The organism is Nocardia sp. NBC_01503 (assembly GCF_036327755.1).
Classification (GTDB): Bacteria; Actinomycetota; Actinomycetes; order Mycobacteriales; family Mycobacteriaceae; genus Nocardia.
The window spans coordinates 5,149,574-5,264,916 of sequence record NZ_CP109596.1 but is presented as its reverse complement, the minus strand read 5'-3'; the positions used below and the strand labels follow the sequence as shown (position 1 = coordinate 5,264,916).

104 protein-coding genes and 3 pseudogenes (1 of these 107 cut by a window edge) are annotated in these 115,343 nt (G+C 66.8%); 33 read left to right on the top strand and 74 right to left on the bottom strand.

From position 1 onward, the window contains the following. Positions 1 to 595: the 3' end of a hypothetical protein gene (locus OHB26_RS23760; RefSeq protein WP_330179474.1), read on the top strand. The gene continues 1,505 nt to the left of window position 1, outside the view; the window shows 595 of its 2,100 coding nt (coding positions 1,506-2,100); its start codon lies beyond the left edge, outside the window; it ends in the stop codon at positions 593 to 595. 11 nt (positions 596 to 606) lie between these two features. Here the strand turns inward: OHB26_RS23760 and OHB26_RS23755 are convergent, their stop codons facing one another. The 4 genes from OHB26_RS23755 to OHB26_RS23740 form a co-directional block, all read right to left on the bottom strand. Beyond that, the gene (locus tag OHB26_RS23755) at positions 607 to 1,302 is read right to left on the bottom strand and encodes an LmeA family phospholipid-binding protein (protein ID WP_330179473.1); all 696 of its coding nucleotides are present in this window, start codon (positions 1,300 to 1,302) and stop codon (positions 607 to 609) included. Between the two features lie 150 nt (positions 1,303 to 1,452). After that, positions 1,453 to 1,806: a hypothetical protein gene (locus OHB26_RS23750; protein ID WP_330179472.1), complete on the bottom strand. Its 354-nt coding sequence runs from the start codon at positions 1,804 to 1,806 to the stop codon at positions 1,453 to 1,455. 142 nt (positions 1,807 to 1,948) lie between these two features. Continuing rightward, positions 1,949 to 2,596, bottom strand: coding sequence for an NUDIX hydrolase (locus tag OHB26_RS23745; RefSeq protein WP_330179471.1), 648 nt, complete (start codon positions 2,594 to 2,596; stop codon positions 1,949 to 1,951). 58 nt (positions 2,597 to 2,654) lie between these two features. Next, the gene (locus OHB26_RS23740) at positions 2,655 to 2,879 is read right to left on the bottom strand and encodes a hypothetical protein (RefSeq protein ID WP_330179470.1); all 225 of its coding nucleotides are present in this window, start codon (positions 2,877 to 2,879) and stop codon (positions 2,655 to 2,657) included. Positions 2,880 to 3,139: 260 nt separating this feature from the next. On the opposite strand from OHB26_RS23740, the gene fabG1 reads away from it, so the two are divergent. Then, positions 3,140 to 3,865: a 3-oxoacyl-ACP reductase FabG1 gene (fabG1, locus tag OHB26_RS23735; RefSeq protein ID WP_330179469.1), complete on the top strand. Its 726-nt coding sequence runs from the start codon at positions 3,140 to 3,142 to the stop codon at positions 3,863 to 3,865. A 101-nt stretch (positions 3,866 to 3,966) separates the two neighbouring features. Here fabG1 and OHB26_RS23730 read toward each other — a convergent pair whose 3' ends face one another. Continuing rightward, positions 3,967 to 4,230 carry a hypothetical protein gene (locus tag OHB26_RS23730; RefSeq protein WP_330179468.1) on the bottom strand — a complete coding sequence of 88 codons (264 nt, stop codon included), beginning with the start codon at positions 4,228 to 4,230 and terminating at the stop codon, positions 3,967 to 3,969. A gap of 172 nt (positions 4,231 to 4,402) precedes the next feature. Beyond that, complete coding sequence (locus tag OHB26_RS23725; protein WP_330179467.1) at positions 4,403 to 4,720, bottom strand: DUF222 domain-containing protein; 318 nt, start codon at positions 4,718 to 4,720, stop codon at positions 4,403 to 4,405. Positions 4,721 to 5,027: 307 nt separating this feature from the next. Between OHB26_RS23725 and OHB26_RS23720 the strand changes: the two genes are divergently transcribed. After that, the gene (locus OHB26_RS23720) at positions 5,028 to 6,581 is read left to right on the top strand and encodes an acyl-CoA carboxylase subunit beta (RefSeq protein ID WP_330179466.1); all 1,554 of its coding nucleotides are present in this window, start codon (positions 5,028 to 5,030) and stop codon (positions 6,579 to 6,581) included. Between the two features lie 116 nt (positions 6,582 to 6,697). Here the strand turns inward: OHB26_RS23720 and OHB26_RS23715 are convergent, their stop codons facing one another. After that, entirely contained in the window at positions 6,698 to 7,426 is a 729-nt protein-coding gene (locus OHB26_RS23715; RefSeq protein ID WP_330179465.1) for a hypothetical protein, read from the bottom strand. Between the two features lie 78 nt (positions 7,427 to 7,504). Here OHB26_RS23715 and OHB26_RS23710 point away from each other — a divergent pair, with 78 nt between their 5' ends. Further along, on the top strand, positions 7,505 to 7,948 hold the full coding sequence (locus tag OHB26_RS23710) for an RpiB/LacA/LacB family sugar-phosphate isomerase (RefSeq protein ID WP_330179464.1): 444 nt from the start codon (positions 7,505 to 7,507) through the stop codon (positions 7,946 to 7,948). Between the two features lie 142 nt (positions 7,949 to 8,090). Here OHB26_RS23710 and OHB26_RS23705 read toward each other — a convergent pair. The 6 genes and pseudogenes from OHB26_RS23705 to OHB26_RS23680 form a co-directional block, all read right to left on the bottom strand. Beyond that, positions 8,091 to 8,307, bottom strand: a pseudogene (locus OHB26_RS23705) (AMP-binding protein); the annotation flags it as partial. 27 nt (positions 8,308 to 8,334) lie between these two features. Further along, entirely contained in the window at positions 8,335 to 8,757 is a 423-nt protein-coding gene (locus tag OHB26_RS23700; RefSeq protein WP_330179463.1) for a type II toxin-antitoxin system VapC family toxin, read from the bottom strand. Further along, on the bottom strand, positions 8,754 to 9,089 hold the full coding sequence (locus tag OHB26_RS23695) for a FitA-like ribbon-helix-helix domain-containing protein (protein ID WP_330179462.1): 336 nt from the start codon (positions 9,087 to 9,089) through the stop codon (positions 8,754 to 8,756). The genes OHB26_RS23700 and OHB26_RS23695 overlap by 4 nt, the downstream gene beginning before the upstream one ends. Positions 9,090 to 9,107: 18 nt before the next feature. Continuing rightward, positions 9,108 to 9,572, bottom strand: coding sequence for a gamma-glutamylcyclotransferase family protein (locus OHB26_RS23690; RefSeq protein ID WP_330179461.1), 465 nt, complete (start codon positions 9,570 to 9,572; stop codon positions 9,108 to 9,110). Continuing rightward, positions 9,569 to 10,345 carry an MBL fold metallo-hydrolase gene (locus tag OHB26_RS23685; protein WP_330179460.1) on the bottom strand — a complete coding sequence of 259 codons (777 nt, stop codon included), beginning with the start codon at positions 10,343 to 10,345 and terminating at the stop codon, positions 9,569 to 9,571. Before OHB26_RS23685 ends, OHB26_RS23690 begins: the two co-directional genes overlap by 4 nt. Positions 10,346 to 10,401: 56 nt before the next feature. After that, positions 10,402 to 11,310 (bottom strand): hydrogen peroxide-inducible genes activator, encoded by a 909-nt coding sequence (locus tag OHB26_RS23680; protein ID WP_330179459.1) that lies wholly within the window; start codon positions 11,308 to 11,310, stop codon positions 10,402 to 10,404. 106 nt (positions 11,311 to 11,416) lie between these two features. On the opposite strand from OHB26_RS23680, the gene OHB26_RS23675 reads away from it, so the two are divergent. The 4 genes from OHB26_RS23675 to OHB26_RS23660 all read left to right on the top strand — a co-directional run bounded on the left by OHB26_RS23675 (position 11,417) and on the right by OHB26_RS23660 (position 14,274). Next, positions 11,417 to 12,004: a peroxiredoxin gene (locus tag OHB26_RS23675; RefSeq protein ID WP_153806595.1), complete on the top strand. Its 588-nt coding sequence runs from the start codon at positions 11,417 to 11,419 to the stop codon at positions 12,002 to 12,004. 67 nt (positions 12,005 to 12,071) lie between these two features. Then, positions 12,072 to 12,611: a carboxymuconolactone decarboxylase family protein gene (locus OHB26_RS23670; RefSeq protein ID WP_330179458.1), complete on the top strand. Its 540-nt coding sequence runs from the start codon at positions 12,072 to 12,074 to the stop codon at positions 12,609 to 12,611. Between the two features lie 202 nt (positions 12,612 to 12,813). Further along, positions 12,814 to 13,560 (top strand): HNH endonuclease family protein, encoded by a 747-nt coding sequence (locus tag OHB26_RS23665; protein ID WP_330179457.1) that lies wholly within the window; start codon positions 12,814 to 12,816, stop codon positions 13,558 to 13,560. Between the two features lie 21 nt (positions 13,561 to 13,581). Beyond that, positions 13,582 to 14,274 carry a PhzF family phenazine biosynthesis protein gene (locus OHB26_RS23660; RefSeq protein ID WP_330179456.1) on the top strand — a complete coding sequence of 231 codons (693 nt, stop codon included), beginning with the start codon at positions 13,582 to 13,584 and terminating at the stop codon, positions 14,272 to 14,274. Here the strand turns inward: OHB26_RS23660 and OHB26_RS23655 are convergent, their stop codons facing one another. Continuing rightward, entirely contained in the window at positions 14,275 to 15,498 is a 1,224-nt protein-coding gene (locus OHB26_RS23655; RefSeq protein ID WP_330179455.1) for an aminotransferase family protein, read from the bottom strand. A gap of 141 nt (positions 15,499 to 15,639) precedes the next feature. Continuing rightward, complete coding sequence (locus OHB26_RS23650) at positions 15,640 to 16,353, bottom strand: DUF5134 domain-containing protein (RefSeq protein WP_330179454.1); 714 nt, start codon at positions 16,351 to 16,353, stop codon at positions 15,640 to 15,642. A gap of 171 nt (positions 16,354 to 16,524) precedes the next feature. On the opposite strand from OHB26_RS23650, the gene OHB26_RS23645 reads away from it, so the two are divergent. After that, entirely contained in the window at positions 16,525 to 17,379 is an 855-nt protein-coding gene (locus OHB26_RS23645; protein ID WP_330179453.1) for a VanZ family protein, read from the top strand. Positions 17,380 to 17,466: 87 nt separating this feature from the next. Here the strand turns inward: OHB26_RS23645 and OHB26_RS23640 are convergent, their stop codons facing one another. Further along, positions 17,467 to 18,948, bottom strand: coding sequence for an MFS transporter (locus OHB26_RS23640; RefSeq protein ID WP_330179452.1), 1,482 nt, complete (start codon positions 18,946 to 18,948; stop codon positions 17,467 to 17,469). 37 nt (positions 18,949 to 18,985) lie between these two features. Beyond that, positions 18,986 to 19,102: a hypothetical protein gene (locus tag OHB26_RS23635; protein ID WP_330185757.1), complete on the bottom strand. Its 117-nt coding sequence runs from the start codon at positions 19,100 to 19,102 to the stop codon at positions 18,986 to 18,988. Between the two features lie 562 nt (positions 19,103 to 19,664). On the opposite strand from OHB26_RS23635, the gene OHB26_RS23630 reads away from it, so the two are divergent. Next, the gene (locus tag OHB26_RS23630) at positions 19,665 to 20,510 is read left to right on the top strand and encodes a hypothetical protein (protein WP_330179451.1); all 846 of its coding nucleotides are present in this window, start codon (positions 19,665 to 19,667) and stop codon (positions 20,508 to 20,510) included. A 57-nt stretch (positions 20,511 to 20,567) separates the two neighbouring features. On the opposite strand, the gene OHB26_RS23625 is transcribed toward OHB26_RS23630, so the two are convergent. The 6 genes and pseudogenes from OHB26_RS23625 to OHB26_RS23605 form a co-directional block, all read right to left on the bottom strand. Next, entirely contained in the window at positions 20,568 to 20,831 is a 264-nt protein-coding gene (locus OHB26_RS23625; protein ID WP_330179450.1) for a hypothetical protein, read from the bottom strand. A gap of 12 nt (positions 20,832 to 20,843) precedes the next feature. Beyond that, positions 20,844 to 20,987: pseudogene (locus tag OHB26_RS39750) on the bottom strand (hypothetical protein); the annotation flags it as partial. Between the two features lie 2 nt (positions 20,988 to 20,989). Next, a complete protein-coding gene (locus tag OHB26_RS23620) occupies positions 20,990 to 21,538 on the bottom strand; it encodes a hypothetical protein (protein WP_330179449.1) in 549 nt (182 codons plus the stop codon). Positions 21,539 to 21,664: 126 nt separating this feature from the next. Then, the gene (locus OHB26_RS23615) at positions 21,665 to 22,804 is read right to left on the bottom strand and encodes an aKG-HExxH-type peptide beta-hydroxylase (RefSeq protein ID WP_330179448.1); all 1,140 of its coding nucleotides are present in this window, start codon (positions 22,802 to 22,804) and stop codon (positions 21,665 to 21,667) included. After that, positions 22,788 to 25,184, bottom strand: coding sequence for an FxsB family cyclophane-forming radical SAM/SPASM peptide maturase (locus OHB26_RS23610; RefSeq protein ID WP_330179447.1), 2,397 nt, complete (start codon positions 25,182 to 25,184; stop codon positions 22,788 to 22,790). Before OHB26_RS23610 ends, OHB26_RS23615 begins: the two co-directional genes overlap by 17 nt. 58 nt (positions 25,185 to 25,242) lie before the next feature. Continuing rightward, positions 25,243 to 25,395, bottom strand: a complete 153-nt coding sequence (locus tag OHB26_RS23605) for a hypothetical protein (RefSeq protein ID WP_330179446.1) — start codon at positions 25,393 to 25,395, stop codon at positions 25,243 to 25,245. 192 nt (positions 25,396 to 25,587) lie between these two features. Between OHB26_RS23605 and OHB26_RS23600 the strand changes: the two genes are divergently transcribed. Next, positions 25,588 to 26,004: a hypothetical protein gene (locus tag OHB26_RS23600; protein ID WP_330179445.1), complete on the top strand. Its 417-nt coding sequence runs from the start codon at positions 25,588 to 25,590 to the stop codon at positions 26,002 to 26,004. 16 nt (positions 26,005 to 26,020) lie between these two features. Beyond that, positions 26,021 to 27,379, top strand: a complete 1,359-nt coding sequence (locus OHB26_RS23595) for a hypothetical protein (protein ID WP_330179444.1) — start codon at positions 26,021 to 26,023, stop codon at positions 27,377 to 27,379. A gap of 10 nt (positions 27,380 to 27,389) precedes the next feature. On the opposite strand, the gene OHB26_RS23590 is transcribed toward OHB26_RS23595, so the two are convergent. Together OHB26_RS23590 and OHB26_RS23585 are read right to left on the bottom strand one after the other, a co-directional pair. Further along, positions 27,390 to 27,659: a hypothetical protein gene (locus tag OHB26_RS23590; RefSeq protein ID WP_330179443.1), complete on the bottom strand. Its 270-nt coding sequence runs from the start codon at positions 27,657 to 27,659 to the stop codon at positions 27,390 to 27,392. Positions 27,660 to 27,668: 9 nt separating this feature from the next. Further along, positions 27,669 to 28,772: a hypothetical protein gene (locus OHB26_RS23585; RefSeq protein ID WP_330179442.1), complete on the bottom strand. Its 1,104-nt coding sequence runs from the start codon at positions 28,770 to 28,772 to the stop codon at positions 27,669 to 27,671. Between the two features lie 249 nt (positions 28,773 to 29,021). On the opposite strand from OHB26_RS23585, the gene OHB26_RS23580 reads away from it, so the two are divergent. Together OHB26_RS23580 and OHB26_RS23575 are read left to right on the top strand one after the other, a co-directional pair. Further along, positions 29,022 to 29,315: a hypothetical protein gene (locus OHB26_RS23580; RefSeq protein ID WP_330179441.1), complete on the top strand. Its 294-nt coding sequence runs from the start codon at positions 29,022 to 29,024 to the stop codon at positions 29,313 to 29,315. Next, entirely contained in the window at positions 29,312 to 30,307 is a 996-nt protein-coding gene (locus OHB26_RS23575) for a hypothetical protein (protein ID WP_330179440.1), read from the top strand. Before OHB26_RS23580 ends, OHB26_RS23575 begins: the two co-directional genes overlap by 4 nt. A 33-nt stretch (positions 30,308 to 30,340) precedes the next feature. Here OHB26_RS23575 and OHB26_RS23570 read toward each other — a convergent pair whose 3' ends face one another. From OHB26_RS23570 to OHB26_RS23560, 3 genes are read right to left on the bottom strand one after another with little or no spacing between them, the layout of a single operon-like run. After that, the gene (locus OHB26_RS23570) at positions 30,341 to 30,478 is read right to left on the bottom strand and encodes a hypothetical protein (RefSeq protein WP_330179439.1); all 138 of its coding nucleotides are present in this window, start codon (positions 30,476 to 30,478) and stop codon (positions 30,341 to 30,343) included. Next, positions 30,439 to 31,140 carry a hypothetical protein gene (locus OHB26_RS23565; RefSeq protein ID WP_330179438.1) on the bottom strand — a complete coding sequence of 234 codons (702 nt, stop codon included), beginning with the start codon at positions 31,138 to 31,140 and terminating at the stop codon, positions 30,439 to 30,441. The genes OHB26_RS23570 and OHB26_RS23565 overlap by 40 nt, the downstream gene beginning before the upstream one ends. Positions 31,141 to 31,148: 8 nt before the next feature. Further along, entirely contained in the window at positions 31,149 to 32,273 is a 1,125-nt protein-coding gene (locus OHB26_RS23560; protein ID WP_330179437.1) for a phage tail tip lysozyme, read from the bottom strand. Between the two features lie 409 nt (positions 32,274 to 32,682). Between OHB26_RS23560 and OHB26_RS23555 the strand changes: the two genes are divergently transcribed. From OHB26_RS23555 to OHB26_RS23540, 4 genes are all read left to right on the top strand, one after another. Next, the gene (locus OHB26_RS23555) at positions 32,683 to 33,705 is read left to right on the top strand and encodes a helix-turn-helix transcriptional regulator (protein WP_330179436.1); all 1,023 of its coding nucleotides are present in this window, start codon (positions 32,683 to 32,685) and stop codon (positions 33,703 to 33,705) included. Positions 33,706 to 33,920: 215 nt separating this feature from the next. Further along, positions 33,921 to 35,909 (top strand): gamma-glutamyltransferase family protein, encoded by a 1,989-nt coding sequence (locus OHB26_RS23550; protein ID WP_330179435.1) that lies wholly within the window; start codon positions 33,921 to 33,923, stop codon positions 35,907 to 35,909. A gap of 27 nt (positions 35,910 to 35,936) precedes the next feature. Then, positions 35,937 to 36,275: a hypothetical protein gene (locus tag OHB26_RS23545; protein ID WP_330179434.1), complete on the top strand. Its 339-nt coding sequence runs from the start codon at positions 35,937 to 35,939 to the stop codon at positions 36,273 to 36,275. A gap of 293 nt (positions 36,276 to 36,568) precedes the next feature. Then, positions 36,569 to 36,985, top strand: coding sequence for a hypothetical protein (locus OHB26_RS23540; protein ID WP_330179433.1), 417 nt, complete (start codon positions 36,569 to 36,571; stop codon positions 36,983 to 36,985). A gap of 64 nt (positions 36,986 to 37,049) precedes the next feature. Here the strand turns inward: OHB26_RS23540 and OHB26_RS23535 are convergent, their stop codons facing one another. After that, on the bottom strand, positions 37,050 to 37,595 hold the full coding sequence (locus OHB26_RS23535; RefSeq protein WP_330179432.1) for a hypothetical protein: 546 nt from the start codon (positions 37,593 to 37,595) through the stop codon (positions 37,050 to 37,052). A 183-nt stretch (positions 37,596 to 37,778) separates the two neighbouring features. Next, the gene (locus tag OHB26_RS23530; RefSeq protein ID WP_330179431.1) at positions 37,779 to 38,516 is read right to left on the bottom strand and encodes a MerR family transcriptional regulator; all 738 of its coding nucleotides are present in this window, start codon (positions 38,514 to 38,516) and stop codon (positions 37,779 to 37,781) included. A gap of 202 nt (positions 38,517 to 38,718) precedes the next feature. On the opposite strand from OHB26_RS23530, the gene OHB26_RS23525 reads away from it, so the two are divergent. Next, positions 38,719 to 39,072, top strand: coding sequence for a DUF1707 SHOCT-like domain-containing protein (locus OHB26_RS23525; protein WP_330179430.1), 354 nt, complete (start codon positions 38,719 to 38,721; stop codon positions 39,070 to 39,072). Between the two features lie 5 nt (positions 39,073 to 39,077). Here OHB26_RS23525 and OHB26_RS23520 read toward each other — a convergent pair whose 3' ends face one another. Beyond that, entirely contained in the window at positions 39,078 to 41,378 is a 2,301-nt protein-coding gene (locus OHB26_RS23520; protein ID WP_330179429.1) for a serine/threonine-protein kinase, read from the bottom strand. Positions 41,379 to 41,588: 210 nt separating this feature from the next. Continuing rightward, positions 41,589 to 43,121, bottom strand: coding sequence for an amino acid permease (locus tag OHB26_RS23515; RefSeq protein WP_330179428.1), 1,533 nt, complete (start codon positions 43,119 to 43,121; stop codon positions 41,589 to 41,591). A 204-nt stretch (positions 43,122 to 43,325) separates the two neighbouring features. On the opposite strand from OHB26_RS23515, the gene OHB26_RS23510 reads away from it, so the two are divergent. Both OHB26_RS23510 and OHB26_RS23505 read left to right on the top strand, forming a co-directional pair. Continuing rightward, positions 43,326 to 44,345 (top strand): SPFH domain-containing protein, encoded by a 1,020-nt coding sequence (locus OHB26_RS23510; protein ID WP_330179427.1) that lies wholly within the window; start codon positions 43,326 to 43,328, stop codon positions 44,343 to 44,345. A 28-nt stretch (positions 44,346 to 44,373) separates the two neighbouring features. Further along, positions 44,374 to 45,132: a trypsin-like serine peptidase gene (locus OHB26_RS23505; protein ID WP_330179426.1), complete on the top strand. Its 759-nt coding sequence runs from the start codon at positions 44,374 to 44,376 to the stop codon at positions 45,130 to 45,132. Positions 45,133 to 45,276: 144 nt separating this feature from the next. Here the strand turns inward: OHB26_RS23505 and OHB26_RS23500 are convergent, their stop codons facing one another. The 17 genes from OHB26_RS23500 to OHB26_RS23420 form a co-directional block, all read right to left on the bottom strand. Then, positions 45,277 to 50,133 carry an NAD-glutamate dehydrogenase gene (locus OHB26_RS23500; protein ID WP_330179425.1) on the bottom strand — a complete coding sequence of 1,619 codons (4,857 nt, stop codon included), beginning with the start codon at positions 50,131 to 50,133 and terminating at the stop codon, positions 45,277 to 45,279. Positions 50,134 to 50,254: 121 nt separating this feature from the next. Beyond that, complete coding sequence (locus OHB26_RS23495) at positions 50,255 to 50,935, bottom strand: hypothetical protein (protein ID WP_330179424.1); 681 nt, start codon at positions 50,933 to 50,935, stop codon at positions 50,255 to 50,257. Then, positions 50,932 to 51,945, bottom strand: a complete 1,014-nt coding sequence (locus OHB26_RS23490; RefSeq protein ID WP_330179423.1) for a discoidin domain-containing protein — start codon at positions 51,943 to 51,945, stop codon at positions 50,932 to 50,934. The genes OHB26_RS23495 and OHB26_RS23490 overlap by 4 nt, the downstream gene beginning before the upstream one ends. 74 nt (positions 51,946 to 52,019) lie before the next feature. Next, entirely contained in the window at positions 52,020 to 52,361 is a 342-nt protein-coding gene (locus OHB26_RS23485) for a helix-turn-helix domain-containing protein (RefSeq protein ID WP_330179422.1), read from the bottom strand. Between the two features lie 48 nt (positions 52,362 to 52,409). Next, entirely contained in the window at positions 52,410 to 54,122 is a 1,713-nt protein-coding gene (gene eccE / locus OHB26_RS23480) for a type VII secretion protein EccE (RefSeq protein ID WP_330179421.1), read from the bottom strand. After that, positions 54,119 to 55,474 (bottom strand): type VII secretion-associated serine protease mycosin, encoded by a 1,356-nt coding sequence (mycP, locus tag OHB26_RS23475; protein ID WP_330179420.1) that lies wholly within the window; start codon positions 55,472 to 55,474, stop codon positions 54,119 to 54,121. The genes eccE and mycP overlap by 4 nt, the downstream gene beginning before the upstream one ends. After that, positions 55,474 to 56,997 carry a type VII secretion integral membrane protein EccD gene (eccD, locus tag OHB26_RS23470; RefSeq protein ID WP_330179419.1) on the bottom strand — a complete coding sequence of 508 codons (1,524 nt, stop codon included), beginning with the start codon at positions 56,995 to 56,997 and terminating at the stop codon, positions 55,474 to 55,476. The genes mycP and eccD overlap by 1 nt, the downstream gene beginning before the upstream one ends. Beyond that, on the bottom strand, positions 56,994 to 58,721 hold the full coding sequence (locus OHB26_RS23465; protein WP_330179418.1) for an AAA family ATPase: 1,728 nt from the start codon (positions 58,719 to 58,721) through the stop codon (positions 56,994 to 56,996). The genes eccD and OHB26_RS23465 overlap by 4 nt, the downstream gene beginning before the upstream one ends. Before the next feature lie 35 nt (positions 58,722 to 58,756). Further along, a complete protein-coding gene (locus tag OHB26_RS23460; protein ID WP_330179417.1) occupies positions 58,757 to 59,584 on the bottom strand; it encodes an ESX secretion-associated protein EspG in 828 nt (275 codons plus the stop codon). A 25-nt stretch (positions 59,585 to 59,609) separates the two neighbouring features. Then, positions 59,610 to 59,900, bottom strand: coding sequence for a WXG100 family type VII secretion target (locus OHB26_RS23455; protein ID WP_330179416.1), 291 nt, complete (start codon positions 59,898 to 59,900; stop codon positions 59,610 to 59,612). A gap of 45 nt (positions 59,901 to 59,945) precedes the next feature. Continuing rightward, entirely contained in the window at positions 59,946 to 60,272 is a 327-nt protein-coding gene (locus OHB26_RS23450) for a hypothetical protein (RefSeq protein WP_330179415.1), read from the bottom strand. A 44-nt stretch (positions 60,273 to 60,316) separates the two neighbouring features. Next, entirely contained in the window at positions 60,317 to 61,708 is a 1,392-nt protein-coding gene (locus OHB26_RS23445; RefSeq protein ID WP_330179414.1) for a PPE domain-containing protein, read from the bottom strand. Between the two features lie 25 nt (positions 61,709 to 61,733). Then, on the bottom strand, positions 61,734 to 62,051 hold the full coding sequence (locus tag OHB26_RS23440; protein ID WP_330179413.1) for a hypothetical protein: 318 nt from the start codon (positions 62,049 to 62,051) through the stop codon (positions 61,734 to 61,736). Between the two features lie 125 nt (positions 62,052 to 62,176). Continuing rightward, positions 62,177 to 66,181: a type VII secretion protein EccCa gene (gene eccCa / locus OHB26_RS23435; protein ID WP_330179412.1), complete on the bottom strand. Its 4,005-nt coding sequence runs from the start codon at positions 66,179 to 66,181 to the stop codon at positions 62,177 to 62,179. Then, a complete protein-coding gene (gene eccB, locus OHB26_RS23430) occupies positions 66,178 to 67,734 on the bottom strand; it encodes a type VII secretion protein EccB (protein ID WP_330179411.1) in 1,557 nt (518 codons plus the stop codon). Before eccB ends, eccCa begins: the two co-directional genes overlap by 4 nt. Positions 67,735 to 67,762: 28 nt before the next feature. Then, positions 67,763 to 69,472, bottom strand: coding sequence for a type VII secretion AAA-ATPase EccA (gene eccA, locus OHB26_RS23425; RefSeq protein WP_330179410.1), 1,710 nt, complete (start codon positions 69,470 to 69,472; stop codon positions 67,763 to 67,765). A gap of 411 nt (positions 69,473 to 69,883) precedes the next feature. After that, positions 69,884 to 70,432 carry a hypothetical protein gene (locus OHB26_RS23420; RefSeq protein WP_330179409.1) on the bottom strand — a complete coding sequence of 183 codons (549 nt, stop codon included), beginning with the start codon at positions 70,430 to 70,432 and terminating at the stop codon, positions 69,884 to 69,886. Positions 70,433 to 70,814: 382 nt separating this feature from the next. On the opposite strand from OHB26_RS23420, the gene OHB26_RS23415 reads away from it, so the two are divergent. Genes OHB26_RS23415 through OHB26_RS23405 form a run of 3 tightly spaced genes read left to right on the top strand, consistent with a single transcriptional unit; the run spans position 70,815 to position 73,223 of the window. Further along, a complete protein-coding gene (locus tag OHB26_RS23415) occupies positions 70,815 to 71,171 on the top strand; it encodes a hypothetical protein (protein WP_330179408.1) in 357 nt (118 codons plus the stop codon). Positions 71,172 to 71,180: 9 nt separating this feature from the next. Beyond that, complete coding sequence (locus OHB26_RS23410) at positions 71,181 to 71,861, top strand: hypothetical protein (protein ID WP_330179407.1); 681 nt, start codon at positions 71,181 to 71,183, stop codon at positions 71,859 to 71,861. Positions 71,862 to 71,894: 33 nt separating this feature from the next. Further along, on the top strand, positions 71,895 to 73,223 hold the full coding sequence (locus OHB26_RS23405; RefSeq protein ID WP_330179406.1) for an MFS transporter: 1,329 nt from the start codon (positions 71,895 to 71,897) through the stop codon (positions 73,221 to 73,223). Positions 73,224 to 73,233: 10 nt separating this feature from the next. Here the strand turns inward: OHB26_RS23405 and OHB26_RS23400 are convergent, their stop codons facing one another. After that, a complete protein-coding gene (locus tag OHB26_RS23400) occupies positions 73,234 to 74,994 on the bottom strand; it encodes a WXG100-like domain-containing protein (protein ID WP_330179405.1) in 1,761 nt (586 codons plus the stop codon). A gap of 18 nt (positions 74,995 to 75,012) precedes the next feature. Further along, positions 75,013 to 75,936, bottom strand: a complete 924-nt coding sequence (locus OHB26_RS23395; RefSeq protein ID WP_330179404.1) for a C40 family peptidase — start codon at positions 75,934 to 75,936, stop codon at positions 75,013 to 75,015. A 221-nt stretch (positions 75,937 to 76,157) separates the two neighbouring features. Here OHB26_RS23395 and OHB26_RS23390 point away from each other — a divergent pair, with 221 nt between their 5' ends. The 6 genes and pseudogenes from OHB26_RS23390 (at position 76,158) to OHB26_RS23370 (ending at position 82,823) form a co-directional block, all read left to right on the top strand. Continuing rightward, a complete protein-coding gene (locus tag OHB26_RS23390; protein ID WP_330179403.1) occupies positions 76,158 to 77,360 on the top strand; it encodes a hypothetical protein in 1,203 nt (400 codons plus the stop codon). A gap of 136 nt (positions 77,361 to 77,496) precedes the next feature. After that, entirely contained in the window at positions 77,497 to 77,886 is a 390-nt protein-coding gene (locus OHB26_RS23385; RefSeq protein WP_330179402.1) for a hypothetical protein, read from the top strand. Then, positions 77,780 to 78,202 (top strand): annotated as a pseudogene (locus tag OHB26_RS39745) (type VII secretion target); the annotation flags it as partial. The gene OHB26_RS23385 and the pseudogene OHB26_RS39745, both read left to right, overlap by 107 nt. 717 nt (positions 78,203 to 78,919) lie before the next feature. After that, positions 78,920 to 79,615, top strand: coding sequence for a hypothetical protein (locus OHB26_RS23380; protein ID WP_330179401.1), 696 nt, complete (start codon positions 78,920 to 78,922; stop codon positions 79,613 to 79,615). Beyond that, positions 79,615 to 81,798: a hypothetical protein gene (locus tag OHB26_RS23375; RefSeq protein ID WP_330179400.1), complete on the top strand. Its 2,184-nt coding sequence runs from the start codon at positions 79,615 to 79,617 to the stop codon at positions 81,796 to 81,798. The genes OHB26_RS23380 and OHB26_RS23375 overlap by 1 nt, the downstream gene beginning before the upstream one ends. A gap of 2 nt (positions 81,799 to 81,800) precedes the next feature. Then, positions 81,801 to 82,823, top strand: a complete 1,023-nt coding sequence (locus OHB26_RS23370) for a hypothetical protein (RefSeq protein ID WP_330179399.1) — start codon at positions 81,801 to 81,803, stop codon at positions 82,821 to 82,823. Positions 82,824 to 82,919: 96 nt separating this feature from the next. Here the strand turns inward: OHB26_RS23370 and OHB26_RS23365 are convergent, their stop codons facing one another. From OHB26_RS23365 to OHB26_RS23270, 20 genes are all read right to left on the bottom strand, one after another. Then, positions 82,920 to 84,821 (bottom strand): type VII secretion target, encoded by a 1,902-nt coding sequence (locus OHB26_RS23365; RefSeq protein WP_330179398.1) that lies wholly within the window; start codon positions 84,819 to 84,821, stop codon positions 82,920 to 82,922. 194 nt (positions 84,822 to 85,015) lie between these two features. Continuing rightward, entirely contained in the window at positions 85,016 to 87,595 is a 2,580-nt protein-coding gene (locus tag OHB26_RS23360) for a hypothetical protein (protein WP_330179397.1), read from the bottom strand. 10 nt (positions 87,596 to 87,605) lie between these two features. Then, positions 87,606 to 87,926 carry a hypothetical protein gene (locus OHB26_RS23355; protein ID WP_330179396.1) on the bottom strand — a complete coding sequence of 107 codons (321 nt, stop codon included), beginning with the start codon at positions 87,924 to 87,926 and terminating at the stop codon, positions 87,606 to 87,608. A gap of 20 nt (positions 87,927 to 87,946) precedes the next feature. Continuing rightward, complete coding sequence (locus tag OHB26_RS23350; RefSeq protein ID WP_330179395.1) at positions 87,947 to 88,297, bottom strand: hypothetical protein; 351 nt, start codon at positions 88,295 to 88,297, stop codon at positions 87,947 to 87,949. A 41-nt stretch (positions 88,298 to 88,338) separates the two neighbouring features. Then, complete coding sequence (locus OHB26_RS23345) at positions 88,339 to 89,025, bottom strand: hypothetical protein (protein ID WP_330179394.1); 687 nt, start codon at positions 89,023 to 89,025, stop codon at positions 88,339 to 88,341. Beyond that, complete coding sequence (locus OHB26_RS23340) at positions 89,022 to 89,363, bottom strand: hypothetical protein (protein WP_330179393.1); 342 nt, start codon at positions 89,361 to 89,363, stop codon at positions 89,022 to 89,024. The genes OHB26_RS23345 and OHB26_RS23340 overlap by 4 nt, the downstream gene beginning before the upstream one ends. Next, positions 89,360 to 90,865, bottom strand: a complete 1,506-nt coding sequence (locus tag OHB26_RS23335) for a hypothetical protein (protein ID WP_330179392.1) — start codon at positions 90,863 to 90,865, stop codon at positions 89,360 to 89,362. The genes OHB26_RS23340 and OHB26_RS23335 overlap by 4 nt, the downstream gene beginning before the upstream one ends. A gap of 28 nt (positions 90,866 to 90,893) precedes the next feature. Then, entirely contained in the window at positions 90,894 to 92,540 is a 1,647-nt protein-coding gene (locus OHB26_RS23330) for a hypothetical protein (RefSeq protein ID WP_330179391.1), read from the bottom strand. Between the two features lie 60 nt (positions 92,541 to 92,600). Continuing rightward, positions 92,601 to 93,110, bottom strand: coding sequence for a hypothetical protein (locus OHB26_RS23325; protein ID WP_330179390.1), 510 nt, complete (start codon positions 93,108 to 93,110; stop codon positions 92,601 to 92,603). 96 nt (positions 93,111 to 93,206) lie between these two features. Further along, on the bottom strand, positions 93,207 to 94,487 hold the full coding sequence (locus OHB26_RS23320) for an FxsB family cyclophane-forming radical SAM/SPASM peptide maturase (RefSeq protein WP_330179389.1): 1,281 nt from the start codon (positions 94,485 to 94,487) through the stop codon (positions 93,207 to 93,209). A gap of 190 nt (positions 94,488 to 94,677) precedes the next feature. Beyond that, positions 94,678 to 96,213: a C40 family peptidase gene (locus OHB26_RS23315; RefSeq protein ID WP_330179388.1), complete on the bottom strand. Its 1,536-nt coding sequence runs from the start codon at positions 96,211 to 96,213 to the stop codon at positions 94,678 to 94,680. Further along, positions 96,210 to 97,055 carry a hypothetical protein gene (locus OHB26_RS23310; RefSeq protein ID WP_330179387.1) on the bottom strand — a complete coding sequence of 282 codons (846 nt, stop codon included), beginning with the start codon at positions 97,053 to 97,055 and terminating at the stop codon, positions 96,210 to 96,212. The genes OHB26_RS23315 and OHB26_RS23310 overlap by 4 nt, the downstream gene beginning before the upstream one ends. 1 nt (position 97,056) lies before the next feature. Beyond that, positions 97,057 to 99,597 carry a hypothetical protein gene (locus tag OHB26_RS23305; RefSeq protein WP_330179386.1) on the bottom strand — a complete coding sequence of 847 codons (2,541 nt, stop codon included), beginning with the start codon at positions 99,595 to 99,597 and terminating at the stop codon, positions 97,057 to 97,059. 7 nt (positions 99,598 to 99,604) lie between these two features. Further along, complete coding sequence (locus OHB26_RS23300; protein WP_330179385.1) at positions 99,605 to 102,109, bottom strand: ATP-binding protein; 2,505 nt, start codon at positions 102,107 to 102,109, stop codon at positions 99,605 to 99,607. Continuing rightward, a complete protein-coding gene (locus OHB26_RS23295; protein WP_330179384.1) occupies positions 102,109 to 102,621 on the bottom strand; it encodes a hypothetical protein in 513 nt (170 codons plus the stop codon). The genes OHB26_RS23300 and OHB26_RS23295 overlap by 1 nt, the downstream gene beginning before the upstream one ends. Next, positions 102,618 to 102,884, bottom strand: a complete 267-nt coding sequence (locus OHB26_RS23290) for a hypothetical protein (protein ID WP_330179383.1) — start codon at positions 102,882 to 102,884, stop codon at positions 102,618 to 102,620. Before OHB26_RS23290 ends, OHB26_RS23295 begins: the two co-directional genes overlap by 4 nt. A gap of 19 nt (positions 102,885 to 102,903) precedes the next feature. Further along, complete coding sequence (locus OHB26_RS23285; protein ID WP_330179382.1) at positions 102,904 to 103,923, bottom strand: conjugal transfer protein; 1,020 nt, start codon at positions 103,921 to 103,923, stop codon at positions 102,904 to 102,906. 63 nt (positions 103,924 to 103,986) lie between these two features. Beyond that, positions 103,987 to 105,138 carry a GAF domain-containing protein gene (locus tag OHB26_RS23280; protein ID WP_330179381.1) on the bottom strand — a complete coding sequence of 384 codons (1,152 nt, stop codon included), beginning with the start codon at positions 105,136 to 105,138 and terminating at the stop codon, positions 103,987 to 103,989. Between the two features lie 179 nt (positions 105,139 to 105,317). Beyond that, the gene (locus tag OHB26_RS23275) at positions 105,318 to 106,214 is read right to left on the bottom strand and encodes an ROK family protein (protein WP_330179380.1); all 897 of its coding nucleotides are present in this window, start codon (positions 106,212 to 106,214) and stop codon (positions 105,318 to 105,320) included. 47 nt (positions 106,215 to 106,261) lie between these two features. Then, positions 106,262 to 106,705 (bottom strand): hypothetical protein, encoded by a 444-nt coding sequence (locus tag OHB26_RS23270; protein WP_330179379.1) that lies wholly within the window; start codon positions 106,703 to 106,705, stop codon positions 106,262 to 106,264. Positions 106,706 to 106,961: 256 nt separating this feature from the next. On the opposite strand from OHB26_RS23270, the gene OHB26_RS23265 reads away from it, so the two are divergent. Together OHB26_RS23265 and OHB26_RS23260 are read left to right on the top strand one after the other, a co-directional pair. After that, a complete protein-coding gene (locus OHB26_RS23265) occupies positions 106,962 to 107,654 on the top strand; it encodes a MerR family transcriptional regulator (protein ID WP_330179378.1) in 693 nt (230 codons plus the stop codon). Positions 107,655 to 107,773: 119 nt separating this feature from the next. After that, entirely contained in the window at positions 107,774 to 108,238 is a 465-nt protein-coding gene (locus OHB26_RS23260) for a GNAT family N-acetyltransferase (RefSeq protein ID WP_330179377.1), read from the top strand. Here OHB26_RS23260 and OHB26_RS23255 read toward each other — a convergent pair. Beyond that, positions 108,231 to 108,872, bottom strand: coding sequence for a Pr6Pr family membrane protein (locus OHB26_RS23255; RefSeq protein ID WP_330179376.1), 642 nt, complete (start codon positions 108,870 to 108,872; stop codon positions 108,231 to 108,233). The two genes, OHB26_RS23260 and OHB26_RS23255, sit on opposite strands and share 8 nt — an antisense overlap. Before the next feature lie 137 nt (positions 108,873 to 109,009). Between OHB26_RS23255 and hrpA the strand changes: the two genes are divergently transcribed. After that, complete coding sequence (gene hrpA, locus OHB26_RS23250) at positions 109,010 to 113,389, top strand: ATP-dependent RNA helicase HrpA (RefSeq protein ID WP_330179375.1); 4,380 nt, start codon at positions 109,010 to 109,012, stop codon at positions 113,387 to 113,389. Positions 113,390 to 113,417: 28 nt separating this feature from the next. Here the strand turns inward: hrpA and nrdR are convergent, their stop codons facing one another. After that, positions 113,418 to 113,897: a transcriptional regulator NrdR gene (gene nrdR, locus OHB26_RS23245; protein WP_067573120.1), complete on the bottom strand. Its 480-nt coding sequence runs from the start codon at positions 113,895 to 113,897 to the stop codon at positions 113,418 to 113,420. Positions 113,898 to 113,992: 95 nt separating this feature from the next. Further along, on the bottom strand, positions 113,993 to 115,207 hold the full coding sequence (locus OHB26_RS23240; protein WP_330179374.1) for a hypothetical protein: 1,215 nt from the start codon (positions 115,205 to 115,207) through the stop codon (positions 113,993 to 113,995). Positions 115,208 to 115,343 lie beyond the last annotated feature (136 nt).

Below are 115,343 nucleotides of genomic sequence, written 5' to 3'. Positions count from 1 at the left end.
GCGCGGTGAATCGCTCCGCGCGGTGGTGGTCGATCACGTCGACGAAATCCGTTATCTCCCGGGCGAACAACGTCTGGAGGCCACCCTGCACGCTCCGACCGGCACGGCAACCATCAGCCAAGCCCACACAGGCGCCGCTCCCGGGGCTCTGGACGCCTTGGCGCACACGCTCTCCGGCGAAGCCGGGTCCCTGCGCTACATCGCCGGTTCGCTCACTCGTCAGCACGGTCGCCTACTCCTACACCCGACCGCGGTCGTGGCGGGCCAAACGGTCCACGTACCGTGCTACGCCAGCGCCACCCACACCGTTCCCTCGACAACAGCTCTCAATCCGAAAGACCCGCTGACCGAGGCCATTACCGCCGCACTTTCCCTGACCGCCGAGGTGCCGCACCGCGGTATCCGCCACCTACCCCCGACCTGGTACACCCGAGCCGCCGAATCCGCCCGTGCTCTCCGTCGCGTGGGCCTACATACGGCGGCAACCACCCTCGAAGCCCTCGGTCATTCCCTGCCCACCGCCTCCCCGGTCCAGGCTCTCCACCTCTGGGCCACCACGCACCTACGCCTGCAACTGACCGCCGATCACCTCTGATGCCCTGTCGTTCAGGGCAGGTCGGAGAAGCGCACGTTAGCGGCCACAGCGGACACGTGCAGGCCATCGGCGCCCGGTTGGATGGCCGTCAACTGCGCACCGAGCGGTAGTCGCTCCAGCGGCACGGTGAAGGCGAGGGTCGAGCTGAGCAGGGCCAGCGGGATCGTGGGCCCGCCCGAGGCGGGCTGGACCGAGACCGGGGTGACCTCGATGCCGTCGGCGGTCGGCGCGACGGTCACGGTAACCGTCGCGGGCACCGAAATGCCCTGCACCGAGAAGGTTCCGGTGACCCGCAAACCCTCCGGGCTGTAGGAGATCGATTCGACTCCCTCGGGCGCGAAAGGCCGCACCGCGTCATACGGCACCACGGCTGTCGCTTTCGCCGTCGCGGCAACCAGATTCGAGGTGCGGTTGTTGAGGATGTCACCCAGAGGTGCGGAGACATCGGTCAGTTTGACGTCGAGGTCATGGACGGAGAGGTTCTTCTCCGTCCACTCGCCGACCCGGACCTCGATATCGCGATAGGTGCCGTCGACGGCCTGGGTAAGAAAGGGAACACCGCCGATCGTGACGCTCGGCTGGTTCGGCAAACCGTAGTCGGCGGCGATCTTGCGCCCGATCTCATGCTGCGCCATCACCACCGCAACCCGGTCGCCGACAACCAGCGCGATCAACAGCACGATGACCAATATCAACAATGCGCGCATGCGCTCACCCGCTCCAACATCCCTCCATCATGCTGTGGATCGCGGCCGCGGGTGGTCAGCGACGGTCACGGAGTTGTCGACAGGCGCGCTCTCGGCGGTGAGCCGCATAAGTCTCCCACCGACCGAGACGGCGTCGACAATGGTGGCGACCTACGCCTGGATAACTTCGATCCCAACCATCGCATTCAAGGAATCACAGCTGGCCCAGGATTGGTTCTGCCCGTACTGCACGGGGCCGTATTTCCAGTAGGTGAATGGAACGGGCCACGCAATGCAGGTGAGCTTCACCTGATGCCAGGTGGGCAACTCACAATTGGACATGCCGCCGGTGTTGAAGATGTTGTAAACGTGACAGTTGGCTTCCCACACCGGCACATCGGCCTGGGCAACGCCCCCACCAGCGAGAATAGTGCCCGCCGCAGCGGTGGCAACGGCTGCACTTACAGCAAGTCGCTTCACGGATAGCATTCCGACCTCCTGAATTGATGTTGTCTTGAAAAACATCGCACATGAATCGGACTCGTTACTTTCAGGGTAGAACCCGACGAGAAAAGTCTCCACACAGCGAAGACCGATAAATAGGATCAAATCACTTTATTTCTCCCCTTATCGGCGAATCCCGGCCGGTGAGAACGCTTTCTACAGCTCATTCCCAAGCGAAGCGGGGCTGGTCCATGTGGCCCACGCGGGTGGGGCGGTGGTGGAGGGCGACCTCGCGGAATTGGTAGAGGATCGCTGCGGTCGGGGCGTGCAGGTGGCCACCTAGCAGGGGGAGTTGGATGGCGGGGCGGTCCGAACCGGGTACCGGGACGAAGCGCGGGTCTACGTCGAGGTCCGGCAGCGGAATCCAGTGCACCGCAGCCACTTCGGCAGGATTGGGGGCGAGGGTCGGCTCATGGCCGATCCATGCCACCACCGGGGTCATCACGTAGCCGGAGCGGGTCGGGTAGTCATCGAGCAGGCCGAGCACCGCTGCGCGGGGCACGGCGATTCCCAACTCCTCGTGCAGCTCTCGCAATGCCGCCGCCTCCGCATCCTCCCCCGGATCGAGCTTGCCGCCCGGCAGGGCCAGCTGTCCGGCATGGGCGCGCAGTCCCGACGACCGCTCGGTCAACCAAATACCCTGTTCCCCATCACGATCGGCAATCGCGATCAGCACCGCGGCAGCCTTGCGACCATCCGGATCGACGGCGCGCCGCGAGAAACCGCCCAATGCCTCGGCCACCTCACCCCGCAGTCGCCCAGCGGGCACATCACTCCAGCGGTATCCGCTGCTGTCCTCGTCGACCGGCATCAGCCGAACCTAATTCGCCCCACCATCCACCGTCAACGCACGCTCGGACAGGTTCCGGTCAGAACAGCCGATCGCTCGCAGGTGGCAGTGTGGTCGCGGTCCGGGTGGGTGCGATCTCCTCATCGCTGATGGCGTACTGGATCGTGTCGATCCGGTCTTGAATCACCTCGGCGCGGGCCACCAGTTCGAGGCAGTCGGGCTCGGTGAGGCTCTCCGCGCCGAGCTTCTCGTAGACGCACGAGAGCGCGGACCGCAAGTCCTCGAGCTTGATAGCTGATTCCACAAGAGCTCACCCTACGGAAAGGCTGCGTTGCCGTTTCGAACCGCGCGGGTCGCGGCATCGAAAGGCGTTCCGCGCTTCGGCTTCCCGGGGAGTGCGACTCACCGCGTTGGGTGGGCTGGGAGTGCCCGCGGTGGTGTGAGGAGCTCTCATATTTCGCTGCGGAGATTGGGCGAATCCGCTGATGCCGATTGTCCCATGAGCCGTAATGCTCAGTGGGGCTGCACCTTTCGGTTCAGCGAACTGATTCATACGAAGTAGGGATGTGCATGTCGAAACCGACCACCCCACGATCGGTCCTGGTCACCGGCGGTAACCGCGGCATAGGTCTGGCCGTCGCGCGACGGCTGGCCGAGGACGGGCACCGGGTCGCGGTCACCCACCGCGGAACCGATGCCCCCGAGGGACTGCTCGGCGTGCGATGCGATGTCACCGACTACGCATCGATCGACGCGGCCTTCGCCGAAGTCGCCGAGCATCACGGTGAGGTCGAGGTGGTGGTGGCCAATGCCGGTATCACCGACGACATGCTGTTCACCCTGATGAGCGAGGAACAGTTCGAACGCACCCTGGATACCAACCTCACCGGTGCGTTCCGTGTCGCCAAACGCGCGAGCCGACCGATGATCCGCGCCCGCTGGGGACGGCTGATCTTCCTCGGCTCCGTGGTGGGCATGGCGGGCACCCCCGGCCAGGCGAACTACGCCTCCTCCAAAGCGGGACTGATCGGACTGGCCCGATCGATCACCCGCGAACTCAGTTCTCGCTCCATCACCGCCAATGTCGTCGCGCCCGGCTTCATCGACACCGATATGACCCAGGCGCTCGACGACAAATACCAGCGGCTCGCCGAGCAGGCCATCCCCATGCAACGCATCGGCGACCCCGAAGAAGTCGCCGCCGTGATCAGTTTCCTGGCCTCCGACGAATCGAGCTACGTCTCGGGCGCCATCATCCCCGTCGACGGCGGCCTCGGCATGGGGCACTGAGGCGACGGTACGGATGAGCGTGCGCCCGCCGAAGGCGTCGGGCGCACGCTTGGAATGCGCTGTCGCGGAAGCACATTGCGTTCTTCGTCGGACGTGGTAGGTCAGCGGGGCAACGGCGGGATGGCGCTGGGTGACGGTGAAACCGGCTGAACCATCGGCGACAGCGGCACGTTGTAGGGAGTCGTCACGATCCTTTGCGTCGGTTCGCCGGACGGTTTCGGTTCCTTCAGGTCCAGGCAGAGCATGACGATCGAAGACGCCCACACCAATCCGAACAACATGCCCGCGACTTGGGCCAGATAACCGATCGTCTTCCAGCGCAAGCGATATCGACGGCGCTTCGGTCCTGCGATCACCGTGGTCATGTCCAACTCCATCGGTATTGAGTCCGTTGGCTCTGTATCGCCATGCGACGGCCCCCACTACCGGCAATCGATAATCGACAGATCACAGTGTTCGGTCAATCGAGATGAGCTCGGCTCGTTGGTCTTTCAGGTTCTGCCACACGGCCGCTTCGAACCGCGGGTCGACCCGGCGTCAGCTGGCTGCCGCCAGTACCCTCCACACCTTTCTGGACCGCGAGCGGACCTGCGGGGCCGCGTATTCGATTCGCCGGCGCGCTTCGTGGGCGCTGATCCGCAACAGATCGGTCAATAGCTCCACGGTGTCCTCATAGCCGGTGCCCGCGGCAAGCCCACGACGGTCGGCTTCGGCGACGGCCGCGCGCATGGCAGCATCCAGTCGCCGCCGACGGCGTTCGGTTTCGACTAGGGTGCGCAGCAAATCGACATCGGTCAGTTCCGGCCATCCCGGTGCTGGAGCATCCGGCGCCAATGCGGTCGAATGTGTCTTCACGCGAGCCACCCTACCCCAGTATCGAACATATGTTCGACAAATCCACTTACTCGATAGCCCGAGTCGGCGACACGGTCAGAGCAGCGGACCGGTCCTCATCGTGCGCAAGGACTTCCAGGCCATCGCCACGGCGGTCCGAGAAGTCGCCGCCCACAACGAAAAGCACTGACCACGCGCTTGCGACGACACCATGGTGGCCTGCCTCGACTGTGATTCATCCCTTATATCCGGATCGGTCGCACGTTGCGGAGCGGCACCGCCTAACCTGCCGGTGGCACAACAGTTCGGTTGGAAGGTGGCAGGAAGCGTGATCGGTACCCGGGCGAAGCTCGATGAGTTGGCCAAGATTCTGGAGATGGCCGCGGAACCGGCTGGGGAAGCCGGGGTTGCCAAACGGGACAAGAAGGGCATCCCCAGTGTTCGGCAGCGAGTGGATATGTTGCTGGACAAGGGGACCTTCATCGAGACGGGGGCATTGGCTCGGCAACCGGGACAGACCGATGCGCTCTACGGGGATGGGCTGGTCACCGGGCGCGGTTTGATCGGCGGGCGCCCGGTGGTGGTGATCTCTCACGATCAAACCGTGTACGGCGGATCGGTGGGCGTCACCTCGGCACAGAAGTTCATGCGCGCCTTGCAGTTCGCGTTCGACAATGCCTGCCCCGTGGTGACCATCAATGATTCGGGCGGCGCGCGAATTCAGGACGCGGTGGGGTCGCTGGCCTCGTTCGGCGATATCTCCCGGGTGCTGGAGAAGCTGTCGGGGTATGTGCCGCAGGTGTCGATCATTCTCGGAAAGTGCGCCGCCGGTTCGGTTTACGGTCCGATCAACACCGATGTGCTGATCGGCACCAAGGATTCGTACATGTTCGTCACGGGTCCGGATGTGATCAAGGCCGTCAATGGTGAGGACGTCAGCGCCGAGGATCTCGGTGGCGCGAAGGTGCAGGCCGAACGCGGCACCCTGCACCACGTGGCCGAGACCGAACAGGAAGCCTACGAGTGGGCGCGTAACTACCTGAGCTATATGCCGACCAGCTGCGTCGAACAGCCGCCGATCGTGAATCCCGGCCTGGAACCGGAGATCACCGATACCGACCGCGAGCTCGACAAGATCATCCCGGACTCCGATCGCGCCGGCTACGACATGCACGAGATTCTGCTGCGCATCTTCGACGACGGCGAATTCCATGAGATCCGTGCGGCTTTCGCCCCGAACCTGATCACCGGCTTCGCCCGCGTCGACGGTTTCCCGGTCGGTGTCATCGCCAATCAGCCGCTGGTGCTGGGCGGCGCCATCGACGCCGCCTGCTCGGACAAGTCGACCTACTTCATCCGACTCTGCGACGCCTTCAATATTCCGCTGATCTTCATTGCCGACACCCCGGGCGTGCTGCCCGGATTGTCGGAAGAGGCCGCCGGAGTGATCATCCGCGGCGGTCGAGTCCCCCGCGCGATCATCGAGGCGACGGTGCCGATCATCAATCTGGTGGTGCGCAAGTCATACGGCGGCGCCTACGGCATGATGGGGGCCCGCCAGGTGGGCGCCGATTTCAGCTTCGCCTGGCCGACCGCGCGCATCGCGGTCATCGGCGCGGAGAGCGCGGTCGACCTGCTCGGCAAGCGCCAGCTCGCGGCCATCCCGGAGGAGCACCGCGCGGCGGCACGCGAATTCATGGTCAACCAGTACAACGAGACGGTCGCCACCCCGTGGATCGCCGCCGAACGCGGCTATATCGACGCGGTCATCGAACCGGTCCGCACCCGTCTGGAGATCCGCCACGCACTGCGCCTGCTGCGCACCAAGCAGCCGCTCAAGCCGGAGTTCAACCCCCGCAAGCACTCCATCTACCCGATGTAATCCACTCGGGCACAATAGGATTCAGCGCACACGCGGGTACCGGAGATAGACCACGCGAGGCCACGGCGACTCGACCAACCTCAGGTCGAGTCGCCGCGCGAGCGGCGCGAGACCGGTCAGAAGTAGACGCCAGGGGTGCAGTAACCGGTGACGTATTGGCGGTCACCGTACCGAATGCCAGCTGGATCCCATTGGGCACCAAGCGATTCGACGAATGATCGGACCGCAGGCAGGTCGGCGCGGTCGGCCACCAGAATCAGATTGCCGTCTTCGGTGACCGAGCCGCCGCCCAGCGTGTCGCGTGCGGCGGGGTCGGCCAGTAGCGCGTCGTGCAGGCGGGTGCGGTCGACACCCGGGACCGTGACGGCGAATCCGTCGGCGCGGTCATCGGAGGCGGGCAGATACTCCAGCCCCAGCACGGCCTCCCGGTGGTAGCGCACGCGCAGATCGTCGGCGATCCAGCAGAGATTGTCGCGCCCGGTACAGGCCAACTCGAACCGGCGCGCGGGCTCATAGGTGATCTGCCGCGACTCCTGTGACCAGAAGACGCCGTCAATGGGCTCGGAATGCACGGTGAGCCCGAGTTCCATTGCCGCGGTGAGGTTCACCTCGATATCGAACTGCGTGAGCGGATCGTCCAGACGCGGATCGGCCGGATCGGTGATGGTGGCGGTATTCCAGGTGCCGAAGAGTTCGGCCGTGGGTTGTAGCGGGTTACCGGCCGCGCACGACCACGGGCCATAGGCCTGGGCGGCCCCCGAGCCCGCGGTCCCCGACCAGGCGGTGAAAAGCGCTCCGGTGAGCGTCGCGACGGCGGCGAAGGCGGCGAATCTGATGGTGATCATCGGTCGATCACCCCTCTCGTGAGGGTCGAAACAGCAGAGACGGTGATCAATCGGATTCTAGGCGGGCAGAATGTCCGTATGCGTATTTCGGTAGCTGCGGATGAAGACACCGGGGTGGCGGGGGCGCTGGTGACCGAATTGACCCGGCGCGGGCACGAGGTCTTCGTGCACGGGGCGCTGGAGCCCGATGAGCGCGATGACTGGGCCTGGGGCAGCGCCGCGGCGGCGTGGGATGTCGCGGAGGGGCGAGCCGAACAGGCCGTGGTGTGCTGCTGGACCGGAACGGGGGCGTCGATCGCCGCCAACAAGGTGCCGGGAATCCGGGCCGCGCTCTGCGTCGACAGCTATACCGCCGCGGGGGCGCGGCGGTGGAACGACGCGAATGTGCTGGCGCTGAGCCTGCGGCTGACCTCGCGGGCCCTGCTGGCCGAGATCCTGGACGGCTGGTTCGGCGGGGCCGCCAGCGACGACCCCGCCGATGTCGCCAATATCGAACACCTGGATCGGATCGCGGACTTCTGACCGCCGCTAGCGGGGTGGTTCGGCGAGATGCGCGTGCGCCGTGCGCAATTCGCGCTTGAGGATCTTGCCGCTCGGGTTCTCGGGCAGGGCCTCGACGAACGCCACGAACTTCGGCACCTTGAACCCCGCGAGCTGCTGTTTGCAATTCGTGCAGCACCCCGACCGGCATGATGCCGGCCCCGTAGTACCCCTTGCGCAGCGACGACAGATCGTACTTGTCGAAATCGGGATGCCGCAGCAGCGACAACCACACCGTCGGCGGGCAGAAGATTTTGGTGGCGCGCTCGGTTTCGACCGTGCGCAGCAGCGTCGCCGGATCCGGACCGGGGAGCAGAATGCTGGGCACCCAAATAGACGTCGGGCGCGCGTGGCAGCGCTGGCCCTGCCTAGTGAGTCTTACGTGTCCACGGATCGAACACCGCGAATCCTCGGCCCTGGAAATCCTTCACCTGCCGAGTTGCCACGGTCGCGCTATGCAGCAGCGCGATTGCGCTGATCTGCGCATCGAAAATCTCACTGACACCCGGAACGGGCCGCTTCTCCATCAAATGGGCATAGCAGACAGCGGCTCGGTAGTCGTACGGCAGCACTCGGCCTGCGTCGTGCAAAGGCGCGAATACCGCGTCCGCCACCGCCAAAAGAGCACGTTTCCGCTTACCTTCCGGCAACGGCATGATGCCCTGCGTGACCTCCTGCGTCGTGATCGCTGTCGTACAGAACTCATCGAGCGATGACACCCACTCGGCGACGTCCGGCGCTTTCTCGGGGGTCATCAACGCGGAGATGACGTTCGTGTCCAGGATGATCACGCTTCGACGTGCCTGTCCCTGATCGTCGGGTCCAGCCCTTCGGTCTCCATGGCCTCACGCAGGCTCGCCAATCGCTCGATGAGCGCGGCACCGGACAGCGGGTTCTCCGCCGGGTTCGGCTTTGTCGCGGCCTCGAGGATGTCGCGGGCCTCGGCTTCCATGGATTGCCCGTGCTCGCTGGCCCGGCGCCGCAGACGTTCCTTCACATCGGCGGGCAGCTTGCGGATTGTCAGAGACGCGAGAATCGGACGTTGCTCACGTCGTGTACGAGCAGCCATGGCGATCAGTCCTTCCCAGGTCAGGGGTGCAATCAATGATAGCGGTGCAGGCATTGCACGCACCGCGCCCGCTCAGGGAATGCGGACGGTGCCCGGCGCAATTCCCGGCGTCAGTCTCCTGCACTGCTCGACGTAGTTCGTCAGGTGGGTGGCGGCGAAATCCGCGGCCGACCAATCCGCTGCGTCGACGTCAGCGGTCCAGGCGTAGGTCCACGCGTAGATCGCCCGCTCTCCCGCGTGCACCAGAACCGGGGCCAGGTCGTATTCGTCGTCCTCGAACTCGTCCAGCACGCACCATTGCGTCCGGGTCAGGCCGGTGAGCAGAAAGCCTTGTGCGGCACCGGAATCGGCGTACACCAGGCCCGGGTACACTTTGCCGGGCAGGACCGCGACCCGCCGTCGCGGCAACTCTGCGGGCAGCAAGTGCGTTGTGCCGCCGATCAATTCGTGCAATATTTCCGGAAACCGCAGCGTCCCATAGACGAACAGCGGGGCGTCGCCGGCGGGCAACCGGCGCGCCCAGGGACGGCTACTCACCGGCCGATCGACCGGGCGAACAGTGCCGGGTCATGCGAATTGATGATGCTGAGTTGATGGCCCTGCAGCCGCCGGAGTTCACGGAGTCGGCGCTGATTCTCGCGATAGGCATCCCGCACGATCGCACCTTGTTCGTAGACGCGCACGGCGAACGGCGTATTCGGCTGCTCCGGATCGATGGTGCTGTCCACCAGGAAGGCATCCCCCGCGTGCAGCAGCCAGCCCCGTCCGCTGTCGATCGCGTAGCCGGTATGTCCGCGGGTGTGCCCCGCCAGCGGAACCGCGAGAATCTCGGGCGGCAAGCCGGGTAGATCCCGCACCGTGGTGAAGCCGAACCAGTCCTGGCCGCCCTCGACCTCGTTCACCATCCATTTGGGCCCGTGCTCCCACTGCTGTGCGCGATAGCGCAGGCGCTCGGACAGCGTGGGTGTGGCGGTGGCAGCGCGGAATTCGGGACCGTGCACATGCACGGTCGCCTCCGGGAAGTCGGTGAGCCCGCCGGAGTGATCGAGATCGAGATGGGTGAGCAGGATGTGCCGCACATCGCGCGGGTCGTAACCCAGCTTCTGAATCTGCCGGAACGCGGTCTCGGATTCGCGCAGTTTCACGCCCAAGGTGAATCGGCTCGGGCCCAGCATCTTCCCCCGGTCCCGCACACACCCCAGCCCGAATCCGGTGTCGACCAGCACGAGTTCGGTCCGGGTCTCGACGAGCAGGCAGTGGTCGACCAGGCCGAAGGCCATGGTGCCGCAGTTCAGATGGTGAATCCGCATGGGCTCGAGCGAACCAGACGCGCTCGAACCGGTCAATTGGAGCACGGCATGCCCGGTCAGTGCGGTCGGTGACTGCTGATGATCTCGGCCAGGCGTTCGTAATCCTCACCACGCGCGGTGGAGGCGCGATAGGCCAATCCGAGGGTGCGCCCGGGCGCGGGTGCGGCGAAGTGCGCGATATCCAAAGTGCCACGCGAGGTTTCGGCGGAGACCGCCATCTCCGGAATCAAGGTCACCCCGAGATCGCCTGCCACACACTGCACCACGGTCGCGAGCGAGGCGGCACGGGTGTCCCCCACCGCGCCGGGCTGCGCCTCATGGGTGCGGCACAGGTCCAGAGTCTGATCACGCAGACAATGCCCCTCGTCGAGCAGCAGCAGCGGAAGTGCGTCCATATCGGCGGGTTTCAGATCGCGACGGCCCGCGAACTTATGCCCGCGCGGGACGACCAGCACGAATTCCTCGGAGTAGAGCGGAATCTCGACCAGGCCGCTGGCATCGGCCGGGAGCGCCAGCAGCGCGACGTCCAGAACCCCGGAGCGCAGACCATCCAACAGACGCGCGGTCTGATCCTCGATCACATGCGGTACGAGTGCGGGCAGCTGCCTGCGTAGCTCAGGCAGCAAGGTGGGCAGCACATATGGGGCAACCGTCGGAATTATGCCCATGCGCAGCGTGCCGCCGAGTCCGGATCCGGCCGCCGATGCGACAAATCGGTCAGCGGCCTCGAGCGTCGCCATGGCTTGGGACAGAAGGCGTTTACCTGCGGGTGTGACCAATACCCGGCGGGTGCTGCGCTCGATCAGCTGTAGACCGAGTCCGTTTTCCAGTGATGCCAAAGCCTGCGATAACGTGGGTTGGCTCACGTTCAGCCGAGCCGCCGCGGTACCGAAATGGCGATATTCAGCAATCGCCACGAACGCACGCAGCTGCGAAAGGGTCGGCTGATAAGTTTGATCAGTCACGCCTATCAGTGTAGAGCGAACGATCGGCTTTACCTTTCACCCTAGTTTGGGCAAGATCGTTCGCGGCAGTCACGACACAATCGATTCGACTACAAGAGGAGCAAGCATGGCCCTGCTGACCATCGGCGACCAGTTCCCCGCCTACAACCTGACGGCAGTCATCGGCGGTGATCTCTCGAAGGTGAACGCTCAGCAGCCCGACGACTACTTCACCCAGATCTCGAGCGACGATCACGCCGGTAAGTGGCGGATCGTGTTCTTCTGGCCGAAGGACTTCACCTTCGTCTGCCCGACCGAGATCGCCGCCTTCGGCAAGCTGAACGAGGAGTTCGCCGATCGTGACGCCCAGGTGCTCGGCGCGTCCGTCGACAACGAGTTCGTGCACTTCCAGTGGCGGGCCCAGCACGAGGAGCTCAAGACCCTCCCGTTCCCCATGCTGAGCGACCTGAAGCGCGAATTGGCCGCCGCCACCGGCGTTCTCAATGCCGACGGCGTCGCCGACCGCGCCACCTTCATCGTGGACCCGAACAATGAGATCCAGTTCGTCTCCGTCACCGCCGGTTCCGTGGGCCGCAATGTCGACGAGGTGCTGCGCGTGCTCGACGCACTGCAGTCCGATGAGCTCTGCGCCTGCAACTGGAAGAAGGGCGACCCGACCATCAAGGCCGGCGAGCTGATGACCGCTTCGGTCTGATCTTCGCTTCTGATCAACCAAGCAGTCTCTGACCCAAAGGCTGTATCTAATTGAAGGACCGCGCGCTGTGACCATCGAGAACCTGAAGAACTCCCTGCCCGAGTACGCCAAGGACCTCAAGCTGAACCTGTCCTCGATCGCACGCACCACCGTGCTGACCGAGCAACAGCTGTGGGGCACCCTGCTCGCGTCGGCGGCCGCCACCCGTTCGGCCACCACGCTGCGCGAGGTCGCCGAGGAGGCCGCCGACATCCTGTCCGAGCAGGCGTACAACGCCGCACTGGGCGCCGCCTCGATCATGGGCATGAACAATGTCTTCTACCGGGGCAAGGCGTTCCTGGACGGTAAGTACGACGATCTGCGCGCGGGATTGCGCATGCAGATCATCGGCACCCCGGGTGTGGAGAAGGCCGATTTCGAGCTGTGGTCGTTCGCGGTCTCCTCGATCAACGGCTGCCAGCACTGCCTGGAGGCGCACGAGCACACCCTGCGTGAAGAGGGCGTCTCGCGCGAGGTGATCTTCGAGTCGCTGCGCGCCGCCGCGATCGTGGCCGGTGTCGGCCAGGCCGTGGCGTCGACCGAGGCGCTGGCCGCGGCCGCCGTCTGATCGGTCGGAATCCGACGTAGTACGAGCGGGGCCGCACACCGTCAGGGTGTGCGGCCCCGCTCTCGTCGGTGTGGGCGGTCCGCGCATGGCCGTTATGCGCGGTGAACGGTCGATGTGACGTTTGCCAATAGATAGCGGAAATTGGGTCACCGGTTGGCAACGTTGCCCGTTTCATCCCGTTTGGGCACCTAGACTCCCCCGCATGCCCCCGCGCCCCCGGACCGCTGCCCGACACCGCTGGCGCAAATTCCTCGCCACTTCGGTGGTGCTCGCCGCGGTCGCCGCGATCGGATTCACACTCTGGAGCAATCAGCGGGCGGAGCCCGCGCAACAGCCCCCGGCGGCCGATCCGACCGGTACGCCGCTACCCGACGCACAGCGGGCGCGCGGAGATCTGGATCGGCTCACCATCGCCTGGAATCGCAATTGGGAATCCTACGATCGCAATGCCTTCGGGCCCGGCTGGTCCGGACGCGGCGGAGAGCCCACACTCGCGGACGGCTGCACCGCCCGCGAGGATGTGATGAAACGGGATCTGACGGAAGTTCGCCTGGCGGACAGTAATTCGTGCACGGTGTTATCGGGCGTACTCGTCGATCCGTACGCCGGGGAGCGCCTGCCGTACGACCGGTTCAAGGCATCGGATATCGAGATCGATCATGTGGTCGCGCTCGGCGACGCCTGGCGTTCGGGAGCCTCGCAGTGGAGTGCGGAACAGCGTGAGCGATTCGCCAATGACGTCGGCAATCTGCTCGCGGTACAGAAGCAGGCCAACCAGGACAAGGGCGCCAAGTCCCCGGATCAATGGCGGCCGCGCACCGCGTACTGGTGCGATTACGCGCGGCGCTGGGTGGCGATCAAATCCCGCTGGGGTCTCACCGTCCAGGCCACCGAGAAGAGCGCACTGGCCGACATGCTCGGGACATGTTCCCCTCCCGTCGCTCGATAACCGGCGGTAAGCTCGGCTCCCATGGGCACTCCCGAAAGTGATGGCGCACAGATCGAAGTGGTTCGCGTGTTCACCGATGCGGCCGGCCGATTCGGTAATCCGCTGGGCATCGCCCGCGCCGCCGATGTCGAGGGCGTCGATCATCAGGCGCTGGCGGCACGGGCCGGATACAGCGAAACCGTGGTGGTGCAGGACCCGTCGAACGGGCGCACCGGTATGCGCATCTACACCCCCGCCATCGAACTGCCCTTCGCCGGGCATCCGACCGTGGGCACCGCCTGGTGGCTGTTCATGCAGGGCAATCCCGTCTCGGTGATCGATGTACCCGCGGGGCCGGTGGATGTATCGGTCACCGATGGCATGACCTGGGTGCGAGCACGCTCGGAGTGGGCTCCCACCTTCACTTTTCATCAGTTCGACGACCTGAACGAGCTGGCCACCCTGGACCCCGGCGATTTCACCGAGGGATCGCACTATGTGTGGAACTGGACCGATGAGGCGCGCGGTGCGGTGCGCACGCGAATGTTCGCCCCCGCCATGGGAGTTCCCGAGGATGAGGCCACCGGTGCGGCCGCCATCGCCCTGACCGCCAAACTGCGGCGCGGGCTGTACATCACCCAGGGTTCGGGATCACAGCTGTTCACCGAATGGGATTCGGACGGCTGGGTGCGTCTGGGTGGCCGGGTGGTCGAGGACCACCCGGTCGTCATCTGATCAGCCCAGGGCGGCGGCGAAGCCTGCCGCCATATCGGCGACCTGCTCCTCGGTGATCACGAAGGACGGCGAGATCTGCAGTGCGCCCTGACCGGCGGCGCGACCCGAGATGCCGTGCGCGCGCAGGGTTTTGACGAACGGCATGGCCTCGGCGGGATCGGCGAGCTGGACCGCGGCGACCGCGCCCAGACCACTGCGCACCTCGGCGACCCGGGGGTGCTCGGCCAGCGGCGCGAAGTGCTTGTGCAGCAGCGCTTCCAGGTTCTTGCTGGCGTCGAGGAGGTTCTCGCGCTCCATGATGTCCAGGTTGGCCATGGCCGCGGCCGCGGCGGCGGCGTGGCCACCGTAGGTGTAACCGTGCCGGAACCAGGTGCCACCGGCGAAGAACGGTTCGGCGATATGCGGGGCGATGAAGACCGCGCCCATCGGGATATAGCCGGAGGTGAGGCCCTTGGCGGTGGTCATGAGATCGGGCTGCAGGTCGAATCGCGAGGAGGCGAACCAGGATCCGCCGATACGACCGAAACCGGTCACGACCTCATCGGCGACGAAGAGGATGTCGTGCTCGCGGCAGATCTGGCGCACCTCGGTGAGATAGCCCTCGGGCGGCAGGTACACCCCGCCCGCGCCGATGATCGGTTCGGCGAAGAAGGCGGCGATACGATCCGCGCCGACCTCCTCGATGAGCGCGAGCAGCGCCTTGGCGTCATCCCAGCCGATGGTGCGGGCGTCCGGCATGAACTCGCCGTAGCCCTCGTGGTTGACCGGGATGCCCGCGAGCGAGGTGCCCGCCACATGCATGCCGTGGTACGCCTTCTGCCGGCCGACCACAATGGTCTTGCCGGGCTTGCCCTGCACATTCCAGTAGCGGCGGGCCAGCTTGACCGCGGTATCGACGCCGTCGGAGCCACCGGAGGTGAAGAAGATCTTGCTGCCCGGCACCGGGGCGATACCGGACAGGCGCTCGGCCAGATCGCGCAGCACCGGCGAGGCCAGGTCACCGAAGTTGGAGTAGTGCGCGATATCGGTCAGCTGCGAGGCGACCGCATCGGCGATCTCGCGACGGCCGTGGCCGACATTGGTGAACCACAGACCGGCGGTGGCGTCCAGGTATCGGGTGCCACCCTCATCCCAGATATAGGCGCCCTCACCACGCGCCACCACGAACGCGCCACCACTCTCGACGGCACCCATATCGGCGAAGCCATGCCACAGCGAACCCATCCCGCACCTCCGTCACACCGACACCGGCGACCCCTTCCCGGGCACGCCGCACACCCCACCATCACACCATCACGACCGTGAACAGCGCGAACGACCCCCGTCCAGCCGCAGGTCGCGGCACCGGACCGAACGCTCGAAAGGTCAGTGCGCGGCGGCGAGGACGAGCATGTACGCCGTCCCGACATCCATCACCAGATGCGGCACCACCGCCGTGGGACCGGTGCCCACCGGATGCGGGAACATATGCCGCAGCGCCCGGCGCGACCACGGCACCGCCATGACCACCGCGTCGGCGGTGAACAACGCGGCCAGGGTGAGCATCAAGCCGGGGGACGGGCCACCATCCATCGGCATCCCGTGCTCAGCGTGCCCGCTCATCGCGTACAACATGGCCCCGGCGGCCAGCAGGTGATATCCGATCGCGGTCACACTCACGCTGCGCCACCGCATAATTCGCGCCATGAGCAGGGCCGCGTACACCACCAGCATGGCCGTCAGCACACCCCGCAATGCCCGGGGATCGGCGGTGGCCGGAAACACCAGCATGGCCAGCATGACCATGCACATCAGCAGATGCGCCGCATCCGACTCCTGATCGAGCCCGCGAATCCCATTCCCCACGAACATATTTCCGCGTCCCGGGGTGAGACCTCCCCAACCGGACGCGAGGGCTGCCCGAGGCGACGCGGTGCTTCCCCGCACCATCGCGTCGCCACCGATACCCTCGCTGAACTCGGCGATCTCGGCGGCCGGGCGCACCGCGGCCAACCGCCCCAGCACAATCACCACCGCGACACCGAACGCCGCTGCGATCACCCACCGCAGCGCCCCATACTCCTGCACGAATCCCGTCACACCCCACCACCTCTCAGCGCGGAGTCCCGATCTCCCTCCATGGTGGCATCCACCTACGACATCGGGCACCGCCCTAGCCCTGCCCTTCCTCGGCCGGATACCGCCTCGCACTCCGCTAAAAGCACACAAATCACCCACGGTCACTCCGGAATTCGCGGTTAACGTGGGTGCATGCGGCAGGTCTGGATGATGTGGGGCGATGTCCTCACGGTGTGGGCACTCGGGATTCCGGTGCTGATCGGTGGAGTGTGGCTGGTGGTCCGACTGCGCCGGGGGCAGCCGCACGCCGTGCGAAACACGGTGGCGGAGGCCGGAATTCTGGGCGGCACGCTCCCCTGGCTCTGGATGATCCTCACCCCGACGGGCAGACCACGTGAGATAAGCCTTGTCCCGCTGACCGACCTGTTCGAAACCCTGACCGACGACCCCTTCCAAGCCTTCGTCCAGGTCGGCGCGAACCTGATCGTGTTCCTGCCCCTGGGGTTCCTGCTCCCGCTGCGACTGCCTCGATTCGGGGGCGTCCGGCGCATGTTCCTGTTCGGCGCGGCCTTGTCCGCCCTGCTCGAAACCGCGCAGTACGTACTCGATCTCGGCCGTGTCTCCTCGATCGACGACGTCCTCATGAACGCCGCGGGCGCGGCAATCGGCGCGTGGCTGGCCCGCGGTCCGTTCGCGCACTGGACCGCGCCCTCGGATTCACCGCATTCGGAAGATGGGACCGCGCGGACGGAACGGGAGCGACGCACCGGCCGGGATGAGGAAGGCGTGTTCGTGGCGAACTCTGATCAAATTCAGCGCGCGATCCCACGGCCGCGATATCTCCCGCTTCCCGCGCGTCACATCCCGCCCGGCGACCTCGAGCGACTGCCGCGCGGCCTCGCTGATCCCGATCGCGAAATGCCGACTGTGATCACAGTTCTCGGCGGTCTCCGCTCTTCCCGATTCCGGGCGCACCCCATAGGAACACCGGCCGCACCACCGCGACATGCAGCGGCAACTCCGGCAACTGGTCCGGGGTCACCGTGACAGCCGCTTCCATCGATCCCTTTCATCGGTTTTACGAGAACTCGGAGATTCGGACCGAGTGCACCGCGCGGGCCAGCGATTTTCTCATCAGCGGTGGTCGTGAGCAGGTGTCCGCACCGTCGCCGACAGCGGCGGGGCGATGTCCTCGAGTGAGCGGCCCTCGGCGTCGACGGCCAGGCGGTAGGCGATCAGGCCACCCGCGATCATCACGGTCGCACCCACCAGGTAGCCCAGGAACAGCCCGATCGGATAGGTGCCGTCGCCGATCAGCGCGCCGTAGACGACCGGGCCGAGCGCGCCGAAACACTGTGCGATGGCGAAGAATACGGCGATCGCCTTGGCCCGCACCTCGAGCGGGAAGATCTCACTGACGGTGAGGTAGGCGGCGCTGGCACCGGCCGAGGCGAAGAAGAAGATGACGCACCAGCAGATGGTTTGGGTGATGGCGTTGAGTGCGCCGCTGTAGAACAGGCACGCCGAGAACGCTAGCAGGACGCCGGACAGGATATAGGTGCCCGCGATCATGACACGGCGGCCGACGGTGTCGAAGAAGCGTCCGATCAGCAAGGGGCCCAGCAGGTTTCCGATGGCGAAGGCGATGAGGTAGAGGGGTGTGGCAGTGGCGGGGACATCGTAGAACTTGCCCAGGACCAGCGTGTAGGTGAAGAAGATCGCGTTGTAGAGGAAGGACTGGCTGATCATCAGGCTCGCACCGAGGATGGCACGGGAAGGATACTCGCGGAACAGGATTCGGGTCAGCGCCCGATAGCCGATCTGATCGGTGGGCGTGATATCCATGGCCCGCGATTCGTCCACGGGCGGTAGCCGCACTCCACTCGCCGTCACTTCGCGTTCGATGGCGCTGATCGATACCTCGGCGTCTTCGGATCGGCCATGCATGATCTGCCAGCGCGGGCTCTCCGGAAGGTTGCGCCGCACCAGCACGATCACCAGACCCAGCACCGGGCCGATGAGGAAACCGAGCCGCCATCCGAGGTCCAGGCTCACCTGATTGAGCAGGATGTAGGCACCCAGTGTGCCGAGAATCGCACCGGCCCAATAGGTTCCGTTGACAGCGATATCCACGCGGCCGCGATATCGCGCCGGAATCAGCTCATCGATGGCGGAATTGATCGCGGCGTACTCGCCGCCGATACCCATACCCGCGATGAACCGGGTCAGGTATAGGAACGCCAGCCATCCCGGCCCGCTGCCGAGGGTCAAAGCGGTGAATCCACTACCGATCAGGTAGATACCGAGCGTAATGATGAAGAGTCTGCGACGGCCGAGCCGATCGGACAGGCTTCCGAAGATCAGCGCACCGGCGACCTCCCCGGCGAGATAGATGGTCGCCAGGAAACCGACGGCCGCCGAAGACAGATGTAAGGCTTCAGGTTCGGTGAGCGTATCCGCGACCGCGCTGGCCACGGTGATCTCCAGCCCGTCCAGAATCCACGCCACCCCGAGCGCGATCACCATCCGAGTGTGAAATCTCGACCAGGGCAATCGGTCGATCCGCGCCGGTATCAAGGTCCGTACCGCACCGGCCGCGCCGGTCACTTCCGCCATGACGACTCCTGTGTCCGAACACATTGCGGAAGGAACCCTAGCCCCGGGGACCGGCGACCTTCAGCCCTGGGAACGGCGGCATATCATCGGGTTCGATCGAAAGACGATGACGGAAGCGGTTTTTCGAGTCCCAGTGGGTCTTGCCCCGTTGCAGTTCGGCATAGTTGTCCCCGTAGTAGAGGCTGCGCCAGGGCGTCGCCGAGGTGTTCCGGACCGGGTAGCCAGATCCGGATCCGGGTAGTTGATGTAGCTGCCGCCGTTGTGTTCACCGGGAAGTGGATCCGTTCTCGCTGAGGATCACTTCGAACTATCACGGATAGTCCTGTGCGGCAAGCCCTTCCCGCTGAACGCCGACCAACGGCAGTCCATTTGATACGGGGATCCACCGACACCAGATCTGGTCTTCCTGCCGACATCACGTGCTCCCGATCAGTCGACCGCATCCGGGTAATCAGCACCTTCCCAACCGTGGGCACCCCCGGCTGCCACCCGTTCCCGGGACGCCGCTCACGCCTTCCCACGGCTGGGAATCGGTGTATGGCGAATGTGCCCGGAATTGTCCTTAGCATCGGCTGACGCAGTAGGGCATACGGCTGACGTCGCGAGGATTCACCGCACGCTACTGATCGAGTGAGACCGGTCGATGATCGTTCCGGATCGCCTTCGGGTGGAAACGGCAGGTGTGCTTGACCCTCTCATTCGGTGCCGCCTTGAACATGATCAGGAGGCAACTCGCCACCGCCATCGCCAAGACCGGCGAACACCGCGCCGGGCTTCCTCCGCTCATCAATGAAATGAGAGCCGGGGTGCGCGCCCGCGAAATGGCCGACGCACCCAGGGGTTTCGCCGAATTCGAGAACACAGCGCCCGCCAACTGGGCAACGACGATCCGGCAGGCATCGGATTCGACCTACGCCCGGGGTCGCGATCTCAGCGGCACCATGGATGTCTCCCACCTGCGCAGCAAATTACGCACCACGCTGGATGACCTCAGTGATCCGGGCTTGGGGGAGATCTACCGCCTGCAGGGCTACGACCGCGTGCCCGTACTGACCGATGCCCAAGGTGTGGATTCGGTCGTCGCGGCCGGCGGGCACGAGTTCTTCCGCGGCGTGACCGATCCGCGTTTCGTCGAGGAATTCAAGACCGGCCCATATTTCCCCGGGCTTGCGGCCGAGGGAATCATCACCGGCAACGGCACCTATGTGACAACCGTGCGCGAGGTCGCGCAGCACTACGCCGACGGCAATCCCGCCGGTGTCATCCGGATGGCGCTGCGGCCCGACGCGCGGATAACCCACTACCGCGATCTGTATGCCGAGCACTCCACCTCGACGTTGAGGGCGGCGGCAGAGCGCAGGCGACTCGAAGCCATGGAGCAAACTCCCGCGGTCACCGCCCGCCTGAAGGAGTTGTCGGATGAGTGGTGGGTCAACTCCGATATGGGTCGGTTCGCGGCGTCGCGGGGCTACGACGCGTACGAGACCAACGGCGGCTATTTCGGCTATGACGACCGGTACTGGGTGGTGCTCAACCGCAGCGCTCTGGTGGTGGAACGATGAGCGATTCGGTCGGCCACACCTCCCGGGCTCGCTGCCCGATCGGGTTCCGGCACTGAGTCAGAACCTGCGCTCGGTGGGGCGAAACGTTTCGCTCAGCCTGTTGTAGGCGGCGCGAACGTCAACCGGTACCTCCTGCGGGACGATATGGCCTTCGGCGGGATACTCGTCCAGGCGTTTGATCTCGCCCATGATCGCCGCGGTGATGCGGCCTGGCGGCTTCACCAGCGAGGGATCGTCGCGCATTCCATAGCGCAGGTAATTCTCCACGGAGACATCGGCGGTGACCATCGCCACGTGCTCCACATCGGGCCCCTGTTTCATGATCGTGCCCCATACGCGCCGAGAATGCTGCGGGGTGCACACCGCGACGATCGATCGCACGCCTCGGCCCTGTTCACGGAGCAATGCCAAGGAATTGGCGGCGTTCTCGCCGGTATTGCGGGCCAGATGATCCTCTATGACGCGATGGGATCCCAGACCTATTCGCTCCGCGCCCGTCCTGAACCGAACGGCTTCGGTGGTGATCGCACCGGTGCCCGGGCGGCATAGCCGGAGAACACGGCGGGCGTTCTCTCCAGGCCGCGGTCACGGACAAGGTTGGCCAGGACCGCCGCGCCGCCGCTGTCCGAGCTACCGAACATCACCACACCCGCGTAGTTCCGCTCGGAATCGAAGGCCCATTTGGGGTCGTGACGCAGATAGTCCCAGACCGTCCCCAGATCCACCATCGCCCGATCGGCGTCGACGCCTCGGGCCCGCAGATCGCTCAACCAAGTGGCGTACGCGGCTTCGGCGCGGCCGCCGACAACCTGATCATCACGTATCAGGGCGCGACCAGCGGAATCGACGGGTATCGCGATCCCGGTGTCGGCGCGGACCAGAAGCCCGGCCGACTCCCGGGTCCCGGTGGCAATGTCACGCAACTGTCGACTGATACTGGACGCGCCGGTGCTCAGCGCCTGTGTTGTGCTCTCAGCGGCCTGTCGTGCGACGGCCGCCGCCTCAGCCGCACCCGGCACGATCGACACGGTCTGCTCACCTCCGTAGCCCCCCGAACCATGACCGACGGCTCGCCGTGGCCGTCGGCATTCCGAGCCCATCGGTACCCGGCGAGTCCTTACCGCGGTCGACGGCACCGCACGGACCGAGGAGCGCTAGTCGGTGGCTCTGTGCCGCATTGCGTCGAGAACGGTCGTGCCGAGGACGGTGAGGGATCCGGCTGATTCCAGGAGGGCGATGCCTTCGGCGGTGAGCGCTCGGACTTCGGCGTGCCGGTCGGCGGCGGCAGCGGCGGCGGATCCCGTCGCGATGGTGCGCTGGGCCTGCCAGAAATCGGTGAGGGCGAGGTGCGCGTAGGTGCTGTGCAGCAACCCCTCGATCGGGCGCGGATGCGAGAAGCACGGTGGGTGGTAGCGCGGTTCGATATCGGCGCGGTCGTACAGTTCGAAGGCGTCCATCATCGCGCCGAGCTTCACATGCTGGAATTCGTGTACCAGCAGCTCGGCCAGGGATTGCGGATTCAACTGCCGGGCCGCGATCCCCACCGCGCCGAATGCCGTTCTGGCCGAAGCGCTTCGGTCCGTGGGGCCGTCCGGTCGCAGCGGCAGAATCGTTCGCAGACCCACTCGCAGGCCGGGCAGATACGCGGGCAGGTGGGTTTCGATGAATTCGAGAGCGCCAGTGAACGCCCGCTGCCACTGCCGCGCCTCGGCTGCTGTCAGTCGTCCGGTCGGTTCGATCTCGCTGCCGATATAGGGCAGTGCGCGATACGGATCGGTGTCCTCCAGGGTGACGGTCAGATCGCCATGGGTGAGCGTGCGCACCGGCTCGTCCAGCGTGACCCGGCAGGTATCGATCCATACGGTCTCGGCGGCTCGCAGCGCACCGAACAACGGTAGCGGCGCCTTGCCATCACGTACCGGCACCGGTAGTCGCAGATCGATACCGGCCAGGATCGCCGCACTCGCCGCGACCGCCTCCATATGGTGCACGTCGGCGGCGATGAACTCCCCGCGACTGATATTCCCGAGCAGCGTCGATGCCCACACCCGGGTGTACGGGTGGGCCAGTACCTGCGTCACCGCCTCGGGGGCCGAGGCGTCCAAACCCAACAGCACACCCCACGCGGCGGTGAAGCGCGCATCGTCGCGCGGGCCGAATGTACCTACCGCCGAAAGTAATTCGCGCTGCACCGAGCCCTGCGCACGCACCAGCCAGCGGACGGTTTCCGCATCGCCGAAACCCGCTGCCAGCTGGGCGAATCGCTCTTCCGGAAGACTAAGCGTGGATGTCATTTCCCACCTTCACACGCTCGTCGAAGGCGGCCCGATGCGCCCGGGCCGCGTCCAGGGCAGCGCTTTCCGCTTCGGCGTCGACCGGTTCGGCGAGCCACGGCCGCACGGTCGCGCTCATACCCGCGGCGAACCGATCCCCCAGTGGGGTCAGCGATCCGGAGCCCTGGAGCTGGCGAATGGCCTCAGCGGTCATCAGGCGCCACCGCACGAACTCCCGCTCGGATGCCTGACGCTGCGCGCCTTCGGCCAGGGTTCGATGCACCCGCCAGAAGTCGGTCACCCCGATATGGGCGTAGGTGCCCTGCAACAATCCCTCGATCGGCCGCGGATCCGGTCGCCACGGCGCGTAATACCGCGGCTCGGTATCGGCGCGGTCGAACAAGGCGAACATATCGAGAATGGCGCCCATCTTCACATGCTGGAACTCGTGGATCAGCGGCAGCGCCGCCGAGACCAGCGCCGGTCGCAAGGCGATGCCGACCGCACCGAAAGCCGCACGCAGCGAGGCGCTTCGGTCATAACTGTCCTCCGGCTCCATGGGCATCACCGCACGCAAGCCGGCCCGCAGGCCGGGCGCGTACCCGGGCAGATGCGCGTCGATGAAATCGATTCCCTCGGCGAAAGCGACCTGCCACCGCTGCGCCTCGGCATCGCCGAGCCGGTCCGCCGCGAAGCTGTGGCCGATCCGATAGGGATCGGTGTCCTCCAGCGGGACGGTCAGATCGGTGGCCGTGAGCAGGCGCACCGGATGCAACAGGTCCAGGTCGTCGATCGACCCCGTTTCGATCCATACCTGTTCCTCAGCACCGGCTTTCACCGCACCGAAGGTGGGCAGTGGCGCGATGCCGTCGCGGACCGGAATCGGCAGTCGCAGCTCCCGTCCCGCGTGCAGGGCCGCGCTCGCGGCGACGGCTTGCAGATGACGGACGTCCGCGGCCACCAATTCGCCCTTGCTGACACCCTCGAGCAGAGCGGTGGCCCACACCCGGGTGTACGGATGCGCCAGCACCCGCGCCACCGCCTCGGGCGCCGAGGCGTCCAGCGAGACGAGCACATCCCATGCGGCCGTGAAGTTCTCATCTTTCTGCGGCCCGAATCTGCCTACCCCGGCGAGCAATTCGCGCTGGAGTGACGACTGCGCCTGGGCGAGCCAGTTGATGGTCTCGGCATCACCGAAACCCGCTGCGAGTTGGTCGAATTGGCTATCGGATAAGCTGTGGGCAGCGGCGGTGGCGCCATGCGCGGCGGTCTGCGCGCCACCTCGTCCCGCGGCGGCTTCTGACTCGGCCACGTGGTCGATCATCTCCTTCAAATCGGAGCAGTAGACGGAGGGGTTGTCGAAACCGGCGCCCGGGCGATAGCGATCCGGGTAGAAACCGCCGCCGCACACCTGAACCACCGGACAGGATTTGCAGATCGCGCTGACACCGTCGATACCGTCCCGGCGCACCGTGATTCCGGGAAGCACGGCCGCCTCGTCGAGGCTGTTGTCCCACACATCGAGTCCGGTCGCGGCCGCGCCCTCGTAAGCGGTCTTGAGCGAATCGACCTGCTCCAGCGAGCCATCGGTTTCGATGACCAGCAGATCCACCTGATCGAGACCGATGGCCTCGGCCGAGCTCGGGCGGCCGTACATGGCCGCCACCACCGATTCGAAGGTGCGCAGCGGAACCGGACGGCCGTCGGCGTTCCAGGCATCGAAGACCGCGATGAGCCACCGCCCGTATTCGCCGCCGCCCTGCTTCGGGTTGTCCGGATCGCGCGGTGACCGCAGACCGGGCGGCTGATGTTCCCAATTCGAGTGCGGCATAATCAGATCCATGCGCGGGGGATCCTGGGCAAGCAGGCCGCGATAGACGGCGACGGGATCGTTGGCGATATCCACCGTGCACAGCAGGCCGGAGAACAACGCGCGGTACCGCGGCTTGCGCAGCAGCTCCAGGCTCGCGCTCACTCGGTCGTAACTGCTGCGGCCGTTGCGGTACAGCCGGTGCCGGTCATTGGCGGCACGATCACCGTCAAGCGAAACACCTACTCGCACATTGTATTCGGTGAACAGGTCGAGAAATGCCGGGCTGAGCAGGACCCCGTTGGTGTGGATGTGCAGATTCAGCCGGGCCACCGGAGCGATGGCGGTGTGCAGCGTGGCGAGGAATTCCCGGGTGCGATCGACGCCGAGCAAGAGCGGTTCGCCGCCGTGCAGCACGATGGCGACCTCGGGAAGTTCATGGGCTGCGGCATGTTCGGCGATGCGGAACGCAATCCGGGTGGCCGTCGCCGGGGCGAGCCCCATCGGGCGGCCACGCCAGGACTGGTCGGCGTGCTCGTACATGTAGCAGTAGTCGCACGCCAAGTCACACCGGCTATGCACCTTGATCACAAACTGACGAAACGGAAGCGGTTTACGGTTCATGGGATAGCCGGTGCGGTATTTCGGATCACATCATCGCGGAGCTGAACGAGATGCCGGTGGTGGAGGAGTGGGCCAGATTCGACAGCAGCTCGGGCAGGCTCTGCCCGGAGAGCTGACCCAGCGGAGCGTCGCGCAGATCGGTCACGGCGGACACCACAGCGCGGTCGTTCGTGTTCATAGGAGAGCTACCTTTCAATTGAAAACTATTGGCGTGCAAGGCAAATGGTAGGCAGCGGCGGCCGGGTAACTTTCCCAGCGGTGGGAGCGACAGCGCCAGGCCGAAAGATCCCCAGCGACGGGAACAGCGGGGAAGACGACGGTGGTTAGCATCGCTGTCGACCGATCCGGAACCCATTGGCAAGGAAATCTCGTGGCACCCGAGCCGATTGATCAACAGAATCCCTCGCCGGAGCAGAAGGAGACCAAGGGCGACGGCGACAAGCCGACGCTCTGGATGGATCCGAAGAATTTACCGACGACCGTGAACGAGATATTCAAGGCCGCTTTTCACCTCTCCGATTGGATGGATCCCGCGGACAATCTTCTCCCGGCCGACTTCGGGGACATAGTTTTTCAACTGAGAAATTATCATACGGAGATGGACCGACTGAGGAAAAGCGCCGAAAAAGACTGTTCGGCATTGGCATATTCTCTGACCGACAAATTGAATACCTATCACATCACTGACACCGACGGCGGCGCCGCGGTTTCGAGCGCGCCTCCACCGAACGCGTCGATGCCCATACCCACGGTACAGCCTCCTGTAACCGTCATGCCGACCCAATAGCCGAAAGCGAACAGCATTGGTTAGCTGGTATTCGGACAATGTCACCCTCCTGCGTTCACTGCTGGATCAACTCGGCCAGATCGCAGGCGAACACTGCACATCAGATGCCCTGAAATCAGTGATCAGCCTCGCATACGCCTTTCCGCGGCCGAAAGGAATAGCCGACTCGCTTCGCTATCAGGCGAAGATATATCAAACCAGAGCCGAAAGCGCCGGACATTCTTTGGATTATCTGAAGCCGATGACGTCATCGGAAATATCGTCCGTATGGCGCGGAGACGGGGCAGTCGGCGCAGGTCAGGCCGTAGACGCATTGAACACTCGAACCAAGAGCATTCAGACTCGATTTCAGACCGGCAACCTGGGACTCAGAAATTGGGCGGATACCCTGGAAGCAGCCCAGAAGAGTTATGACTCCGGCCGCAGGGCTTTGGACTCGGTCATAGAAATGTTCCGGAAAGCGGACAATGATTACGCAATGCCAGCCAAGAAGAACATCATATCCATGGCTCAGGCATGGCAAACCACCCATGACGGCATCAAAACCCTGCACGACACCGCCCATCAGGTCGACCAGGGGATGACAGCCATTCTCGACGCGCTGAAGACGGACCATAGCAATTACACGATCGGAGATCCGCGCAGACCGCGTATCCCGCACGACGATACCTTCATCTACAACACGAAGAAAGGCGGATTCCAGGACTGGCTGAACAAGCAGAAGTGGCAGGCGAAGCTGCTGGGCGGTGAGTATGTGAAATCCGAATTCGACGATGCCAGCGCGATGTACCGGCACTACTGGGAAAACAACGGCAAGCCAATGGAATTCGACTACGACGAAGGATATCGCGAGGACAAGGGCATTTCCGAGTCCGTGGATACGGAGATCGCTCGTGCCGCCCTGGCGGCCGACGCCTTCGCCAAGGACGGCAATCGTAACTTCAAGATCAATGGTGATCCGCGCACGGCGGGCACTTCCACTGAGAATTGGCAGAAGACCATCGGCGGATACCAGCAGTGGAGTCACGCCAATGTCCGTGTCGAAGGCAAGAAGGTCATCATGGACATCACCGTGGAGGCACAGGACTACTATGACTTCGACAAGGGCAAAAGCGATGTCGCCACCGGCGTAAAGGATTCGGAGAACGGTCGATTCACCGAGCTCGGCTGGGCGAAACCCTTCGAATCACACGGCAGCCTGACCCGAACCGTCTCCTGGGATATCGGGCAACCACCGACAACCGCCACGACGACCGCCGGCTCGACGCCGGACCGGAACCCCGGCCGCGAAGACCGCTCCGATAGTCGCGGCGACGGCGATAACGCGATCACCCCGGACAACAACCGGAATACCGGTGAGGCTCGGCCGAAGTGACGATATCGGGTCAGATCTCGGTGAGAGTCACCACCGGGCCCCTGGCGTCCGTGACCGGCTCGTACACCTTCGTGACGCACCACGATTGTCCAGCGAATGCGATCCGGTCGCCTTCCCGAACGGTGATATGGCGTTGACCCTCACGATCTTTGAGAAACAATCGCGCCGCGTATCGTCCATTCGCCTCGGTGACATGTTTTCCACCGATGACATTTCCGAAGCCCCAGTCCGAAGGAATGGCGAGATGGATGGTGATGGTACTGACTTGTCCGTCGCTCAATTTTCAAACCTAACTCAGCGTTGTATAAACCGGATGATAGAGCTTCAAGAACGTACCGGGACTCATCGGTTCCGGATGGTCATATCCCCATGGGTTCCGCAGTTCGATCTTGTCACCAACGACGCGTTCCACTCCGTATGCATGGTTCGCATATACACCATCCGGATAATCCACTCCCTCTACCGTCGATCGACTGGCCACAATAACCGGCTTATTACTGTCGAGTTGGCCTTTGACCTCCGACAGCAGATCCCGGTGCCCGGGCGGCAGATCCCTGACCACAGCCTCCTCGCCGGTGATTCTCGCGAGCAGGTTAGCCTCCTCGGCGGGGCTCGAACCCACCCCGATTCGGTTATAGCCGAGCGGCGGCGTGCTGGGCGAGGACAGCAGCAGCCCCTTGCGCCGCCGGGCGCTGTCGACCCCCGGTTTCAAGCCCCGCCATCTCAGATCCCAGATCGAATGTCTGACCGTATCCCAGGCGCGGTCCTCGCCCGCAGCGGCTTTCTCCAGCAACGAAGGCCAGGAACAGTCGTCCGATCGGGCCCCGATCGGCGGACCAGGCGGACCGTTCCTGGTATGCGGGAGTTCATTACTGACTCGGAAGGTGGTCGTCTTCCCGGTAGGCCGTAACGTGGTCCCATCATTTAGGTGTTCGATATTGTGGAAAGTGATGTCGAACGTCCCGTCACTGCGTTCGCGAATTGCTCGCTGGATAGCCTCCGGCCGATGCTTTCCAACGGCGCCGATGACGGCGATCAGCCCACAATCGCCAATTTGTCCCTGCCGCACCTGTTCACGTGTAGGCGGACCCGCGAAGACCGGCAGGTCACTCGGCCGGTACTCGACTCTATTCGTATTGGAATATCTTCGATTGAACGCCGGGCGGTGCACCTCGACGACCGCGTCGAGCGTTCCCGTTCCCCGCGCCCCGGACTCGCCGGCCCCGAGCATTCGGCGGCCTGCCTGGTCGGCGTCCTCCGTTCTACGTACCGCCTGCCGGATAGCATCCGATATCTTTCGAGTGCTCGCGACTGCCTTTTCATAGCCGAGCGATACCTCGACCTGAATCGTCACACGGACCCGGTTCATCAGCTCGATGAGTTTGCTGGGCACGTTTTCCTAAACCGTCACGAGGCTTGCCAGATGATTCGGTCATTGTGACCGCTGCGCCGCGACAACCGGCGATGGCTATTCCCACCCCTGGCAAGGCCGTCTCAGAGCTGGGAAGTCCCGTTTGGCCCGAGTCTGTACGGCCACTCGTCGGCGGCGATCGTGCTCGCGAGGTAGGTTCGATGACACCCGAAGTGACGATGTCGATTCTGGGGATCCACCTGACGTGAACATGTCAGCCCGGAGGTAGAGGTGGCTGTGATGGACGTATCGCCGACCGTGGTCGCGATCTATGACGTCGGCGCGACGGAGCCGCGAAAGGTGGCCGAGTTCCGATTGACCGCCAAGGGGACGGCAGCACTCGCGGTGATCGATCCTGACGGCTGCCTGATTGCCGAGCAATGGCATGACCGAGGCGTAAAAATCTACGATCCCTTCGGCAGGGTCGGTCCGGGAGAGGGTCTGCGGTTCTTACGTTCCCTGCTCGAGTTACCTGGGATGAGCTACTACCGCGTAGTGGACGAAAGCCCGCAATCGCAGCCATGAGTGGCGGCGTTACTCCGGTCCTGCGCAACGTCGTCGACCGCTTGACCCGAAACTTGACCAGAACATTGGACCTCGGGACTCGATCGGTCGCGCGCACCTATGAGCGCACCAGCGGTACCACACGCACCGCGTTGCGTACGGTGGACAACGCCGATACCAGCATTGGGCATCACCTCCTCGAAGAAACCCGCACAGTAAGTCAACCGAATCCGATGCGGATGCCGGCGCGGAATTGGAACTACCGCCGCAGCGATACCGAGTCGACCATGGCGGCCCGCCGGCTATCCACTAATGTCGAGTTCACCGACGATATGCGCGACGCCGTCGCACGCAGCTCGACGGAAGTACGCAAGATGCGCTCGGAGGACGGCGAACTCAACATCTACAAACCCATTCATGGCGAGAAATACGACGCGAACCTCCCCTTCATCCATGCACCAGGTGCGTTGACCAGTAGAGAAATCGCCGCATATCGGGTCGATGAAATCCTCGGATTCGGCCGAATCCCTCCTACCGCACGCACCGACGGAGTCGTAGGCCCAGATGGCCGACACTCCGGTCCCGGCATGATCCAGCAGTTCGTCGATTCCACACCGTCCAGGTCGATCGATGCCTATCCACGAGTCCAGCAGCAGCAAGTCGGTGTCCTCGACTACCTAATCGGCGCGCTGGACCGGCATCCCGGTAACTATCGCACGGTCGACCGCGGCACCCACCTCGACCTCGTCGCCATCGACCATGGCCGATCGTTCCCCCTGGCCCGCAACCCGCACAATATCGCTATCGACTCCGACTTCGTCGCCGCCCACAAAGGACAACAACTCGAACCGGAGGTCCTGGACGCGATACGCAACGCTGACACCGGCCGCCTGCGCGCGGCCATGGGCGACGCGGGCTTACATCCGAATGCCATCGATGGCGCACTGGCCCGACTAGAGCGGGTACGAGAGCTGGGACACATCCCCGCGAACGTCTGGATTCTACCGCCCTGACCAGCTCCGCGGTTAATAACCCGCCGGATGGAATCACGTTGCCCGCAGCAGGTAGTCGACGCCGATATAGTTCTGGCCCTGAGGATTCGGAATGACCTCATCGATCCGGTATGCGGTGTCGCGGGGCAGGATCAGTTCGCGCTGAAAGCAGTTGCGGCTCGCGAGGCCCATCCACAGACCGTGGGATCCTTCGGGTAGATCCAATTCGAGTCGGTAGCCACCGGCGTAGTAGTCGGGGGGGCGCTGTTCCCAGGCTCGCCGAGATAAAGCCGCTCACGCTGGATGACGCTGCGCAGCAGGGCGGGATCGCGCGTCCCGAGTGGTATGCCCTGCTCGTCGACCAGGTGGCCGATACTCTCGAGGCCTCGCACCGAGCGCAGGGGATCGGGTAGCGGTTGCGCGACGGCCCGGTCCATACGCGCGATACGCTCCTGCGCGAGACGCAGCGACGGCCTCGCCTGAAAGACCTCCCACAGGTGGTCATAGTGCGCGAAGTTCGTATACATCTGCTCGATTCGCTTCATCGGAGCACGAGTGGACAGAATTGATACCAGGAACTTTCTGTCCGTGGCACGCAGCGCGGGATTCTGGAGCACTCCGGCGATATCCTCGACCTCGGGCAAGTAGGAATCGGTGAGTGCGCGCAGCTTTCGGAAGTGCTCATGATCTTCACGCAGCCGTTCGAGTCCCGCGGCAGGATCCTCGAACCGTACTACGCGATTGAGAACCGGATCGGATGTGTAGGTCAGCGCCTCCTGGAATTCGCTGGGTGGCAGTCGATCTCGGATCGGCCCGAGTACCGCGGCTGCCCCGCAGCGGAAGTCGGCGGGCACAGCCGGTATCAGATCGAGATCGTGCCCATGGCGGCGGCGATGCTCGCCGCGTTCGCCATGCGCTGGCCGCGGGCATCGCCGGAGCTGCGTTCGTAGTACTGGTCGAAGGCGCTGGCCGCGGCGGCCGGGGTCTGGGCGGCTTTGACGTGGGCGTAGGCGCCGGATTCGCCGCCCTGCATTTCGCGCATCATGTAGTCGACCTGGACCTGCCAGTCGGTGACCGATTTGCCCTGGGAGGCCGCGAAGCGTTCGAGCATGGTGCGGCGGCCGCCCTCCCACTGACACAGGCCGATCGCGCCTTCGCCGGGATTGTATGCGGCGGTGTTGAATCCGGATTCGACCTGCATATTGCCGAGGATGCCCGCGGCCTGGGCGGGGGTGAAACCGTATTTGGTGATCAGGTAGCGGTAGATATCGCTCGCCTGCGCCTTCTTGGTGCCCGAGATCGGCTCGGCGTTCGCGGGTCCGGAGTAGCGGGGGGACGAATTCCGGTGTGACTGAGTGGTATCGGCGGAGTTGCCGCCGTTCGTCGAGCCACCGAGGCCACCCAGGCCCGGGTTGAAACCGGATGGAGAGCTCCCACCACCCTGACTGCCACCACCCTGGCTACCGCCGCCGGTGCTGGCCTGATGCACCGTGGCGCCATGGGCATTGTTCAGATCCCACGCCTGCACCACCGCCTTCTCGGCTTTGCCCACCGCATCGTCGATTCGATCGATGGCACCCAATTGCTCTGGTACGGTCGGCTTTTCACGCACGGTGCCGATGATGGCGTTGATCGTGTCCCGCAGTCCCTTGACCTCGGCGCGCGTTCTCTCGGTGATACCGGCGGACTTCTGCGCGATATCGGCGATATGGGTGTCGAGCGAGTTCAGGTCTGATTTGTACTGTGCGAGTTGAGTATCGGTCGCGTGATAGTCCGCCGCCGCGGCACCGGTGCCCGCCGACTGTGTGGTGGCCGCGTTCAACGCTTTCGCGGTGAGCTGCTGGGCCGTGCCCTTGCCGAGGGTATCGAGCAGCAGCTGCAGGATCGATTCGGTATCGGCGATGTAGTCATTCAGCATCGGCGCCTGGGAGACCCGATGCAGTTTCACCTCGGCGCCGGCGGCTGGCAGCTGCAATGAGGCAACCATGATTCACCTTCCTCCGCCACGTACCCACCCGCAGCCTATCCAGTCCGCGGCGGCACACATTCCCAGCTCCGGGAAGTTATCGGGCCGGATTCCCGCTTGGGAAGCGGAGAGAATGCCGAATCTGCTCGGATCTCGACCCGGTGTCTCATATGTGCCAATTGCCGATTCGCACCCGGTGCGGTGTGCCCCGGTGTGGCGCAGTGCTTCCGAGACCGCGCTGATCCACGCATTCGCCCAGGTAATCCGCGATTTGTGGCCCCCGGAGCCGAGCTGATGCGAACGGTGGCGTGTTCGCGCCACTCGTTGATTAGTAATAGTGATCGTTTGTGTAGAGATTGGTTGTTGTTCCCGCGCGTGAGGGATCGCAGGCTGGGCGGAACCAACTTTCGCGCGACCCGCAGGAGCAGACTTGTCCGAGATCGAAGGCACCGTATCGTCGCACCTCACGCGATCGGTGCTGGAGGCGGCTGTCCAGATCGGTGTACCCGATCGTGAGATCGCCGCGATAGCCGGGCTCGGGCGTGAACTACTCGGCGATGATTTCCTTCGGATCCCCTCGACGGCGCTGCTGCGCCTGTGGGAATTGATCTGCGCGGCAGGCGGAGTCGGGGTGGGCGTGCGGGTGGCCGAGTTGGCGCCGCCCGGGCGCCTGCACATCTGGGACTACCTCATCCTCGGCGCTTCGAATCTGGCGGAGGGCTTTACCGATGCCGCGCGATTCGCCGCCGTCATGGCGGACCCCGCGGCGACCCTGGTCGTCACCGCGGACGATCACCAGTTGATCGCCGAATTCCGGGGCAGACCGTACGGCGCCACCGTCGCCGCGGTGGTGAACGAGTTCTCGTTGACCGTGCTGCTGCATCGTGCGCGTGCGATCGCGGGCCATGCCGCCGATCCGATTCGAGTCGATTTCACGCACCCCGCACCGCCCGACCCCGGCTATCTCATCGAGACGTTCGGCACCGGCAATATCCATTTCGATCAGGACCGCACCGCCCTGGTATTGCCCATTGCCGAACGGACGCGGGACGGGCGGCCCTACGATCCGGAACTGCGCCAAATTCTGCTCCACTACGCCAAGCTGATCATCGACACCGCCCGGCCCGCACCGACCTGGGAGGACACCCTGCGCGCCGAGATCAGCGCCGCGTTGATCGAAAGGCAAAGCGCCGAAATAGAAGTCGTCGCACAGCGGCTGGCGGTGAGCCCGCGCACCCTGCAGCGCCGACTCGCCGATCACGGCACCTCGTGGCGGCGTGAACTGGAAGCTGTTCGTTGCCAGCAGGCCACGCGCCTGCTGCGGGACACGCGACTGCCGGTGCAGTCCATTGCCGGTCGGGTCGGCTACCGCGACCAGCGCGCACTGCGCCGCGCGTTCCACCGCTGGACCGGGCAGACCCCGGACGCGTATCGCAGGTGTGCCCGGAACTAGCCGCGCCGCACGCGTGGCGCGGTGCGGTTCCGGCATGCCCGCGGGTACGGCGAGTTCGCGACATATCAGCAGTATCGCATTCGAACGACGCCCCCCTTCCCGCCGCTGGCAACCCATGATCAATCGGATCTCCATGTGTGAGAATGCATTTCGCCTTTCGGTGCACGAGTCACGACAGCTTCCCAGCGGTGGCCATACCGATAGGGTCCGAAGACATGAGGCGCACACGAACGCAAGCCTGGGGCGCCGCCTGCTGCGCCCCACTCCTGCTGATCGGATTGCTCGCCGCCTGCTCGTCCGATAACGACCGGCCGTCGGCATCCTGCACCACCACCCCCAACGGCATCCCCCAAAAGGCCATCGCCACATCGGGTACCGCCACCACCGACCTGTCGCTGCACCCCGAAATCGCGACCGGCTACCGCTCGGGAATGACGCCGGTGCGCACCGGCACCTTCGCGGTGGCGACCGCCAACCCGGTCGCCACCGAGGCGGCGTGCACGGTGCTGCGCGACGGCGGGACCGCCGCGGACGCGCTCGTCGTGGCGCAAACCGTGCTCGGCCTGGTCGAGCCGCAGGCCACCGGTATCGGCGGCGGCGCGTTCCTGCTCTATTACGATGCCGCCACCGCGAGCGTGGACGCCTACGACGGCCGCGAGACCGCGCCCGCCGCCGCGACGCCGGACTATCTGCGGTGGATCAGCGCGGCCGATCACACCGCGCCACAACCGAATACGCGCGCGAGCGGCCGGTCCATCGGCACCCCCGGGGTATTGCGGCTGCTCGAACTCGCCCAGCGTGAGCACGGTAGGAAGTCCTGGCGGGAGTTGTTCGCCCCGGCGGTCGATCTCGCCGACCGAGGGTTCGCGATCGGTCCCCGGCTGGCGGCCCAGATCGCCGATTCGGCGGCCGATCTCGCCAAGGATCCCGCGTCCCGCGCCTACTTCCTCCAGCCGGACGGCAGTGCCAAAGCCGCGGGCGTCACGCTGACCAATCCCGCCATGGCCAAAACCCTCTCGGCGATCGCGTCGGAGGGCTCGGACGCGTTCTACACCGGGGCCATCGCCGCCGATATCGTGACAGCGATCGCCGATGCCTCGGGCGGGCGCTCCCCCGGATCGACCACCGCGGCGGATCTGGCCGCGTACCAGGCCAAGAAACGCACCGCGCTGTGCGCGCCGTATCGCACCCATGAGGTCTGTGGGATGCCCGCACCGTCCTCGGGCGGCACCGCGGTGGCGGCGGTATTGGGCATGCTCTCCACGGCCGACCTCGCCGCGATGAAACCCGAGCACAGCAACGGCGACACCGCGGCCGACCGCGACGGCGGTAAGCCCACCGCCGCCGCGGTACACCTGATCTCCGAGGCCGAGCGGCTGGCCTACGCGGACCGCGACAAGTATCTCGCGGACCCGGATTTCGTTCCACCGCCGGGCAATTCGCCGCGGACGCTGATCGACCCGAGTTATCTGTCGCACCGCGCCGCGCTCATCGATCCCACCCGCGCTATGGGTGTCGCCCAGCCCGGGAACTTCGGTCCCGTACCCGTCGGCAACAGCACCCAACAGGTCGAGCACGGCACCAGCCATATCAGCATCGTCGACCGCTACGGCAATGCCGCGAGTATGACCACCACGGTCGAATCGGCCTTCGGCGCATTCCATCTGGTCGACGGGTTCGTCCTGAACAATCAGCTCACCGACTTCGCGGCCGAACCGCTGGACCGGGACGGCGTACCGGTGGCCAATCGCCTCGAGGCGGGTAAGCGCCCACGCAGTTCGATGGCCCCGACGCTGGTCTTCGACACCGCCGCGGACGGTTCCCGGGGTCCGCTGACCCATGTCACCGGATCGCCGGGCGGTGCGGTCATCATTCAGTTCGTGGTGAAAACCCTTGTCGCCATGCTTGATTGGGGTTTGGATCCGCAGCAGGCGGTATCGATGATCGATTTCGGCGCGGCCAACTCCGCGACCACGAATGTCGGCGGTGAGCACCCCGCCGTCGACGCCACCGATAACGGCGATCATGACGCGCTCGTGCGGCGACTGCGCGAACTGGGCCATCAGGTCTCGGTCGCACCGCAGTCCAGCGGCGCGTCCGCCCTGGTCCGGGACGGCGACGGCTGGATCGGCGGGGCGGACCCCCGCCGCGAGGGCGCGGTCCTGGGTGACGAACCACCGCGAAACCCACCAGGCCACAAATGAATTGCCTGGTCCGATAGAAGGAAAATCATGTTGGACACCAAGACACCGGCGATCCGCAAGGCCGCCGCCCGGATATGTGTTCTCACCGCCCTGGCCGTACTCCCGATCGGTGCGATGGACGCCGCCGCCGGTGCACAGCCCACCGATCCGGCCACCGGAATCGCACTGGACCGGCCCCACCACGGAAACGACGGGTGGTCGCACGACCGGCCCAATTATCGCGATCGGCCCGATTGGAGTGGCCGCCTGCCCGGTCCCCCCTTCCCGGGCTTCTTCCCGCCGTCCTGGGACGGCCCCCGGGACTACCGGCACGGCCGCCCGTTCCTGCCCCCGACCGTCTGCAGCGGGTCGTTCGGAAGCTGCTGAACCACAACATATCTCGTAGTGCGGCGGGCCCGCCCGCCCACCGCGACGCATTCTATTCACCTCGGACGCCGGGTCCGCCGCTACAGCGGCGACCCGGCGTTCGGCGTTCGGCGTTCGACCGGCGCCCCGTTATTCGCTGGACCGGACTTCTCATCGCGGGGAACAGCGCGTCCGTCATTAGTGGAACACTATTTGATGTAACGCTATCTAACGGCACGTTGTTTGGTCCGCCACTCGACACCGCCCGCGGAGCGTGCATGAACCGATAGTCGACGTCACGTAAGGAATCAGCGATGCGCGCATCCACCACCCGTAAACTCATCGCCTCGTCCGTGCTCGCCTGCGCGGTCGTCGCGACCCCCGTACTGGCCGCCACCACGGCGTCCGCGAATCCGGTTGTCACACTGGCTCATCAGGGCGGCACCCACGACACCGACCACTCCGGCGGCAGGGACAGCGGCGGCCGCCAGGGCCGTGGGCCGCACGCGGATCCCAGCGGGGACAACCGCCGCGGGGCCGATCGCGACCAGTCCGTCAGCGATGCCACCGGCCGGCGCGTCGACGAGCAGCGGAGGGATTCGAGCACCACCGACAACCGGCGCGTCAGCGACCGCGATCAGCCGGCCGGAGCGGGCGAGGCGCCCTGGGACAAAGGACACAACGAGGATGCGCAGCAGGTGCGGCGCGTACCCGCTTACACCGGCCGCTGACAGCACCATGCTCGTGCCGGGACATGATGCCCGGCACGAGCATTGGGGGAATCAGCGGAGGGAATCAGCTCAGCACGCCGTCGATGCACATGCTGGAGGAGCGCCACGTCGGCGCGGGGCGGATCACCGGGGAATCGAAGGCCCAGTCCGAGATGGGACCGACCGACCGCCACATCAGCGTTCCGCCGATCGCGAACAACTCGTAGACGTCCTCCGTACCCGGGATGAGCTGGCTGCCGACGCAGTAGTCGTTCCAATCACTACCGGGCTGGCGAGCGCCGGGGCTGAACTGGCCCACCGGGTTTCCGGTACCCGGACTGAAGACCGTCCCGAGACGCCCGGCACCGGAACCGCGGAACCAGCGCGCCGCACCGAATCCGTCGACGCCGCAGGTGAATCCCGATCCGCCCGCGTAGACCGTGCCGCCCTGCCGATAGCCCGCGCCGTCCCAGAGACAGGCCGCGCGCGATGGCTGAGCCTGCGCGGGCGCGGTGGTGACGCCGAAGGTGAGCGCCCCGAGGGCGGCCAATGCGGCGGGCAGCACGCGGGCACGCCACCCTTTTCGAGGGGTGTGAACAGTGGTTCGAATGCGCTGTGAGCTCGTGAACATCGATGTCTCCATTACCGTCCGCCGCTCCGCGCCGAGTTCCACTCGTGCTGCGGCACCGTCGCTGACATCAATTAATGTACCGATAGGTAACGGCGCATTCGCTCTACAATGTAGCCACACCTGGGAAGTGCCGACCGGTCCGGAATCGGGATGCGATCCGCCGGGAATCCGGCTACGACCGCGTCAGGAATCCGGATTCAGCACCGCGCCGATCTCGGCATCCTGCGCCAGATACCGGTCGATGAGGCGGTTCAGCAGATCCTCGGCGGCGCGACCCGGCGCCGACCGGAGCGTGCCGACCCGGGCGGTGAACTCGGCGTGATCGTCCGGGCCGCGCTCCGAATTCGCGAACGGCTCCCAGGCGTGCTCGCGCACCAGATCGACCACGCGACGGGCAACGCGGTCGCAATCGGCCTTCAACCGCTCGACCTCCTGCAGCGCGGCCGTGATCGGCACCCCGGCGCCCTCGAGCCGGTCCAGCAGGCCCGCGAGATCGGCGTCGGCGACCCGATAGTTCGTCGCGTCCACCGGCTCGAACACCCCGGCGGTCACCACCCGGGCGAGCCCGTTCGGCACGTCGGCGAAGCGATTCTGCAGTTCGGTGGCGGCCACCGTGGCCCCGCCCGGCCCGATATCCCGGGACAACTGATCCGCGTCGGGCACACCGAGCAGATCACCCAGATCGTCGCCGCGGTCGAACGCCGCCAGCAATTCCTTGATTCCATTGAGTTTGATGCCGCGGTCCAGCAGCCGGCTGATGGTGCGGACTCGATTGAGATGTTCCGCCCCGTAATAGCCCGTTCTCCCGCGCACCTCCGGCGGCGGGAGAACCCCCCTCTCGTGATACACGCGGACGCTGCGCACGGTGCTGTCGGCAGCACGCGCGAGCTCGTCGATCGTGTATTCGGGCCCTCCTGTCATACGTACAGGAAACCATATCGACGCGATGCCGGTCCTGCACCCGGCGTCGCGTCGGTCGGCGTGCCATCACCTGACGGAATGCCGCCGATCCGACCGTCCCGGACCGGGTGCGGCGCGACACCGATAGCTGAGGCGAAACACCTTCCCGCCGTTGGCAATTCGTATGGCGGGCGATGTTCCGGAGCGGTTCTATCCTGACTCGATGAGCGAATCTCCGTACGGCCGGGTGAGTGAGAACGAACGTGAGCGCGCACTGCGGGAACTGTCCGAGCACTTCAGTATCGGCCGATTGACAGCCCCGGAGTTCGACGAGCGCAGCACCGCGGTCTGGGCGGCCGTGAGTCGGCGACAACTCGCCGAGACCTTCGCCGACCTGCCCGCCTCCCCCACCGTCGTTCCCGGCGCCGAGATCGGTCCGATACCGGCGCGGGTGGTGCGGGTCGTGGCCGCCGCGATTTTCGCGATCGTCCTGTGGCTCACGCTCGGCAACACCGCATGGCTGCTGCTGCTCGCGGCGATCCCGCTGGCCCTGCTGGTGCGCACCCGTCTGCGCTGACCCGGCTACCAGCGGGTATTCGGACGGATATGGTTCGCCAGATCCACCAGGCGATAGCGGTGGAATTTATCGGGGACGGTGCGCGCCAGATCGCGCAGACTCGACTCCAGGCCCAGACGCAATCCGATCTCGGTGACCGGAAAGCCGAGAATCGTCGCCTCGGGGCGCTCCGGACGGCCGCCGCCGCGCAGGCACTCCAGTGCCGCGCCGAGCAGGATCACCCGCAATTGCGCGGTGCGCGGTTCCTGCGCCAATTCCTCGATACGGGCGGCCGCGGTGTCCAGATCGGCGTCGGTGATCTCGGCGACGGGCCGCGAGACCAGGAGCAGACAGCCGGTCAGCCTGGTTACCGTGTAATGCCGGGAGGACTCGGGCACCTCGTCCAGGACTTCGACCGCGCGCAGCGTCTGCCCGTCCGCGACCAGTCGCCGGGCCAGGCCGACCGCGGCGGTGATGACACCGTGATTGACCTGCCAGAGCGTGCGATAGTAGTCCAGCGCCGCCGCCCGCCACAGCTGCGGATCGGCAACGCCGGGAACGCTTTCCACGGTCAACTCGGCGCTGGCCGCCATGGCCAGCAGGGGCGCTATCTCACCCGGCAGCATGGCCGCCACCGTCTCGAAATGCCGGTACGCGCGATCGGGATGCCGGTCCAGCAGTGCCGCCACCCCGATGAACCATTCGATCCGCCAGTCCCGGCGGTATCCCGGCATCAATTCCGCGAGCAGCTCGCAGGCGGGCAGGGTATGACCGAGGTCCAGGTGCGCCCGCACCGCGGTCAGCGCGCCCTCGAGCTCATAGGACGCGGGCGCCGGGATGGTGCCGGCCACAATGCGACTGTGCGTGCGCTGCAGGGCATCCAGGGCATGCCGGGGTTCACTGTGCAGCAGCCCGGACAGCAGATCCGCCGAGGGATCCTCGCTGTCGATGAGCGGCACCGGCAGCGCCGCGGCGATATCGCGCGGATCGACCCCGACGGTCTCACCGGCCCCCCGCACCATGCCGTCGGTGCGCGCGATGAGCGTATGAATACCGAAATCGCCTCGCATGGAACCGAATTCGATCGACCGCTGCGGATGTTCGGTACCGGTGTCGGCCGCGAGCACCATGCGCAGCACACCCGCGAGCTGGCAGTACATCGCATAGGCGGAGGGAAAGCGGCGATCCGGTTCGCTGGCGGTCGCGCGACGCAGCAGACGGTACAGCGCCGGATAACGGCGCAGCAGTGGACGATCCGCGGGATCGGGGATACCCGGCAGATGATTGCCCTTCTCGTCCCGGTCCAGATCCAGCACCAGGGCGGCCAGGGTACGGCCGACCGAGTAGATGTCCGAGGCGATGGTGGGTCCGGTCTCGGTGATCTCGGGCGCTTGATAACCGGGGGTGCCATAGAGGCTGCCGAAGGAGTCCATCGCGGCGACCGCACCGAGATCGATGAGTTTCACCTCGTTCTCGGTGACCATGACATTGTCCGGCTTGAGGTCGTTGTACGCCAAGCCGAAGGAGTGCAGATAGTCCAGGGCCGGAAGGATTTCCATGACGTAGGCGATGGCTTCGGCGGCGGGCAGGCGCTCACCGCGGTGCTCGAGCAGGGATTTGAGCGATCGGCCGCCGATGTACTCCATCACGATATAGCCGTCGGGCATATCACCGCCGGTACGGTGTTTGACGAAGTTGTAGATCTTGACGATGCCGGGATGCGCTACCTCGGAAAGGAATTGGCGTTCGGCCAGGGCCACCACATGTGCCTCGAAGTCGAGCGGGTTCTGTAATCCCTTGAGCACCACCGGGCGATCGCTCACATTGCGGTCCACCGCCAGATAGATCCAGCCGAGGCCGCCGTGTGCGAGGCAGCCTTGCACCTCGTACTGTTCGGCGATCAGGTCTCCGGGGGTCAGCTGGGGACGAAAGTTGAAGGGCGAGTGGCAATGCGGGCATTCGCCACTGATCCGAGCGGGCCGGTCGCGGGTGCGGCGGCCGACCGGGCGATCGCATTTCCAGCAGAAGCGTTTGGGTTCGGGCACTTCGGGGTTGTCCAGTACGACCTGGGCGGGATCGACGGGCTCGATCCGGGGCAGTTCCACCAGACCGCCGCCGAGACGGCGCACGCTGGGCCGTGATCTGGCACTGCGCCCGGACTGTTCGGCGGCGTCGAACTCCGCGTCCGACAGGTCAACGGTGACCGCGGTGGATGACGTAAAATGCTGCGAGCCTTCGCTTCTCATACTCGGCGGGGGGTTGGGCCGATCGGGTCGGTGCACGAGATCGCTCTTACCGGGTCGCCGGATCGCCCAGGGGTGTGACATCCGCTGGGGCACCTCGGTGCCGCGTATGCGCCGATCGGCCCAGGGATTGGGTCGGCGACGACCGGATGTGCTGGGTTGCTCCGGCATGGATACCTCTCGCCCACCGTGGAATCGAGGTCCCATTCTGGGGGCACGTGGCATACCGTGCGCACGCCGTATTCCCCACCGTGGGAAGAGGGTCCGCCACGATGGGGTACGGGTCGCCGGTTTCTACAGCTGGTCATCCTTCCGCTCTGCCGGCAGCAATTCGGCGGGCGCGTCCTGCAGGCGCGGGCGGCGCTCCACGATGACCGGGTACTGACCGGTGAAGCCCTGCCGGGCCGCGGCCACGCTCTGCACCCGCTTGCGCACCAGGAACCAGCCGCCCACCAGTACCGGCGCCATCACCAGCACGGTGCCGAGCACGGCGCCGCGCTGCACCTCGTCATCGCCGAACGCCATCAGCGCGACGACTCCGGCCAGGAAGACCAGGGTGGCGATGCTGGTGTAGGGCGCACCCATCAATCGGAACGCGGGGCGTTCGGCCTGTCCGGCCTTCCACTGCCGCCACAATGCCAACTGGCACAGGATGATCGCGGTCCAGGAGGCGATGGTGCCCAGTGCCGACATATTCAGCACGATCTCGAAGGCCTTGTCCGGCACCAGCGCATTGAGGACCACACCGATCAGGGCGATGGCGCCGGTGGCCAGGATGCCCACGTACGGCACACCCGTGCGGGACATCCGGGCCGCGACCGCCGGGGCGCTGCCGTTCATCGACATCGAGCGCAGAATGCGGCCGGTGGAGTACAGGCCGGCATTGAGGCTGGAGAACGCGGCGGTCAGCACCACCAGGTTCATGATCGAACCAGCCGCGGGCACACCGAGTTTCGCGAAGAAGGTGACGAACGGGCTCACCCCGGCGTGGTAGGCGGTGTACGGCAGCAACAGGCCCAGCAGCACCAGCGAACCGACGTAGAACAGCGCGATGCGGGCGATCACCGAGTTGATGGCCCGGGGCATGATCTTCTCCGGGTTCTCCGCCTCACCGGCCGCGGTTCCCACCAATTCGACAGCGGCATAGGCGAATACGACACCGGTGGTGACCAATACCAGTGGCGCCATGCCGACCGGGAAGAGACCGCCGTGGTCGGCGATGACACTGAAACCGGTGGACTGACCGTCGACCTTGAAGCGCCCCGCCAGGAAGATCGAGCCGATCACCAGGAACAGCACCAACGCGATGACCTTGATCAGGGCCGCCCAGAACTCCAGTTCGCCGAACCACTTGACCGAGATGAGATTGATGCTCACCACGATGGCGAGCGCGATGAGTGCGATCAGCCACTGCGGAATCACCTGTAGCGCACCCCAGTAGTGGATGTAGGTGGCCACCGCGGTGATATCGACGATGCCGGTCATGCACCAGTGGAAGAAGTACATCCACCCGACCGCGAAAGCCAGTTTCTCCCCGTAGAACTCACGCGCGTAGGAGACGAACGACCCCGAGGAGGGGCGGTGCAGCACCAACTCACCCAGCGCGCGCAGTACGAAGAAGACGAAGACGCCGCAGATCCCGTAGAGCAGGAAAAGCCCGGGGCCGGCGCTGGCCAGTCGCCCGCCCGCACCCAGGAACAGGCCGGTGCCGATGGCCCCGCCGATCGCGATCATCTGCAATTGCCGGGGCCGCAACGACTTGTGGTAGCCAGCGTCCTCGTCGGCCAAGGCGTCCGCGGGCGCGTCGGGCGGGTGAACGGTAGTCATGTGGAGGCCTTTCAGGTGATCCGGGTCATATCGATATTGAATGTACCGTCATATAACGGCACATTCAACAGGAGCGGCAGCTTGATATGACATCAAATCTGCTGCTCAGAGTCCCAATCCTGGGAAGGCGCACCTGTTTGACAGAACTATCGTGCCGCTGTACATCGATACATCAGTAGAAGTTGAACAGTCAGGGAGGCCCGCATGGCATGGTTCGAGCGCGAATTCATCGCGGTCCCCGAGGATCGCAAGCATCAGCTCGTCTACAAATGGCCGGATCTGAATATCCGCCGCTACAGCCGCGCCCTGGTCAATGCCGACGAGATCGCCCTGTTCGTGCGATCCGGCAAGATCATCGCGGCGCTGGGCCCCGGCCGGCACCGGATCGACGCCGATGAGCTGCCCGTACTGGGCGCCCTGGTGGACACCCTGACCGGTGGCAACTTCTACCGGGCCGAACTGTATTTCGTCTCCGCCCGCGAACTGCCCGGCATCAAGTTCGGCGGTCGGCTCACCGATATCGCGGATCCGGTCAGCGAACAGGTGGTGACACTGCGGGCCTTCGGCGAATTCGCGCTCTCGGTGCGGGATCCCGGCGAACTGATCACCGGACTGATCGGCACCGTCGACCCGGCCGATCCGGACGCGGCCTCGCGGTGGTGCGCCGCTCTACTGCTCAAGTGTATGAAAATAGCTGTCGCACAGGGTGTTTCACGCGGCGAATGGCCTGTGCTCGGACTGTCCGGACAGCTCGCGCAGATCGAGAGCACGGTGCTGCGCGAGACCAATATCCTGCTGTACGAGTACGGCCTGCGGGTGCCACGCATGGGCAACTTCGACATCACCCTCGCCTCGGAGGACGCCGAGCGACTCAAACGACTCGCCAAGGATCGCACCTACGTCCGCATGACCGGCGACTTCGGCCGGTACGCGGCGGGTGAGATGGCCATCGGGGCCGGACAGGGCATGGCACGCGGCGGTGGGGATATCGGATTCCTCGGTGCGGCACTGGGATTGAACACCCTGCAGCAGCAGACCGTCGCCCCGCCGTTGCCCGCCATATCGCCGGTGTGCCCGTCCTGTCACAGCGTCCGCTCCCCCGGCGCGCGCTTCTGCGGTGACTGCGGCACCGAGCTCGCCCCACGCCCGGCCTGCCGGAACTGCGCCACGGAACTGCGCGATTCGGCGAAGTTCTGCGGTAATTGCGGCACGATCCGGCAATGATCGGGCCGACTTCGCTACTGTCCTCGGGGTGCGACGGATAACGGCTCTGGTGTGCGGGGTGCTACTCGGCTCGGCGGCGCCGTACGCGGCGGCGGAGATACCGGCGGCGTACGAGGTCGAGACCGTGCCTTCGGCCGGAGCACTGTTCTACCCCAGCGCCGACGGTGTGGCACCCCGCCTCGGCGGCCCGCATTTCTGCTCGGCGAGTGTAGTCGCGTCACCCGGACACGACCTCGTGGCGACCGCCGCGCACTGTGTGCTCGGCCCCGGCGCCCTCATCGAATTCGCACCGCTACTGCACGACGCCGCACTCCCCGCGGGCGTGTGGACCGTGACGGCCATGTACGTCGATCCGGCGTGGCGGGAGTCCTTCGATCACGGACATGACCTCGCGCTGCTGCGAGTCGCGCCGCGCGACGGCAAGAAGATCGAGGAGGTGGTCCCCGGATTGCCGCTCGGCACACCGCGGGCGGGCGCGCCGGTCACCGTCAGCGGATACCCGCTGGGCGGCCGCGGGCGGCCGCTCACGTGCACCGCGCCCTTGGAGATCACCGCGGGCGGTTCCGCGATCCACTGCGGCGGCTTCGGCGAAGGGACCAGCGGTGGGCCGTGGGTCCAGAATGGTCGGCTGGTCGGCGTGATCGGCGGACCCGAGCAGGGCGGCTGCACCCCCGGCGTCGAGTACAGTTCGACGTTCGGCGCCGCCGCCGAGGCGCTGTTGGCACGCGCCTCGGCGGGCGCGGAGGGCGACCTGGTCCCGCTCGGCTTCACCGCGAACCGCTGCTGAAACCCGCACGAGGCCAATCGATCACCGCGACTCCGGGCGCATTGCCCTGTGGTGGGTCGACCCATGGCGCACAGGGTGTCCCGGTTCGTCTCCCTTCGGGCGGCGAACCGGGACCTTCTCAGCTCCCGGAGTCGTCCGGGTGGATCACTCGAGAGCGGCCGGGGTGGCGGGGACCGAATCCGCACCGCCGGTCATCCCGCGCACCTGACGCGCGGCCACCGAGAGGGTGGCCATATCCAGGGTGCCGGTGGCGAAGATCTCGGTGAGGGCGGCACGCGCGCGGACGAGGCGGGAGCGATTGATCGATTCCCAGTATGCGATCTTGTCCTCGGTGCTGTCCTCGGTCGCGGCGGTGGTCAGCACGTCCAGGGTGAGGGCGCGCAGCGAGTCGTACAGGTCGTCGCGCACCGCGAGGCGGGCCAGGGTGCGCCAGCGGTCGCTGCGCTCGAGCCCCACCACCGCGTCGAGCAGGCGCTGGATGTCGAAATGCTGATCGAGGGCGTAGTAGAGGGAGACGACATCGCGGGCGTCGCGCCCGGCGACTTCGGCGATATCGATGACATCGAGCAGCGGATAGCGGTGGATCAGCAGGAACACCTGCTCGGCCAGATCCCGGGGTGCGCCCCGGCTGATCGCCGATCGTGAACGGGCGAGCAGGGTTTCGGCGATTCGCCCCTGCTGCCAGGCCGGCACCATTGGACTCAGCGCACGCACCCCGAGTCGGTAGCGGGCGATATCGGCGCCGATGGCGATTGGTTGCGGCCGGTTGGTCAGCACCCAGCGCGAGGCGCGGTCCAGGGTGCGCTTGGTCTCGAGTTCGAGCTCATCGCGCACCTCGGTGGGCATGGGCGTGGTGCGGATGCGATGCCACAGTTCGTGCAGATCGAAGATCTCGGCGACCGCGGTGAACGCGCGCACCGCGTCCTCGGTGGTGACGCCCATTTCCTCGGCGAGCCGGAAGACGTACGTGGTGCCGCCGTAGTCGACCACGCGATTGACCACCGTGGTGGCGATGATCTGCCGGCGCAGCGGATGCCGTTGCAGGGCGACCCCGAACCGTTCGCGCAGCGGTGCCGGGAAGTAGCCGGGCAGCGCCGCGGCGAAGGCGGGATGATCGGGCAGCCCGCCCGCCAGGAGTTCGCGCTTGAGCGAAAGTTTCACGTGCGCGAGCAGATTGGCCAACTCCGGGGAGGTCAGGCCGAGGCCGGCGTCGATGCGCCGCAACATCTCCGTATCCGAGGGCAGCGTCTCGAGCGCACGATCGAGCCCCTCGAGCCGGGTGAGCAGTCGCCGGTGTACCGCGGCCATCTGCGGGGCGTGCGCGCGCGAGATGCCGAGCCGGAAGTTCTGCGAGATATTGTCGCGCAGTACGAGTTCGGCGACCTCCTCGGTCATCGAGGCCAGCAGCAGATTGCGTTCGGTCAGCGACAATTCGCCCGCCGCGACCACGCTGTCGAGCAGCACCTTGATATTGACCTCGTGGTCCGAGCAGTCCACGCCCGCCGAATTGTCGACGGCGTCGGTATTGCACTTGCCGCCGGCATTGCTGAATTCGATCCGCCCCAATGCGGTGATGCCGAGGTTGCCGCCCTCACCGATCACCTTGACGCGCAATTCATTCGCGTTCACCCGTACCGCGTCATTGGATTTGTCGCCCACCTCGGCATTGGTCTCGGCGGCGGCCTTGATGTAGGTGCCGATCCCGCCGTTCCAGAGCAGTTGCGCCGGGGCCTTCACGATTGCGCGGATCAGTTCCAGCGGGGACAGCATCGCTACTCCAGGATCCAGGGCGAGCGCCGCGCGCACGGCGGCGGTGATCGGAATCGCCTTCACCGCCCGGTCGTAGACCCCGCCGCCCGCGCTGATCAGCGAGCGATCGTAATCGGCCCAGGACGAGCGCGGCAGCGCGAACAGGCGCTCACGTTCGAGGAAGGAGCTCTCGGCATCCGGATTCGGGTCCAGGAAGATATGCCGATGGTCGAATGCGGCGATCAGGCGGATGTGACGGGAGAGCAGCATACCGTTGCCGAAGACGTCACCGCTCATATCGCCGACCCCGACGACGGTGAAATCCGTTGTCCGGGTGTCGATATTCATTTCGGCGAAGTGCCGCTGCACCGATTCCCAGGCGCCGCGGGCGGTAATGCCCATGGCCTTGTGGTCGTAGCCCACCGACCCGCCCGAGGCGAAGGCGTCACCCAGCCAGAAGTCGTAGCGCTGGGCGACCTCGTTGGCGATATCGGAGAAGGTCGCGGTGCCCTTGTCGGCGGCGACCACCAGATAGGTGTCATCGTCGTCGCGGCGCACCACCCGGGGCGGGGGCACGGTCCGCCCGGTCCCGCGGTCGATATTGTCGGTCAGATCCAGCAGGCCCGAGATGAAGGTGCGGTAGCAGGCGATTCCCTCGCTCTGCAGCGCCTGACGGTCGGCGGTCGGGTCGCCGGTGGCGACGGGTGGGCGTTTCACCACGAATCCGCCCTTGGCGCCGACCGGGACGATGACCGCGTTCTTGACCGCCTGCGTTTTGGCCAGACCCAGGATTTCGGTGCGGAAGTCGCCGAGACGGTCCGACCAGCGCAACCCGCCGCGCGCCACCGCGCCGAAACGCAGGTGCACGCCCTCGACCCGGGGCGAGTACACGAAGATCTCGAATTGCGGTCGTGGCTCGGGCAATACGGGGATGCGGCGGGGATCGAACTTGAACGACAGGTAGTCCCGGTCGCCGCCGATCCGGTCGGTGCGGAAGTAGCTGGTCCGCAGCGTCGCGCCGATCATATCGAGCAGGGCCCGCAGAATGCGGTCGGTGTCCAGGCTGACCACGGCGTCGATCGCGGCGCGCAATTGCTCCTCGAGGGTGAATGCCCGCAGGGCCGCGAGTTCGCCCGCACCGTCGGGATCGAAACGGGCCTCGAACAATTCGACGCAGGAGCGGGCGATATCCGGATGGCTCTGCAGCACCCGGGTGATGTTGCCGAAGGAGTACGCGAAGCCCGCCTGTTGCAGGTAGCGGGCATAGGCGCGCAGGATCGCGATCTGCCGCCAGTCCAGACCCGCGCGCAATACCAGTTCGTTGAGTCCGTCGACCTCCACCCCGCCGAACCACATGGCGGTCACCGCGTCGGCGAATCGCCCGTGAATATCGTTGTCCGGCAGGTGATCCGACTGATCGATCCCCGTAGGTACGCGCAGGCCGAAATCGTAGATCCAGCGCCGCGAACCATCCGCGAGCAGCAGCGGGTAGGGGTGTTCGTCGACGACCTCGACACCCAGGCTGTGCAGTATGGGCAGCACCCGGCTCAGCGAGACCTCCGCACCGTGCACGTACAGGGTGAATCGCCACTCCCCCGCACGTGCGCCGAGCCGCCGGTACAGCTGGGTGTCGATGCCGCCCTCGGCCAGGGGGCGCAGGCGGCGCAGATCGGCGAGCCCACGCGCGGGCGGGAACTCCTGCCGATAGGTGGCGGGGAGGGCGGCCGCGTAGTCGGCGGCGACCTCGGGTGACACCTCCGATCCGCGAGCGGCCTCGGCGACCAACAGATCGGACCAGGAGCGGGTGGTGGCGAACAGCAGTTCCTGAATACGCGCGCGGCTCTCCTCCGAGACGTCGGCGGCGGCGGCTCCGACGGGCCGGTGCACGGTGAAATAGACGACGGCGAGCTCGGATTCGGTCGCGCGCGCGGAGTAGTCGACCTGTTCACCGTCGAATTCCGTGCGCAGCACTTCGCGCATACGCAGCCGGACCTCGGTCGAATAGCGGTCCCGGGGCAGATAGACCAGGCAGTACACCGCGCCGCCGCGGGGTTCGGGCCGCAGGAACAGCCGCACCTGTCGGCGCAGACCCAAATCCATGACGGCGGAGACGGTTTCGAACAGGCGACGGGTGTCGGTGGCGAACAATTCCGCGCGCGGGAAGGTCTGCAGCAGCTCGAGCAACTCCTGGCCGGAGAACGAGTTCAGTCGCAGGCCGGCCCATTCCATCACCTGGTGCACGCGCCGCGAGATCACCGGGATGTCCAGAATGTTCTCGTGCTGGCCGGTGACGGTGAAGGTTCCGATGAATACGTGCGTTCCGGGCATCGGCAGCGGCTGCCCCGGGGCGGCCGTGCCCGGATCGGCGACGCTGATGATGTAACCGTCCGGAGATCCAGGCAGCACACCGTCCAGGGAGCCGCTGGACAGGCGCAGCACCGGCGGACCGGCCGGGACAGCGGGAATGTCCAGGTCCGCGGCGATCCGATCGTGCAGGATGCCGAGTCCGGCCCGGCGCAGCAGTTCGGGGCTGCCGGTCGGCCCGCTCGTCTCGGAATCGGCTGTGGCGCTGTGATATCCGTAGCCCAGCAGGGTGAAGTGGCCGTCCCCGAGCCAGCGCAGCAGCCGCGCGTGATCGGCGATCTCGCCATCGTGCTCGCGGGTCGCGGCGCCCTCGAGCGCCGCGGCCACACTGGACAGCGTGGTCGTCATGGCGGCGGTATCGCGGGCCACGCCCCGGATGGCGGCGAGCAGATCGGGCAGCGCGTGTTCGATGCGATCGAGCAGCGCGGCGTCGGTCTGAGGACCGAGCTGCACATGAATCCAGGATTCGGCGATGGTGTGGCGGCCCGCCTCGCGGGGCGCGCCGGTGCCGGGGGCGACCCCGCGCAAGCGACCCTGATTGTCCCGCAGCACATCGAAGACCGGGTGGATGACCTCGCTGACCGCGGCACCGAAGCGGCGCAGCAGGCAGGACAGCGAGTCGACCAGCAACGGCATATCGTCGTTGACGATCTGGATGGCCGGGCCGAGTTCGCTCGCGTCGCCGGGCCGGTAGACGCGGGTGACCGCCGTGCCCGGGCGACGAGATTCGGCCAGTTCCAGGTGCCGGCGCAGGATCTGCCCGGCGCGATCGCTCACCAGGGCGATCGTCGCGTCGGGGCGTATCCATCGGAAGTAGACCGCCTCGAGGTCCGCTGGATCTTCGCGGAGCTTCTGCCACGAAAGCATCTGCAGCGTGGTTGCCACCATCGTCCGCACCTTCCCGAGATTCGAGCCGTACCCTGCGGTCACAGCACCTGTTCGATGTACCGTTAACCAACGGCACATAAAATAATGTAACAAGTCTTCATGGGTGAGAAGACGGGCGTCGCTAGCCGAGCAGCCCGGATCGCATCAGGAAGGCGCGAGCGGCGGCCGCGTTGGGCAGCGAGCCGGTCTCGAGCCGCAGCCCCGATTGGGTATCGGCGTACCAGATATTCCAGGAGGGGCTGATGGCGATGAATGTCGTACCGTCCGCGACCACCGTCGCACCCGCGGATCGCCACTGCCGCACATCATTCGCGAGTTGATCGGGTGAAACCACGCGCGCCGCGTAGGCCAGCTCCCGCCCGCCGCCGATTCCCGCCGCCAGCAACGGATTACCCGCCGCGACGACACACTGTTGACTCTCCCCCGCCCCGGTGCACGTCGAGGCGGCGAGCAAGGTCTGCGGCAGTGTCCGAGCCGGAGCGTTCCACCCCGAGCTCAATTCCGGCCCGCACGAGTTCACCAGGAAGAAGACCGCCGCCGCCATCGCCACCACGCCCACCAGCGCGCCGATCCACTGCGGCAGCCGCGGACCCACGCCGCCGAATACCGCCTTCACCGCACCCTCGACGGTTGAACCGGTCGGGCCGATCAACTTGTCGGCGCTCGCGATGACCGGGCCGATCAGGGCCAGCGGATCACCGGACATCAATTTGGCCAGCGGCGCACCGCATTGGATACAGCTCGCGGCATCGCCGGGGCTGCGGTGCGAGCAGTACTCGCAGATCGATTCGAGAACGCTCAATGTCCGGTGACCACAATCGAAGACAGGGCGACCGAATTGACCGTCGGATCGCCTTTGGATTCCAGGACCGTCAGCACGATCTTGGTCGCGCTGATCTCCGGACTCACCTTGGTGACGACCAGGGCCCGCTGGTCCAGCGTCTGCTGGGTGTAGGTGGTGGCATTGGCGTCATCGAATTTGTACGAAATACGGCTCGCTGTACGGTATTTCGCCCATTGATCACCGCCGTCGGAACCGATGGCGTCCCAGCCGGGAACGAGGCCGATGGAATCGACCCGGTAGGACCGGCCCAGATCGATGACCAGAATCTGGCCGTCGACCTTGTACGCGCGCGGGCACGACCACGCCTTGCCGGTGCCGGCGAATGCGTCCATGGCGGGGGTTCCGCCCGGCGGACAGTGCGACTGAGCGGATTTGATCTGGATCGGGGTGCCCGCCGCCGGAGCGGTCGAGGTGGGCTGGGCCGGAGCCGGATTCGCCGGGCCGGTGGCGGTGGCCAGCACCGTCTGACCGCTGGTGTTCTCGGGCTCACCGCCGGAGGTCAACAGGGCCAGCACCACCACGAGCACCAGTACGCCCGCGACCGCCAACGCCACCTTGGGTTGCCGTGCCCGCAGGGCCAGATCGCGAATCGGATCGGCGAACCGTGCGACCGGGGAGCGCGCGCCGCGACCGGGCGCACCGAGCTTGTCGGCGGTCTCCTCCGCGGCGGGCAACTCCGGGGCCTTCTCCGCCGGTGGCGCGTAATCGGACCATTCGAATTCGGAAGTGGCGGTGTGTCCGTTCAGCAGCGCGAGAATGCGTTCACTGGCCTTGGGCCCGCCGCCGGACGAGGGCGCGGGGTCCGGGGCAGCCGCGCCGGGGACGTCGAAATCGTCATCCAATTCCCCGAAAGGCGGCTGTTCCGTGGCGGGTGCGCCGGTCCATCCCAGCGCCGGATCGGACAACAGCGCTTCCAGGACCGCTTCCCGGTGCTGGAGGAAGATATCCCCCGGGTCCTTGTCGGGCATGGCTCGGATCGTATCCAGGCGCGGCGCGGATTCGGGTCCGCGCTATTCCCGCTACCGAGAAGGCATTCGGAGAATCAGCGAGTTCGCTCGCCGGTCACGAAATACTCCGGCGGCACATCGAATACCCGGGCCAGCGCGATGATCAGATCGAGCCGCGGAATGGCGTCCCCGTGAATGAGCCGGTACAAACCCGATTGGGAGACGGGCACATCCGGGTACGCCAGCTCCAGATGCTGTGCCAGCGAATACAAGGTCAGCGATCGAGTCGCACCGTCCTCGGTCGACACCATCGATTCGGAGATCAACGCCGACAATCGACTGGAGAATATCGCCGCGGCCGCCTGACGCGGACTTTGTTCCTCGTCCTCGCCGAGCGTCCGGCCATCACTTTCATACGACTGGGAATCGGTTACCACGCCCGAAGACATTACTGCCCCACCTCATTTCAGTTGATGGACCCGATTTCACGGACCGGGGACCGGAACCGGCGCACCCGCGGGCGCCGGTGCGCCCTCGGGCTCCGGCTCGGGGCCGGCCGGATTCGGCGGTTGCTCGAAATATCTCGTCTCACCGCGCGGTTCGATGAGATCGACGCGCACCGTGCGCATCGGGATGCCGATCTCGACGGTGCCGTCGTCGACCTGTTCGATGGCCAGATCCACCGATCGGCGCGGGCGGGTGCCCGGGTCGCCGATGGTGACCATGGCATTGGCGGCCGAACCACGCGGTGACATCTGATCGAATACCTCGAGGGTGACCGGCTGCGTATTCGGATCCTGTTCACGCGCACCGGGTTCAGCCGCCAGGCGCAGCGACAGCGGATCGCCGACCGCGTTTACCAGCGGCAGCCAGGCGTGCGGCCGCGAGGAGTGCACCTCGACGCTGGCCCCGACCACCATGGCGCGCAGGACGATCTGCTGCGCCACCGGCAGCGCCGCCCGGATGTCGACCGTCCGGCGGCGGGGGTGATACCGGGCCGGATCGAACAGCGGCAGTGCCAGGGTGTGCTGCGGCTGACCGCTGATGGCGCCCAGGATCTGGCCGTTCGGCCCGATCGGCACGACCAGGTCGGCGAGCACCTCCGCCGGAGCGTGATCGCCGCCGCGATCGGCGCGGGGCAGCTCCCGCACCGACCGCTCCCCCGGCAACGTGGCCAGGAACGCCTCGGACTGCCGACCGGAGAGCGGCCGCAGATAGGCGGGCAGCGGGCCCTCCGGCTCCGGACCGACGAAGCGGACCAGACCGCGCGGGCCGTCGTCGCCGCTGGACAGTCCGATCACGACGGTGGTCCAGCCCCGATTCCAACTCCAGCAGTCGTCGAGCACGGCATCCCCGAGCCGAGTCCAGTCGACGATGAAACTGGCCACCCGCCGACCCGAGGCCGCCACCCCCAGGTGATCCCATTCCTCCCGCAATTCCGGCAGGCGAACCCCGGTGTGCAGCAACAGGGTCGCCTCGCGGACCGCGGCGGCGGGCAGTACCTGGGCGATGATCCCGCGCTCGCGCAACCGGGTGCCGATCCGATGGGTCGCCGCGGCCAGGGCGCGCGGCCCCGAGACCGCGCAGGGGCCGCGCTGGGTCAGCGTGCTCAGATTGCGCTGCTGGTCCAGGCGCACCACCAGCCAGGTGAGCCGTTCACCGATCACCGGATGCGTGCCGATCAACTGGTCGTACAGCATGCTGTAGTCGCCGGTGGGGCGGGCCCGGCGGCCGGTGGTCACGATATCGATGTCGACGGTGATGCCGTACTGCTCCAACAGCGGCAACAGCAGGCCCACCGGGAGAGTGTCCTCGGTGTACACGGTCTGCTCGGTGATGATGGTGGGCAGATCGAGATTGGGCGCGAGCTGGATCATCGCCACCAAGGTGTTGTCGCCCAAGCGGATTCCGCAGGGACCGGCGGCGGTGTCGATATCGACCACTTCGGTGACCGAGGTGCGGCGCTCGGCCCGCGTGGTCCGGCCCACTCGGTATCCGGCCCAGATCACCAGCCAGTCCACGGGTGTGCGGGCGCGTACCCGCAGCACGGTCACGGTCAGCGCGATCGAGATCACGATGGCGCCGACCCACCACGGCGTGTGCGCGCTCAGCGCGGCCAGCGCCGGTCCGCCCACGATGACCAGGACGGCCAGCGGGGCCCGGCCGATACCGCCGACCCCGAAGCGTGAATCGCTCACCGTCTCCTCCGGAACATGCCGTACGCCGCGTTCGAGCCGACGCCGAGCAGCGCGGCCGCGACGACCACGCAGAGCGCGGTGATACCGGGACGCCGGTCCTTGGCGCGCGGCGGCGCCGGAATATCCAGCACCGCACCGCGATACAGCCCGGCGGGTGCGGCCGGGGCGTTGCGATAGCTCAGCGCCGCGAGTGGATCGATCAGGCCCGCACCGACGATATTGTCGATCCCGCGCGCGGGTGCGTGCGCACTGGCCTGTAGCCGGGCGGCGATCTCGGCGGGGGATTCGTTCGGATAGCGCGAGCGCAACAGCGCGGCCACACCGCTGGCGTAGGCCGCGGCGAAGGACGCGCCGCCGACCGCGTTGAGCTTGCCCGGCTCACCGACGCCGTTGATCAGATCACCGCCGCCGGGACCGAGCGATTCGATTCCGGTGCCGGGCGCGGCGACCGAAACCCACGGACCGGTCAGCGAATCCGCCATGACGTCCCCGGTCGCGGTGGTGAAGCCGACGGTCAGCACATCGGTGGCGAACCAGCCCGGAGTGGAGATGGTCTTGACCCCGGTCCAGTTGCGCGGATCGGTGGGACGGCCCGGATCGATATCGGGATTCTGTTCACAACCGTTGCCCGAGCCACCGGCGCCCGCCACGATGAGCGCGCCTTTGATCCGGGAGGCGTAGTTGACCGCGGCCGACAGCGTGGACTGGTCTACCCCGAGACCGGCGGGCACACAGACCGGTAGCGCGACGGTGATCACCTGCGCGCCGAGGTTGGCCGCATGGGTGATCGCGCGCGCCAGCTCCCGGATCTGGACCGAGAGTTTTTGCGCCGCATCGAGATTCAGCAACCCGTCCAGGCTGTACGCCCCGGAGCGATAGCGAATGGAAATCAGGTGCGCGTCGGGCGCGACACCCGCGAAGCCATCCGCCGGATCGGCTGCGGCACCGATGATTCCGGCGATGAGCGTGCCGTGCGCATCGCAGTCGGAGAGGCCGTCGCCACCCGCCTGCACATAATCGCCGCCGCCGACCAGGTTGGGCAGCCGGGAATTCGGACCGACGCCGGTATCGATGATCGCGACGGTGACTCCCGCACCGGTGCTCAGTGCCCGCACCCGGCGCAGGTCCAGGGCGCGTTCGGGCGGTGGCACCTGCGACGGATCGCTATGGGGCAGCACGCCGACCGCGACACAGCCCTTGTCCTGTTTGGTGGGAAGTTCCGGGCCGGGCGTGTCATCGGCGGGAGGGGGCGCGGTGGCCACCTCGGGCGGTTGGACGGCCGATGCGGGCGCGGCCATGGGGGCCAGCGCGAGCAGCACGGCGAGCAGCGCGGACGCGCCGGCGATTCTCATCAGAGCCCCCGCATCGCGGTGTAGATGCCCATGATCCAACAGGCCAGCACCGGCACCGCGAGGATGAACGTGTATTCGATCAGGTCGATGATGCGGCGCACGACCGGCGACAGCCGGACCGCGGGCAGGCGCGCGCCCGAGACCGCGCCGGCGGTCGCCAGCGCGGCGATCACGAGCACCACCACCAGGCGCGCGGGAGCGGTGGCGTAGGCGCCGACCAGGACGAACCCGATACCGACCACGGTGGCGGCGGCGGCCGCGACCAGCGCGATGGCCTGGACCCGGTCCGGATACCAGCGGGCCCGCATCACCAGCACCCCCGAAATGGCCGCGGCCATGATGATTTCGCGAATACCGCCCGGGCTCAGCGCCGCCGAGAGCACGGCCGCACCCGCCAACAGCAGCGCGGCCGCGATAATGAGTCCACGTAATCCGTTGATCGCCAGGCGCGCCCGGCTCTCCAGCGAGAACGTGGCCCGATTGCGTTGCGCCGCAGGCTGTTCCTCTTCTCCGGGGCCCGTGGTCTCGGCGTCGAAGATATCGGTGAGCGTGCTGTGCGTGACCTCACGGCCCGGATCGGGCAGATCCGGCGGGCGAATGCGGGCGACCAACACCGCCAGCCGGGGCGCGGCGGTCAGCAACAGCAGCCCGGCCAGCACCATCGCGCCGGCCAGCTGACGCGCCGACAGGTCGAGGGCGGTTTCCACGGCCGCGGCGAGGGCCAGCAGCGAGCCCAGTACCGCCGTCGCGAGCAGCGCCGGCAGGCCGAGCCGCGTCGAGCGCAGCCGGATCACGGTGACAACGGCCGCAACGGCGGCACCGGTGGCCAGATTCGCCGATTGGAACATGCCGTGCTGTCCATACGGCAGCGGCACCAGCATGGCCGCGCCGACGCCGAGCAGCGGTATCGCGGTCAGGGTCGCGCCGAGGCCGAGCCTGGGCTCGCGATAGCGCCGCTCCAGCGCGGTCGCGGCGAATACGCACAGCACACCCAGGACGAGCGCGGGCACCGCGCACCACAGCACCGAACCGGTGCGCATCCAGGACCAGGACAGCAGGGCCGATATCGCCAGCGCGCCCGCTCCGAAAGCGGATATGCCCGTCAAAGCCGCTGTTCCGGAATCGAATTCGGTGAACTCGCGCTCGTTGACCCGGGCCAGCGCGTCGGTGATGTCCTCCACCAGCGGATCGAACGCCTCCGCCGATTCGGTGGTGGTGAGCAGTAGCAGCGCACCGTCGGCGATATCGTGCTCGGCCAGCGTGCTCCACCGCGGCAGCGGTGACTTGCCCGGGCGGGCCAGCGTCCAATGTCCGTTCTCGGCGGTGAAGTCCACGGTCGGATCGTCGACGGAGGTGACCAGTACCGAAATCAGGTCGTCCATGAAGGTTTCGACGCTGAACTTGGTCGGCAACACCACGTCCACCTGATAGGACGCGACCATGATCGCCACCCGAGCGCGGGCGACCTCGGCGGTTTGCTGCGCGGACGCCGGTGGTGCGGCCACGGCAGAGGGGGCGCTCACTGCCGTCCTCCTCGTTCGGGTCGGCCGTAACCGGCCATCATGGTGTCCGGAAAACCGTCGGCGACGGTGGCGGCGAGTTCCTCGAAGGCCAGTGCGGTGTCCTTGTCCAACAGGCGCAGATCGATTTCGCCGCCCTCGGCCAGGTGTTCGTCATAGGGAATGACGAAGGTGGGCCGCTGCGCGGTGGCGAACAGCTCCTCGATGCGCTCGACCTCGACGACCGGCTTGGTCGGCTGCTGCAGCACGATCGCGATGACGGAATTGGCGGCCAGCCGGTATTGGCCGTGCGCGTTCAGCCATTCGAGGGTGGCGACCGCGCCGGTGACCCCGCGCACGGTGGCCGGGGTGACCAGTACGACCGAATCGCTGGACTCGAGCACCGCTCGCGCGGCCGAGCCGAGAACGCCGGTGCCGCAATCGACGAGCAACAGGTTGTAATGCTTGCGCAGGGTCTCGGTGGCGGCCAGGTACTCCGAGCCGGTGAGTGCCTCCATGGCCGCGGGCGTCCAGGGCGAGGACACCACGGCCAGATCGGAATTGGTGATCGAGGCGAACGACTGCACCGCGGAGAAGGCGTCGAGCTGACGTTCCTGTGCCAGATCACGCAGGGTCAGACCGAAGGGGTGCCGACTGGTGCGAGCGGCCAGATCACCGAAATCGGGATTGGCGTCGATGGCGGTGACCCGATCCGGGCGCAGCGAGGCGAAGGTCGCGCCCAGAGCCGCCACGGTCGTGGTGCGGCCCACGCCGCCCTTCACATTCAGCACCGCGATTTGATACGCGGTGCCGAGCTGACGGCGGATGCGCGCGTGCCGGTCCTCGGTGCGCAGTTCCGCGGGTGAGAGGCCGAGACTGAATCCGACCTTGTTCAACGCGCCGCGCATCCCGCTGGTCGAGCGCAGCTGGGCCTGACGACTGGCGGCGATATCCGCGAGCAGTTCATTCGAAGTCAGCGAGATCGGCAGGGCTTGGTACCCGGCCGATTCGGACCGCGCGCCGCGATCTTGCGTCCGAACGGCCGGCGCCGCGGCCTGCTGGCGCGAATCCTGCACGGCCGGAGGGGAAAAGAAGTCGGGTTGCACGCCGGTTCGACCGCGCGCCTGGGTGGGTGCGGTATGCGCGGTGGCGGGGGCGGTGGCCTCGGCCGCGCCGAAGGCGGCGGCCTGGCCGGTGGAGACGGTCGAGCCGATGGGCACGGCCTGACCGGTGGGCGCGGCCGAACCATAGGGTGCGGCATGACCCGTGGGCGCGACCGAACCGGACTGCGCGGCTTGGCCGATGGGCGCGGCCGAACCTGTCTGTGGGGCTTGGCCGGTGGGCGCGGCCGAGCCGGTGGGCGGATAGGAACCGGTGGGCGGTGCGACCGGCGCGGCGGGTGGCGTCGGGGTCGACTGGACGTCGAATCCCGGTGGTGGTGCGGTGGGTGCGTACGTGGTGTTCGGCGCACCCGCGAAGGCCGGGCTCTCCGGCCCGGGATCAGCTCCGCCCGGTTCCGGCCCGGCCGCGAATCCCGTTCCGGTTTCCGGCGATTCATCCGCATCCGCTTCGGGCGTCTGGGCCCGGCCGGGTGGCGGAGGCGGCTGGTGATGGCTGCGCCCCGCGACGGTGGAGCGCCAGGTGCTGCCGGTATCGCTCTGCTCGGCCGACCCGAAGTAGGCGTCGTAGCCGCCCCGAGCGCGCACGGATCCGGTCGTCTCACCGCTGCTGCTCGGTGCTCTGTTCATTTCCCCTCATCCTCTCGAAAATCCCAGAGGGACAATCACGTTCGACTGGTTCGGAACCAACTTTCGCCGGGTAACAGGTCGACCAGCGCCCGGACACCGGCACGCACGCTCGCATCGTCCCCGGGCCGGTAGGTGGTGCGCACCTGCCCGTTCAGATCCCGATGCGGTACGACCGCGATCCGGCCGGAGTGGGTGTCCAGCACGGTCATACACAGTTCGGGGGTGGCGATGATGCCGTCGTGGTGCTCGATCATCAGTACTTCCGCGCGCCGGACCACCTCGTCGAGCGCCCGGGTGAGCACGGCGGCGGTGCGGCCTTGCGCGCCCAGCTGTACCAGCGCCGGGCGGCGGGATTCCGCATCGGCGGGCACGGTGTCGAACTCCTCGTCGGTGGCGGTCAGCGGTGTGAAGTCCAGCGCGGACGCCGGACCGAGCGCGGCGAGCAATGCCGCCGCCACCGCATCGGTCCGCTCACCCTCGACGAACACCGATTGGATGACGAGATGATCGTCGTGCCGCACGGCGAGCACATGGGTTTCACCACTGCGCGCCAGGGACATTCGCAGCATCCCCGGTGGTTCGCCGGGGACGCCGTGGTCGATGATGCGGGCGACCAGTTCCACATCCGGCCGGGCCAGGCAGCCCAACCAGTGCGCGATGACCGGGTGCACGCCTCCGTCGCCGAGAATGCCCGCCTCGGTGAGTTGGGCGGCGACGAAGGCGTTGACCCGGTCCCGGTCATCGATGCTCTCGATATTCGGCATGATGGCCAGCACCATCGGATACGAGTCGATGCCGACCATGGACTGCAACAGCAGGGCGGCATCGACATTCAGGTCGACCGCGACAGGATCGTTGATCAATTCTTCACTCGGGGTCGACGAACCGTCACAGGATTCCCGCGAAGCCTTTTCCGTTGTTCGTATCGGTGATCCGCATGAGATCGCTGGACGAGCCGATCGCACCCTTGAGCTGCGCCAGGCTGGATTGATATTGGGTCAGCCTGGTGTTCAGCTGGGTCATCACGTCGTCGTAGCCGGTCGCGGCCGAGCCGAAGAATCCGCTGTTCAGCAGGTCCTGCCGCACCGCGGAGATATGAGCGGTGTGCTGTTCCATCTTGTCGATGATTCCGCCCAGCTGGCTGGTGTGGGTATCGATTTCTTCGAAATTGTAAAGCATTTCCGATTCAGCCTTTCTGAGAAGTAATTGCCTGCGTAGCGGGAATCAGAAGGCCGAGATCTTGCCGCCGCCGGACACGGCGCCGATCTTGCTCTTGGCCCAGTTGTCGGTTTCGTCGACCGTCACACCGGCCTTCTTCATCTGCTCGACGATCTGAACCAGGAGGCCGTCGAGGTTCTTCCCCTTGTGCAGCGCATCGGACATGGCGATCTGAGTCGCGTCACCGGCGCCCTTACTGGCCAATGCCTTGGCCAATTCGTCCGAGACGTTGAACAGGGCGCCGAGGTCGTTCTCCAGTTCCTCGTGAGCCTTGAAGGTGTTGTTCGCGGACTCCTGCACCTTTACCGGGTCGCCGCTGTATTTACCCGCCATTTGAATTTCCTTTCGATATGGTATTCAATTTCGGCCGCGACAATCTATCGAGGACGTATTTCGAGGATCGAATCGAGGATCGGATCCGTATGGTCATCGAGGGTGGGGTCCTCCAGTGCCAGGAGTCGTTCGGAAACCGACTCCTGCTGTCCGTCCCCGTCGAGATACTCGATGACGCCTATCGCGGGGGGTTCCTCCAGCACCGGCACGTCCTGGGACTCACCGGGCGCGAAGGCCTTCCCGGGCTTGCGCTCATCGCGCTCGCGACGACGCCGGGCCTTGGGCGCGGTCACGCCCCGAGGCGCCGTCCGTTGCGGAACCGGTTGCGCCGCAGGGGTTCCCGTACCCATACCGAAGGCCCGGGTCGACATGGTCGACCAGTTCGTCGGCATCCGGAAACCGGTCGTACTGCCCGGCATCGCGCCGAATCCGCCCGGGGTCATACCGAGCGCCACCATGCTGCCCAGGCCGCCGTTGAGTCCGGCCAAGGTGGTGGAGTTCGGCGCGGCGCCGAGCAGGCCGCCGTCCCCGGAGGAGAGTCCGTCGCCGCTCCCGTAGCCGTCGGTCGGCATGGTCGGCAGCTCCGAAAGGGGTTGCTGTGCTTGGGTCACCGGCGTTTGAGGATCTCCGCCGCCCGGCTGACCCGGCTGACCCGGATTACCGGGGTCGCCGGGCTGACCGGGATTACCGGGCTGTCCCGGTTCGCCCGGGTTGCCCGGGTTGCCCGGGTCGCCCGGGTTGCCCGGGTTGCCCACGCCGTCGCCGGGCTGACCGCCGGATGGCCCCGAGCCGTCCCCGCCACCGCCCGGCTCGGTGAGACCGGTATTGCCACCCGGATCTCCCACCGGCACACCGGGATCCATGCCCGGTATACCCGGCGGAGCCACGCCGGGCGGTCCGCTCACGATCGGAGGCGCTTCACTCGGCGGCGGCAACTGACCGAGCAGGGCCGTGGTCGCGGCCGCATAGGTACTCATCACGGTCGCCGCCCGGAACCATTCGGCCATATAGAGACCTTCGAGTATGGCCACCGTCGCGGCGCCCAGTCCCAAACTGCCGGGGCTGGCGGCACTCGCCGTCGCGATGGCGGCCTGAATCGCCTCGATTTCGGCGACGGTCGGCATGGCGGCCAGGGCGGCGCCATTGGCCGCGCCGATTCCGGCGGCGACCGCCGCGGTGGCGGCCGCGGCGGCTCCCTCGGTGCGTAACCAGTTGGCGTGGTTGCGAAATGCGCGCTGCGCCTGGTCGGCCGAGCCGCCCTGCCAGATGATCTCCATCTGGTTCATGCTTCCGTCGGCTCCGGCGGCAGCGGTGAGCAGGCCGTCGGCAATGGCCGCGTACGCGGTAGCGGTCGACTCCATTTCGGTCGGGCCCGGGCCCGCGAACAAACGCGCGGAATTCACTTCCGGCGGCAACGCCACAAAGTCGGGAAACATGACATCACTCCGAACCCGGTGCGGCCTACACGCTCAGCCGCGCGCCCGCCCCGCCGATGGTGGCCCCACCCGTTCCGTCGGTACCGCCGTAGGCGGCGCTGACCGGGTAGATCATTTCGGCGCCGGACAGCAGGTGCGCGAGCCCGGGCGCCGTGACCGCCATATGCTGCGCGGTTTGGGCCACCAGGCGCAGCGCCGCCGTGACGCTCACGGAGTCCGCGCCCGCCGGTATCGGCACCGCCCGGTGTAGCTGCGTCCCGACGACCGAGGACAAGGCGCCGTGAATGGTCTGGAGCTGCCCGCCGATACCGGGGAGCTCCTCGTGTGCGACTTGGACGAACATGGATCGTCTCCTTGCGACTATTCGATTGCTCGAATGGAGAGGTACATAAAGAACGCTATTGCATTCCCACCCTTGGGAATGCGAGTTGTTTTTCACTCTTCGAGCGGCGAATAGGACGCGCCCGGTTACTCCCGCACCGGGGGCAGCGCGGCCTGTACGAGGTCGCGGCGGGCATGCAGCGGTTCGACGAAAATGCCTCGGCCGGTGGGCTGCTTCGTCGCCTTCACATCCCCGACCAGCATGCCGTCCAGCCTCGAACCGTCCATGATGAGACCCGAGGAGTTGAGGTTCTTCATCTGCCCGAGAATGTTGTCGTACATGGCCGAATCGGCCTGTGCGATATTGCGGGCCGCGATGAGATGCAGGCCGGTGTCACGTCCGTCGACGATGAGATCCTTCAGCGGATCGAGCGGATTCCCTTGTCCGCGTTGGACGACCATGTGGTAGTCGTCGACCACCACGAAGATTTCCGGGCCGCTCCACCAGGAGCGCTCCTTGAGCTGCTGTGAGGTCACGCCATCGGGCGCACGGCGCTCGCGCATGCGGGCCGCGAAACCGCCGAGTCCCTCGATGAGATCGCGTTCACTGGTGAGGTACCCGATCAGATGTTCCTCGGGCACGGCATCCATATGCTGCCTGCGATAGTCGATGAGCAGGATGCGCGCCTGCTCCGGGGTGAATCGCCGATGGATCGAATCCAGCAGGGCCCCAACCACGGTCGACTTACCGCAGCCCGTGGAACCGAGCACCATCATATGGGTGGAGACACCGAAGTCGATGACGGCCGGGGTGAGGTCGGATTCGCGGAGACCGAACGGCACCGCCAGCCGCTGCGCGAGGGTGGACGGCGCGGGCATTCCCGCGGTGACCTCGGCGAGGGAGATGTTGGCGGGCAACAGCTTGACCTCCGGCGCGCACCTGCCGGGGTATTGGCGGGTGAGGGTTTCGGCCGCGGCGGTCAGCCCCGCACCGATGGAATCCGGCTCCGCGACACCGTCGACGCGCGGCAGCGCGATCAGCATATGCAGGGCGTCGGTGGAGATGCAGCGTCCCGGCCGATTGGCGGGTATCGAGGCGACAACCTGCCGCTGGGTGGTGAATACGGTGTCGGTGAGGTCGCCGAGGCGCATTTCCAACCGGGTCTGCAGCATATCCCTGATCGAGGACCGGATGGCGGCCCAGCGCGAACTGGTCAGCACCAGGTGGACGCCGTAGTTCAGACCCTGCAGCGCAAGCGATTCCACCACCGGTAGGTATTCGTCGTAATACGGTCCGTTGCTGGAGAATCCGACATCCCAGCCGTCGATGACGAGAAAGACGTCTCCATATTGATCGCCTTGGGCATCGAGCAGTGCCGATTCGCGCGCGGACGCGCGGCGGCGACGGAATTCGCGCATGGAATCGATACCCAGTTCGGCGAATACGTTCTGCCGGTGCGCGATCAGGTTGGTCAGCAGTGCGAAGGTGCGCCGAACACGGTCGACGTCGCGGATGGAGGCGATCGAGCCCACGTGCGGCAGGGTGCGCAGGCCGGTGAGACCGCCGGAGAAATCGAGGCAGTAGAACTGCACCTGTTCGGGGGTATGGGTCAGTGCGCCCGACAGGACCAGCGTCTGTACCGCGGTGGATTTGCCCGACTGCGGTCCGCCGACGATCGCGACATGGCCGCCGGCCGCGGACAGGTCCACCGTCCACACGTCCTGGCGTTGCAGGCGGGGTTGGTCGACGATGGCCCAGGGCAGCCGCAGGCTGCCCGGCGTCACGTTCTGAATGAGCCGATCGAGGGTGGGCGCGATATTCAACGGCGGCAACCACATTCGATGGGCGGGCCGTCCGTGCCCGGCGAGTTGCTGCAGTACGGTCTCCATTACCGTCACCGGTTCGGCATCGATGACCTCGGGTTCCGGCGCGGGCACGGGTTCCGGTACGGGACTTTGGATTTCGGTGATCGCGGCCGTGGTGAAACGCTGCGGCATGCGGTAGCCGCCGCTGGCGCGCCGGGCGCGCTGGGTGCCGGGCGTGGCGGTCTGTATGGGGGCGGTATAGGGCGACCCGACATAGGCCGCCTGGAAGCGCTGCAGATCGCCCGCACCGACGCGCAGGTAGCCCGCGCCCGGCTTCTTGGGCAGGTGATAGGCGTCGGCGGTGCCGATGGCATCGCGCGAATCGCTGGTCTGGTTGGTGCGCAACGCGATTCGGTAGGACAGGTGCGCCTCGAGCTCGCCCATCCGACTGGAGGGCACCTTCTGCGAGGCCAGCAGCAGGTGGATGCGCAGTGACCGGCCCAGGCGGCCGATGGCGACGAACAGTTTGGAGAAGCTCGGATGCTGTTCCAGCAGTTCGGCGAATTCGTCGAGGATGATCAGCAGGGTCGGCATGGGTTCGAGCTGTGCGCCCTGTTCACGGGCCCGCTCGTAATCGGCGACGCTGGCGAAGTTGCCGGCATCGCGCAGAATGCGTTGCCGCCGTGCCATTTCGCCGTTGATCACGTCCTCCATACGGGTGACGAGATCGGCCTCCTCCTCCATATTGGTGACCACGGCGGTCACGTGGGAGAGGCGATCGAAGCCGAGGAAGGTCGCACCGCCCTTGAAGTCGACCAGCAGCAGGTTCAACAGGTCCGGGGAGTGCGTGGTCACGGCCGAAAGCACCAGGGTGCGCAGGAATTCGGACTTGCCCGAGCCGGTGGCGCCGATGCACATACCGTGCGGGCCCATACCCTCCTCGGCGGATTCCTTGATGTCGAGGTGGACCAGACTGCCGGCCGGGTCGTAGCCGAAGGGGACGTTCAGCCGGGACCGGTCGATATCGCGGATGACGCGCCAGGTCCGGTCGACCTGGAGATCACCCGGATCGGTGATACCGACCATTTCCTCCCAGGTGGTGCCGCCCGCCTGTTCGGCGGCAACGGCTTCGACCACGGTGGAGAGCCGGTAGGGGGCGAGGCTGCGCGCCAGGGCGGTGCAGGCGCTGACGGACATGGCATCGGCCCGGCCCACGCGGCGCCGGCCGCGGGCGGACACCTCGAACAGCGCGTGGTCCGCATCGACGCTGAAGCGCAGCGCACGCGGCAGCGGCTGTTCGGCGATGCCGAGCCGCAGCCAGGTGCAGCCGTCGATACCGGAGATATCGCGTTCATTGGCCGCGCCGCCGACGCCGACGATGAGCAGGAAGTGCTTACGCTCCAGTGACGGTTGGCTATTGGCCGAGAACGGTCCGCGGTTGAGCCCTGCGAGCACCTTGCCCCGGAGTTCGGCGACCGAGCGGTACACCATCCGGCTGGAGCCGATGGCGTCCTTATCGCTGGGATGCTGGGTGTGCGGCAACCATTTCAACCACGCCCATTCCGGCGCGTCCGGATCCGGCAGGACCGCGGCGATCCCGACCTGGTCCGGACCATGCAGCACAACGGTTTCCGCGAGCATGGCACGCACCAGGGCTGCCACCGCGGCGGCGTCGCCGTCCAGACCGATCTCGGGCGCGGACAGCAGATTGATCGCGACCGGCATGCCACCGACGGTCGAGTACGCCTTGGCGAAACGCGTAACCTCCACCACGCCGACGGGATCCAGGTCCGCCAACGGTGCGGCCTCGGGCACGATGACCCGCACCTGATTCGCGATGCGACCGCGCCCGACCCGGATGCGCAGGAACTGCGGACTGGCGACCTGGACCTCCCACATACGCTGACCGCCGATCAGCCGGGCCACGCTGTCCGGTCCGGGGTGGGTGTGTGTCAGATAGGTCTCGAGCTCGGTCTCGGTGGCGCGCACCGATTTCCGGTGTTCGGCGATACTGCGTAGATAGTCCTTACGCTCCTCGTTGAGCGAGGCCGCGCCACCGGAACCGCTCCCGCCCATACTGCCGCCGAGGGTGCCGAACATCGACACCACCATCATGATCGGGAACATCAGCGACATCGGATTCATGGCCGCGCCGCCGCGGAACATCATGACCATCATGCCGCCCATCCCCGCCATCATCACCACGGGCATGATCATCCGAAGCCGGGACGGCGGAACGGGTTTGGGCAGTTCGGTGGGGGGTTGCAGGCGCAGTTCGGCCACCGCCGGCGCCTTGGGCCCGCGCACCATGCGGGCGGGGCGGACGAAACGGCGCGTGGTTGTCACGGTTGTCCTCCGGGCAGGGGCGCGGCGGCGCGGTCGGCGGCGATGCCGTCGTGTTGAATGCGGGCATCGCGTTGGGACAGGGTCGGCCCGATGGCGAAGAGCGAGACGATGCTCCACGGGGCGGGAATGGGATTGCGCAGCGCGAGTGCGGTCAGGGTGGGGTCCGGTGAACTGCCGCCGATGCGCGCGTCGATGCCGTAGCGCACACCGCTGTCGGAGATCCAGTACAGCGCCTCGCGCAATGGTGAGGCCGGATCCAATCCGGTGACGCGTACGAAACTGCCGGTATCGCGGGGCAGATAGGCGGCGTCGGCGGTGGTTCCGCGGGAACCGCTCGCGGTCACCAGCGGCACCGTACGCGCGAGCTCGTCGGCCGCCAGTGGCAGTTGCCGCCCGATCAGCAGTTCGGTGCTCGCGTTCGGATCGTCGGCCGCGTGCGTCCAGTGGTAGCAGGTGATGCCGTCGCGTTCGGGATCGGCGATGTGCACCGCGGCGGCGGGATAGCTGGTGGTGCCGGGCCAGCCGCCGGGGCGCAGGTTGGTGGCCACCACATCCGGGCCGACGGCGATGGCCGAGACGGCGCCGTGCGAATCGGCATTGCGAACCATGGCCGCCAGCACCGCGCTGATCTGCACCACGCCCGATTGCGAAACCAGATAGTAGGCGGCGCCGTGATCCACGGTGGACACCGAGAGCACCGAGCCGACCGCGACCGACAGACCCGAGGGCAAGCTGATGACCTGCCCGGCCCCCGGCACCGCCGGTACCCGCAGCGGTGGCGCTTCGGGGATGGCTTCCAGCAGACCCGGCGAGGCCGGGAGCACCGGCGCGGTAGCGTCGATGCCCAGCGCGAGGGTGACCGGAGAATCGGCGAGATTGATTATGGCCCTGACGATTCCGCGATCGTGATCGCGATACACCAGCCAGGTGGTGGAGCCCTCGCGCAGCAGCCGGGCCTGGGTGTCGCCGAGCGGGCGAGTGGCATCACCGTCGATGCTGAGCCGACTGCCGATCGCCACGGTGCGCACCGGGGAGCGGCTCGTGGTGGGCAGACCGGTGGTCGGATCCGTCGGCCCGGCCGCACCGATGGCGGTGCTGTCGCATACCGCCCATGAGGAATCGCGGCCATTGCCGTCCGAGATCGCCCCGGGCGCACCCGCGATACCGACGATGGGGCCGCGCGGGAACTTCGCCAACTCCTCCTTGGACACCTGCACCGGGTTCTCGGCCGCGCCGATCACCAAGCGCGCCGAGGTGAGGTTCAGCGCCGGATGCAGTCGTGCGCCGACGCGCACATACAGTGCGCCCGAGCCCTTTTCGGCGACGATCTTCGAATCGCCGATCGGCTTGGCGGGTTTGAAGAAGGACAGCACCGCCGATCCCGCGATGACCACGCAGGCCATCGCGATACCGATCGACAGCGCGGTGGAGCGCCCGCGCTGCGGATCGTCGATCATCGAGGCGTCCCGCCGGACCAGCGCGTGTTCGATGCGCCGGAACAGGAAGCGCCAGCCGGAGATCTGGTGTTTGGTCACCACCCGGAAGCGGGCCACCGTCGTGTGTTTCCTTCCGTCGCGCCGATCAGTGGGCGGCCGGCGCCAGTCCTTCCAGGGCGGCGGTGATATCCGCCTCCGAGATGGTCATGAGTTCTTCATCGGTCATCGCGGCCACATTGGCGTTCTCGCGAGTGAAGCGGTAGTCGCGTTCGGACTCGGCGGCTTCCACCACATTGCGCACGAAACGGCCGTTACCCGCGAGGTCGATCAGGCGACGGCCATTGCGGGCCTGCCCGGAGAGTTGCTCGCAGCGGTCGTGCAGGGCATGGCGGGCATCCCCGGACAGGATCGAATCCTTGTTCTGGGCAATATGTTCGGCAATGCGGACGAGTTCGTTCGCGTCGTAGCTGGCGAAGCGGATGCGTTTGGTGAAGCGGGAGGCCAAGCCGTCGTTGGAGGCCAGGAAGCGATCGATCTGATCCTCGTAGCCCGCGATGATCACCACGAGTTTGTCGCGGTCGTTCTCCATTCGGGCCAGCAGCGTGTCGACCGCTTCCTTACCGAAAGCGTCTCCGCCGGAGAGCCCTTCCTGGATCAGGGTGTACGCCTCGTCGATGAACAGCACTCCGCCCAGGGCCGAATCGATCAGCGCGTTGGTCTTGGGCGCGGTGTGCCCGAGGTGGGTGCCGACCATATCGTTGCGGGACACCTCGATCACATCCGCGTTCTCCACCACGCCGAGTCCGGCGAAGATCTTGGCGATGACCCGGGCGATGGTGGTCTTACCGGTGCCGGGCGGACCGGAGAAGATCAGGTGATGGGACCGGGAGTCCACGGCCAGACCGCGTTTGGCGCGGACCTGATCCATCAGCACACCGGATTTGAGCCGGTCCACCTGCTCCTTGACCGAATCCATGCCGATCTGCGCGCGCAGCAGATCCGAAGCCTCGGTGAGCAGGGATTCGCGTTCGTCACGCGCCGCGGACGCCGCCACCTCGGCCGGGTCGTCGCCCGAGCGCGGATCCCAGCGGTCGGTGCGGGTGGAAATGACGTCGGCGGTGGTGATTTCGAAGCGATAGGTCTTGTCCGCGACCGCACGCTGCCAATCCTCATGCTGCTGCCACAGCGCGGAACCCTGTAGTCCCTTGAGGATTCGATCGGCGGCCTCGTGATCGCCGTTGTGCCGCAACACCATTCCGAGCAGAAAGTGCGCGTCGGCCCAGATGTAGGAGAGACTGCCCGAGGAACTGTCCTCGACGATGCGCTGGGCCCGGGGCAGGGCCTCACCGAAGCGGCCCAGCTGCGCCAGCGCCTGTGTCGCCATCAATTCGGCCGCGATATCGAGCAGATTGTCCTCGAGAGCCGGTTTGCGCGCCCGGAATTCCAGGACATCGGGCCAGCGGTGGGTGCGGAAATACAGTGACAGCCGGACGAAGTCGGCGACATCGTCGGCGGGCAGCTGATCGAGAATGGCGGTGGCCTCGCCCCATTCACCGCCCTCGGCGTATTTGCACGCCTGCGCGAGCGCGATCTGATCGCGATCGGACATGGCCACGCGCAGCCCGTACATTCCGATTTCGACCTGGCACCACAGCGATCGATCGGGCAGGCCCGCCCGCTGCTGATCCCGGTACAGATTGTGGACGGAGCGATACGCCCCGTAGATGACTTCACCAGAGATTTCCCCGGCCATGGCGAGCCCGAGCCAGGCATCGCACATATCCGGATCGAGATCGGTCGCCGCGTGGAATGCCGCCAGCGCGTGCTGGTCGTTGCGCACTCCCCCGGAAACCAATCCGAGACTTTGAACCCCTGTATAGAACGCGTCCTCGGCCGCTGACAACTCGGACTTCCCTTCCACCGATCTCGTCTGCACGAAGGGTAGAGGCGAGCCCGGGACTCTCATTTCCCATCGCTGGGAACAGCCGTACCCCATTTGCCCCGGCCTGCGCATTGCCTTCCCACGAGGGGGAATCGGGCATTGGCCAGCGGCCGTTCAAATATGCCAATATTCGTTGTGCCGTTGATTAACGGCACAAAGGGTCGGCGCCACCTTGCCCCTCATCAGGTGGTCTCGATCCTGCGGCCGGATTCCGCGATCCGGTATGCCGGCCGCCCCGGACATGGTTTGTCGAATACCCTCCCCACGACAACCAGATCCACGACGGCCGGTGGCGTGGGACACCACCGGCCGCTCCGGAATTCCTCAGGCGCAGGTCGGACTGAAGGCCGCTGCGCTCATCGCGCGAAAGCGCTGCACCACCGGAATATCCAGCGCCGCGACCACCCCGCCGCCGGTACCGGGATCACCCGCGTTCAATCGAATGCCGTGCCGGGTGTGCGCGCCGTCGGACATCTGGGCCCGCGCCCGCGTGCGCCAGCCGAAGGGCAAGGTGTGGACGTTCTCCCCGCCGTGCGTCAGGCGTTCGGTGACCTCGGCGAGCAGATCGAGCGAATCGGCCAGATCGGTCAGCAGATCGGTGCCGCCCTCGGTGCGCTCACCCCGTGTGGGCGGGCGGAGATAGCCATCGATGACCACCGCCAGCGCCCCCGTGCGGGCGATGAGCTTGCGGATGATCTTCGCCGCGGCGGCACCGAGCACCAGATCACCATGTTCGAGTGCGATCGAGACGACCAGGCATTCGGCGAATCGATGCGACGTGCCGACCTCGCCCTCGGCGACCCCGACAGCGCAGGCCGACGGTTCGGTGACCGCGTATTCGAAGGTGCGGCAACGGCTACTCTGAATCAGCATGGCACCCGCCCTGTCCCGTGGGCGTCGAACGACGGGGTCGATCGACCGGCAGCGCGTCCTGCCGAATCCGGGTCGTGCTGATTAACGTCATCGAATCTCCGAGCAGATTGATTCCGGATCAAGGCGCCGTGTGATCCCGAGTTCATTTCCGAGTCCACCGGCGAAGTGTGCATCGACTCTACGGCCGAAACGACCGGTCTCCAGGTACCAGAAAGCGTCAGCTGCGGGCCAATTCGCGCCACATCGGCCGAACGACGGCTCCGCGCCCGCGATTCGAGGATGCGGTACCCGGCGCGTTCGGCGACTTCCCACGCGGGGGAAGTGCGCACTGGCAGTAACGACCGGTACGGGATCCAATGGCGGAGGGGAGTGAGGAAATCGAATGATCACCGCGAGTCCCGCGCGCCGCGTTCCCACCTTCGTCTCGATCTACGAACGGGGGTTGAACCAGTGGTATCGCGTCGCTGAATTCCGGCTCAACGCACAGGGTTCGGTCGAACTGCGGCTGTGCAACGGCAGCCCCTGTCCGCTGGCGGTGCACTGGTACCGCGAGGGCATCGAAACACCGGCGACCGAACCACTGGTGACCGCCGCCGACGGCCCCGCCTTCATGCGTGCCCTACTGCGCCCGTTCGCCCTGAGCTACTGCCGGATAGTGGACGAAAGCTCCACGCCCGCTGGGCAACCGGGCTCCGGCTCTCCCCAGCAGTGGCGACACCCGCACGCCGGCACGCCTTAGGTTGGAACGATGGTGCAATCGACACCGTGGCAGGCGGCCGGATCGCCCGGCGGACGGGATCCGCAGCGCGGCGCACACAAATCCATCAGCGAAGGTTGGCCGTACCTTCTGGTGGCACTGGCGAATTCAGCGGTGCTGTATCTGATGTTCAAGCCGTGGCTGTCGGCCTACGGTTGGGACGGTACCGCCACCGTCAATGCCTTCGGGCGATTCCGGCGCACAACCAAACATCTGAATCTGTGGTCGCAGTCGCCGCCGCCCGGACCGCAGATCAGCAATACCTGGGCGGTCCTGGCCACCACCGCCATCCTCATCACCGTGGCGGCGGCGGTCTGGGCCAGTCGGCAGCGCAGCGCGGCGGCCGAAACCCTCACCGCCGTAGCGGCATCGGCCGCGGCGCTGCTGGTGGCGATGGACCTGTACACGCTCAACGCCGCTATACCGCAGGCGAGTGCGGCGCTGGTGATGAACAGGGACCTGTCCGCCCAGTTGGGGCTGGCGATCGGCGCGCTGCGCGGCAGTAACGAATATCCCTGGCCCGGTAAGTTATCGCAGCTCCACACGGCCGGTTTGACATCGACGGCATTGTTCGCGCTCGCCATCACCGTCGTAGCGGCCGCGATCACCGCGCTGCGGGCCCGTCGGGGCCTGCTTCGCGTGATCAAGGCGGTCGTCACCCGAATCCTCTGACGGCCACTTCGATTCCCACGGAAGCGATTCCGAATGCCCGGTTCGACCGTCCTGCGTAACCGGGACTTCCTGCTGTTGTGGTCCGGCAATGCCATTTCCCATGTCGGACTACAGGGTGCGCGCATCGCGTACCCGCTGCTGACACTGCTGCTCACCGATTCACCGATCGCAGCCAGCGTAGTGGCCTTCGCGATCGCGGCGCCGGGGCTGGTGTTCGAAATTCCGGCGGGGGTCGCGGCGGACCTGTGGGACCGCCGACAAACCCTGGTGCTGTGCCAGCGCATGGGATTGGCGGCCACCGTGCTGGCGGCGCTGGTGATCTTCATGCGACCACCGGGTCTGGCGTTGTTTCTCGCGGTGGCCGCCTTCACCGAAGGTACGGCGTACGTCTTCTTCAATACCGCTGAACTGGTTCTGATTCGGGACGTCACCACCGAGGCGGAGCGCCCCGCGGCGTTCGCCTTCCTGGAGGCCGAGCAGCCGATAGCCAATATGATGGGCCGCACGCTCGGCGCGGCACTGCTCGGCATCGCACGCGGGCTGCCGTTTCTGGCCAACGCCGCCTCCTACCTCTATTGCCTGTGGACGCTGTCCAGGATTCGCTCCCGGGCACAGACGCCGCCCGAACCCGCTCCCGCGAAAACCGCGGGCATCTGGGATTGGGATCAGATCCGGGTCGGCATGCGGCACCTCGGGACGGATTCGTTCGGGCGGAACGCCGCGATCACTCTCGGCGCGTCGAACGCGATAATTCAGGTGCTCATTCTGGTGATCACACTCTCGATCAAGCAGAGCGGTCAACCGACGTGGATTGTCGGGGTGGTGCTCGGGGCCACCGGTGTGGGCGGGCTACTGAGCGCGGTACCGGCGGCCCGGCTCGGCAATCGACTCAACCCACAGACCGTGCTCACGGCCGCGTTGTGGGCCTGGACCCTGTTGGCCGTGCCGATCGCCATCACCTCGAATCCCCTTGTGCTGGGCGTGTGCTGGATGGGAGTCGGTTTCGTGGGGACGATGGTCAATGTGCCGCTGACCCTGTATCGAGTGCGGATCTACCCCGAGGAGCTGATCGGCCGAATCTTCGGCGCCAGCAAGCTCATCTCGCACGGTGGGACCGCGGCCGGAGCGCTGTGTTCAGGGGTGCTGGTCTCGATCCTCGGTCCGCACTCGGCGGGCTGGTTGCTGGTGGTGGCGATGGCGCTGCTGGCGCGACGGGCGCGACGGCTGGCCCCACCCCGGTCGGCCGAACCCCCGTCACCCGCACCGGTGGCCGTAGCACCCACCGCACCGAGCACCGGAACCTGGATTACCAGGGTCTCCCGGCAGGGTTCCCGGGCAGGCGATTCCACCGCGCGGACATAGGCCCGACCGGTCAGCGATCCGCTTCCTCGGATCGGCGGCTCTTCGAATCGGAGACGGTATTCGCCGGGTCGGCCGTGGGGTTCTTGCGGGCTGCCGCATCCTCCCGCACCGGATCCGACGCGCGGGCACGCCCGACGCGCGATTCGGTCTGCGGGGCGAAAACCTTTGCCACGGTGTCGGACTCGCGGACACGTTTGGACCAGGGCGTCGATGCGACACCGCGCTCCGGCACCGGAACACCACTTCGCTCGGACGTCTGCGAGTCCGGGGCCGCGGTGGGGTGCCGCTCGCGCGAAGTCCGGGCCACTCTCTCGGGCCCCCGACGTCGTACGGGGCCGCCGCGCCAGGGACTGGCACTCTGCTGGGCGTTCGTCGGACCTACCGTGCCCATCGGATCCGGCTGTCGCGCAGCGGATTCGCCATCACCACCGCTCGGTGCGGTCACCTCGGCAGTGGGACCGGCAGCCAAGACGGTTCGCTCCCTGCTGGGAGGTGCGGCTGTGGCGGCGGGCTCGGAGACCCGCTCCGAGCCGGAAGATACTGCCGCGGTGTGAGTCTCGGTGCGATCGGAGGTGCGGGGCGCGTCCGCCGCGCGGTCGGAGCGCTCGCTACCGCCCCGGACCGCTTCGGAGGCGGGGGATTCCCGCCGCATCCCGGAATTCTCCTGCCACGGTGGCGCGCTCACCCGGGGCGCTGCCGAATTCGCGCCCGGTCCGGCCGAATTCGTGGCCGGGCCCGAGCCATTCGCGGCCGATCCGGTCGAAGCCATAGGCGCCGCCGAATTCGCACCGCGACGCGGCGAGACCCGATCGGATGGCGAGTCCGAACCCGGTGCCACTCGGTCCGGGCCGTCGGTGGCCGCTATCGGCGGTCCGGCGGGCAGCGACTTCCACTGAGCGGGAAGGCTTCCGGTTGTCATCGGGGGATCCACCGGATGTGACACCGGCGGTGGCGGCCCGGTAGGCGCTGCCGTGAACTCGTCCGCCGGTGGGTTGCGCGCAGGCTCGCCCCCGGAGTCGCCGAGGTTCCGTCCGCTGTCGGTGGTGAAATCCAGTCCGCCCACCTTGTTCGCGAAATCCTCCGCGTGCGAGAGCATCTGGTCCGCGTAGGCGTCCAGGAGATCCGCGTAGCGCATGACCTCGTCCGGTTCGATCCGCATCGGCGGCGCCGCCGAGCTGCTCGGCGGCGGGGGCAGATCCAGGACGTCCACCACCGCGTTGTGCAGTGCGCCGCCGACCATGCGCTCGATGACGTGGCCCAGTGGCTCGATCGCCTTGCCGAGCACCTCGGCGAGGAGGTAGGCGATCAGCACCTGTTCCATCACCGACAGCAGTTTGCTCGCCATCGCGGGCAGCGACTGTGCCACCACCGCGGAGAGCCCGCCGGTGGCGAAGGTGCCCGCGATGGCGGCCAGGTACGTCGAGGCCATGGCGGTCAGTTCGGCCAGCACCGCCACCTTGGTCACCACGATCAGCTCGGCGGCGGCGTTCAACGCGACCGCCACGACCTTGCAGGCGCGATCGAGTTCTGCCATATGGGTCGCGCTCATGCGGGCCCAGACCGTGATCAGCTGCTCATAGGAGTACCCGGACCAGACCCCGTTCATATCCTTGATCGCACCGGTCGCGGCCTCATGGGTGCCGCGCACCTTCGCGGCGAAATTCCGTACGTGCGTGGCTAATTCGCGGACCTGATCCTCATTGATATCGGGGTACGGCACGCCCGCGTAATTGAGGAACAGCGCCACCTCGTGCGGTATTTCGATCGCCATGTCCGGCTACCCCGCGGTTCAGAGCACGCGAACGACTATGGCCTGGCTCGACATTCGAGACCATTTGACCGTCGACCCCGAATAGGGCGCCTCGATGACCATGCCGTTCCCGGCGGCCAACTGCACGTGTTCCGGGCCGCGTGAGCTGAAGGAACCGGCGGGGAACACCAGATCACCGGGTCGGGCTTCCGAAACCGGAATGCGGATACCACTGTGGATCTGCTCATAGGTGGTGCGCGGCAGGATCACCTGCCCCTGCGACGCCTGCGCGATGGCGTACTGGGTCAGGCCCGAGCAGTCGAAGCCGCCACCGCTGGGCCCGCCCGCGCCACCGCCACCCCAGACATACCGGGTGCCGAGCCAATTGCTCGCCGCGAGAACGGCATTGCTGCCCGCGGTGCCGTTTCGGGGAATCCGGGTGCGTCGCCGGGTGCGTAGTCGGGGCCGTCGGCGTCTGGGCGAATCCGACCAATTGGTTATGACCTTGGGGGCGGCGGGCGGCATGATCTGCGCGGCGAGCTTGTGCGCGGCGCGGGTGTCCCGGTCGACCTGCTGGGTGGCCTTGGTGATGGTGGTCTGCACCGCGTCGAGCAGGGCCGGGCCGCTGAATCGAGTGTCCCGGATTCCGGCGATCGCCTGGATGCGCGATTGCAGATCCGAGATCTGATGGGTGAGGTGGTTACGGCCGTCAGCGGTATTGCCGCCGGACACCGCGACCGCCTGCCGCACCACACTGTCCTTGCCCTCGTGCGAATCCGCGATCGATACGTGCATACTGCGCGCGCCGGTGTAGGCGGCCAGTGCGGACCCCACGCCCTCGCTCGTATCCCGTTCGAGCACACCCATTCTCGCCGCCTGTACCGGATCGGGAGAACCCGCGCCGTACAGGTCGAGCAATGACTTCAGCACACCGCTCAGGTCGTCGGACAGAACCGTCGCCATTCGCGTCACCGCCTTCGCGCCTCACCGAGCGTCCGTTGTGTTCCCGGTCGTCGTGCCGCCCAGGCGATTCCGGGCAGCATGCCGCCGCGTATCGGCCGTAGCCGTCCGTCGACTATGCATGACCGGCCGCCGCGCGGCTTCCCACCTCGGGGAACACCGGACAATGAGTCTGATCAACAGGGAGGCGGGTGCCGGCGGCGATGGCAACGGATGCGACGTATATGACGGACACGACCGACGCGGAGACCACGGCGAGCCCGGCGGGCGCCTTCACCCTGCCGGGTGGAACGGATGAGGCCCGCACGCCGCCCGCGGCAGCGGCGGACGCCGAAACCCTGCCCGCCGGAACGGTTCCGGTCTCGGCCTCGGTGGCACCGGGCGCTCATACGCTTCCCGTGAAAACCGGCCGGGATACCCGGCCCTCCGGTATCGGCAAGCACTACTGGACGATTCCGCGACTCCCGGTCCCCTCCGGCGCGTCGCCCGCCCTCAAGAGCTTCATCGCGATGGCCGAGGCCGCGCTCCAGACCGCCGTCGACCTACTCGGCCGCGGAACGACCTTCCCACCGCCCCGGGTCGACGATCTGCTGACCACCAAGGTGTACAAAAGCCTCGGCGAGGGCAAAGCGTCCGAGCTGTATCAGAAGACGCTCGAAGCGGTCGAATCCCGCCAGGCCTCGCTGCTGACCATGGATGACAAGGTGCTCGATGTCGCCAATGTGATGTCGGCAGACAAGGACCGCACCCTCGCCGCGATCAAACATCTGATCGCGGATCTGGTTGCCGCGCTGAGCAGAAAGACAGCCGCCAAATTACAACCCGCCGATGAGGTGAGCCTCATGGACACGATCGCCAAGACGATCGAGGAGGTGTACAAGCGGGTCAGCAAGGTCGCCGAAGACAATTTGCGCATGTCCGGCGGAGGCAACGGCGGCAACCCCGGCGGCGGTAACGGTGGCAATGGCGGGAATCCCGGGGGCGGCGGGAGCGGCGGACAGCAGCAGCAGCCGGGTGCGAATGGCGGGGGCGGGGGCGGTGACAGCGGCGGCTCGGGAATCATGCAGGCGCTCATGATGATTCCGATGCTGGGCGCCAGCCTACTGCCCTCGGCACTGCAACTGGTCGAGAAGATGAACGACAAGAGCGATCAGCGCGACGATCGCCAGCATCCGGACGGCCCGCCCCCAGGCGCACCGGGCGGTCCCCCGCCGGGCGCGGCGGCCCCCAACTCGCCGGGTGTTCCCCCACCCGGCGCTACGGCGCCGGGCGCGCCGGGGGTTCCCCAGCCCGGCCCGGGCGGGGATCCCGCCGCGGCGGCGCAACCCGCGGGAGCGACCATTCCGGTATCGGGTACAGACTCCCCACCCGGCGCACCGCCACCCCCGCCTCCTCCCCCACCCCCGCCGCGCACCGGTTCAGCGTGAGGATGAGGACGACGGGATAGCTTGCACCGCAAGCCATCCCGCTCTTGTCTCGGCGAACACCCTTCTCACTGGCGAGAAGTCGCCCGCTGCGCGGTGACGCATGCTGAAGGGCAGGGCCGCCGACGAACGAGGATCGATGAGAGAACTTCACCCCGATGTGCGGGCGGGACTCGCCATGAAGCGGGAACTGCAGCATCGCTTCGAAGCAATTCAGGAGCGGGCCGAGCAAATCGTCGCGCGGCGTCCCTCACCCTCAGGCCTGGTCATTCCCGAGGTCGACATCCACGGGCGACTCCGGGATCTGTATCTGGCTCCCGGAACGTGCGACAGATTCGGCAGTCACGAACTGGTCGCCGAGATCATGACCGCCATAGCCGAGAGCACCGCTGACGCGCGGCGCAAATACCACATCGATATGAATGACATTTCGCTACTGCCACGCCCGCTCGCGGAAGCGATGCGGCAATGGCGGGCCGACGGCGCACCCGGCTCCCGGGAGCCCGATTTCGGGAAGTCGGAGAAATGATTCGAAGCAGCCCGGCGGGAGGAACCAATCGAGCATGGCCGACCATCTCCTCATCGAGCCAGATGATCTGCGGAAATCCGCGGAGCAGCATGCCTTGATCGCGGCGGAGCTTCGCAGGAGGGCCGCCATTCCGCAAGCCTGGCTCGACGAATTCCCGGAAACCTACGGCACAATCGCCGACCCCATGCACGGCGCGCTGGTCGAGTTCTACAACGATCGCTATGCCAAGGCAGACCGACTGGCTCGCAACCATGAACAGACTCGCGACCAATTGCTCAGGGCCGCAGCGGAACTCGAAGCCAGAGACGAGCACGGGCGACACCAGATCAGTCAAGCCGGCGGCGGCTTCGACAATCGCCCCGGCGGCGCCGGACCGCATACACCGAATACCGATCCTTCACCGCCGCCGATCATTCCGGCGCCGTCCATTGGCGGCACCCCACCGAAGCGGTCCGTTCTCCCGGCCGCCGACGGACGGGCGACGGCTCCGAACGCCGCGCCCTCGGCGGTGCGGAACATCACCCGACCCGACGATCCCGCCGCGGTCGGCACTCCGATAGGCCCGATCGCTCCCGTAGGGTCCGCCACATCGGTCGGACCCTCGACGCCCATTGGGCCCGTGGCTCCAGTTCCGTCCACACCCTCCACCGGTTCCACCGCGCAACCGCGAAATGCGGGGCCGAGAACCGATATCCCCGTTGCCCCCGCCGCGACCACCGCCCCACCACCTCGCATCACGGCACCCGGCGCCGACCCACGATCCGCCAATGGCATCCATGCGTCCTCGACTGCTCCGGACCGAGCGGTATCCACCGCTCACCCCGTGACCGGGCCGGCCCGGCGCCTGGTAGACGGCCCGCTCTCACCGGGGCCGCTCGCGGCGTCGGCGCGGAGTACCGGGGCCAGGCGCTCACAGCCGTCGCTGGTCGTCGGCGATACCGTAGCCGACCATCTGACACTCGCTCGCACATTGCTCGCGGGAGTTCTTGCCGCCGTGGGCGATTCGACGCCCGGCTTGGAGTGGGCCACCGCTGTGGCGATCACCCGTCGCGGACCGGTGCTGTTGCTGACCTCGACGGAAGGTCGCGGCTGGTTACCGGCCGGGCTCTTCCTCCCTTCCGAGGTCATCGTGCCGTGGCGCTGGAAATCCCGCTTCGGTGACAGCGACCGGCAGGCCATCGCGAAGTTGGCCGGAATCGACGACCCGGCGCGCATGCTCGCCGAACTGGTATCGATCACGACAAGCCGCATATCGATTCGGCTCAGCGCACTGGCGTCCTCCACGACCATCTCGAATCGACTGCGGTCATCCCTTCCGGCTGATATCGCGATCACGGATCACGTGCCGGCCGCCCCGACCGACGCCGATTTCTCGAATCCTGGTGCGGGGCTGGTCGATCGACTCGAAATAGCCGGCACCGACCGCACCCGGAATTACGCGGAAATGACAACCGATATGGATATCCTGGTTACCTGTCAGAAGCTGGTGATCGACACGCAAATCCAGACGGAGCCGACGGGGCCCATCGCACGCTCACGTGACGGGTTCATCCGACGCCGTACCGATGAGATGCGGCGTCTGTACGCCGATACCGAACCCGATCGCCAGACGCTGCGGGACATGCTTTATACCTACGAACAGATTGTCACGCACCCCGGGTCGGAAATAGCCGCTGTGCCGAAAAACTCTGCCGGCAACGGCTCATCCCGTATCGAAATGAGCATCTGATGGCTCCTGAAATCGACGCCGGCAAGGTCGACAAGGTTGTCGCAGATGTCCGAAAAGACTATGAATACAGCTTCTGTGACGATGACGGGTTCCAGGATGATCAGGCAAAAGCATCTTTGGACCGTCTCCTCACATTGAATGCGGAAGAATTCAAGGACGCGTGGGACAAGCTTGACGAACAGGCCGGCGGAGGAGCTCTCGACCTCAAGTCCGAGCTCGCGAAGACGGCGCACGAAAAGCATGTCGACAATGGGAAGTACAAAGATCTCGTGTCATCTTTGTATCACAATAACGTCGACACCTACTACCAAACCATTGTAGACAAACCTGTATTCAGCACCGATGCGGACAACTCTGTCAACGACCAAACGCAAAAGCATGCGGTATTGGTCGAACTGAAGGCGCCGGACGGTGCCAGCGCGCCATTGAAGGCCCTGGTGCTGGATACAAAGTTCACCATGCAATGGGATCTCGATTCGCTCGGCCTGCGCCGCCCGAAAGAGGAGCACCCGACCTTCGCTCCGGCGCTGGTGACGGAAGAACGACCGACGACTTTGAGTGGCTGGTCGGACATCAGGGCCGCGCACGGAGCCCTGGAGGATGGATTGAAGAAGCGGGAGGCAGCATACAACGGCGAACACCAGATCGCCACGGACGCCACATTCGACACCGAGGTGACAGGAAATGACCTCTTCAAAAATTTGGTCAAAATGATCGCCGAGGTGCAAGACGTCCTCAAGAACAAGGTGGACGGCTGGCAGCGCGATGGCGATAAGCTGACGCAGACGCACTATTACCAACATGATCATGATCCGATAGTCGAAACGGTTTTCGAGAAGTCCACAGACGGTTTGTTCTATCTCACCCCGAGCGTGGAACAGCGGGTATATGTCGAACCACTCAAGGAAAAGGTCAGAAAATGGACCGAGGCCTATGAGAAGGTAGCCGACAAGTTTCTGAAGGAAGCAGCGAAGGTCACTCCGACGCCGAAGAAACCCGACGGACCGGGAGCCGGTGGTGGAGAAAAGACCGGAGAAGGCGCGGGAGCGGGAACCGGAGCGGGAGCAGGGACCGGAGCGGGGACCGGAGCCGGAACGGGGACGGGAGCGGGGACCGGAGCCGGAGCGGGAACCGGAACACCCTCGGCGCAGAACACCGACTACAGCGCGCTGTTCAAGGACGCGCTCGCGAATAGTCCGGGCGGGCAAGGCAATCCGGCCACGAAACCGGATGCCTCGTCTCCCGGGACCACCCCGACCGATACCACCACGACCCCGACCGGCACCGGCGACGACCAGGTTATCGATGAGATCAACGCGGCGAGAGAACGCATCGAGCAGGGCGCGAACGTCACCCCGGCCGTGTACAACCCCGGGATGAATTCCGGGGGGAGCATGGGTGGAAGTACCGGCGGGAACGCGGGTGGGAACACCGGCGGCGGTTCGAGTTTCGACCCGAGCATGCTGATGGCGATCTCGGCGATGTCACAGGCGGCGCAGAACCGGAATCAGGACAACCCGGGAATCCAGCACGACAGGGGCGAACCACAACGGCGACAGGATCCGAATGCCGTCACTCCCGCCTCCACCACGCCGGGCGGGCCGACCGCACCCGGGGCGCCCGGAACGCCCGGGCAGCCGACGGTGACCGCCGACCAGACCACTCCCCCGCCCGCCAATGGAAAGGGCCTGGTGAACGTCACGATTCCCGGCCTGAGCGGTACCCAGGAAGTGACGCCTGCGGTGCAGGACGCGCTCAACAAGGCGTTCAACAATCCGAACCTCTGCGACGGACGCGGCGCGTACGAAAACAGTCCTGCCGGTATGCAGTGGACGCAGGTCACCGAATCCCAACTACATACCGGCGATATCGTGCAGTGGGCCGACCGAACCGCCTTGGTGGTGATGACCCAGGACGGACCGCAGATCGTCATCAACGGCGAACTCGGTCCGAAGCAGGACGGCCACCTGGTGAGATTCGACCAGAACAACCTTCCGGATTCACTCGGAGTCGCGTTCGGAAAGTTTCAGGGATTCTTCCATCCCAGCGGCGCGGACATGATTACCGACGGGCAGGGGCCGCCCGATGCGAAACCCGCCGATCCGCCCAAGGTCACCGCGCCCGGGGCACCCGGGGTGGTCCCGGCGGCGAACCCGCCCAAGGGTCCGAGCGGGGAGACATAGCGGTGGAATTGGCCACGGCCGCAGGCGATTTCCTGATCGCCTCGGCCGAGCGCCTGGCGCTGGACACTGATCCGGAGACGATCCGCGCCACGCTGCACCGAGCGTGCGGCGGGCAGTTGAATCCGTTGGCTGCCGACGGATACCCTGCGAGCAGACTCACCAGCACCGGTGTTCCGTTCGAAGCCAGCGTGACCGGTGGCGGAGGCCGGAGCACGCCCGCTCTCCGCTATGTGACGGAGGCCGGAACAATACACGCCGACTTCGGATCTCGTCTCACCGCTCAGCTCGCCGCTATCGATGAAGTCGCCGAGCTGATGCCGAACAACGCCGCACCAGCGGCGGAGACGCTGCGAGCCTTCGTCGCCGCGCTATATCCCGATCCGGCCGACCTTCCCGCATGTCAGCGCTTCGCGACCTGGCTCGGGGTGGTACATCGCGCGGCGGCGGATCGCCCCCCGGGCCTCAAGCTGTACGGCTCCCTCCGCGCCGCGCCGGACGCATTGCCTCGGCTGTGCGCGGCATGGCCCGAATTCACCGGACTGGCTCCGGTCACCGCACACCATGAGTTCATCGAACCCTGCTTCGCCGCAATCGAAGTCGACGCGCATGGCGCCCTCGGTCACAAGGTCTATCTGAAAGCCAGATACGGCGATATCGCCACGCCGATGAAACTGGTCCGCCACTTCGGCGATCCGGCGTGGGAGGTGCTGTCCGAGCTGGTCCGCTGCGGAGCCGACCCGGCCGACCTGCACCACTTCCCGATCGCGATCTGCCGTGGGCATCGTGACGGTGCCACCACCTTCGCGCTGCACCTGGGCCGCCACCGCGGGCGCGACCTGACCCCGCTCGTGCGTGAGCTCGCGGCCCGGCATCACGGCAGCACCGCGGCGGTCGACGCCCTGGCCGGGGCCGCCGAGTCCACCGGCGCCACATGGCGCTATTCGGTTGTGGGCCTGGGCTGTTCATCCGGCGCGGGCATAGACAAACTGAACGTGTACGGCACGCCCAGCTGGGACGACGCCTGATATCGCACGCGAGGTCGAGCACAGGTCAGGTCCACGTCCGGTAGGTGAGCGGGCGTCCCGGTGTGCCACCGGGACGCCCGAGAAGCCCACTGGCCGTTATCCATTCACCCGATCATCGAGCGGTGACACCGTCACCGCAGCGGGCGGACCCGCCGTCACCGCCGGTGGCGCGACCCGCGGTCCGATGGTGTCGACCGTGGAGACCTGCTCGGCGGCGGTGGCCGCCGCGGCGACCGGAACGGCCGCGAACAGGGGGTGACCCAGGATCTGCTCGTGCGCGTACACCGCGTCCCGCAGGCCCTGACGGGTGGGTTGGTCCGCGAGCAGCAGCACCAGTTCGGTGCATCGGCGCTCGAATACCATGGCGCGCAATGCTTCCGCCTGGTCTTCGATGCGCAACTGGCCCAGGGTGACCCGGCCCGCGTCGACCCGGCGGGAGAGCATGGTGGCGGCGAGCAGATCGTCGGCGTCCCGCAGTTCCTGCCACAGCTGTGCGGGCACCTGCTGGTTCTCGCGCAGCAGGGCGAGCACGCGACCGCGCAGGGCGCGACCACCGGCCGCCTCGGCCGGGGCCGCGATGGTGCGGCCGAGGTCGGCGTGCGCCTGCTCCGCCAGCTCGGTGCGGCGGCGATGGATTGCCGAATCCGGCACCGCGCCAACACTTTCCAATGCGGGTATGGATGCGGCAAGGGCCAGCCGATCGGCGGTGCCGGGTGCGGGTGTGCGCAGATCGATGTCGTAAGCGGGCGGGACCATATCTTCCACGGCGGTATCGGGCAGTTGTGCGCGCAGGCTCGAATCGATCGACCCGGAGGACACCAGGGCGGTCAGGGTCGACTCCGTCGTACCGCCCCAGGCCCGGCCGAATTCGGCGAGTACGCGTGCCGGATCGGCCACACCCTCCCACGGCCAGCTCTGTTCCGTCCCGAGCATCTCGTCCCACAGCCACGGGGTGGATACCTCACGTGGCAGGTAGAGCCCGGCGGGCAGCCAGCCCCGGCCCTCGTTGCTGGTGATGAACACGCCGATGCCGGTCGGCCCGCGCATGACCGAAACCGCCCAGGCCAGACCGATGATCGGCTCGTCCACGGCCGCCAGCACCGCGGCGAGCAGGGTGCGGGCGATCACCAGGTCCTCGTTGACGGCCTCGTTCACCACATGGCCCGGACCGGTCTCCCGATCCTTGGCGGCGGCGACCGCCGCCGCGAACGGGGTCGGCAGCATTGCCGGCACGGCATCGCCGGGCACGCCGGTCCCCGAGGTGGGGGCCGCGTGCTGCGCCGAATCGCCGCTACCCGCGCCGGTGAGGATCGGCGCGGCGCCGGCGCCGGTCGGGGCGGTGACCGCAGCGGGGCGTACCGCATCGGCGGCCGTCCCGGACAGACCGTCGCGGCCCGCGGTGGTGTGCGGCGCCGACGGATCAGTCGCCGAGGCGGCGGGTGCGAGGGGCGCTCCGGACACACCCGGGGCGGCCGGTGCGCCACCGGGCGCCCCGACGGTCGCCGGGGCGCCCGCGCCGGGGCCCGGCGCGGTGATCGGCGAGGCGCCCTGTCCGCCAGCGGTGTTCGGGTCGCTGCCACCCGAAACCGGTGGCACGGCGCCGGGATTCCCCGGTCCGCCCGGGGTCTGCGCGCTCGGGTGAACAAGCGGCGGAACGCCCGCGGGCGTTCCGGCACCGCCGGAGGGGCCGTCGCCGGATCGGTGGATCGCCGCCGCGCTGTCCCGATCCGCGCGCTCGTACTCGTCGGCGGAGGCGTTGAGTTCGGCCGCGGTGCGGTAGTGCTGTTCCGCGAGCGCATTGCCCGCCTGCTGCCGGGCGTTGTAATACTTCGTCAACGCGTCCAGGACAGGGCTGGCGATGGTTCCGTAGGTGTGCGGGAAGGCTTTGAGCCAATCCTCCGGCGGCTTGGCCCATTCCACGGTCTCATCGCCGACTCGCTGGTGCTGGACCGCGAGTTGGCGGAGTACCGCTGGATCGATGTGCACTTTCTCGGCCACGTTGAATCGAACTCCCTTCCGCCCTCGGCGATTCGCCCAATTGTCGAGCCTTCCCGCCGATGGGAAGCCCATAGTGTTCTCAGGTGAAGTCGCGAACCTTGTTTCGCCACAGTCCATTCGGCGAGTTCGGTGGCAGGCCCCGATGGGCCGGGGCCTGCCACCGGCGATTGCCCGCACCGATCCCCCACCGCGGTTCAACCGCTGACCCGCGGCGGGACGCGGGGTCCGCCCACCGCGGCGATGGCCGGATGTTCGGTGAGATGGGCGTGCACGTACACCGCGTCGCGCAGGCACTGCCGATCCGGGGTACCCGCCAACAGCAGCACCAATTCGTCGCAGCGGCGCTGCAACTGCATGGCGCGCAACACCGCCGGTTCACCGTTCTCCTCGAATCGCAATTCCCCCAGGGGGATACGACCGACGTCCAGTCGTCGCGGCGCCATACTCGCGGCGAGCAGGTCGTCGGCGTCGCGCAATTCCTCGAACCAGTCCGGTGCCACCGCGGTCCGGTTGCGCAACGCGGTGAGAATGCGCCCGCGCAGTTCCGGCGCTCCCATGGCGTGCACGGCATCCGGGACCGCCCGGGTGACCCGCGCGTGCGCGTCGCGGGCGAGTTCGGTGCAGCGCAACAGGATCGTCGGCTCCTGCACCGCCATCACCCGATCCAGCAGCCGCGGTGACGCGGTCACCGCCAGCCGATCGCGCCGATCCGGTGCGGGCGTACCGAGATTCAGCTCCGGCGCGGGCTCGACCTCGCCGTCGAATCGCACCGAGGGCAGCGCCGCGCGCAGCACCGGATCGATCGGCACCGATGACGCCACGGCCGAGAGTTCGGCCCCCGAGGTCCGCCCCCAGGCCCGGCTGAACTCGACCAGGACGCGAGCCGGATCCGCCACGCCCTCCCAGGCGGCGTCACGGGCGGCCTGCCACACCCACGGGGTGGATACCGTCCTGGGCAGATACAGCCCCGCGGGCAACCAGCCGCGCCCCTCGTTCGAGGTCACGAAGGCGCTGATACCGCCGGCATGGCGGGCCACCGCCACCGCCCACGCGGGCGCGATCGGTGAGCAGTCGACCACCGCGAGAATGCTGCGCAGCAGGGTGCGGGCCAGCGCCGAATCGCCGTCCACCCGATCGCCCAGGACGAAGGCGGGAGCGGCCGCCGCGGCCATGGCCGCACCGATCGCCGCCTGGAACGGCTCCGAATCATGTTCGGGCGCAACTCGTTCCGTCGCGTCACGCGGTTCGGTGCGCCCGGTACGGTTCCGGGACGGATGATCCCCGGCGGGTGCCGATACCGCGCCACCGCCCGGAGCCGAGGGGGACGCTGCGCCGGGAGCGGCACCCTGCACGGGTGTCCGAGCCGCGCTGTTCGCCGCCGCACCTCCGGTCGCTGTGCCCGCACCGGTACCACTGCCCGTTCCAGAGCCCGTACCAGTCTGCGCCGAAATCGACTGTGCACCGGAACCCTGTGCCCCGGCGGGCGGCCCCGCCGCGGCGGGGCCGAGCGGCAGAAACGGCATCGGGCCGCCCGCCGCGATTGGAGCACCGGACGCAACGGCGCTTACACCGCCGACACCGGTCACGTCGGGAACAGAGTCGGAGGCGTTCACACCCGCTCGCGAATCCGCTTGCCCGCCGGTCGTTTTCGCCGGGGAGTCCGAGTCCGATACCGGACGCTCGGTGGCGGCGGAGTCGGAGCGAGCGGTAGTGCCGGTCGTCGCCGCCGTCGCTCCGGGTTCATGCGTGCCGCCGCCCGAGTCCGGCACCGACTCATCGGACGAATAATGTTGCGGCGCCACCACACCCGGTGTGCCGCCGATGAAGCCGGGCGCCGTGCCCGGCAGACCCGGCTGCGGCGCGGGCGGCCGATACCAGGACGCCTCGTTCCCATTCGTCCCGCCGCCGACGCCGTAGTCGGACGATCCGGGCGGCCGGTCATGCCGTGCCGGGTCCGTTATCGCCGCCCCATCGGGCGGGACGCTCACCGGACGGTCGGCGGGCACATCTCCATTCGGTAGGTCCCCGGGAGACCCGCCCGGCGGGGCACCGTCCCCGACAGGGAGCACCCGCGGAACCGGAGGTTTATCCGAATCCGGCTCCGGCACAGCCGATCCGGGTCGCCCACGATTCGGTTCGGGCGGATGCTTCGACCCGGGCCCGGAGCCTTTACCGGGCCGCCCGGGACCCCCGGGACCCCCGGGAACTCCCGGCGGCTGCCATCCCGGCCCCGGCTCCCCCATCCCGGGTATGCCGAGCAGGTTCGCGATGGCCGACAGCTCCGGAAAGCCTTGCGGCCCCGCCTGTTGCGTGGCGCGGGCCATCACCGCGGCGACTTCGTCGCGGGCATTGCGAATGATCCGGCCGATGCGGGCCAGCCGATCGTCGCGTTCGGCCTCGGTCTCCTCCGCCGGCGCGGTCTCGCCCCTGATGCCCGCTACCGCCGAATCGACGATATCGAGTATGCGCGAACAGGTTCGGCGCACCAGTTCGGCCATCTCCCCGAAAAGATCCGCGGCCAGATTCAGGGCATCGGCCAGTGCCCATAACCTGTGCTGTTCGGCGCGCAGCGCGTCCTGCACCGGTTGCAGCGCGGCACTGACCCGAATGTGGTCGTCGAAAGCGCGGCGCGCCTGTCCGAACCCGGTGACGTCCATCTCGGCCGCACCGGTGCGCGCGACGGATTCCAGTGTGCGCCAGGCTCCGTCCCCGATACCGGGCCAGTTGTCTCCGACAATGGCATCCCAGTAGGGGTTCTCATAGTGCGGCCGCATCGAGGGGAGTTCAGATCCGGTCGGCGGACCGGTGCACGGTGACGCGACCGTGGTCGTCGGCCGTGGTGAGCGCATGGGCCGCCCGCACGATGAAATGGTGTGCGGCGGCGGAGCCGGTGCTGTCCGAAGTGGTGGCGTCGGCACAGCTCGTCGTGACCCAGTGCAGGACGCCGAGCAGCGCGTGGTCGAGGTCGCAGCGCGCCCCGCCCACCGGAACGAGCCCGGCGATCGCGGTGGTGGCGCGTCCGGTCACCGCGGCGGCCGCGGTGGTGACACGCCCCGCGGCGGCGATGATCTCATCGGGCTCGTCGATATCGAGCTTATGGGTCACGATGGGGTCCCGTTCACGAATCAGTGCCTGGCCGTGCCGAATTCGGCGGCCTCGGCGGCGCGGTAGGAGGCTTCGGTCGGCAGGTCGAAGGAGTCGATGGTGTGCGGCAGGGTGCCGTTGTGTTCCATCTCCGCGCGCAGGGCGACCCGCGATTTGAGATGCGCCAGCCGAGCGAGCCGCAGAATCTCCGCGGCCAGCCAGGAGTCGCCGTTGTCGCGGGCCTCGTCGGTGATGTGCAGGCCGACGATCTCGCCGTCCCGGTTACAGGCCGCGCCCGCGCTGTGATCGGGATTGAAGACCTCGTGGGTCATATTCCGCCAGTCCGGGGCCTGCGGGACCGCCGCGTCGTACGGGTCGAAATCGTCGTCCATGGATACTCCTGTCGTCATCGGTGGTGGCGCGAATTCAGTTGTCAGTCAACGGGTTCGAGCTGGGCGGTGAGGGCGGCCCAGGTGAGGTCGCCGATACCCAGCACGTGCCGCAGCTGCCAGAACCGGTTCCCCAGATACAGTTCGGCGGAGCCGTCCTCGGCCACATCGAGTTGTTCGGTCCCGTCACCGGCCGGGTCGAGGGTGACGGTGGTCAGGGGTGGGCGCTTATCGTCCACCATGAGCAGGGTGCCGCCGCCCGGAATGAAGGTGAACCTGCATCGGTTCCCGGCCGGGACCGCCAGCTCGGCGCTGTTGGTGGTGATGGTGATCTCCGGATCGAGCAGCAGTTGCGCCACCCACGCCCGCGCCGTCGTCTCCGGGCGTTCGGCGCGGATGCTCAGTGCCGGAAGAGCGGCCAGATCCAGCACCAGCACCGATTCGGTGGCGGTAAGTCCCACCACCACAAGGCGTTTCGCGGTACCGCTCGGCGGTGGCAGATCGTCCGCGGGCAGGGTCAGCACATCGGTGCCCGGTCCGGTGACCGCGATCGGGAAGGCGGTCACCGTGCCGGTGGCGACCTCCACGGTGAAGGCCACGATGGGGCTGGGAGCGGTCGCGCCGACGACGGCCAGCCGGGCCAGACCCTCATCGTGTAGCCACTGCACGGTATCGGCGACGGTGACCGCGCTTTCGGTTTCGGTGCCCGCTTCGATGTCCGCGCCGGTCATGGTGTTCCGCTCGCGGCGGGTTCCGTGGTCACCGTTTCCGGCCACGGTTCGACATCCATGATGACCTGGTACTGGCGTCCGGCGTCGGCGGTGCTCTCGCCGATGGCGGCCATGATCTCGGCGACCAGTTCGGCATTGCCGAAGCGCGCGGTGGTGCCCGGCGCGAAGTAGAGGTCGGTGAGGCGGCCCATGGCGTCGACCTCCGGAACCACCGCACCGCTGGGTGAGGGCCGGCGCGCGCGGATGCCGTTGATCCGCTCGCGCAGGTCGGCGATGCGATGGCGCAGATCGCGCGCGGCGTCCAGGGCGGCTTGCACATCGGGATGGATATCGGTCATACGGAGCCTCCGGAATTGGTCGGCGCCTGATTGGCGTGGGCCGGCGTCGGGGGTGTCACGGTCGGGGCGATGGTCGGCTTCTCGCCGATCACCGCATCGGTGTGTGGTGTGTCGTCGACGTACATGAGGCGGTCCGGATGCCAGGCGACCACGCGGGAGCGGTCATTGCCGCCGCCGGACCCGCCGGCGCCGCCCATGCCCGCACCCATCGGCATATAGGGCATGTAGGGTGCGCCGCCCGCCCGTGCGGCCGGATTGCCCGCGGACTGACCCGGCAGCGCCTCGATGACGGGGGCGCGGGGCAGGCCGGAGTTGCCCAGCGTCGCGGGCGCGCTGACACCGGGCATCGCGGCGACGTTGTAGACGGGGAGATCCGGGACGCCCGGGGATCCGGGGTCACCGCCGCCCGGGCTGCCACCGCCGCCGGTGAACGACGGAAGTTCGGGCAGTTGATCGGCGGGATAGTCCAGCGCGGCGTCCGGATCGTCCTCGGTCGTCGAATTGTTTTGCGACAGTGAACCTGCCGAGTTGGTGAGACTGCTCAGCAGTGAGGGCAGCATCGACATCAGCATGCTGCTGCTCTGGTCACCCTGCCCGCTGCCCTTGTCCCCGGAGCCGCCATTGGCACCGCCCGACGTGCCGTCACCCGGCTTGCCGGTGCCACCGGGCGCGGGCAGCGTCTTGCCGATCTCGCCGGTGTAATCGGCGTGCGTCTGGGCCGAAAGTCCGTTCTGCTCATTGAATTCGGCCAGCGCCTCCGCCAATGCGACCGAATCCTTCGAACGCATGGCGGTGAGCAGGCGTTTGCGGGTGGCCAGGATCTCCTGCGGCGTGGGATGCCGATCCTTGGCGGCCTGGAACGCATTCGCGTAATCGTCGACATTGGCCGCGAGTGTGCCCATGCTGCCGCCGATTTCGTCGAGCTGGCGTCCGAAGGTGTTCAGATGTCCGGCCACCGTCGTGCCCACCGGCGTCCATTTGTTCATGATCGGCACCAGGCTCTCGAACCCGGCGACGGCATCGCGATGCGGACCGTCCAGATACTGCCGGATCGAATTCGCGAACGCTCGCGCCGGACCCGGTCCGGGACCGGAACGCAACTGCTGGGCGAAGGTGAGCGGATCGACCGCGGGCGCACCCGCGACGGTCGGCACCGGCGCAAGGCGCGGTCCGAACGGTGGCATCTTGGGTACGGGATTGGTGAGGGTCTCCGCGCCGGAGCCGGCGATCTTGCGTCCCCCCGCGTCATCGGCGAGCGTGTATTCGACCGCGGAGGAACCGATCTGGTACGCGTGCGGTCCGGCCCGGTTGGCGATGGCGATGAGCGAGTTGAACGCCGATTCCGCGTGCGCGGTATGGAACGCCGAGGCCACGGTGGAGGGCAGGTCCGCGCCCGCAGGCGTCACCCAGCCGGTCGGCAGCTGCGCATGCGCCTGCTCCACCAGCCGCCACAGGGTGGCGGCCGCCTCGATCAGCTCCCCGGGATCGACGTTCATTGCCATATCGGAGTTCCTTCCGCCCGCCCCGCGATCAACTCGCCGGAGCCGCGACGACCGGCAAAGACGCCGCGGGATCGCCGGTTCCGGGCGCTGCGCCATCGGTGTACTTGGCGCTGGTGCCGGTCATCTCGATACCGCGCGGATGCGCCCAGCCCACGAGTTGGCCGAGATCGCCCGTCGTCTCCGAGATCTGGTCCGGATATCTGCGCAGTTCCCCGTTCACGATGAGATCGAGCCGCTCCTCGGCCCCGGATCCCATGGCGCGCACGATCGCCACCATGTCCGGGTTCTCCCAGATGCCGACATCACCGGTCATCAGAGCACCCGGATCCACCCGCTGATCGGGCTGCTTGATATCCAACTTGGCGGTGGTGTCCGCGTACGCCGTCTGCGCGTCGGTGCCGCTCTTATTGCCGAACGCCTTGTCCAGTGCCTTGGCCACGACGACCGATACGCGCTGAGTAATACCGTCCGGGAACGGATAGTCCACTCCCCCATCGGAACCGGGGGCGACCGTCGTCGCCGGGGCGGCGGGCTGTGCCGGACCGGCGGGCTTATCGGTGGTCGCGGGCGGAGTCGTCGTAGTCGCCGGCGGTGTGCTGGCCGGAGCCTGCGGTGTGACCGCGGCGGGAGAGGCCTGCACCGGCACCGCGTTCTGCGGGTACCGATCGTAGGGATCCTCACGGTCGTACCGATTCGGATCGGCCTGGAGCCGATCGTTCATATTGGGCTGCATCGCGCTCAGCAGGGACGGCAGCATCATGCTCATGGGATCCATGCCGCCGCCCATCCCGCCCATCGTGGAAGGCGTTGCCATATTCGGGTATTGGGGCTGCTGCGGGGTGGGCGGCGTGTTATCGGGCTGCCGACCGATATCCGGGATGTCCCGGCTCGGATCATCCCTGGATGTATCCGGCGGCGTGGTTCCATCGGGCTTGGGCGGCAGGGTGGGATCCGGTGTGGGAGTCACGCCGCCCGGGATCCGGCCGGTGCCTCCCGGATTCAACGGTCCCAGGCCGAGGTTCGGTGGCTGATACACCTGTCCGTTGTTCAGGCCGCCGTTCGGCGCGGGCCATCCGGCCGGGGGCGGCGCATCGCCGGCCCTTTTAGCCGCTTCCGCTTGCAGCTTCGCGATCAGATCCTTCTGATCTTTGATCGTTTTCGCGGCGCCGTCGATATCGGCCTTGGCCCGCTGCATCTCCCCCTTGGCATTGCTGACCACCGTGGCCAGATTCTCGGTCACCTTCGTGATCAACTCCATGACCCACTCGTTCTCGGTCATCGGTTCGGGCGGGACCTTGGAGGCGTCCTCCGCCATTCCCATAATCAGGGTGTTGATGTTCTGCTGCGCCTTCATCGCGGTCAGCGCCGTATCCTCGACCGCGGGCGCGACGAGCGCATTCGCCGCTTGAAGATCACTGAACGAGTTGTTCAGGCTCGTGGCCAGCGCCTGATAGTTCGTGATCCCCGCGCTCGCCATTCCGGAGAGCCCGAACGGTTCGATCTTCGAGGGAGCGGTTTTGGCCGGCGGCTGGGTCGTGGGGCCGGCGCCGAAACCGTCGAAGGTCGTGGAAAAGGTCTTGGGCAGTGTGCGATAGCCCTGTTCCAGGACGGGCGCGACCCAATACTTCTCCGGATAGGGCGGCTGATGCGTCTTCATCGCATTCGTATCGGGCATGTAGATAGGTTGCATTTGCACTGTGGACCACCCTGGCCATCTATTGCGTGAACACAGGTGTCACGAGATCGCGATTGTCGGGATACTGCCTATCTGGGGCGCACCACCGCCACCGCCACCCCCACCGCCACCCCCACCTGGGAACTCCGACGTCCCGATCTTGTAACTCGCGTAGCCGGTGGCCACCCCGGATCCGAGAGCGCCGACCCACGGACGATTCCAGTTTTCCAAGGAGAGTTTTCGGCGAGTGAATCCACCCAAGTCGCTCTTGGCCGTGCGGAAAATCTGAGCTTGAAGTTTCGTGCCCGAAAGGGCGTTCTGCCATCCGCCTTTGATGAGCCCGCTCTCCGCGCCCCCGAGAATTCCACTGACACCTCCGCCCATCAGCCCGACCGCCGCTCCGGTCACCGCGGATTCGGTCCAGCTCTTGCCCTCCCCCCAGTGGCTCCACAGGGTCTGAGCCGCGCCACCGAGCAGCCCGGCGGTGAGCGGGCCGCCGCCGAGACCGAACCCGACGGCCGTTGCGCCGCCGACGACCACAGCGCCGATAGCACTCTTCCACCAGCTCATACTCACCTCACCGGGTCCGGAAAGCGACTTCGCCCGTTCGAATCAGCGACCGCTACTCGCGGAATGACCTCGCGGCCAAACATGTCTCGGGCCTTCCTACGGCCTTGATTCTCCGGGATTCCCAGCCGTGGGAATTTCCGAGGAAGCGGTGGGCACCGACACCGGCGTGAGCGCGGCGTCGAGATCGGCGTGTACTCGCGATTCGATATGGGTGATGAGCTTCCTGAGATCGGCGCAGTACACCGACGGGTTCCGGAATCCCTCTCCCGCCCGATAGCGATGCGCGTAATTCCCACCGCCACAGACATTTTGAACGGGACATTCGAGGCAGGTCGCACTCAATGCCGTGGATCCGATCTGCCGCGCCATCACCGAGGGCTCCCACATCGCCATATCGAGCGGATTGCCCTCGCCGCGCGCCGGGATTCGGGCCGCACCCTCGAAGGCGGATTTCAGATCGTCGGCCTGCTCGAGCGAGCCGTCGGTCTCCACCACGGCGAGCCGAATCGGCCCCAGACCCAGCAGCTCCGAGGTGGCCCGGCCGCCGAGCAGCAGATCGACGATATCGCCGAAGAGCCGGACTCCGGTCTCCCGCACGGGCGCGTCGTACCACCTGTCGAAGACCGCGATCAGCCAGTCGCCGTAGGGCGTACGGGTCTGATCCAGACCGCGCTCCGGCGGCGGGGTCGTCCAATTCCCATGGGGTAGAGTGAAATCCACCAGCGGCGGTTCGAACAGCAACATCGACTCATACGTCCGGATCGGATCGTTGTCCACATCGACGGTGCACAGCAGCCCGGAGAACAGGTGCCGGTGCCGGGGAGTGAGCAATTGCTCCAACCCGGCGACGACCCGGGCGTGACTACCGCGCCCCGCCGGGTCGATACGATGCCGATCATGTTCGGGCGCACCGCCGTCCAGGCTGACGCCGATCTTGATATTCCAGCGTTCGCAGATTCGGAGCACATCTTCGTCGATGAGCACGCCGTTGGTCTGCACCCCGAGCCGCAGTCGCACCACGGGGTCGAGTACTTCGCGGGCGGTGCGCGCGAAATACTCCAACTCGCTCGTGCCGACCAGCAGCGGTTCCCCGCCGTGCAGGACGAGGTTGACCGCGGGCAGCGCATACCCGACCGCATGATCCTTGATCAGCTCGCAAGTTCCGCGAAACACCTCGCGCGACATGGCTTTCGGCTTGGACAGCCAGCTCTGATCCGCCATCTCGTAGACATAGCAGTAGTCGCAGGCGAGGTTGCAGTGACCGTGGATCTTGACGATGAACTCGTTGAACGGTTTGGGCCGCCAGCCACCGCGGCGCAGTTCGGCGAAGTCGAGACCCCAATCACGCCAAGGCAATTCGCTGATGATCTGCTCCACCGGTATCGGTCCTCTCATGCCGCGCGAAACAGCACGAACGCGCAGTGTGGATTGAGTCCTCGTCAGCAGCGCCGGAATCGTAGTGGGGGCCGGGCAATTCGACGCAAATGCCGGGTGGAGAAGACGATAACGCCAGGAGGCGACCGCACAGCGAATCGACCTCCCACCGGTGGGAAGTCATCGCTGCTCGTCAACTCCATCGGCTGGCGGCGTAGCTCGAGGGGAGCGCGGTAATGCGGACGGTGGCCCCGGGTCGAGGCGCTTCGACACACTGCCCATTACCCAGATACATCATGACGTGCGTCGGGCTGCCGCCGTTGTACTGACCGGCCGGGAAGATCAGATCGCCGGGCCGGATATCGGCGGGATTCACCTTGGGCAGCTGGCGGTACTGATCCTGCGAGACACGCGGAATACTCACCCCCACAGAGCGAGCCGCGTACTGCATGAGACCGGAGCAGTCGAACGAGTTGGGACCTTCGGCGCCCCACACATACGGTTTGCCGACCTGGGCCGTGGCCACTGCGATGACCTGCTGTACCGCCGCCGAGACCCCCGCGCTCGCGGGCATGCTCCCCGGATAGTTCCGACCGGCGATGGCGTAGAGGTACTGCCCGGTCAGACTGTCGATCGCGGCGGCGGTATCGGATGCGTTGACCTGCCCCGCACCGGCCAACCGGATGCCCTCGCGCAATGCGATGGTGAGGATATCGTGCACCTTCTGTGCCCCCGCCGGGGTGTACGCCGCCGTCCCGAGCTTGATCAGCGCGAGGTCCAATTCCTTGATCAGCGAGTTCAACGCCGCCCGATCGATCCCGTGAGTACCGGCCAGACCGGAGAGATAACCCGCGAGTTGGTTGTCGAGGTTGTTGAAAGCGATTGCGGCGGTGCGCTGATAGAGCTGCACGGCGGACAGCGCCGCCGCGGCGTCACCACCGCCCGCGCCCGAACCGGTTCCGCTGCCCGGTCGAACCCCCGTCTGCACCGGCTTCGTTCCGGATCCGGTACGAGCGCTGTCGCGGGACTTTCCGTAGGCGTCCCGAAGCTGCTCGAGCGCGCGCAGCGCGGCCTGCGCCTGCGGAGACAAGGTGCGCGAGGATTCGTCCGACGTGTTCGGGGCACCCACTCCCGTCTGCCCGGAATCGGTTGTGCCCGAGGTATTTCGCGGCGCGCCACCACCGGGCTGGGCACCGCCGCCACCCGCTCCGCCGAGCAGCGAGGCGAGCATCATCGGGAGCATGGCGAGGGCGGGAGCCGCCGCACTGAGGGCACTCACGCCGGGATCGGATCCGTGTCGGTCGCCATGCTCGCGGTCATCCGAATCCGAGTGCGCCCGAGCCGAATCCGGCTGTGCCGCCGCGCCACCCGATCGCGCCCCGCCGGGATCCGGCGGTGTGCCCGCAACATCCGGACGGGCTGCGGCGGGATCCTGTCCCGTTCCGGTCGTCTCCCCGGGGGCCGGTGTCGCCGCTGCCCCGGGCGCGGTGCGCGGGGGTGTCGCGCCCGCGACCACGTCGGCGGCCCCCGGACGGGGCGGGCCGCCGGGATGGACCGCGGGAGACGCGGGTGGCTGGGCCGCGCCGGGATGGGGCGGACCGGCCGGGCGAATCGGCGGCCAGGCCGTGCCGGGCGGGCGACGGTTCCACGGGGTGGGCGTTCCGGGCGGCGCTTCTCGTTCGGCCGCAACGGCTTCCGACTCGGGCGTCACCTCCGCGGCTTCGGTCATGCCGCGTCCCCCAGCATCCGTTTCACTCGCACATCCCACCCGCTCGGCAGGGCGAGCTGTACCAGCCTGCCCGAATGGGTGTCCCAGCTCACCATGAGCACCGCCCCGGTCGAAAGCCGTGCGTCGGTCGAAAGGCGCCCGTCGGCGACCATACCCACCCGCGTCGGCACGCTACCTCGATAATCCCAGAACACCAGATCCCCCGGCGATTCCGCACCCACGGCCACCAGCTGCCCGCAAAGACTCTGGGCCGCAGCGTTATCCGGCAGATCCAGCACCGCGGACCCGCCCGGGAGCGGGCACCGGTCGGCATTCCCGCCGGAGCGGGCCACGCTCAGAGTATCGGCCTCCGCATCGCTGAGCGGCGGGCAATACCCCGTCGACACCGCGGCCGAGGCTCGATGCAGTACCGCCGCCGTCACCGCGGCGGGCTCCACCACCGCGCCACCACGCTCACCTCGATTCACCAGCGCGGCAATCGTTTCCCCCGCACACCGCGCGCCCGCCCCGGTGGCGGGCTCGTTCACCGGCGGTCCCTGATAGATCGCGGTCCGCATCGCGCTGGCGCAGGTGCGCTGCCGATCCGAGACCGAGGTGTCATCGGCTGCGAAGGTCAACTCCGCGTAGGGGTTCGAGGTCACCGGTGGCGATACCGGCGCCGTCCGCGCACCCCGGCTCGGCGCCGTCCGTGAGGTCGAGGACGGGTTCGGAATCGCCACCGCGCACTGATGGTCGAAGTCCGAGGCGGCCGCGGTGTCGATGCCGCCGAACAACACGATCATGAAGGCGAGAACGAGCGCGAGAAGCGCCGCGGGAACCGCCAGGATCGGGAGCAGTCTCATCTCATGCGCGCCTTCGAAGCCGCTCCGCCACTCCGGCCATCGCTGTCCAATCGCCGTCGGGGAGACTCGTACGAGGTCGTGCGAATTGTTGCAGCGGGGTTCTCATTCCGTTCGGCGTCCAGCTTTCGCTGTCGCGCGCTCCGACCACCTGCCTTCTGACCTCTTGCATGAGCTCCCGATTGTCCGGATTTTCCGCAAGGGCATTCGCGGCACCCAAGATCCGCTTCGCATGCTCGTTGCCGATCCACGCCCACATCCGGTCCGCGTCGTAGCGTGCGACGCCAGCGTCCGCCAGCACCCCCATATGCCTGCGGAGGCGGGCGGCGTCCGGGTTCGCGAGCGCTTGCTCCTCCGATGGAGCTGCCGTGCCGTTGATTACGTTCGCCAGGGCGATCAGTTTGGACTGGGAAGGCCGGTCCATGTAGTCGTTGACGAAATCCAATTGCGGGTGATCGGCGGAGCCCTCATCCAGGGTGACGCCGCCGGAACGCCGCCGACGGAGCCGATAGGCCGATGCCTGAAGCGTCGCGATATCCGCGGCAGCCTGATCGGAGTCGCCCGGCTTGAATCTGCCGCCGCCGCGCGTCAATCGATTCGTGGTGGTCTGCGCCCGGTTCAATGCGGCCGCCGTATGGGCCAAGTGCTTGTCGGAGAGCACATTCCCCTCCGAGTCCTTCTCGGCGATATTCCACGACTTGACCGCGCGCGAGATGAGCGCGGTATCGGTGAATCCCGCACCCTGAAGCGCACCGTTCAAATCAGCGATCCCGGCGCCCACGTCGATGGCTCCCTGAATCGCGGCCGCCGCACCCAGGACCGTATCGATACCACCGGTCTTCTCGGCAGCCCGCCTGGCCGATTCGGCGAACATCTGCCGGTTGAGCATGGACTGCACATTCCAACCCATCGGACCGCCCAGCCCGGGAACGGACTGTGCGCCCCAGTTGGCCAGTGACGCGGCGGTCTCCAACTCCGAGAAGGGCAAGGCGGGATTGCGCCTTTGCAAGGCCAATGCGGTGAGCGGCGAACCACCGATCACGCTGGCGGCGGCGAAGGTTTTGAGTATTCCCAGACCGTGGCGCTGCGCGCCGACATTGCCCATTCCCAGCGCGGTACCGCCACCTCCCGAGCCCTGCTGGGTGGCGCCGTGCAGGGTTTGCGAGAATCGATTGGCCACCCAGTCATTGCCGCGATCCAGGCTCGCGTCCAACCGCTTCAACTGCGAGATCGCGATGACTTCCAGAATCGCGCCCATGACGAAGACCGACATCACCTGTCCCTGCGCGTGTTTGAAGATATCGCCGAGAAACAGTACGTAGACGCCGAGGAAGATCACCTGCACGGCCATCCGCAGGGCGGCGAACAGCGAGTGCACGACACTGCGCACCAGGAAGGTCTGGGTGGGGCCGTAGACGAACCCGCCCGCGGCGAAACCGAAGATCGCCAGGAAGCCGTGATAGACCGAATCCAATGCGGAGCGCACGATCCGCATCGCGAGTACGGCGCCGAACGCCAGCAGCAGTGTTCCCGAGACCAAGACCAGCAGTCCCGCGCCGAATTGCCCGGCGGTCGGTTCTTTCGCCGCGTCGTACGCCGCCCCGTCACCGCAGGAGCGCATGGCGTTCTTGATCCGATCATCGTCGCCGGTGGCCACGGAGTTCGTCCACGCGGCCCCACACGCGGGCCGATCATCGATCACATGACCGAAGTTCCAGACCTGGAGCGGTTTTCGCGCGAAATTGTCGGCCAGTTGTTCCTGCATCGACGCCACGATCGCATTCGGTTGCGGATTGCGGTCGCCGTTCAAACCGGCCGCGACCGTGATGCCCAGATCGCGGCCCTGGCTCAGCCAGCCGTCCGAGGACAGTACGTCCGCGAGCGGGTCGGCCAGGAACATCGGGCCCAGCACCGCGACCCCGAGCATGGTCACCACCTGCATGACCGCTTTGGCATGGAATCCGCGCAGTACGAACCAGGCGACGCAGAAGGCGCCGATCGATGCCGCGGTGATCAGCACGATGGGAATGCTGACCTGCTCGGTGAATCCCGCGGCGACCGCTCGTAGCGGAGTCGCGAACAGGTCCATCCACCGGAAGCTGAGCACGAATCCGATCAACCAGATACCGGTGACCACGATGACCATCCAGCCCGCGAACTCCAGGCTGATCGCCGTGGCCATCGCGGTGTTGAACGGGTGCAGAATGCCGACGGCGTCGGTATTGAAGGCGAAGGTGTATCTCGACACGCTGACCCCCGCCGAGTCACGCACATTCATCCAGCTCAGCGCACCATTGCCGCCCGCGGCACCCGGGGAATCGCCCTGTGCCATCGCCACCGCGCCGATGCAGCCCGGAATGACGGTGAGCCCCAGAATGATTCCGATGAGCACCACCGCACGATGGCGCCGGCGGGACGCGCGTATCCACTCCCCGATCCGGCGCACCACCGCGCCCAGGTGCCAGTGCCGCAGCTCCCAGACCTGCTCGGCGTCGAGCGGCCATCCACGAGGGCTGCGATCACGGTGCGCGACATCGTCATTCACGAGCTCATCAGCCCTGCCCGATCGCGGCCTTGACGGCCCCCGGCGTACTGGTGATGGCGGCGGCCCGCTCGGGTCGTGCCGGCCCCAGGATCTTGCCGCGCCCGATGCGGTTCAAGGCATCGCGCATGAACATCTCCCCGCGCCGCTCCTGCGGCACCTGGCGGCCCGGACCGACCGGTGGTGAGGTGTCCTCGCGCAGAATCTGCAGCAGGTAGGGCGCTTCGTCGAGATTCACGCCCAGCCATTCCAGGCTGTTGCGCGCGAGGGTCTCATCGCGCTGGCGGAAGACGAACCGGTTCGGGATGAGATTGTGTGCCGCGCCCTGGAAGTCGGTGGCCGGATCGTGCGAGGCGAGGCCGATGGCGGCCAGATGCTTTCGGCCGTCACGACTGAAGTCCGAGGTGACCGCCGCACCGACCTGGGTTTGAGTGAAATGGTGCGCCTCATCGCCGATCAGCAGTCCGAAACGGCCGTTGTCACGCAGGAACGCCTCGCGCGCGGCGACTCCCACGAGTTCGTACAGCGCGGTGCCGAGTCGTTTGGTCAGGGGCAGCCGGTTGTACAGGTGCGGTGTGGTGAGCTCCTCGGCCGAGGGCAGCGCCACCTGATGACTGCGAATCACGGTGGCGGCCGAATCCAGTCGCAGGGTCGCCAGATTCGGGTCGAACAGCACCGGCACCCGATCGGCGATCGTTCCCAGCCGGGAGGCCAGATCCGCGTAGTCGTCACCGATTCCGGGCGTATCACGCAGGCGCAGTACCACCTGGAACAGATCCACCAGCGAGGCGATGCGATGCTCGGCGATACCGCGCGGGGTGAGCAGGGAACTGGCCACCGCACCCGCACCCGAGGTCGGTGAGAGATCGAGCAACGGCAGAATCGAATCCAGGGTGCGCTCGCCCGCGATACGCGGGTCGAACAGACGCAAAGGGTCCAGGGAGACAGTCGGATTGGCCAGATCGATGACCACCGCGTCGTCGATGGCGGCGGCGAAATGCGCCCATTCCCCGACCTGGCTGCGGTCGATGGCGAGGAACTGCCCGCCCATGTCATTGACCAGTGCCGCGATGAGTTTCAGCAGATAGGATTTGCCCGAACCGAGTTCACCGGTGACGGCGAACGAGGCGGACAGATCGTGCAGCGCGGCCTCCATGATGCCGAAGTGGATCGGCTCGAAGTGCCCCGACATCAGGTTCACCCCGATCACCGGACCGCTGTCGTCGCCGATCTGACTGCTGGTGAACGGCACGAATCCGGCCCACATGTCCGAGGGCACGATATGGGCGAAATCGTCGAATGCCCGCCGCTGCGGACTGCCCGGCACCAGCATCGACCACAGGTCCACCTGTGCGCCCAGCGGTGCGGTGAGCTCGACCTGAAACCTGCGGTAGCGGCGTTTGAGCAGGTTCACCGCGTCCATGGTCGCCTCCCGGGAGGCCCCGCCGACCGCGATGACCGTCGTGAAGGACACCTCCGACTCCCCACCGTTGACCTCGAAGTGGGTGTTGTACTCCCCCAGCATCTGTGCCTTCGACATCAGGGTGTTCTGTGCGAACGACACTTCCTGATCACGCTGATCCATCTGCTCGCCGAGTCGGCGCAGGTTGGTCTCGTTGTTCTTGAGCACCTGATCCGCGGGCCGGGTCGACACCCGAATCCCCCAGTCGACGGTGACATCGCCGAGCCCCTCGATCACATTGAGGAATTCGCTGCCGCCGGGAAATGTCATGCCCGCGTATGGAAATGAATGCGGGGTCAGCATCGCCTGGTAGGAGGGCCGGAACTCGAAATCGGGTTGCACCACCTTGATCACCGGCACGAACGAGGGCCGCAGCCGACGTCCGCTGTCGGCCTGCGCGCCCTCGTCGAGGGCGGCCGAGCGGAAGACCGCGGCCGTCACATCATCGAGCGCGCCGACCCGGGTGGGCGCCACCGGATCTCCGGCCGCGCCCCGGGAAAGGTAGTGCTCCCACAACCATTGGAACAATGCCGCCGGAACCGGCATCGGGTCGAAATCCTCGCCGATCCGAGACAGGATCTCGGACGCTTTCTCCTCGTACCCCTCGATATCGGCCCGGGTGACCCCGGACAGGTCCGCCGGTGCGGCGCCGCGCCACATCCGCGCCAGCCCGGACATTCCCGGGTTGGCGGAGCCGACGGGCATGGACAGCAGGAATATTCGCGTCTGCGGCCCGATGGCACGAACCCGCTCGTAGGCCGCGACCACTTCGACCGCATACGATTCACATTCGTCGAGATCGACGCCCTCCACCATCTTGCCGAGCACGTCCAGGGTATTGAGCCCAGCCTGGATGCCCAGCAGCAGCGAGCCGTTCGGCAGGCTGTTGATCAGCGCGTGATGCGCGGCCTTGACATCGAATTTGTCACTGGCGTTGCGCAATCCGTAGCCGAGCGGATTGATGAAGTAGGTCGCGGTGACCAGACCGGCATGCGTGAACTGGAGGTTCCCGCGAATCGCCACGGTCGGCTGGAGGTCGCGGTCGAACGCCATCAGCCGCGCCCACCCGGTAGTAGTGCGCGGCCGCCGTCGATCGCCGCGAGCAGACTGCCGCCCGCGTCCAGGTTCAAGACGGGAACCGGCGCGACGGGCCGCGGCTCCGCGACCCGGTCCTCCGGGAAGATCACCACCACGGACTCCTCGATGAACAGGGTGTGCCGCGCCGACTCCGCGTCGATCGGCATTCCCGAGGCGGACACCGGCTTTCGGTGCACGAGCAGCCGACCGACCCACAGCACCCGCGAGGTCAAACGGACACCGGTGTACGGGATCAGACCGAGTGCGAACACGCTCGCCACGGTCACGACCAGTCCGGCCACGAAAGTGCCCGCCGGATTGATCGGAAAGCTCATCGAGCACACCGCGGTGATCGCCAGCAACCCGGCCGCCGCCGCGATCTGCGGCAGCGTGTACGGGCCGAAGGGCAGCTTCTGGCCGTTCTGCGCCTTGCCGATCACCGTCGGCACCCGCTTGATCGGGGTGAAGACCTTGATCACCGAACTCATCGGCCGTACCGGCCGATCGGGAAGTCCTGGACGACGGTGCCCGAGTCGACCCGCGCGTAGTTGATGATGGTCGGCAGAATCCAGAACAACACCGCCGCCACGATCGCCGACCCGGTGACCGCGAAGACCTTGCCGGGCGAGAGCTTGTTCTTGGTGGCCTCGGAGATGAGGATTCCCATGCTGGCGATGGTCAAAATGATCAGGCCGAGCCAGCGGAAGACGAGCAGTACTCCGTAGAGGATGCTGCCGAGCTGTGTGCCCATGCGGGGAGTCCTTTCCCGGTCAGTTCTGGGTTGCCTGCGGCACCTGCGCCGCACTCGCCGGCCCCTTGGCCGTGGTCGTGGTAGTACTGGTGGCGCCCGCGCCGGCGGCCGACTGCGCCGATCCGGCGGTGAGCGGAAGATGCAGCGCGGGAACCGAATCCACGGATTTGACCTGCCACTGCCCAGCCTCACGCAGCATCGTCAGCGGATAGGCCAGGGTCGGGGTGCCCGCGCCGTCGAGCTTCGGGTTCACCGAAACCAGCACCCGCGCGGTGGATCCGTTCGCACCGCACGACGCGTCGTCGGCGTTGACCGTGGCGGTCTCCGCCGAAGTGAACGGGGCCGGACGCAATGCGCCGATTCCGGAGGTCGGGGTGGTGTAGCGGGCGATATCACCCGTCCCGGTCAGCAGCGCCTGCAGGAATCCGGCGGCCACCTGGGCCAGCGGGGTGTCCGCGGCGCACGTCGCGCCGTAGTTCAGCGCCAGCTCGGGGCCGTGGCCTGGTGGTTCGACCGCGGCGGGCAGCGACAGTGCCCGCATCCGGCCCTCGACCATCGCCACCGACACCTGATAGCACTGACGCGAATCATCAGCCGCCGCACCGATTCTGCGGGTGATGCGGACCGAGACGGTCACGCCCCACACGTCCACTCCCCCGCTGGTGAGCTCGCGGCTGACGTAGACCACGCTCGGATCGCTCACCGGGCGGCCGGTCGTGGGCAGGGTGGCCTGCTGTGCACCGCCGACGAATTCCTGGATTCGATCCTGTTGTCCGGCGCCGGCACTCAGATAGGTGACAACGAAATCGCGGGCGAAGGACTCGGCCAGTTGGGATTTGCCGAGCAGCGATATCGTCGAATTGTCGGAGGGGCCCGGTGGCGGATCGGAGAACGCGTCGAGTATCGCGTGCCCGCCGCCGAAAACCGCCAGCGCCGCGAGTATTACGACGACCACATTGTCCCGGCGGCGCCGGGCGGCCATCCGGCGGAGCAGCGCCGCACCGGAATCTGCCCGTCCACCACTCGTTACGCTCACCATCGAAATGGTAGAGATCAAGTGGCGCAACGTTACTCGGCGGTACTCCCAATTCTGGGAATGGATTCAGGCGTGCGCCTTTCTGGCCTTTCGCCCGGTGAGCCGAAAGCGCAATTGTTCGTCATAGCCGATGGGCACCCCGGCCAGCGGTATTCCGGCGCTATCGCACAGCGGTTCGGGCTGTGGGGAACAATCTCCGGCACAAACGAATTGCACAATTGCCAGCGGTCGGCTCGAGTATCCCGGATAGGGGTAGAGCAGCAGCGAACTGGAGGTGTAACCCCCGCGGTAGTCCAGCGTGCGCACCGTCGCGCCGGCGGTGTACCCGGCCCGCACCTGATCGCCGAGTGCGAGCAGCTGCTCCCGATCCCCGGGATGAAAGACATCACCGGGGCGGAAGAGATAGTCCCATCGGATCCACGTGGCCGGATCGGTCAGCCAGTGCGCGATGCCGATGTGTTCCAGATGCAGCACGGCCAGGTGGGTGCCCGCGCGCCGATGTGCTTCGCGCAGCCCGATGTTCTCCAAGGTGGGCCGATGGGTGACGAGCTGTTCGGAGGTGACATCCTCGATCAGCCACCATGCGCCCCGGGCGCGCCCGTCATCTCGGCCGCGAATGGTGAAGCGACATCGGCCCGCCCGGCCCGCGGCACTGGTGACGGTGGCATCGAATTGCAGTCTGGTGCCCGCCTTCGCCTCGTACAGCAGGTCCAGCACCTCGGCGTGGCGATCGAATCCCGAGACCCGCTGGAACAATTCGGCGATGGACATCCTGGGGACGTAATCCTCGGCCGCGAATCCGGTCAGCTCGGTAATGCCGCTGGGCATGGCGAGCGTCTGGGATTCGAGATCCCAGACGGCCCCGGCCGCCGCCGGCGGGACCGGCGCTGAGTCCGCGGCCGGGCCCATCCAGAGCTGTACCCCGTGCACATCCCCCGCGGGACCCAGCACCGGTCGCGCCCAGAGCGCGTGCGGGCCGGACCGACTCGGAACGGTGAGCTTGAACTCGGTCGCCCGTTCCCGCACGGCATGCACGGCGTCGGTGATACCGGCGGGCGTCAGGCCCTGGTAGAGCGCGGGCGTCTTGGCCAGCTGCCGCTGTAGGACGCGCTGCCATGCGGCGAAGTCGCGCGCGGAGCTCCCCACAGAGGCTACTGTGAGCGCCTCGGACGTCAGCGTCTCCGCCGATATCCAGGGAATGACTGGGCCGCTTCGCATTTCGCTCGGCGGTCCCAGCCTCGACTCAGGATTCGGAGATCCAGGAGAGTTTCCCACCCATGCAATGTACCGTTGTATAGCGGTACGTTCAATGGAATTCACCTACTGGAAATCAACCGGGCCCGAGGTTAACGGCCCGGTAGCGTGCACGCAGCACTGCCCGGCGCCCCGCTCGATCGTCACGACGATTTCTCCCCGAACATGGCCAGAACGCCCGCACCCGCCAGCACGCCCAACTCCCCCAGAGCCGAAGGCACCACCCGCAATCCGGCGAGATAGCCCAATCTGGCGTGGTCCGCGACCGCCTCACCCAGCGGTTTCCACAGCGCCGGACCCGCCGCCGCCATGACGCCGCCGATGACCACCAGGTCCAGGTCGAGCAGCGCCGCCGTCGACGAAATGGCCTTGCCCAGCGCGGTTCCCGCGCGCCCCAGAGCGGCGACCGCAATGCCGTCGCCCTGCTGCGCGGCGGTGAGCAACGCCGCGAGCGAATCCCCGGACCAGCCCTGCCCCCGCGCCCACGCGCGGATCGCCGCACCGCTCGCCACCGCCTGCACACAACCGTGCCCGCCGCATTCACACCGCTCGTCGAAACCGGGCACGAGGGTGTGCGCGATACTGCCCGCATTCCCGGTGCGCCCCACCACCGCGAAGCCGCCGACGGTCATACCGCCGCTGATCTGCTCCGAGGCCGAGATGGCGAGCGAGTCCATCACACCCTGAGCCGCACCGAAGCTGCGCTCGGCCAGGGCCAGGCAGACCCCGTCCAGCGCGATGCTCACATTCGCGTTGGGAAAGACCTTGCGCGCGGCATCGACGATCGCGAAACCCGTTCGCCACTGCGGTATTTCGGTGGAAGCCACCACTCCGGCGGCCATATCCACCGGCCCGGAGCAGGCAATGCCCAGGGCGGTGACCTGGGAGCCCGCCGCCACCTCGAGCAACAGATCCCGGCAGCCGTCCCAGGGCGCGCCCGCGGGCAGGGGCACACGCCGGATCTCATCGGCGCCGACATCGTCGGCCACCTGTCCGGCGGCGAATCCGGCGGCGCCCACTTCCAGGGCCAGCACTGTCATGAGTTATCCACCATCACAAGGGTTTCCAATCGATCAGCGGGGCAGAGCTAGGCGGTGCCGGTGGGCCGCAGCGGTTGACCGAGCACGAGGTGCCGACGCGGCGCGGGCAAGGCGGGCTCGGCCCGGTTCGCGCCCTGACCATTGCGGATGATCCGCATGGGCCGATTGCGATCGACGGGAGCGATGCGGTGCCGGTCGAGATTCTCGACCACTTTGCCGGCATTGTCGTAACCGATGCCGGCCCATATCATGGCCCTGGGCGCGTCCCCGCGGGCGATGAATGTCTTTGCCAACGACTCGCATTGAGCCAACAGTGGACAGCTCTGACAGATCTCCACGGCCATCCGCCAGGATTCGGGCGTGCCGACATCGAGGTCCCAGGCATTGGGAATCTCCGCGCAGGGCGGGCGGTTGGCGCGGATCGGAGTCGCGGCGACCTTGGTCGCCGCGAGGGAAACCCCGCTCAGGGTGCGGGTGCGGGTGATGCTCATAGCCGTCTCCGGAAAACATGGGGGCACAACGCGATTCGGTCGCGTCCCACTTATCGGGCGGTCGTCGGGGCTGATCGGGCAGTCCCCGGAAGCGGCTGTAGTAGCCGGTAGAGGCACGTTAACCGACATGTGTCTACCCCGCAAGGTTTATGCCGTTATGTAACGGCACATTGACTTAGGTCCGGTTATGTTGCATCGTTGTGTAGCGGCTCGATACATTCGGTACCGCACACCAGCCCGGATCTGGATTCTGAGGATGATCGGCACAGTGGAATACACCATCGATGAACTGGCACGGGTGGCCGATACAACCGTGCGCAGCGTCCGTGTGTATCACGAACGCGGCCTCCTACCCTCCCCCGACGTCCGCGGGCGCATCGGCTACTACGACGTCAACCACCTGAGTCGATTGCAGACCATCAGCCGACTGCTGAGCCGGGGTATGAAACTCAACGGCATCCGCGAACTTCTCGAAGCCTGGGATCGCGGTGACGGATTGGCCGAAATCCTCGGCGTACCGGATCAACCCGATGAAACCGCGCCCGCGGCGACCGCACCCGCGGCACCCGCGCCGGAGCTGCCCGAGTATATGCGGAAGGCCCTGGCCGCCACCGATCCACTCGAGGCCTACCGGCTGGCCAATCCCCGCTGCTGCGATCTGGCGACGCGACTGATCGATGCGGGTCTACCCGCATCGGCCGCTTTCGGTCTGGTCGAACGTTTCCGGGTCGACGTCGACCAGGCGGTGGACCGTTACGCCGCCGAACTGTTCTTCCATCTGGCGGGCAAACCCTTCGCACAATCGGACCGCACGCCCGGTGATCGCAACGACTTCGAGACCAATATCGCCATCGCCCGGCTGATGACCAATCGCGCGGCCGCCGAGCTGATCGATCAGGTGCTGTCCCGCCATACCGATCCGCTGCCGAGCGACGACCCGGTGCCCTAACACCACTTTCGTCACTGTGACACTCAAGGCGTTGGCCCCAACCCCGCTGTCGGTCAGTGATTTTCCCAGCATTCGGCGGGCAAATTCTGTCGACCATTCGGTATAGCTAATCTGATGGCATGCGCATTATCGTGGACGATCTGTCCGGATCCGAGGTGATCGAACTGCTCGAGGCCCATGTGGCCGAGATGCTGGAGAACTCTCCCGAGGACAGCATGCACGCGCTGGATGTGGCCGAGCTGCGCAAGCCCGAGTTCACGTTCTGGTCGGTGTGGGAAGACGATGTACTCGCGGGGTGCGGGGCCGTCAAGGAGCATGATCCGAGCTTCGGTGAGATCAAGTCCATGCGTATGACAACCGCCTTCCGAGGGCGCGGGGTGGCCTCGATGCTGTTGCGGCACATGATGGATGAGGCGAAGGCGCGCGGATACACGCGACTGAGTCTGGAGACCGGATCCGGGGAGTTCTATCTGCCCGCAGTGCGGTTGTATGAGCGGCACGGGTTCGAGCACTGCGGGCCGTTCGCCGATTACACGAACGACCCGCACAGTGTGTTCATGACCCGCGAACTCCGAATCAACTGACGTGCGTGCGGCTTTCGCGCCAGAAGCGGACCAGGAAGCCGTTCAGCGCCGCCACCGCCGCGGCCAGAATGACGAAGAAGAGCACGATCACCACCAGCTTGCCGGACATGGCGAGATAGCCCTGGGTCCGCGGATCGATGAACGGGTAGGGGTACCAGTCCACGATGGGGCCGCGGATCAGCGTGTAGACGCCGTAGGCGATGGGATAGATCAACCACCAGCCGATCAGCTTCGGCGTCACCTTGATACCGGCTGGGATGATCAGCCAATCGAGCAGGATGACCAGCGGCATCACCTTGTGCAGAGCCGCATTGGTCCACAAGCCGTCCATCTGCACATCCACATCGGCGAGCAGGACCGCGTAGATGATGCCGGTGATCGTCAGATAGAGCGTGCCCGCGCCACGGAACAGCTGCCAGCCCCGCGAGCCGGGATCGCGCAGACCACCGACCAACAGCACCAGCACGCCCAGGATGTTCGACTGGATGGTGAAGTAGCTGAAGAAGTTGGTATACGAGTAGCCGTCGACACCGATATTGCGCACCGGTATGTCCACCAGCGCCACCAGCGCGAACAGACCGAAGGCAATACGCGGTACACGGACCCACATCGGCGTCCCGGCGGTAGCGACCATGGCCTGATATTCGCATGGGAAAGCGGCGAAACGGGGACGATACGCCGATACAGCACACATCAGGCAATCGCTTTCGAGCGATTTGCACCACCGCGATGAGCGGGACGGGCAATGACTTCGCTACGCTTGACGGTGCAATGACCAGGACCGCCGCCACCTCTCGCGAGCTTCGATCCCGCCTGGCCGACCTCTCGATCCGCGACGAACACCGGTTGCGTCGGCGTCTCGACAAGGTCCGCGGCGGCGATCTCACCGAACTCGAAGCCGATATCGCCGCCGCGCAACGCCGCGTCGACGCCCGCCGCTCCGCCGTACCCGAGATCCGTTATCCGGAGCAGCTGCCGGTCTCCGCGCGGCGTGACGATATCGCCGCCGCCATCGCCGCCAATCAGGTCGTGATCGTGGCCGGTGAGACCGGTTCGGGTAAGACCACCCAGCTGCCCAAGATCTGCCTGGAGCTGGGTCGCGGTATTCGCGGCACCATCGGGCACACCCAGCCCCGCCGGCTCGCCGCGCGCACCGTGGCCGAGCGCATTGCCGAGGAGCTCGGCGGCGAACTGGGCGATGTGGTCGGCTATACCGTTCGCTTCACCGATCAGGCCTCGGATCGGACCTTGGTCAAGCTGATGACCGACGGCATTCTGCTGGCGGAGATCCAGCGGGACCGGCTACTTCGCCGCTACGACACCATCATTATCGATGAGGCGCATGAGCGCAGTCTCAATATCGACTTCCTGATGGGCTATCTCAAGCAGCTGCTGCCCAAGCGCCCGGATCTGAAGCTGATCATCACCTCGGCCACCATCGATCCGGAGTTGTTCGCCCGGCACTTCAGTGCTGAGAACGGCTCGCCCGCACCGATTGTCGAGGTGTCCGGGCGGTCGTATCCGGTGGAGATCCGGTATCAGCCACTGTCCCTGGAGGTTCCACTCACCTCCGATGATCCCGATGACGAGGACACCCGGATCGTCGACCGCGACCCCACCGACGCCATTGGTGACGCGGTGCGCGAATTGCTCGCCGAGGGAGACGGGGACATCCTGGTATTCCTCTCCGGTGAGCGCGAGATCCGCGATACCGCGGACACCCTGCGCGATATGAAGTTGCCGCGCACCGAGATTCTGCCGCTGTACGCGCGGTTGTCGGCGGCCGAACAGCACAAGGTGTTCAGTAACCATGCCGGTCGCCGAGTCGTGCTGGCCACCAATGTGGCCGAGACCTCGCTGACCGTGCCCGGTATTCGATACGTGGTCGATCCGGGTACCGCGCGAATCTCCCGCTACTCCATGCGCACCAAGGTGCAACGGCTGCCCATCGAACCGATCTCGCAGGCTTCGGCGCGGCAGCGGTCCGGGCGCTGTGGACGTGTGGCGGACGGTATCGCCATCCGGCTGTACTCCGAGGACGATTTCGAAGCACGGCCGCAGTTCACCGAACCGGAGATTCTGCGCACCAATCTGGCCGCCGTCATTCTGCAGATGACCGCGCTCGGGCTCGGCGATATCGAGAGCTTCCCGTTCGTGGAGGCTCCGGACAATCGCGCGATCCGCGATGGCATCGCGCTGCTGGAGGAGTTGGGCGCGCTGGCGCGGCGCGGCGAGGAGGCCGGTAACGCCGAGATCCCGGACGCCGGACTGGTGCTCACACCCGTCGGCCGCGAAATGGCGCAGCTGCCGGTGGATCCGCGGATGGCGCGCATGCTGGTCGAGGCGAACAATACCGGCTGCCTCGCCGAGGTACTCATTATCGTCGCGGCGCTGTCGATCCAGGATGTGCGCGAGCGTCCGGTGGAGTTCCAGCAAGCCGCCGACACCAAGCACGCCCGCTTCAATGTCGAGGGATCGGACTTCCTGGCCTACCTCAAACTCTGGGACTACCTCGGCGAACAGCGGAAGAACCTGTCCTCCAACCAGTTCCGCCGCATGTGCCGTGACGAGTTCCTGCACTACCTCCGCATTCGCGAATGGCAGGACCTACACGGCCAGCTCCGCACCATCACCCGCGGCCTCGGCTGGTCCACGGAGAACTCCCAATCGGCGAGCGACACACAGTCTTCGGAGACGGACCTCGAAGAATCCGGCGACGCGCGCGGTGCGGGCAGACGCGGCCGGAACCGGCGCGGTGGCGCGCGAACGAGCGGCCCCGAGTCATCGCGAACCGACGGCGAGCCGGACGGCTCCGGCACCGGTCGGACCGACAACGAGCGGGGGCGTGCGGCAAATCGCCGCTCCGGGCAAAGTGTCTCCGACACAACAGCATCCGGCCAGGCGGGCACGGCTGCACCCGGCGGTGGGGCCTCCGCCCAGTCCGGCACTTCTCGCCGGAGTTCAGCAGTCGGGGCAGTCACTTCGTCCGGCAGAGCGGGGCAGGCGAGCGGGCGCGATGCGGGAGGCTCGGGTCTCTCGGTACGGCTCGCCGCGCAGGCCGCCGCGGCGGATGAGGCCATGCCGTGGGATGTGACCTCGATTCATCAAGCGCTGCTGGCGGGCATGCTGTCGCATATCGGTGTGCGGGAGGCGGAGAGCCGGGAGTTCCTCGGGGCTCGCAATGCCAAGTTCATGATCTTCCCCGGCTCCTCGCTGGCCAAGAAGGCGCCGCGCTGGGTGATGGCGGCCGAACTGGTCGAGACCTCGCGACTGTGGGGACGGACGGCGGCTCGGATCGAACCCGAATGGGCCGAGCGGTTGGCCGGGGATTTGGTGAAACGCACCTACTCCGAACCGCATTGGTCGTCCAAGCGGGGCGCTGCCCTGGCCTATGAGCGCGTGACGCTGTACGGGATTCCGCTGGTCACCCAGCGACGCGTGGATTTCGGGCGGATCGATGCCGAGCTCTCGCGCGAGCTGTTCATCAGACACGCCCTGGTACAGGGTGAGTGGCAGACCCAACACGCCTTCTTCGAGCGGAATCGCGAATTACTCGACGATGTCGCCGATTTGGAGCATCGGGTGCGGCGGCGCGACATCCTGGTCGACGATCAGGTGCTGTTCGACTTCTACGACGGCCGGATTCCGGCCGATGTGGTCTCGGTGCGGCACTTCGACAGCTGGTGGCGCAAGGCGCAGAAGCAGGATCCGGCGCTCCTGGACTTCACCGCCTCGACCGTGGTCAACGAGGATGCGGCGCTGCTGGATCCGACCGCCTTCCCGGACAGTTGGCGCCAGGGTGAGCTGATTCTGCCGCTCACCTATCAATTCGAGCCGGGTAAAGCCGATGACGGTGTGACCGTGCACATTCCGGTGCCGCAGCTGGCGCATGTGCGCGCGGTCGGCTTCGACTGGCTGGTGCCGGGGATGCGCGAGGAGCTCACCACAGCGCTCATCAAGACCCTGCCCAAGCAGTTGCGCCGCATGGTGGTGCCCGCACCCGATTTCGCGAATGCCGCACTGGCGGCGCTGACTCCACGTGCGGAGCCGCTGCGCACCGGGCTGGCGCGTGAGCTGTCCCGGCTGGGGTCGGTCACCATCGCACCAGCCGATATCGATCCGGCGGCGCTGCCGGATCACCTGCGCATGACCTTCGCCGCGACCGACGGCGCGGGCACGATTGTCGATCGCGACAAGAGCCTGGCCGCGCTGAAAACCCGACTGGCCCCGCAGGTGTCGAAATCGGTGGCCCGCGCCACGGCCGCCGCAGAGCGCGCCCCGGCGGCGGTATGGACCTCCGAATCGCTCGGCACGCTGGAGCCGACCGTGCGCCGACAGGTCGGCGGACAGACGATTACCGGTTATCCCGCACTGGTTCCCGAGGGTGCGGGCGTCGCGGTCCGCGTGCTCAGCTCCCCCGGTGAACAGGCCGCCGCCATGCGCACCGGCACCCGCACGCTACTGCTGAACGCGCTGCCCACCTCGGCGCGTTCGGTGACCGCGGCGCTGCCGCCCACCGATCGCCTTGCGCTGAGCCAGAATCCGTACGGCTCCCTCGACGGTCTCATCGAGGACTGCCGTGCCTGCGCCGCCGATGAGCTGATCGCGAAAGCCGGTGGGCCGGTGCGCAGTCCGGAGCAGTTCAAGGCGCTGATCGAGAAGGTCCGCCCGAACTTCACCACGACTGTCGCCCAGACGGTGCGCCTGGTGGTCCCGGTCCTGGCCGAAGCGCATCGCGTCCGCGCCGCCCTGGCCGACACCAGGGATCGTGAAGCGGCACAGGATGTCACGCATCAACTCGACGACCTGGTCTTCCGCGGCTTCGTCTCCGAATGGGGCAGTACCCGATTGCGTGAACTCCCACGCTATCTGGAGGCCGCCCGCCTGCGCCTGGAGGCCCTGCCCGCATCGGCCAACCGCGACCGCCAGGGCATGATCGAACTCGATCGCGTGCACGCGGCCTACGACCGCCTCCTCGAACTGCTCCCCGAGGGCCGCCGCAACGGCCGCGATGTCCTCGAAATCTGGTGGATGATCGAAGAACTCCGCGTCAGCCTCTTCGCCCAGCAACTCGGCACCCCATACGCGGTCTCCACAAAACGCATCGAAAAAGCCATCGACGCCGCGCGCAGACCGCCCGCCAAGCGCTGACCCGACACCGGAGTGCGGTGCGGAACTTCTACTTCGGAGCGGCTGCGCCGACCGCGTTTTCGGCGCGGTGTTTGCGGAGGGAGGCGATCTCCTGCTCGAAATCCTCGGCGGAGCTGAAGGATCGGTAGACCGAGGCGAAGCGTAGGTAGGCGACCTCGTCGAGATCACGCAGCGGGCCGAGGATGGCCAGGCCGACCTCGTGGCTGGGTACCTCGGGCGCGCCTTTGGCGCGCACGGCGTCCTCGACCTGTTGGGCGAGGAGGTTGAGGGCGTCGTCGTCGACCTCGCGCCCCTGGCAGGCGCGGCGCACACCACGAATCACCTTTTCGCGGCTGAACGGCTCACTCACACCGCTGCGTTTGACCACCGACAGGATCGCGGTTTCCACCGTGGAGAACCGTCGCCCACACTCCGGGCAGGCACGACGCCTTCTGATGGCGCTGCCTTCTTCGGCCTCACGTGAGTCGACCACCCTCGAGTCGGGGTGGCGACAGTACGGGCAATGCATCCGGGATCCTTCGTCGGGGCCTGGGCTCCTCAGCAACCTCGAGGATACCCGGACCGACGCGGTCATTGTGCGTCCGCCCGGGTGAGCGGCCCCGATCAGGTGGTGAGCTGCCACTGCGCGGTGAGATCACCGAGCAGATCCGGCAGCCTGCGCATGAGTCGACCGGCCGCCAATTTATCCGTGAAGGGTTCTGCCAGAACAGGTCTCGCGACCGCCTCATTCCCACAGAGCTCCAAATAGCGGGGCAGCAGGTCGTGAGTGATGTAATTCCAACGCGTGTCGCGATCGGCCCAGTTGAAGTCGGGCAGTGGCGTACGCAATGCCATATTCCCCGCGGTAATCGTGGTGGGCGCGAACACACCCGGCGCCAGCGCGCCCGGTACGGCGGCCTTGCCCGCGACGGTGCTGACATAGGTCATGACCCGGCCCATGACGCCGCGACCGGACGAGGTGACATCCCACTGGTCCGCGATGATCTGATTCTGTTCGCGATCGGTCATGCGCAGCGCGGCGTCGGCGAGCCCGGCCGGGGCGCCGCCGTCGATCTCCCGCCAGGCGGTGACGGCGTTCTCATCGAGCACACCGGCCCGGTACATCTCCTCGACGCCGGCCAGGCCCGCGGCGGCGTACGCCTCGTGCATGGGCACCTGGTCGATGAAGATGTGCTTCTGCATGATCATCAGCCGGGTCTGGTACCAGGTCAGGTCGTCGGCGGTGAGCCGCTCGCCCTCGGTGCCGAGTGTCTTGATATCGGCGGGCAGCAGATCGGTCAGTTCTGCGGGCGTGCCGCGCAGCAGATCGGCGACGGCACTGCCCAATTGGTGTACACCGGGCACGCTCACGATGCCGGCCACATCGCCCATATCGAAGAAGCCGGAGGCGAAGGAGCCGCCCGCCAGCCCGGCCAACCCGACCCAGTAATAGTCCGGGTGTTGATTGTTGAGCCGCAGGTAGTTCACGTACACCTGGATGAAGGTGCGCGAGTTCGCCGGAACCCCCCGCGTGGGATCCCATGCGGCCAAATCGATATCGGCGTTCCGGGTGGCGATCGTCAACCAATACTGGTGCAGCAGAGTCGCGTACCGCCGCGGTGCGATACCCGCCGCCCGCGCCTGGTCGAGTGCGGTCAGCAGCTCGTCCGGATCGAGCGGGAGCGCGGGATTCAGACCGCCGCCACCGGCGCCGTCTCCGTTGACCGATGGCAGATCCAGGTATGCGGCGTAACCGGATTCGGCCTGCGCCACCGGTATCGAGACGAACCCGAAGATCAGTGTGCCGAGCACGACGAACAGTCGGACCAGACCCGCCATCCCCCGATGTCGTGAAGCTCTGCCCCGGCTTCGGCGGTGTGGTCTCTGCGGTTCGTGCACGCCTGCCCGCGTGCGGGCGGTGCCCTGCGCCATGGTCTCCCCTTATGCGATCCCCGCCGCTCCATCGGGATCGGCG

Excerpts from the sequence above, each read along its gene's own strand:
- OHB26_RS23755 (WP_330179473.1), bottom strand. The coding sequence starts at position 1,302 with ATGCGCGCATTGTTGATATTGGTCATCGTGCTGTTGATCGCGCTGGTT.
- OHB26_RS23750 (WP_330179472.1), bottom strand. The coding sequence starts at position 1,806 with ATGTTTTTCAAGACAACATCAATTCAGGAGGTCGGAATGCTATCCGTG.
- OHB26_RS23745 (WP_330179471.1), bottom strand. The coding sequence starts at position 2,596 with ATGCCGGTCGACGAGGACAGCAGCGGATACCGCTGGAGTGATGTGCCC.
- fabG1 (WP_330179469.1), top strand. The coding sequence starts at position 3,140 with ATGTGCATGTCGAAACCGACCACCCCACGATCGGTCCTGGTCACCGGC.
- OHB26_RS23730 (WP_330179468.1), bottom strand. The coding sequence starts at position 4,230 with ATGACCACGGTGATCGCAGGACCGAAGCGCCGTCGATATCGCTTGCGC.
- OHB26_RS23715 (WP_330179465.1), bottom strand. The coding sequence starts at position 7,426 with ATGATCACCATCAGATTCGCCGCCTTCGCCGCCGTCGCGACGCTCACC.
- OHB26_RS23710 (WP_330179464.1), top strand. The coding sequence starts at position 7,505 with ATGCGTATTTCGGTAGCTGCGGATGAAGACACCGGGGTGGCGGGGGCG.
- OHB26_RS23695 (WP_330179462.1), bottom strand. The coding sequence starts at position 9,089 with ATGCCTGCACCGCTATCATTGATTGCACCCCTGACCTGGGAAGGACTG.
- OHB26_RS23685 (WP_330179460.1), bottom strand. The coding sequence starts at position 10,345 with ATGCGGATTCACCATCTGAACTGCGGCACCATGGCCTTCGGCCTGGTC.
- OHB26_RS23675 (WP_153806595.1), top strand. The coding sequence starts at position 11,417 with ATGGCCCTGCTGACCATCGGCGACCAGTTCCCCGCCTACAACCTGACG.
- OHB26_RS23665 (WP_330179457.1), top strand. The coding sequence starts at position 12,814 with ATGCCCCCGCGCCCCCGGACCGCTGCCCGACACCGCTGGCGCAAATTC.
- OHB26_RS23660 (WP_330179456.1), top strand. The coding sequence starts at position 13,582 with ATGGGCACTCCCGAAAGTGATGGCGCACAGATCGAAGTGGTTCGCGTG.
- OHB26_RS23655 (WP_330179455.1), bottom strand. The coding sequence starts at position 15,498 with ATGGGTTCGCTGTGGCATGGCTTCGCCGATATGGGTGCCGTCGAGAGT.
- OHB26_RS23645 (WP_330179453.1), top strand. The coding sequence starts at position 16,525 with ATGCGGCAGGTCTGGATGATGTGGGGCGATGTCCTCACGGTGTGGGCA.
- OHB26_RS23640 (WP_330179452.1), bottom strand. The coding sequence starts at position 18,948 with ATGGCGGAAGTGACCGGCGCGGCCGGTGCGGTACGGACCTTGATACCG.
- OHB26_RS23630 (WP_330179451.1), top strand. The coding sequence starts at position 19,665 with ATGATCAGGAGGCAACTCGCCACCGCCATCGCCAAGACCGGCGAACAC.
- OHB26_RS23625 (WP_330179450.1), bottom strand. The coding sequence starts at position 20,831 with ATGAAACAGGGGCCCGATGTGGAGCACGTGGCGATGGTCACCGCCGAT.
- OHB26_RS23615 (WP_330179448.1), bottom strand. The coding sequence starts at position 22,804 with ATGACATCCACGCTTAGTCTTCCGGAAGAGCGATTCGCCCAGCTGGCA.
- OHB26_RS23605 (WP_330179446.1), bottom strand. The coding sequence starts at position 25,395 with ATGAACACGAACGACCGCGCTGTGGTGTCCGCCGTGACCGATCTGCGC.
- OHB26_RS23575 (WP_330179440.1), top strand. The coding sequence starts at position 29,312 with ATGAGTGGCGGCGTTACTCCGGTCCTGCGCAACGTCGTCGACCGCTTG.
- OHB26_RS23570 (WP_330179439.1), bottom strand. The coding sequence starts at position 30,478 with ATGGGCCTCGCGAGCCGCAACTGCTTTCAGCGCGAACTGATCCTGCCC.
- OHB26_RS23560 (WP_330179437.1), bottom strand. The coding sequence starts at position 32,273 with ATGGTTGCCTCATTGCAGCTGCCAGCCGCCGGCGCCGAGGTGAAACTG.
- OHB26_RS23550 (WP_330179435.1), top strand. The coding sequence starts at position 33,921 with ATGAGGCGCACACGAACGCAAGCCTGGGGCGCCGCCTGCTGCGCCCCA.
- OHB26_RS23545 (WP_330179434.1), top strand. The coding sequence starts at position 35,937 with ATGTTGGACACCAAGACACCGGCGATCCGCAAGGCCGCCGCCCGGATA.
- OHB26_RS23540 (WP_330179433.1), top strand. The coding sequence starts at position 36,569 with ATGCGCGCATCCACCACCCGTAAACTCATCGCCTCGTCCGTGCTCGCC.
- OHB26_RS23535 (WP_330179432.1), bottom strand. The coding sequence starts at position 37,595 with ATGTTCACGAGCTCACAGCGCATTCGAACCACTGTTCACACCCCTCGA.
- OHB26_RS23530 (WP_330179431.1), bottom strand. The coding sequence starts at position 38,516 with ATGACAGGAGGGCCCGAATACACGATCGACGAGCTCGCGCGTGCTGCC.
- OHB26_RS23525 (WP_330179430.1), top strand. The coding sequence starts at position 38,719 with ATGAGCGAATCTCCGTACGGCCGGGTGAGTGAGAACGAACGTGAGCGC.
- OHB26_RS23520 (WP_330179429.1), bottom strand. The coding sequence starts at position 41,378 with ATGTCACACCCCTGGGCGATCCGGCGACCCGGTAAGAGCGATCTCGTG.
- OHB26_RS23515 (WP_330179428.1), bottom strand. The coding sequence starts at position 43,121 with ATGACTACCGTTCACCCGCCCGACGCGCCCGCGGACGCCTTGGCCGAC.
- OHB26_RS23510 (WP_330179427.1), top strand. The coding sequence starts at position 43,326 with ATGGCATGGTTCGAGCGCGAATTCATCGCGGTCCCCGAGGATCGCAAG.
- OHB26_RS23500 (WP_330179425.1), bottom strand. The coding sequence starts at position 50,133 with ATGGTGGCAACCACGCTGCAGATGCTTTCGTGGCAGAAGCTCCGCGAA.
- OHB26_RS23490 (WP_330179423.1), bottom strand. The coding sequence starts at position 51,945 with ATGCCCGACAAGGACCCGGGGGATATCTTCCTCCAGCACCGGGAAGCG.
- mycP (WP_330179420.1), bottom strand. The coding sequence starts at position 55,474 with ATGAGAATCGCCGGCGCGTCCGCGCTGCTCGCCGTGCTGCTCGCGCTG.
- OHB26_RS23465 (WP_330179418.1), bottom strand. The coding sequence starts at position 58,721 with ATGAACAGAGCACCGAGCAGCAGCGGTGAGACGACCGGATCCGTGCGC.
- OHB26_RS23455 (WP_330179416.1), bottom strand. The coding sequence starts at position 59,900 with ATGCTTTACAATTTCGAAGAAATCGATACCCACACCAGCCAGCTGGGC.
- OHB26_RS23450 (WP_330179415.1), bottom strand. The coding sequence starts at position 60,272 with ATGGCGGGTAAATACAGCGGCGACCCGGTAAAGGTGCAGGAGTCCGCG.
- OHB26_RS23445 (WP_330179414.1), bottom strand. The coding sequence starts at position 61,708 with ATGTTTCCCGACTTTGTGGCGTTGCCGCCGGAAGTGAATTCCGCGCGT.
- OHB26_RS23440 (WP_330179413.1), bottom strand. The coding sequence starts at position 62,051 with ATGTTCGTCCAAGTCGCACACGAGGAGCTCCCCGGTATCGGCGGGCAG.
- OHB26_RS23420 (WP_330179409.1), bottom strand. The coding sequence starts at position 70,432 with ATGCTGATTCAGAGTAGCCGTTGCCGCACCTTCGAATACGCGGTCACC.
- OHB26_RS23415 (WP_330179408.1), top strand. The coding sequence starts at position 70,815 with ATGATCACCGCGAGTCCCGCGCGCCGCGTTCCCACCTTCGTCTCGATC.
- OHB26_RS23410 (WP_330179407.1), top strand. The coding sequence starts at position 71,181 with ATGGTGCAATCGACACCGTGGCAGGCGGCCGGATCGCCCGGCGGACGG.
- OHB26_RS23405 (WP_330179406.1), top strand. The coding sequence starts at position 71,895 with ATGCCCGGTTCGACCGTCCTGCGTAACCGGGACTTCCTGCTGTTGTGG.
- OHB26_RS23400 (WP_330179405.1), bottom strand. The coding sequence starts at position 74,994 with ATGGCGATCGAAATACCGCACGAGGTGGCGCTGTTCCTCAATTACGCG.
- OHB26_RS23395 (WP_330179404.1), bottom strand. The coding sequence starts at position 75,936 with ATGGCGACGGTTCTGTCCGACGACCTGAGCGGTGTGCTGAAGTCATTG.
- OHB26_RS23390 (WP_330179403.1), top strand. The coding sequence starts at position 76,158 with ATGACGGACACGACCGACGCGGAGACCACGGCGAGCCCGGCGGGCGCC.
- OHB26_RS23385 (WP_330179402.1), top strand. The coding sequence starts at position 77,497 with ATGAGAGAACTTCACCCCGATGTGCGGGCGGGACTCGCCATGAAGCGG.
- OHB26_RS23375 (WP_330179400.1), top strand. The coding sequence starts at position 79,615 with ATGGCTCCTGAAATCGACGCCGGCAAGGTCGACAAGGTTGTCGCAGAT.
- OHB26_RS23360 (WP_330179397.1), bottom strand. The coding sequence starts at position 87,595 with ATGCGGCCGCACTATGAGAACCCCTACTGGGATGCCATTGTCGGAGAC.
- OHB26_RS23350 (WP_330179395.1), bottom strand. The coding sequence starts at position 88,297 with ATGGACGACGATTTCGACCCGTACGACGCGGCGGTCCCGCAGGCCCCG.
- OHB26_RS23345 (WP_330179394.1), bottom strand. The coding sequence starts at position 89,025 with ATGACCGGCGCGGACATCGAAGCGGGCACCGAAACCGAAAGCGCGGTC.
- OHB26_RS23340 (WP_330179393.1), bottom strand. The coding sequence starts at position 89,363 with ATGACCGATATCCATCCCGATGTGCAAGCCGCCCTGGACGCCGCGCGC.
- OHB26_RS23335 (WP_330179392.1), bottom strand. The coding sequence starts at position 90,865 with ATGGCAATGAACGTCGATCCCGGGGAGCTGATCGAGGCGGCCGCCACC.
- OHB26_RS23330 (WP_330179391.1), bottom strand. The coding sequence starts at position 92,540 with ATGCCCGATACGAATGCGATGAAGACGCATCAGCCGCCCTATCCGGAG.
- OHB26_RS23325 (WP_330179390.1), bottom strand. The coding sequence starts at position 93,110 with ATGAGCTGGTGGAAGAGTGCTATCGGCGCTGTGGTCGTCGGCGGCGCA.
- OHB26_RS23315 (WP_330179388.1), bottom strand. The coding sequence starts at position 96,213 with ATGACCGAAGCCGCGGAGGTGACGCCCGAGTCGGAAGCCGTTGCGGCC.
- OHB26_RS23310 (WP_330179387.1), bottom strand. The coding sequence starts at position 97,055 with ATGAGACTGCTCCCGATCCTGGCGGTTCCCGCGGCGCTTCTCGCGCTC.
- OHB26_RS23300 (WP_330179385.1), bottom strand. The coding sequence starts at position 102,109 with ATGGCGTTCGACCGCGACCTCCAGCCGACCGTGGCGATTCGCGGGAAC.
- OHB26_RS23295 (WP_330179384.1), bottom strand. The coding sequence starts at position 102,621 with ATGAGTTCGGTGATCAAGGTCTTCACCCCGATCAAGCGGGTGCCGACG.
- OHB26_RS23290 (WP_330179383.1), bottom strand. The coding sequence starts at position 102,884 with ATGGGCACACAGCTCGGCAGCATCCTCTACGGAGTACTGCTCGTCTTC.
- OHB26_RS23285 (WP_330179382.1), bottom strand. The coding sequence starts at position 103,923 with ATGGTGAGCGTAACGAGTGGTGGACGGGCAGATTCCGGTGCGGCGCTG.
- OHB26_RS23280 (WP_330179381.1), bottom strand. The coding sequence starts at position 105,138 with ATGCGAAGCGGCCCAGTCATTCCCTGGATATCGGCGGAGACGCTGACG.
- OHB26_RS23275 (WP_330179380.1), bottom strand. The coding sequence starts at position 106,214 with ATGACAGTGCTGGCCCTGGAAGTGGGCGCCGCCGGATTCGCCGCCGGA.
- OHB26_RS23270 (WP_330179379.1), bottom strand. The coding sequence starts at position 106,705 with ATGAGCATCACCCGCACCCGCACCCTGAGCGGGGTTTCCCTCGCGGCG.
- OHB26_RS23265 (WP_330179378.1), top strand. The coding sequence starts at position 106,962 with ATGATCGGCACAGTGGAATACACCATCGATGAACTGGCACGGGTGGCC.
- OHB26_RS23260 (WP_330179377.1), top strand. The coding sequence starts at position 107,774 with ATGCGCATTATCGTGGACGATCTGTCCGGATCCGAGGTGATCGAACTG.
- OHB26_RS23255 (WP_330179376.1), bottom strand. The coding sequence starts at position 108,872 with ATGGTCGCTACCGCCGGGACGCCGATGTGGGTCCGTGTACCGCGTATT.
- hrpA (WP_330179375.1), top strand. The coding sequence starts at position 109,010 with ATGACCAGGACCGCCGCCACCTCTCGCGAGCTTCGATCCCGCCTGGCC.
- nrdR (WP_067573120.1), bottom strand. The coding sequence starts at position 113,897 with ATGCATTGCCCGTACTGTCGCCACCCCGACTCGAGGGTGGTCGACTCA.
- OHB26_RS23240 (WP_330179374.1), bottom strand. The coding sequence starts at position 115,207 with ATGGCGGGTCTGGTCCGACTGTTCGTCGTGCTCGGCACACTGATCTTC.